The organism is Verrucosispora sp. ts21, from assembly GCF_002879555.1.
Lineage (GTDB): Bacteria > Actinomycetota > Actinomycetes > Mycobacteriales > Micromonosporaceae > Micromonospora > Micromonospora gifhornensis.
On the sequence record NZ_PNOZ01000010.1, the window covers coordinates 1 to 115343 of the forward strand.

The 115343-nt window shown below is 70.4% G+C and carries 95 protein-coding genes, 2 tRNA genes and 3 pseudogenes (1 of these 100 running past the window's edge); 56 read left to right on the plus strand and 44 right to left on the minus strand.

Annotated features, from left to right (window positions below; genetic code table 11):
* The first annotated feature begins 17 nt into the window (after nt 1-17).
* From C1A38_RS06215 to C1A38_RS30700, 4 genes are all read left to right on the plus strand, one after another.
* Nucleotides 18-93, plus strand: a tRNA-Lys gene (locus C1A38_RS06215).
* Between the two features lie 123 nt (nt 94-216).
* Nucleotides 217-1191 (plus strand): NADPH:quinone reductase, encoded by a 975-nt coding sequence (locus tag C1A38_RS06220; RefSeq protein ID WP_102656870.1) that lies wholly within the window; start codon nt 217-219, stop codon nt 1189-1191.
* A gap of 76 nt (nt 1192-1267) precedes the next feature.
* Nucleotides 1268-1343, plus strand: a tRNA-Lys gene (locus C1A38_RS06225).
* Between the two features lie 444 nt (nt 1344-1787).
* Nucleotides 1788-2609: a helix-turn-helix domain-containing protein gene (locus C1A38_RS30700; protein WP_233196666.1), complete on the plus strand. Its 822-nt coding sequence runs from the start codon at nt 1788-1790 to the stop codon at nt 2607-2609.
* Between the two features lie 184 nt (nt 2610-2793).
* Here the strand turns inward: C1A38_RS30700 and C1A38_RS06240 are convergent.
* Nucleotides 2794-3995 (minus strand): IS3 family transposase gene (locus C1A38_RS06240; protein ID WP_502696921.1). Its coding sequence is split into 2 segments (ribosomal slippage): nt 2794-3708 and nt 3711-3995, totalling 1200 coding nucleotides; the frame shifts between segments, so codons are not numbered across the junction.
* 499 nt (nt 3996-4494) lie between these two features.
* Here C1A38_RS06240 and C1A38_RS30705 point away from each other — a divergent pair.
* Nucleotides 4495-5205 carry a hypothetical protein gene (locus C1A38_RS30705; protein ID WP_146017459.1) on the plus strand — a complete coding sequence of 237 codons (711 nt, stop codon included), beginning with the start codon at nt 4495-4497 and terminating at the stop codon, nt 5203-5205.
* 354 nt (nt 5206-5559) lie between these two features.
* Complete coding sequence (locus C1A38_RS06250) at nt 5560-6234, plus strand: YdcF family protein (RefSeq protein WP_102656873.1); 675 nt, start codon at nt 5560-5562, stop codon at nt 6232-6234.
* 6 nt (nt 6235-6240) lie between these two features.
* Here C1A38_RS06250 and C1A38_RS06255 read toward each other — a convergent pair whose 3' ends face one another.
* Entirely contained in the window at nt 6241-7467 is a 1227-nt protein-coding gene (locus C1A38_RS06255) for a helix-turn-helix domain-containing protein (RefSeq protein WP_199180098.1), read from the minus strand.
* A gap of 370 nt (nt 7468-7837) precedes the next feature.
* On the opposite strand from C1A38_RS06255, the gene amcA (C1A38_RS31305) reads away from it, so the two are divergent.
* The 6 genes and pseudogenes from amcA (C1A38_RS31305) to C1A38_RS06280 all read left to right on the plus strand — a co-directional run bounded on the left by amcA (C1A38_RS31305) (nt 7838) and on the right by C1A38_RS06280 (nt 10951).
* Complete coding sequence (gene amcA / locus C1A38_RS31305; RefSeq protein ID WP_199180099.1) at nt 7838-8002, plus strand: multiple cyclophane-containing RiPP AmcA; 165 nt, start codon at nt 7838-7840, stop codon at nt 8000-8002.
* A complete protein-coding gene (locus tag C1A38_RS06260; RefSeq protein WP_102656874.1) occupies nt 7999-8346 on the plus strand; it encodes a hypothetical protein in 348 nt (115 codons plus the stop codon). Before amcA (C1A38_RS31305) ends, C1A38_RS06260 begins: the two co-directional genes overlap by 4 nt.
* Complete coding sequence (gene amcB, locus C1A38_RS06265) at nt 8343-9479, plus strand: cyclophane-forming radical SAM peptide maturase AmcB (protein WP_102656875.1); 1137 nt, start codon at nt 8343-8345, stop codon at nt 9477-9479. The genes C1A38_RS06260 and amcB overlap by 4 nt, the downstream gene beginning before the upstream one ends.
* Nucleotides 9476-9658: a multiple cyclophane-containing RiPP AmcA gene (gene amcA, locus C1A38_RS06270; protein WP_102656876.1), complete on the plus strand. Its 183-nt coding sequence runs from the start codon at nt 9476-9478 to the stop codon at nt 9656-9658. The genes amcB and amcA (C1A38_RS06270) overlap by 4 nt, the downstream gene beginning before the upstream one ends.
* Before the next feature lie 61 nt (nt 9659-9719).
* A complete protein-coding gene (locus tag C1A38_RS06275) occupies nt 9720-10382 on the plus strand; it encodes a pentapeptide repeat-containing protein (RefSeq protein WP_102656877.1) in 663 nt (220 codons plus the stop codon).
* A 15-nt stretch (nt 10383-10397) separates the two neighbouring features.
* A pseudogene (locus tag C1A38_RS06280) lies at nt 10398-10951 on the plus strand (kinase).
* Nucleotides 10952-11054: 103 nt separating this feature from the next.
* Here C1A38_RS06280 and C1A38_RS06285 read toward each other — a convergent pair.
* Nucleotides 11055-11543 carry an HAD domain-containing protein gene (locus C1A38_RS06285; protein ID WP_102656878.1) on the minus strand — a complete coding sequence of 163 codons (489 nt, stop codon included), beginning with the start codon at nt 11541-11543 and terminating at the stop codon, nt 11055-11057.
* A gap of 514 nt (nt 11544-12057) precedes the next feature.
* Between C1A38_RS06285 and C1A38_RS06290 the strand changes: the two are divergent.
* From C1A38_RS06290 to C1A38_RS06310, 4 genes and pseudogenes are all read left to right on the plus strand, one after another.
* Nucleotides 12058-12946: pseudogene (locus C1A38_RS06290) on the plus strand (replication-relaxation family protein).
* A gap of 381 nt (nt 12947-13327) precedes the next feature.
* The gene (locus C1A38_RS06300; RefSeq protein WP_102656880.1) at nt 13328-14245 is read left to right on the plus strand and encodes a DUF2637 domain-containing protein; all 918 of its coding nucleotides are present in this window, start codon (nt 13328-13330) and stop codon (nt 14243-14245) included.
* On the plus strand, nt 14220-14627 hold the full coding sequence (locus C1A38_RS06305; RefSeq protein WP_102656881.1) for a helix-turn-helix transcriptional regulator: 408 nt from the start codon (nt 14220-14222) through the stop codon (nt 14625-14627). Before C1A38_RS06300 ends, C1A38_RS06305 begins: the two co-directional genes overlap by 26 nt.
* A complete protein-coding gene (locus C1A38_RS06310) occupies nt 14624-16099 on the plus strand; it encodes a tyrosine-type recombinase/integrase (RefSeq protein ID WP_102656882.1) in 1476 nt (491 codons plus the stop codon). Before C1A38_RS06305 ends, C1A38_RS06310 begins: the two co-directional genes overlap by 4 nt.
* A 66-nt stretch (nt 16100-16165) precedes the next feature.
* Here the strand turns inward: C1A38_RS06310 and C1A38_RS06315 are convergent, their stop codons facing one another.
* The 3 genes from C1A38_RS06315 to C1A38_RS06325 are packed head-to-tail and all read right to left on the minus strand — an operon-like array spanning nt 16166 to nt 23199.
* Entirely contained in the window at nt 16166-18745 is a 2580-nt protein-coding gene (locus C1A38_RS06315) for a pPIWI_RE module domain-containing protein (protein WP_102656883.1), read from the minus strand.
* Nucleotides 18746-22090, minus strand: coding sequence for a pPIWI_RE_Z domain-containing protein (locus C1A38_RS06320; RefSeq protein WP_102656884.1), 3345 nt, complete (start codon nt 22088-22090; stop codon nt 18746-18748).
* Complete coding sequence (locus C1A38_RS06325; protein WP_102656885.1) at nt 22087-23199, minus strand: pPIWI_RE_Y domain-containing protein; 1113 nt, start codon at nt 23197-23199, stop codon at nt 22087-22089. The genes C1A38_RS06320 and C1A38_RS06325 overlap by 4 nt, the downstream gene beginning before the upstream one ends.
* A gap of 1175 nt (nt 23200-24374) precedes the next feature.
* Between C1A38_RS06325 and C1A38_RS06330 the strand changes: the two genes are divergently transcribed.
* The 3 genes from C1A38_RS06330 to C1A38_RS06340 all read left to right on the plus strand — a co-directional run bounded on the left by C1A38_RS06330 (nt 24375) and on the right by C1A38_RS06340 (nt 38977).
* A complete protein-coding gene (locus C1A38_RS06330) occupies nt 24375-30299 on the plus strand; it encodes a DEAD/DEAH box helicase (protein WP_286046654.1) in 5925 nt (1974 codons plus the stop codon).
* Nucleotides 30296-32695 (plus strand): hypothetical protein, encoded by a 2400-nt coding sequence (locus C1A38_RS06335; RefSeq protein WP_102656887.1) that lies wholly within the window; start codon nt 30296-30298, stop codon nt 32693-32695. The genes C1A38_RS06330 and C1A38_RS06335 overlap by 4 nt, the downstream gene beginning before the upstream one ends.
* A gap of 156 nt (nt 32696-32851) precedes the next feature.
* On the plus strand, nt 32852-38977 hold the full coding sequence (locus C1A38_RS06340; protein WP_102656888.1) for a hypothetical protein: 6126 nt from the start codon (nt 32852-32854) through the stop codon (nt 38975-38977).
* A gap of 344 nt (nt 38978-39321) precedes the next feature.
* Here C1A38_RS06340 and coaD read toward each other — a convergent pair whose 3' ends face one another.
* From coaD to C1A38_RS06355, 3 genes are all read right to left on the minus strand, one after another.
* Nucleotides 39322-39849, minus strand: coding sequence for a pantetheine-phosphate adenylyltransferase (gene coaD / locus C1A38_RS06345; protein ID WP_233196667.1), 528 nt, complete (start codon nt 39847-39849; stop codon nt 39322-39324).
* Between the two features lie 106 nt (nt 39850-39955).
* The gene (locus C1A38_RS06350) at nt 39956-40525 is read right to left on the minus strand and encodes a flavoprotein (protein ID WP_102656890.1); all 570 of its coding nucleotides are present in this window, start codon (nt 40523-40525) and stop codon (nt 39956-39958) included.
* Nucleotides 40522-41859 carry a helix-turn-helix domain-containing protein gene (locus C1A38_RS06355; protein WP_102656891.1) on the minus strand — a complete coding sequence of 446 codons (1338 nt, stop codon included), beginning with the start codon at nt 41857-41859 and terminating at the stop codon, nt 40522-40524. The genes C1A38_RS06350 and C1A38_RS06355 overlap by 4 nt, the downstream gene beginning before the upstream one ends.
* Before the next feature lie 425 nt (nt 41860-42284).
* On the opposite strand from C1A38_RS06355, the gene amcA (C1A38_RS31310) reads away from it, so the two are divergent.
* Both amcA (C1A38_RS31310) and C1A38_RS06360 read left to right on the plus strand, forming a co-directional pair.
* On the plus strand, nt 42285-42455 hold the full coding sequence (gene amcA, locus C1A38_RS31310) for a multiple cyclophane-containing RiPP AmcA (protein ID WP_199180102.1): 171 nt from the start codon (nt 42285-42287) through the stop codon (nt 42453-42455).
* Entirely contained in the window at nt 42445-42798 is a 354-nt protein-coding gene (locus tag C1A38_RS06360) for a hypothetical protein (RefSeq protein ID WP_353505510.1), read from the plus strand. The genes amcA (C1A38_RS31310) and C1A38_RS06360 overlap by 11 nt, the downstream gene beginning before the upstream one ends.
* 110 nt (nt 42799-42908) lie before the next feature.
* Here C1A38_RS06360 and C1A38_RS31105 read toward each other — a convergent pair whose 3' ends face one another.
* Together C1A38_RS31105 and C1A38_RS31110 are read right to left on the minus strand one after the other, a co-directional pair.
* On the minus strand, nt 42909-43220 hold the full coding sequence (locus tag C1A38_RS31105) for a DUF2610 domain-containing protein (RefSeq protein ID WP_158244855.1): 312 nt from the start codon (nt 43218-43220) through the stop codon (nt 42909-42911).
* On the minus strand, nt 43217-43591 hold the full coding sequence (locus C1A38_RS31110; protein WP_158244856.1) for a hypothetical protein: 375 nt from the start codon (nt 43589-43591) through the stop codon (nt 43217-43219). The genes C1A38_RS31105 and C1A38_RS31110 overlap by 4 nt, the downstream gene beginning before the upstream one ends.
* Nucleotides 43592-43726: 135 nt before the next feature.
* Between C1A38_RS31110 and C1A38_RS06370 the strand changes: the two genes are divergently transcribed.
* Complete coding sequence (locus C1A38_RS06370) at nt 43727-50854, plus strand: NACHT domain-containing protein (RefSeq protein WP_146017461.1); 7128 nt, start codon at nt 43727-43729, stop codon at nt 50852-50854.
* Nucleotides 50855-50917: 63 nt separating this feature from the next.
* Here C1A38_RS06370 and C1A38_RS06375 read toward each other — a convergent pair whose 3' ends face one another.
* Entirely contained in the window at nt 50918-51817 is a 900-nt protein-coding gene (locus tag C1A38_RS06375; RefSeq protein ID WP_199180103.1) for an acetoacetate decarboxylase family protein, read from the minus strand.
* Nucleotides 51818-52209: 392 nt separating this feature from the next.
* Between C1A38_RS06375 and C1A38_RS06380 the strand changes: the two genes are divergently transcribed.
* The 3 genes from C1A38_RS06380 to C1A38_RS06390 all read left to right on the plus strand — a co-directional run bounded on the left by C1A38_RS06380 (nt 52210) and on the right by C1A38_RS06390 (nt 57884).
* Entirely contained in the window at nt 52210-53637 is a 1428-nt protein-coding gene (locus C1A38_RS06380; protein WP_102656894.1) for an endo-1,4-beta-xylanase, read from the plus strand.
* 47 nt (nt 53638-53684) lie between these two features.
* Entirely contained in the window at nt 53685-55127 is a 1443-nt protein-coding gene (locus C1A38_RS06385; protein ID WP_102656895.1) for an RICIN domain-containing protein, read from the plus strand.
* Nucleotides 55128-55193: 66 nt separating this feature from the next.
* Nucleotides 55194-57884, plus strand: a complete 2691-nt coding sequence (locus tag C1A38_RS06390) for a ricin-type beta-trefoil lectin domain protein (RefSeq protein WP_199180104.1) — start codon at nt 55194-55196, stop codon at nt 57882-57884.
* 87 nt (nt 57885-57971) lie between these two features.
* Here the strand turns inward: C1A38_RS06390 and C1A38_RS06395 are convergent, their stop codons facing one another.
* The gene (locus C1A38_RS06395; RefSeq protein WP_102656949.1) at nt 57972-58910 is read right to left on the minus strand and encodes an oxidoreductase; all 939 of its coding nucleotides are present in this window, start codon (nt 58908-58910) and stop codon (nt 57972-57974) included.
* Nucleotides 58911-59463: 553 nt separating this feature from the next.
* On the opposite strand from C1A38_RS06395, the gene C1A38_RS06400 reads away from it, so the two are divergent.
* The 5 genes from C1A38_RS06400 (at nt 59464) to C1A38_RS06420 (ending at nt 63890) form a co-directional block, all read left to right on the plus strand.
* The gene (locus tag C1A38_RS06400; protein WP_102656896.1) at nt 59464-60438 is read left to right on the plus strand and encodes an ABC transporter substrate-binding protein; all 975 of its coding nucleotides are present in this window, start codon (nt 59464-59466) and stop codon (nt 60436-60438) included.
* A 72-nt stretch (nt 60439-60510) separates the two neighbouring features.
* A complete protein-coding gene (locus C1A38_RS06405; protein WP_102656897.1) occupies nt 60511-61311 on the plus strand; it encodes an ABC transporter permease in 801 nt (266 codons plus the stop codon).
* Complete coding sequence (locus C1A38_RS06410) at nt 61308-62156, plus strand: ABC transporter permease (RefSeq protein WP_013731947.1); 849 nt, start codon at nt 61308-61310, stop codon at nt 62154-62156. The genes C1A38_RS06405 and C1A38_RS06410 overlap by 4 nt, the downstream gene beginning before the upstream one ends.
* Complete coding sequence (locus tag C1A38_RS06415) at nt 62149-62961, plus strand: ABC transporter ATP-binding protein (protein ID WP_013731948.1); 813 nt, start codon at nt 62149-62151, stop codon at nt 62959-62961. The genes C1A38_RS06410 and C1A38_RS06415 overlap by 8 nt, the downstream gene beginning before the upstream one ends.
* Nucleotides 62962-63002: 41 nt before the next feature.
* Complete coding sequence (locus C1A38_RS06420) at nt 63003-63890, plus strand: PaaX family transcriptional regulator (protein ID WP_013731949.1); 888 nt, start codon at nt 63003-63005, stop codon at nt 63888-63890.
* Here C1A38_RS06420 and C1A38_RS06425 read toward each other — a convergent pair.
* The 4 genes from C1A38_RS06425 to C1A38_RS06440 all read right to left on the minus strand — a co-directional run bounded on the left by C1A38_RS06425 (nt 63814) and on the right by C1A38_RS06440 (nt 67743).
* Entirely contained in the window at nt 63814-65340 is a 1527-nt protein-coding gene (locus C1A38_RS06425; RefSeq protein ID WP_233196669.1) for an acyl-CoA synthetase, read from the minus strand. The genes C1A38_RS06420 and C1A38_RS06425 overlap by 77 nt on opposite strands.
* Nucleotides 65341-65423: 83 nt before the next feature.
* On the minus strand, nt 65424-65876 hold the full coding sequence (locus C1A38_RS06430) for a MaoC family dehydratase (RefSeq protein WP_013731951.1): 453 nt from the start codon (nt 65874-65876) through the stop codon (nt 65424-65426).
* A 17-nt stretch (nt 65877-65893) separates the two neighbouring features.
* Nucleotides 65894-66775 (minus strand): amidohydrolase family protein, encoded by an 882-nt coding sequence (locus C1A38_RS06435; protein WP_102656900.1) that lies wholly within the window; start codon nt 66773-66775, stop codon nt 65894-65896.
* Nucleotides 66776-66813: 38 nt separating this feature from the next.
* Nucleotides 66814-67743, minus strand: coding sequence for an SDR family oxidoreductase (locus tag C1A38_RS06440; RefSeq protein WP_102656901.1), 930 nt, complete (start codon nt 67741-67743; stop codon nt 66814-66816).
* 85 nt (nt 67744-67828) lie between these two features.
* Here C1A38_RS06440 and C1A38_RS06445 point away from each other — a divergent pair, with 85 nt between their 5' ends.
* Nucleotides 67829-68296, plus strand: a complete 468-nt coding sequence (locus tag C1A38_RS06445) for a MarR family winged helix-turn-helix transcriptional regulator (RefSeq protein WP_013731954.1) — start codon at nt 67829-67831, stop codon at nt 68294-68296.
* A gap of 62 nt (nt 68297-68358) precedes the next feature.
* Here the strand turns inward: C1A38_RS06445 and C1A38_RS06450 are convergent, their stop codons facing one another.
* From C1A38_RS06450 to C1A38_RS06475, 6 genes are all read right to left on the minus strand, one after another.
* Entirely contained in the window at nt 68359-70827 is a 2469-nt protein-coding gene (locus C1A38_RS06450; protein WP_146017462.1) for a DUF6351 family protein, read from the minus strand.
* Between the two features lie 106 nt (nt 70828-70933).
* Complete coding sequence (locus C1A38_RS06455) at nt 70934-71836, minus strand: PaaX family transcriptional regulator (RefSeq protein ID WP_102656903.1); 903 nt, start codon at nt 71834-71836, stop codon at nt 70934-70936.
* A gap of 9 nt (nt 71837-71845) precedes the next feature.
* The gene (locus C1A38_RS06460; RefSeq protein ID WP_199180105.1) at nt 71846-72643 is read right to left on the minus strand and encodes an IclR family transcriptional regulator; all 798 of its coding nucleotides are present in this window, start codon (nt 72641-72643) and stop codon (nt 71846-71848) included.
* 30 nt (nt 72644-72673) lie between these two features.
* Entirely contained in the window at nt 72674-73612 is a 939-nt protein-coding gene (locus tag C1A38_RS06465; RefSeq protein WP_102656904.1) for a PDR/VanB family oxidoreductase, read from the minus strand.
* Nucleotides 73609-73827: a hypothetical protein gene (locus C1A38_RS06470; RefSeq protein WP_199180106.1), complete on the minus strand. Its 219-nt coding sequence runs from the start codon at nt 73825-73827 to the stop codon at nt 73609-73611. Before C1A38_RS06470 ends, C1A38_RS06465 begins: the two co-directional genes overlap by 4 nt.
* Nucleotides 73824-74867 carry an aromatic ring-hydroxylating dioxygenase subunit alpha gene (locus C1A38_RS06475; RefSeq protein WP_102656905.1) on the minus strand — a complete coding sequence of 348 codons (1044 nt, stop codon included), beginning with the start codon at nt 74865-74867 and terminating at the stop codon, nt 73824-73826. The genes C1A38_RS06470 and C1A38_RS06475 overlap by 4 nt, the downstream gene beginning before the upstream one ends.
* A 168-nt stretch (nt 74868-75035) precedes the next feature.
* Here C1A38_RS06475 and C1A38_RS32165 point away from each other — a divergent pair, with 168 nt between their 5' ends.
* On the plus strand, nt 75036-76667 hold the full coding sequence (locus C1A38_RS32165; RefSeq protein ID WP_286046685.1) for a sigma-70 family RNA polymerase sigma factor: 1632 nt from the start codon (nt 75036-75038) through the stop codon (nt 76665-76667).
* Nucleotides 76668-76866: 199 nt separating this feature from the next.
* Nucleotides 76867-77109, plus strand: a pseudogene (locus C1A38_RS06485) (hypothetical protein); the annotation flags it as partial.
* A gap of 93 nt (nt 77110-77202) precedes the next feature.
* Here the strand turns inward: C1A38_RS06485 and C1A38_RS06490 are convergent.
* Nucleotides 77203-78030, minus strand: coding sequence for a DUF72 domain-containing protein (locus C1A38_RS06490; protein ID WP_199180110.1), 828 nt, complete (start codon nt 78028-78030; stop codon nt 77203-77205).
* A gap of 40 nt (nt 78031-78070) precedes the next feature.
* On the minus strand, nt 78071-78979 hold the full coding sequence (locus tag C1A38_RS06495) for an alpha/beta fold hydrolase (RefSeq protein ID WP_102656907.1): 909 nt from the start codon (nt 78977-78979) through the stop codon (nt 78071-78073).
* Nucleotides 78980-79051: 72 nt separating this feature from the next.
* Here C1A38_RS06495 and C1A38_RS06500 point away from each other — a divergent pair, with 72 nt between their 5' ends.
* Nucleotides 79052-79708 (plus strand): TetR/AcrR family transcriptional regulator, encoded by a 657-nt coding sequence (locus C1A38_RS06500; RefSeq protein ID WP_102656953.1) that lies wholly within the window; start codon nt 79052-79054, stop codon nt 79706-79708.
* Here the strand turns inward: C1A38_RS06500 and C1A38_RS06505 are convergent.
* Together C1A38_RS06505 and C1A38_RS06510 are read right to left on the minus strand one after the other, a co-directional pair.
* The gene (locus C1A38_RS06505) at nt 79642-80388 is read right to left on the minus strand and encodes a hypothetical protein (protein WP_102656908.1); all 747 of its coding nucleotides are present in this window, start codon (nt 80386-80388) and stop codon (nt 79642-79644) included. The genes C1A38_RS06500 and C1A38_RS06505 overlap by 67 nt on opposite strands.
* 119 nt (nt 80389-80507) lie before the next feature.
* A complete protein-coding gene (locus tag C1A38_RS06510) occupies nt 80508-81755 on the minus strand; it encodes a glycoside hydrolase family 16 protein (RefSeq protein WP_102656909.1) in 1248 nt (415 codons plus the stop codon).
* A 187-nt stretch (nt 81756-81942) separates the two neighbouring features.
* Between C1A38_RS06510 and C1A38_RS06515 the strand changes: the two genes are divergently transcribed.
* Nucleotides 81943-82656, plus strand: coding sequence for a Clp protease N-terminal domain-containing protein (locus C1A38_RS06515; RefSeq protein WP_102656910.1), 714 nt, complete (start codon nt 81943-81945; stop codon nt 82654-82656).
* Nucleotides 82657-82660: 4 nt separating this feature from the next.
* Here the strand turns inward: C1A38_RS06515 and C1A38_RS06520 are convergent, their stop codons facing one another.
* Together C1A38_RS06520 and C1A38_RS06525 are read right to left on the minus strand one after the other, a co-directional pair.
* On the minus strand, nt 82661-83179 hold the full coding sequence (locus tag C1A38_RS06520; RefSeq protein ID WP_102656911.1) for a hypothetical protein: 519 nt from the start codon (nt 83177-83179) through the stop codon (nt 82661-82663).
* 142 nt (nt 83180-83321) lie between these two features.
* On the minus strand, nt 83322-83534 hold the full coding sequence (locus C1A38_RS06525; protein ID WP_233196670.1) for a hypothetical protein: 213 nt from the start codon (nt 83532-83534) through the stop codon (nt 83322-83324).
* A 177-nt stretch (nt 83535-83711) separates the two neighbouring features.
* Here C1A38_RS06525 and C1A38_RS06530 point away from each other — a divergent pair, with 177 nt between their 5' ends.
* Nucleotides 83712-84371, plus strand: coding sequence for a GNAT family N-acetyltransferase (locus C1A38_RS06530; protein WP_102656912.1), 660 nt, complete (start codon nt 83712-83714; stop codon nt 84369-84371).
* Between the two features lie 174 nt (nt 84372-84545).
* Here C1A38_RS06530 and C1A38_RS06535 read toward each other — a convergent pair whose 3' ends face one another.
* The 4 genes from C1A38_RS06535 to C1A38_RS06550 all read right to left on the minus strand — a co-directional run bounded on the left by C1A38_RS06535 (nt 84546) and on the right by C1A38_RS06550 (nt 87847).
* On the minus strand, nt 84546-85244 hold the full coding sequence (locus tag C1A38_RS06535) for a TetR/AcrR family transcriptional regulator (protein ID WP_102656955.1): 699 nt from the start codon (nt 85242-85244) through the stop codon (nt 84546-84548).
* Nucleotides 85207-85701 (minus strand): thiol-disulfide oxidoreductase DCC family protein, encoded by a 495-nt coding sequence (locus C1A38_RS06540; protein WP_102656913.1) that lies wholly within the window; start codon nt 85699-85701, stop codon nt 85207-85209. The genes C1A38_RS06535 and C1A38_RS06540 overlap by 38 nt, the downstream gene beginning before the upstream one ends.
* The gene (locus C1A38_RS06545; RefSeq protein WP_233196672.1) at nt 85698-86300 is read right to left on the minus strand and encodes a hypothetical protein; all 603 of its coding nucleotides are present in this window, start codon (nt 86298-86300) and stop codon (nt 85698-85700) included. The genes C1A38_RS06540 and C1A38_RS06545 overlap by 4 nt, the downstream gene beginning before the upstream one ends.
* 71 nt (nt 86301-86371) lie before the next feature.
* Nucleotides 86372-87847 (minus strand): glycoside hydrolase family 3 N-terminal domain-containing protein, encoded by a 1476-nt coding sequence (locus tag C1A38_RS06550; RefSeq protein ID WP_102656915.1) that lies wholly within the window; start codon nt 87845-87847, stop codon nt 86372-86374.
* A gap of 141 nt (nt 87848-87988) precedes the next feature.
* On the opposite strand from C1A38_RS06550, the gene C1A38_RS06555 reads away from it, so the two are divergent.
* The gene (locus tag C1A38_RS06555) at nt 87989-89164 is read left to right on the plus strand and encodes an ROK family transcriptional regulator (RefSeq protein ID WP_013731976.1); all 1176 of its coding nucleotides are present in this window, start codon (nt 87989-87991) and stop codon (nt 89162-89164) included.
* A 15-nt stretch (nt 89165-89179) separates the two neighbouring features.
* On the opposite strand, the gene C1A38_RS06560 is transcribed toward C1A38_RS06555, so the two are convergent.
* Nucleotides 89180-90193: an ABC transporter permease subunit gene (locus C1A38_RS06560; RefSeq protein WP_102656916.1), complete on the minus strand. Its 1014-nt coding sequence runs from the start codon at nt 90191-90193 to the stop codon at nt 89180-89182.
* Nucleotides 90190-91200: an ABC transporter ATP-binding protein gene (locus C1A38_RS06565; protein WP_102656917.1), complete on the minus strand. Its 1011-nt coding sequence runs from the start codon at nt 91198-91200 to the stop codon at nt 90190-90192. The genes C1A38_RS06560 and C1A38_RS06565 overlap by 4 nt, the downstream gene beginning before the upstream one ends.
* 130 nt (nt 91201-91330) lie before the next feature.
* Here C1A38_RS06565 and C1A38_RS06570 point away from each other — a divergent pair, with 130 nt between their 5' ends.
* Nucleotides 91331-92173 (plus strand): ABC transporter ATP-binding protein, encoded by an 843-nt coding sequence (locus C1A38_RS06570; RefSeq protein WP_102656956.1) that lies wholly within the window; start codon nt 91331-91333, stop codon nt 92171-92173.
* 78 nt (nt 92174-92251) lie between these two features.
* Nucleotides 92252-93151: a ribokinase gene (locus C1A38_RS06575; RefSeq protein ID WP_102656918.1), complete on the plus strand. Its 900-nt coding sequence runs from the start codon at nt 92252-92254 to the stop codon at nt 93149-93151.
* Between the two features lie 8 nt (nt 93152-93159).
* On the opposite strand, the gene ftrA is transcribed toward C1A38_RS06575, so the two are convergent.
* Nucleotides 93160-94152 (minus strand): transcriptional regulator FtrA, encoded by a 993-nt coding sequence (ftrA, locus tag C1A38_RS06580; protein WP_102656919.1) that lies wholly within the window; start codon nt 94150-94152, stop codon nt 93160-93162.
* Nucleotides 94153-94224: 72 nt separating this feature from the next.
* Here ftrA and C1A38_RS06585 point away from each other — a divergent pair, with 72 nt between their 5' ends.
* Entirely contained in the window at nt 94225-94683 is a 459-nt protein-coding gene (locus C1A38_RS06585) for a rhodanese-like domain-containing protein (protein WP_199180107.1), read from the plus strand.
* Between the two features lie 19 nt (nt 94684-94702).
* On the opposite strand, the gene C1A38_RS06590 is transcribed toward C1A38_RS06585, so the two are convergent.
* Together C1A38_RS06590 and C1A38_RS06595 are read right to left on the minus strand one after the other, a co-directional pair.
* Nucleotides 94703-95374: a hypothetical protein gene (locus tag C1A38_RS06590; protein ID WP_102656920.1), complete on the minus strand. Its 672-nt coding sequence runs from the start codon at nt 95372-95374 to the stop codon at nt 94703-94705.
* 34 nt (nt 95375-95408) lie between these two features.
* On the minus strand, nt 95409-95888 hold the full coding sequence (locus tag C1A38_RS06595; protein WP_102656921.1) for a DUF6232 family protein: 480 nt from the start codon (nt 95886-95888) through the stop codon (nt 95409-95411).
* A 194-nt stretch (nt 95889-96082) separates the two neighbouring features.
* Here C1A38_RS06595 and C1A38_RS06600 point away from each other — a divergent pair, with 194 nt between their 5' ends.
* Nucleotides 96083-96796, plus strand: coding sequence for a hypothetical protein (locus C1A38_RS06600; protein WP_102656922.1), 714 nt, complete (start codon nt 96083-96085; stop codon nt 96794-96796).
* 24 nt (nt 96797-96820) lie between these two features.
* Here the strand turns inward: C1A38_RS06600 and C1A38_RS06605 are convergent, their stop codons facing one another.
* A complete protein-coding gene (locus C1A38_RS06605; protein ID WP_102656923.1) occupies nt 96821-97294 on the minus strand; it encodes a DUF6232 family protein in 474 nt (157 codons plus the stop codon).
* 97 nt (nt 97295-97391) lie between these two features.
* Here C1A38_RS06605 and C1A38_RS06610 point away from each other — a divergent pair, with 97 nt between their 5' ends.
* Nucleotides 97392-98165, plus strand: a complete 774-nt coding sequence (locus C1A38_RS06610; protein WP_102656924.1) for an enoyl-CoA hydratase-related protein — start codon at nt 97392-97394, stop codon at nt 98163-98165.
* Between the two features lie 68 nt (nt 98166-98233).
* The gene (locus C1A38_RS06615; protein ID WP_102656925.1) at nt 98234-99856 is read left to right on the plus strand and encodes an acetolactate synthase; all 1623 of its coding nucleotides are present in this window, start codon (nt 98234-98236) and stop codon (nt 99854-99856) included.
* A 25-nt stretch (nt 99857-99881) separates the two neighbouring features.
* Here the strand turns inward: C1A38_RS06615 and C1A38_RS06620 are convergent, their stop codons facing one another.
* Genes C1A38_RS06620 through C1A38_RS06630 form a run of 3 tightly spaced genes read right to left on the minus strand, consistent with a single transcriptional unit; the run spans nt 99882 to nt 101018 of the window.
* Nucleotides 99882-100298 carry a PLD nuclease N-terminal domain-containing protein gene (locus C1A38_RS06620; protein ID WP_102656926.1) on the minus strand — a complete coding sequence of 139 codons (417 nt, stop codon included), beginning with the start codon at nt 100296-100298 and terminating at the stop codon, nt 99882-99884.
* A gap of 31 nt (nt 100299-100329) precedes the next feature.
* On the minus strand, nt 100330-100632 hold the full coding sequence (locus C1A38_RS06625; RefSeq protein ID WP_102656927.1) for a DUF202 domain-containing protein: 303 nt from the start codon (nt 100630-100632) through the stop codon (nt 100330-100332).
* Nucleotides 100629-101018, minus strand: a complete 390-nt coding sequence (locus tag C1A38_RS06630; RefSeq protein WP_102656958.1) for a YidH family protein — start codon at nt 101016-101018, stop codon at nt 100629-100631. Before C1A38_RS06630 ends, C1A38_RS06625 begins: the two co-directional genes overlap by 4 nt.
* A gap of 41 nt (nt 101019-101059) precedes the next feature.
* Between C1A38_RS06630 and C1A38_RS06635 the strand changes: the two genes are divergently transcribed.
* The 4 genes from C1A38_RS06635 to C1A38_RS06650 all read left to right on the plus strand — a co-directional run bounded on the left by C1A38_RS06635 (nt 101060) and on the right by C1A38_RS06650 (nt 104277).
* Complete coding sequence (locus tag C1A38_RS06635; RefSeq protein ID WP_102656928.1) at nt 101060-101866, plus strand: GNAT family N-acetyltransferase; 807 nt, start codon at nt 101060-101062, stop codon at nt 101864-101866.
* Nucleotides 101863-102279 carry a hypothetical protein gene (locus C1A38_RS06640; RefSeq protein ID WP_102656929.1) on the plus strand — a complete coding sequence of 139 codons (417 nt, stop codon included), beginning with the start codon at nt 101863-101865 and terminating at the stop codon, nt 102277-102279. Before C1A38_RS06635 ends, C1A38_RS06640 begins: the two co-directional genes overlap by 4 nt.
* 246 nt (nt 102280-102525) lie before the next feature.
* On the plus strand, nt 102526-103305 hold the full coding sequence (locus tag C1A38_RS06645; RefSeq protein ID WP_102656930.1) for an electron transfer flavoprotein subunit beta/FixA family protein: 780 nt from the start codon (nt 102526-102528) through the stop codon (nt 103303-103305).
* 12 nt (nt 103306-103317) lie between these two features.
* The gene (locus C1A38_RS06650) at nt 103318-104277 is read left to right on the plus strand and encodes an electron transfer flavoprotein subunit alpha/FixB family protein (RefSeq protein ID WP_102656959.1); all 960 of its coding nucleotides are present in this window, start codon (nt 103318-103320) and stop codon (nt 104275-104277) included.
* A 102-nt stretch (nt 104278-104379) separates the two neighbouring features.
* Here C1A38_RS06650 and C1A38_RS06655 read toward each other — a convergent pair whose 3' ends face one another.
* Both C1A38_RS06655 and C1A38_RS06660 read right to left on the minus strand, forming a co-directional pair.
* Nucleotides 104380-105114, minus strand: a complete 735-nt coding sequence (locus C1A38_RS06655; RefSeq protein ID WP_102656931.1) for an anti-sigma factor — start codon at nt 105112-105114, stop codon at nt 104380-104382.
* Complete coding sequence (locus tag C1A38_RS06660) at nt 105068-105670, minus strand: RNA polymerase sigma factor (RefSeq protein WP_102656932.1); 603 nt, start codon at nt 105668-105670, stop codon at nt 105068-105070. The genes C1A38_RS06655 and C1A38_RS06660 overlap by 47 nt, the downstream gene beginning before the upstream one ends.
* Before the next feature lie 259 nt (nt 105671-105929).
* On the opposite strand from C1A38_RS06660, the gene C1A38_RS06665 reads away from it, so the two are divergent.
* The 9 genes from C1A38_RS06665 to C1A38_RS06705 form a co-directional block, all read left to right on the plus strand.
* The gene (locus C1A38_RS06665) at nt 105930-106760 is read left to right on the plus strand and encodes a DUF4397 domain-containing protein (protein WP_102656933.1); all 831 of its coding nucleotides are present in this window, start codon (nt 105930-105932) and stop codon (nt 106758-106760) included.
* Nucleotides 106757-107437, plus strand: a complete 681-nt coding sequence (locus C1A38_RS06670; RefSeq protein ID WP_102656934.1) for a class F sortase — start codon at nt 106757-106759, stop codon at nt 107435-107437. Before C1A38_RS06665 ends, C1A38_RS06670 begins: the two co-directional genes overlap by 4 nt.
* A 61-nt stretch (nt 107438-107498) precedes the next feature.
* On the plus strand, nt 107499-108671 hold the full coding sequence (locus tag C1A38_RS06675) for a cysteine desulfurase family protein (RefSeq protein ID WP_102656935.1): 1173 nt from the start codon (nt 107499-107501) through the stop codon (nt 108669-108671).
* Nucleotides 108672-108798: 127 nt separating this feature from the next.
* Nucleotides 108799-109872 (plus strand): tRNA 2-thiouridine(34) synthase MnmA, encoded by a 1074-nt coding sequence (gene mnmA / locus C1A38_RS06680; protein WP_102656936.1) that lies wholly within the window; start codon nt 108799-108801, stop codon nt 109870-109872.
* Nucleotides 109873-110002: 130 nt separating this feature from the next.
* Nucleotides 110003-111007 (plus strand): uroporphyrinogen decarboxylase/cobalamine-independent methonine synthase family protein, encoded by a 1005-nt coding sequence (locus C1A38_RS06685; RefSeq protein WP_102656937.1) that lies wholly within the window; start codon nt 110003-110005, stop codon nt 111005-111007.
* Between the two features lie 36 nt (nt 111008-111043).
* Nucleotides 111044-111412: a VOC family protein gene (locus C1A38_RS06690; protein WP_199180108.1), complete on the plus strand. Its 369-nt coding sequence runs from the start codon at nt 111044-111046 to the stop codon at nt 111410-111412.
* A gap of 84 nt (nt 111413-111496) precedes the next feature.
* Nucleotides 111497-112498, plus strand: coding sequence for an ADP-ribosylglycohydrolase family protein (locus tag C1A38_RS06695; RefSeq protein ID WP_502696922.1), 1002 nt, complete (start codon nt 111497-111499; stop codon nt 112496-112498).
* Nucleotides 112499-112614: 116 nt separating this feature from the next.
* Nucleotides 112615-114750: an NAD-dependent DNA ligase LigA gene (gene ligA / locus C1A38_RS06700; protein WP_102656960.1), complete on the plus strand. Its 2136-nt coding sequence runs from the start codon at nt 112615-112617 to the stop codon at nt 114748-114750.
* Between the two features lie 145 nt (nt 114751-114895).
* Nucleotides 114896-115343, plus strand: partial view of a putative bifunctional diguanylate cyclase/phosphodiesterase gene (locus C1A38_RS06705; RefSeq protein WP_102656940.1) — the 5' end (the start) only. Its footprint extends 1934 nt past the window's final position; the window shows 448 of its 2382 coding nt (coding positions 1-448); the start codon lies at nt 114896-114898; its stop codon lies off the right edge, out of view.

Here is a 115343-nt window from a genome sequence, read left to right on the forward strand (position 1 = left end):
CTCCCCGTTGCCAACGAGCGCCGCTAGCTCAACTGGCAGAGCAGCGGACTCTTAATCCGCGGGTTCGGGGTTCGAGTCCCTGGCGGCGCACCAGCAATCACACGACAGGCCCGGTCCGGTGGACCGGGCCTGATTCGTCTCCCCACGACTCGGATCACGACGCCGGGAGATCCGGATCCTGGCGGCGGCCACCCGGCCGGCGGCCAGAATGAGGCGATGCGAGCCGCCTACATCGAGCGCCCGGGGCCGGTCACCGAGATCCGCTACGGCGACCTGCCGGCGCCCCGCCCCGGCCCGACCGACGTCCTCGTCGACCTTGTCGCCACCACTGTCAACCACGTCGACACCTTCGTCCGCTCCGGGGCGTACCCGACGCCGCTGCCGATGCCCTTCGTAGTCGGCCGCGACCTGGTCGGCCGGGTCGTCGAGACCGGTCCCGGCACCGCCGGCTTCCACCCCGGCGACCTGGTCTGGTGCAACAGCCTGGGGTACGACGGCCGGCAGGGCGCCGCCGCCGAGCAGGCAGTGGTACCGGTGGAGCGGCTCTACCGGTTGCCGGAGGGGGTAGCTGCGGCGACTGCCGTCACCGTGGCCCACCCCGGCGCGACCGCGTACCTGGCGCTCTTCGTGCACGGCCGGCTGCGGGTGGGGGAGACCGTGGTGGTGGCCGGTGGCGGCGGCAACGTCGGGGCGGCCCTGGTCGCCTTCGCCGCCGCGGCTGGTGCCCGGGTGGTGGCCACCGCGTCACCACGGGACGCGGAGTTCTGCCGGCGGACCGGAGCCACCGAGGTGCTCGACCACCACGCCCCCGGCCTGGCCGACCGGCTCCGGGCGGCCTGCCCCGACGGCATCGACGTCTACCTCGACACCTCCGGGCACAACGACCTCGAAACGGTGGTGGACCTGCTCGCGCTGCGAGGGCGGATCGTGCTGCTCGCCGGCGCCCGGTCCCGGCCGGTGCTGCCGGTCGGGGCGCTCTACATGAACGACCGCAGCGTGATCGGCTTCGTCATCTCCCACGCCAGCACCGCCGAACTGGCCGAGGCCGCCGCCGCGGTCAACCGGATGCTCGCCGCCGGGCGGCTCGCCCCGCGCGCGGTGGTGCCGCTGCCGCTGTCCCAGGTCGCCGAGGCGCACCACATGATCGAGCAGGGCGAGCTGCGCGGACGGCGCGCCGTGATCACAGCGTGAACGTCCCCGAGCGGATACGCCTCCTGGCGGCGGGCCCGACCAGCGGCCTGCTATCGTTTCTCCCCGTTGCCAACGAGCGCCGCTAGCTCAACTGGCAGAGCAGCGGACTCTTAATCCGCGGGTTCGGGGTTCGAGTCCCTGGCGGCGCACCAACGAGCAAGGCTCCGACCTGGTGGTTCACACTGGGTCGGGGCCTTTGTCGTGTCCGGGCGTGGGTGGTGGTGGCTCGGTGGGTGCTCGGGAGCCGGTGGACCAGGGTGTCGTTGGTGGGACACGGCGGGGTGCTTCGGGACGCGGTCGGTGGCTGCGGCGCGGGATGGTCGGGCGGCCGGGGGTTGCGGCTGTCGGTGGTTCCGGATCGGTTCGGTGGGCGGTTCCCGAATGGGATCGGAGCCGGGGTCCGGCGATCTTGGCGGAACGCGGTATGCCGGTTCTGCGGCTTCCGTCGTCAACTCTTCGGCTGATCCGGTGAACAGTGATTATGGAAAACGTCTCACAAACCCCGTTTTGAGGGTGCGGGAGTCCCCTCGGGGCGTCACCGCGGTGCCGGATCGCCGGGATGGTGGGGCGTCGACGGGGTGGGGGATCATCGATGGGTGGCCGATGATCGTGAGCTGTCGCCTCGGCGGTGGCGGATCCTGTCGTTCCTGGCATTGCACGGCTGGGCCACCACGAGCGACATCGCGGTGGTGGCGGGGGTGCCGCGGTTGACCGCGCACCGGGACCTCACCTGGTTGCACACCATGGGCTTGGTGGGCCGGGAACGGTCGGCGGAGGACCGGGCGCACGCCTGGTGGTACAGGATCACCGGGGAGGGCACCGAGCTGCTGGATCGTGATCTCGTCTTGTCGGGGCGGCCGGTGCCGTTGCGTCTGGGTCAGCGGGACTGGGGTGCGGCACACTACCTGCTGTTCCTGCCGCTGCTCGCGGTGTCACGCCAGGAGCCCGCCCGGTGTGGGCTGTTCCAGTGGTTGACGACTTTGGACACGTCGGTGTGGCTGCGGGAACGGGGCCTGGCGCATCTGCGTGCTGACGGGTACGGCGTGTGGCTGCAGGACGGCCGGTGTCTGCGGTTCCTGGTGCACGTCGATCCCGGCCCGGTTGGTGAGGTGATCGCCGAACGAGAGCGGTCAACTCTCGGACTCGGTGCTGTTCTGGCTGGCTATCGGCGCACTGACCCGGTCTTGCCGGTCGGCGTGGTGCTGGTCATCGCTCGGGACGCGGAACGGGAGGCCAACCTGCTCGCTGATCTGGTGAGCCGGCCATTGCGGGCACCGGTCGCGATCACCACCGTCGACCTGCTGCACCACCACCGACCGCACGAGCAGGTGTGGGGGGTGCCGGTGGAGGGCACCGCACGTCACCGGCTGATCGACCTCCCTCCTCAGCCGGAGCTATCCCGGTTGATTCGAACGTAGTTGGGCCGAAGTAAGTGAATGCGTGGGAGCCGCCATGGATCGGGCACCCTGAGGAGCGCCGGCCGCATGGAGTATCCGCTTCTGCCGAGAAGGAACACTGACAGCCCACTCCTGCGCCAAGCTCCTCGGACTTGCAGAGCTTTCCGACGCCGATTGAGGTTCCCCCCGGGATGTGGACACCGGCTTATGCCGCGATCTGGTGCAGCGTAGTCGGTGTGAGGGTCTGTTCGTAGTCGGCGGGGCTGAGGAAGTCCAGCGCGGAGTGGCGTCGGCGGTGGTTGTAGAAGGCGATCCATCGGAACACGTCGCGGCGGGCGTCGGTCTCGGTGGCCCAGCGACGTCGGTCGACGTCGAGTTCACGTTTGAGAGTGGCGAAGAACGCCTCTGCCAGGGCGTTGTCATACGACGAGCCGGTTCGCCCCATCGAGCGGCGCACGCCGTGCTGTTGGCAGGTATCAGCGAAGGCGCCGCTGCTGTATTGGGCGCCCCTGTCCGCATGGAAGATCACCCCGTCGACCCGGCCGCCACGGGCAGCGACTGCGGCGTCGAGAGCGTCGATGACCAGGCCGGTGCGCATGTGGGTGTTGATCGACCAGCCGATCAGGCGTCGGGTGGCGATGTCGATGACCGTCGCCAGAAACAACCAGCCGGCCCCGACACGCAGGTAGGTGATGTCGCCGCACCACCGCTGGTCCGGTGCGGCGGCGGTGAAGTCTCGGCCGATCAGGTCCGGTGCCGGCGGGGCGCCCGGGTCGGGGATCGTGGTGCGCTTGCGGCGGCGCAGATGCCGGCCCACCACGTCACGCTGCCGCATGATCCGCTCGACCCGCTTGCGGTTGACCCGCACGCCGTGGGCGCGCAGCTCGACGGTCACCCGCGGCGACCCGTAGGTGCCCCCGGAGTCGGTGTGGACCACGGTGATCTGCTCGGCGAGGGCGTCCTCGTCGGCGGCGCGAGCCTGCCGGGCCGGCTCGCTGGCCGTCCAGCGGTAGAACCCGGAGCGGGAGACCGCCAGGATCCGGCACAGCCGCTTGACGCCGTAGGTGACGCGGTGGGTGGAGATGAACCGGAAGCGGCTGGTCACCGATCCATCTCCTTCGCGAAATACGCGGCCGCCTTACGCAGGATCTCCTTCTCCTGCCGCAACTCAGCAACCTCACGCCGCAGCCGGGCGATCTCAGCGTCCTTGTCCCCCACCGATGGCGTGTCCCCACCCGATGCCGGACCCGTGCCGGTCTGCCGCTCCCGCTTACGGACCCAGTTCCGCAGGGTCTCGTGACTCATTCCGAGCTCACGGGCGACCTGGTTGATCGGCCGCCCCGACGAGTGCACCAGGTCAACCGCGTCACGCTGGAACTCTTCCGTGTACTTCGATGGACGCCCCAACAGGGACACCCCTTCCTCTGGACCAACGTCCAGTCTCAGGGTGTCCACATCTCAGGGGGACGCCCAGATAGCCGTAACAAGGCCAGCGGCAAGGACATCACTGTCGATCGGAGCCGGCGACTCCCGTTTATCTGCGTCTCACGAGCACGAAACGAACTCGCCGTAATCCTCTACGCCTTGTCCGACACTGGTCCAGAGCGGCCGGCCACGAGGCACTTGGCACCGTGCCAGTGACGGGCGCCGAGCTCGCATTAGGAGAGGAGGAGGCTTGTTCAGCCAGCCTTCCAGGACAAGGGCCGGAATGCCCAGCGCCGCTACCGCCAGAGCGGCGGGCAGCGATCTGCAGCGCGGCCATCGACCCGTCCGATCCTTCGATCCAGGCAACGGGCTCGATGCCACCAACCGCCACTTGAGATTTTGATTCTGATCATGGCCTTCTCGCTACCCCGACCGTCCGGACGATGGAGTGGAACACAGCCGCTGGCTAAGCTTCACCGCCGTGATCACACTCTCCGCACCATCGTGGACCGACACCGGCGGCTTCTGGATCGCGCTCGCCGCTCTCGTAGCCAGCATCGCAGCGCTCGGTGTCTCTATATGGTCGGCCTACTCGGGCCACCAATCCGCCATAGCAGGTCGCGAATCCGCCATGCACGCCGGCACCTCGGCCAAGGCGGCCGAGGCTGCGGCCGATAGCTCTAACGTTGCCGCTCGCGCGGCGGAGAAGTCGGCTGATGCAGACGGAAAGGTGGCGCGTCTTGAGCTTGACCGGGATCACGAGGCGTATCGGCCCGTTATGCCTGGGCCGGACGGTTTTCAGGTAGTTCGCGAGTCGCTGAATACCGTGCCCGAACTAGAGAAGAATCACCGGCTGGTCTACGAATTTACCCCAGCTCGTACCTACCGCGTTGTTGGCGAGGCCGTCTATCGGTCTGGAAGCCCGAACCCGATGACGCTATCGATGCCGCTTCTCTGCCGCGCTGGGGTGCCGGTGAGGATCGTGTTCGAGGACCTTGTCATGGAAAAGCAGCGTTCGGATTTTTCGATGCTGCGGTTTAAGTTCTGGCCCCCAGCCGAGGTTGACTTGGTCGAGCACTGGACATGCAGGTGCGAACGTCCCCTCGAATCGGATGGCGCACCACATTGGGAGGCGACTATTGCAGTGGGCAGGCCGCAGGGCTGGCCAATTGCGCGCGTCGGAGTGCAATAGTAGCGACTGACTCACCGTCGGAATTGATAAGAGCCGGCATCCGGGCGGCTTAAAGGCTAAAGCTGAGATCGGGCGGTGAGGACTAGAAAAGCTTGATGGGGGCCTGGTGTAGATCATGTTGAAACTCTCGTGGCACTCACATGCCGCAGATCGCGCGGCTCGCTTCGCGCTCGGTGCGGCCATCCTAGATGCCGGCGAGATGGCGTTGTAGGTTCAGATGCGCGAGTTGGCGCCGATGGAGGGCGCGGCTGCCGATGGCGCTGCTGGTGGTCGGCCCTGCCTGCCCTACGCTGACGCAATGAGGGAACGGGGCGTGAATCAAACTCCAGCGCTTGCCCTACCTGGCGGGCGCTGATGGATCGGCAGACCGCGGTGCCGACCCACGTGCTCCCAGACGAGATCCGGGCTGACGTGGAGACGCTGTGGCGATACCACGACATGCGCCACGAGCTCAGCCCGTGCGACGTGGGCATCGGGCTGGGCAGCCATGACCTCGGCGTTGCGGTGGTCGCAACGCGGCTGTTTCAAGCAGGCCTGTTCCCATGGATCGTTTTCACCGGTGCGAACGCCCCGACCACTGCCGAAAGGTTCCCGCGTGGAGAGGCGGTGCACTACCGCGAGTACGCCGTCGAGCAGGGTGTGCCCCCGGAAGCGGTTCTCGTGGAGCCGCGTGCCACGAACACCGCCGAGAACCTCGAGTACTCCCGCGCGCTCCTGGCCGAACGACAAATCGCGGTGCGGTCGGTGCTGATCATGTCGCGGCCCTACCAGCAGCGTCGGGCCTACGCCACCTGCAGGTTGATGTGGCCGGAGGTCGAGGTGGTGTGCGCGTCGAACCCGCTCGATCTGGACGGCTATGTGCGCAGCATTGGTGACCCACGGCGGGTGGTGGACATGCTGGTGGGCGACACGCAGCGGATCGAGGTGTACGCGGATCGCGGGTTCGCGATACCGCAGGAGATGCCGGACGAGGTACGGGCGGCCTTCGAGCGCCTGGTAGCGGCTGGCTACACGAGCCGGCTGATCTGAGCCCAGCTACCAGCGCGGCCTTCCCGACCGGACGCCCATCCGGTCGCTGAGTTCGACGGCCAGTCGAGGTGGCCGGGGGCGGGTGAGGATGTCCCGGATGAGGTCGCGGGAGAGCTGGTGGTAGCGGACCTGGTCGGGGCCGATGACCTCGGCGTCCAGAAGCGCGGCGAGCGCGTCGTCGATGCGGTTCCACCGTGCGAGGGCTCGGGCGGTTTCGATGGCGTGCCGTACCTGCCGCTCGACGGGCACGGTGCTGGTGTCGAGTGGGGCGCCGATGGCGATGGCGCGTTGCACGTCGCCGAGTTCCATCGCCACGGTCGTCTTGTGGATCGACACGTTGGTCGGCCCGAACGCGGTCCACACGTGGTTGCCGTCGGCACCGAGCCGCTGCGCGGCGGCATCGGCCTCGGCGATGTGGGTGTCGGCCGAGGCGCGGTCGTCGTCTCGAGCGGCGGCCAGCGCGCAGACGAGGTGCAGGCTGCCATAGACCGACAGCAGTTGCGGAGTGGGTTTGGCGAGGCGTGGTTCCAGGAACTGTGCTGCCGTGGCGGCGAGGCCGCGGGCTTGGGCGTATTCACCGATGGACGCCAGTGAGTGCGCGGCGGAGCGGCTGAGTGAGCCGATGACGACGTGGTCGTGGCTGGCGTTGGCGGCGGCCAGCCCTCGGCTGGCGGCGGTCCACGCGAGGTCACCTTCGCCGAGCTTGGTGAGGAACAACGCGGCGAGTTGGTGGGCGTAGGCGGTCATCGCATGCGCGCGCTGGCCGTCGTCTCCGTCGTACGCCTCGGTGGCGGTGAGGCAGTCGTGGATGAGGTAGGGCAGCCGGCAGGCGAGGGTGCTGTACCGCGAGTGCTGGTAGGCGGTCCAGATCTCGGCGACATCGTTCTCGATCTCGCGCAAGGCAGGAGCCTCGACGTCCCCCGTGCGGGCCAGCGCTGGCGCGAGGTGACGATAGTCGTGAAGCGCGGCCCGCAAGGCCGGGATGGTCTCGCGCCCTGAGTCGTCCGACCACTCGAACAGGCGCGGTGCACCGATCAGGTCGCCGAGGGACACGTCGAGGGCCTTGGCGATCGCGCGTATGACCGACAGCCGGTCCAGGTCGGCGCGGTTCGTCTCGACCTTGCGTAACCACTCCTGCGTCTTGCCGACCAGACCGGCCAGCACCTCTTGGGAGAGCCCTCGCCGGCGCCGGTAGAAGGCGACGCGCTGGCCGATCGTCATGTCGTCCGTCATCCCTCGCACACCATCACCCTGCCCGCTGAAGGCCGCCGGACCCGGTACGGATTTTCCCGGTCCTCCGGACGGACCGCCCCTACGTTCAGTTCACCCCGGATCACCGGCGTGTGTCGATGCCGGTGTCAGGGATGACTGACAGGGAGCTGCAGATGGAGGGATCGATGAGCGGCGCACCGCACCACGGCTTGGGCCGCTGGCTCGGCCCTTCCGGGAGCGAACTGTCTCGGCGCCTTCCCCGCCTGCGTACCGCCATGAGGGCTGCGCGGGTGGGTGATCGGCGGTCTGCTCCCAGCCGCCGTGATGCGGCGGCGGGCTCGCCATTCCCCCGGCGAGCCCGCCGCTCATCGTCCCTGGTGGGGGTGGCGGCATGACGGTGTACGTCTCGCGTAACGCCATGGTCGGCCAGTCCCGACGCACCGAGCCCAGGGGAACGTCCTCGCAGTGGCAGGTGTGGCCGGCTGATCCGCCGCTGCTCACCTTCGTGTGGCGTCGGCTGTTCGAGCAGCAGGCCCGCGAGGGCGGTCGCCGGTGACCGGCCAGCAGCGTCGTCTTTCGGCGAATCGGCTGGCGCCAGCCGGGGTGGAGCATCTGCCGATGCGCCCGCTGTGGCTGTGCCGCCGGTGCGGGCAGCCGTGGCCCTGCGGCGCGGCGAAGCTCGCGCTCCTGGCCGAGTACCGAGAAGTGCCGGTGAGCCTGTTCCTCTACCTGGCCAGCTGCCTGCACGACGCGATCGATGACCTGCACCGGCTCAACCCGAGCGTCACGGGAAGCGCCGCCGACATGTTCGACCGGTTCCTCGGCTGGCCGGCCCGGCATACCCACACCTACCGCGTCAGTACCCCCACGGTCGCCAGCATTGAGGAGGCCCCCTCGTGAACGGCATCGGCCTCATCAACGCCACCGGCCAACCGGCGGTCGCCGGCAGGTTCCACACTCTGGTCGTGCAGCCGACGAGCTTCTGCAACCTCGACTGCACCTACTGCTACCTGCCCGACCGGAGATCCCGGCGCCTGATGAGCGGCGCGGTCGCGCAGGCCTGCGCCGAGTCGATAGCCCAGCAGAACAGCGGTCATCCGGTGAGCGTCGTGTGGCACGGGGGCGAACCCACCGCCACACCCATCGGGCTGTTCCGGGACCTGTTGGCCCCGTTCGAGGAGCTGCGGCGCGCGGGGATGGTGCGTCACGAGATCCAGACGAACGCGACGCTGATCAACCAACAGTGGTGCGAGCTGTTCACCGCCTACGGGTTCGAGGTCGGGGTCAGCATCGACGGACCGGGCGCGTTGAACCGGAACCGCCTCGACCGGGCCGGCAACCCGACGGACGCCCGAACCCTGCGCGGCATGCAGAGCCTGGCCGACGCAGGGGTGCCGTATTCGGTGATCTGTGTGGTCACCCCGGAAACCATCGACCATGCGGGAGCCCTCGTCGACTTCTTCACCGGTCTGCCCGGCTGTCAGTCGGTGGGCTTCAACATCGAGGAGCAGGAGGGCACCGACCGGGCACCGGTGTCGGAGGATGCGGCGTACCGGTTCTGGCAGCACCTCATCAAACGTCGCGTCGGCGGCAACCCGCTGCGGATCCGCGACGTGGACCGGTTGGCGGACTATCTCGCCGCCACCCGCGCCGGACACATCGACCACGCACCGTACGAGCCGATCCCGACTGTCTCCTGGGACGGGCAAGTGGTCCTGCTGTCACCGGAACTGCTCGGCATCAACGAGCCGCGATACGGCGACTTCATTGCCGGCAATGTCCTCCAGCAACCCATCACCGCCGTGCTCGCCCGCGCCGGCGACCTGGACTACGTCGCCGAGTTCGTCACGGCCCTCAACGACTGCGCCGACCTCTGCGCCTTCTACGACTTCTGCCGCGGCGCCCAGGCCGGCAACCGCTACTTCGAGCACGCGACGTTCACCGCCCGCGAGACCACCTACTGCCGAACCACCCGACAGGCCCTCGTCCGCGCCGCCGCGGATCACCTCACCCCTTACGGAGGAGCACCATGACCAACGCACTCGCGGTCCTCGTTCACGCCGCACCCGAGCAACTCGCCCGCCTCGGCGTTGACCCGCAGCGGTCGGTAGTGTCGATCGACGCGGCGAAGTTCGACAACCGCCCCACCTGGGATAACAAGGGTAAGTTCGACAGTCGACCCGGCTGGGACAACTGGAACAAGAACAAGTAGCCCCCGCCACGGGGCGCGCGGGGTGGCGTGCCCACCCCGCCCCCACACAGGTTGAGGACACATGCGCACCACCACGATCGGCGACGTGAAGGTCCTGCTGCCGGACCTCGAACCGGACGACCTCGACACCACGATGGACCTGGACGGCGGCCTCACCGAGGCCCTCGTCGAGGGCGCCGCGTGGCACGGCTCGCACCTTGAGGACGTCAGCATCCGCAGCAGCCTGATCATCGGCGTGGACCTGAGCGAGAGCACCTGGGAAGCCAGCAGCCTCTACGGCTGCGAGATCACCCGCACCGACTTCTCCGGAGCGACCCTGACCGGCATCACCATCGAACGGTGCGCGATCACCGGCTCCCGGTTCACCGGCACCAGACTCACCGACGTGCGCCTGAAGGATGTCCTGTTCGACGGCTGCCGCTTCGACTACGCCACCCTTCAACGTGTCACCGCCTCCGGCTCGGTCGCGTTCATCGACTGCACTCTTACCAACGGCGCGTGGTCTTCCTGCCGACTGCCGCGCATGGCACTGCGATCATGTGACCTGGGCGGTCTGGAACTTGACTCCTGCCACCTCGACGGGGCCGACCTGCGGGGCAGCCGGCTCCAGGGCGTCAAGACGCCGCTGGACAACCTGCGCGGCGTCACCCTCGGCGAGGACCAACTTCCCGACCTCACCCAGCTGACCGTCGCCGCCCTCGACCTCACCGTTCGCAACGACTGAAGCCGAGGAGGCATCGTGGTCGCTGAACCCGCCGGCAGCCCGGACACGATCCTCGTCTGCATCCGGGGTAACTCCGGCTCGGGTAAGAGCAGCATCGCCCGCGAGCTACGACGCCGGCACGGCCGGGGCTGCGCCCTGATCGAGCAGGACTACCTGCGCCGCATCCTGCTGCGCGAGCGAGACAAGCTCGGCGGTGTCGCACCAGCGTTGATCGCGCAGACGGCTCGGTTCGCCCTCGACCACGGCTACCACGTGGTCTTGGAAGGCATCTTGCACAGCAGCCGCTACCGAAGCATGCTGACCGCCCTGCGGGACGGCCATCGAGGGCGGTCGCTGTTCTGCTACCTCGACGTGTCCCTGGCCGAGACCCTGCGCCGGCACCTCACCCGCCCGCAGGTCAGTGAGTTCACCGCCGAGCACATGAGCGGGTGGTACGCCGCCCATGACGTCCTGGGCTGGCCCGACGAACTCGTCCTACCCGAGACCACCGGGAGGCCATCGCCGCTGCCGCCGGGCTACCCCAGACCGGACGCGACGACGACCTGCTACCGAACTTTCCGTCCCCGTAGAGCAGCCAAGCCGGCTACCGGTGTCGGCACCGTTCGCCAACGCCGGTCCCGAGTGGCCAGACAGCCCGCCAAGCACGGCGACTGCGACGGCACGGAGCTCGCCCTACCGCGCCTGCATGAGCCAACTCTCAATGACTGTGAAGTCGTGCTCGGTCAGTCCGCGGCGTGGGTCGACCCGATGCAGCAGGGCCGGACCGTGGTAGTGAGTCGATACCCACTGCTGATCGGCGTGGGAGATCTCGTCGTCGATCCAGACGAAGGGGCGTCCGTGCGCCAATTCGACCAGCCCACGGGTCTTCCAGTGCAGGACGCCAATCTCGTCGGAGTCGGGCCAGTCCACGACTGGCAGGGCAGGTAGCCCGAGTAGCGGTGCGAGCACGTCGTTCGCGTCGCTCATCCATGTCGTCGCCCACACCAGATCACACGGCAGGGCCTTCAGCCGGCGGCCGTGTTCCGGATTGACCTTGTGCAGCAGGGGATGGGCGTCGGCCGATGGGACCGGTGTCTCGGTGTGGCCGTGCCGCATCCCCTGCTGACCCGCCGTGGGTGTGCCGAGCGGGATGAGGGTGCCGTCCACGTCGAGGAACAGCAAGGGACGCGGCGCAGGGGCGGACATGACCGAGAGGCAAGCCCTCGCCCCGCCAACGGCTACCTCCACGCGCTTGCCCCAAGGCCATTCGTCGCGCCGGCGCTCCCGGCGGTCGGCACTCACGCGCCGCTGACGGCGACCACGGCAGGGCGGCGCCGGGATGCATCTCACCGGGCTCTTTCCGCTCCGGCGGCGCTGTCGTGCCCGGACCGGGCCACCAGGACCACATTCCACATCCTCAACCAAGGAGTTCACGTGTTTTCGTTGACACCTTCAACGATTGCCGTAGGCATTGGCAGTGACGAGTTCCGGCTTGATCCCCGTTCGGGGGTCGGGCTTGGCGTCAGCATTGACGTCAGTCTTCAGCCGGACCCCCGAAGCGACCCCCTGTTTCCTCTCACACAGCAGGTCAGCGCGTCTGTCAGCGCCGTCGGCTTGTCCTGCGACAGACCCTGCCTGGTCTCGGGTCTCTCCCCCTGGGGCTGGCATTCCGTTCCCGGAAAGGAGGTGGTAGCTGGTGGATGATCCGGTCCTTCGGGTCCAGTCCCAGCTGACCGGCCGTGATCGTGTGCTGCTGGGCTGGTTGTACGACCACGGCGTGCTGACATCGTTCCAGCTCGCGAACGCCCTGTTCCCGTCGTTGGACTTCTGTCAGCGGCGGCTGCGGACCCTGTACCGGTTGCGGTTGGTGGCCCGGTTCCGGCCGCAGCGGGCCGACGGCGGCTCGTACCCGTACCACTACGTCATCGACCAACTCGGCGCCGAGGTCGTCGCGGCCAGCCGCGACGAACGCCTGCCGCGGCGGGACCACGCCCGGGTGGAGCGGCGGCGGTGGACCTCGACCCGCAGCCTCGCGCACCGCCTTGGGGTGAACGGCTTCTTCACCGACCTGGCCGGGCATGCCCGTACTCATCCGGGCACCGGGCTGGTGGAGTGGTTGCCGGAGGTGGTGTGCCAGCGCGCCGGGACGTTCACCAGCCGGCTGGATCCGGGGCTGGTGCGGGCGTATCAGCCGCGGGTGCGCCCGGACGGCTACGGCCGGTGGGTCGAGGACGGTGTGGAGGTGCCGTTCTTTGTCGAGTACGACACCGGCGCCGAGCAGTTGTCGATCCTGGCCGGCAAGGTGGACGGCTATCGGGAGCTGTTCGCGACGATCGGGCGGGCGTGGCCGGTGCTGTTCTGGCTGCACTCGGCCGCTCGGGAGCGCAACCTGCGCCGCGTGCTGGCCGACGGGCCGCTGTCGGTGCCGGTTGCCACCGGGGCCCGCGACCACGCCGCGACGGCGGGCCTTGGCCCGGCAGAGGCGGTGTGGGCCGTGGCCGGCGGGGAAGGGCAGCGGCTGCGGCTGGCGGATCTGGCCCGGGTATGCCGTTGACGTCTCCAGCCGGGCGGGTGAGGCCGCGTGATCGGCGACAGCACAACGGCGGAGGACGTTACCTCTGCTGAGGAGCGGACTGCGAGGGCTGGCGTCTGTCACGGATCTGTCGTGAGCGGCTCGGCCGGTGCTGACAGATCCGTGAGAGCCCCGGACGTCCGCTCCCACCGCGATGTGACCGCGTCCCCGTCCGGCGTCCGTGGCAGGCGGTCCGCAGCCGGCGTCTGGGCCGCGTGCCGACAGTTGTCCGACGCCGGGCCGGTCCGCCATCTGGACCGGCCGCCTGCGGCTGGCGGACGGGCCGTCGCCCCGGTCTGGGTCGGGGAGGTGATCGGCCACGACGGCACCGATCCCTGACCCGAACGCCAGTCCTCGCGGCAGTCGCGTCGAGGGAAGCGTCCAGGTCGTCATCATGCTGGCGATCGGCGGCGCAGCGGGGGCGGCCAGCTTCACCCACGTGCACAACGTGGCCGCCGCGCACGGCCAACCCGGCTGGCTGGCCTGGGCCGACGCGATCGTCCTGGAGCTGATGTCCATCGCCTCCGGCCTGGAACTGCGCCGCCGCAAACGCGCCCACACCTCCACCGTATTCCCGGCCACCGTGCTGGCCTGCGCCGTCACCCTGTCCCTGGCAGCGCAGGTCGTCGAGGCCGAACCCTCGGTCATCGGCTGGGTCGCCGCCGCCGTACCCGCGCTCGGATTCCTCGTCATGGTCAAAATCGCCCTCGGCCGGACCAGCACCGCGACACCCGCCACCGCCCGCCCGGCTGTGGACTACCGGCCAGATGAGGCCAGACGGACCGTTCCGGACAGCGGGCCGGACGAGACGGTACGGTCCGCTGTCACGGCGGGGGAGCCATCCAGCACCCGGACCGTCCGCTCACCGGAGGCTCGTCGCCGACATGGCGGACGGGACCGGCAGCGGCGAGCGGACCGGGGACCGTCCGCGCAGCCGTCCGGCGACGTGGCCGAGCTGCTGCTGGCGGCGCGCAAGATTCGGAACCGGCTCGCCGCGTACGGGCAGGCGCTGACCCGGGCGGCGCTCGCCGAAGCCCTCCGCGCAGCCGGTCACACCGTGTCCAACACCCGAGTATCCGAACTGCTCAAGACCCTCAAGGCCGAGTCGTCGGCACCACCCGAGCTGATCGTGGAACCGGTCATGCCGACCAAACCGACGCCATCGCCGCTGTCACCGAACCGGGGCAGAGGTGACCGAGTAGCCACTCCTGCGCCGGTCGACCCCGGCGGGATCACCCCGCTCCTACCGCACAGTCATCCATCTCACGACCAGGAGAACGCTGATCATGAACAGCCCCACGAATCCCGTTGACCAAACCACCCGCACCACGACCGACAGCACCACCGCGCCTGGCGTCGGGGAGGTGTGGACGGTCGAGCGCATCCGTGCCCTCGGCGTGACCACCACCCTCGCCACCACTGCATCGGTGCTCGGGATCAGCCGATCGCAGGCGTACCGGCTCGCCGCCACCGACCGGTTCCCTGTACCGCTGATCCGGGCCGGCAGCCGCATCATCGTCCCCATCGCCGGCCTCCTCCAGCTTCTGCTGGTCGACGACCCTGCTCCGACCGATAACGACCGACGACTTGAAGCCGACGCGAAGGCGAGCGTGGATGCGATGACCCCGCCACCAGCGGATTCCACCCGACACCGCTGGCGGCACCACACGAAGCATCCAGGAGACGATGAGTGAAGGGATCCACCTTCAAACGCTGCGGCTGCCGCGACAGCGTCACAGGCCGGCGACTGGGACGCTCCTGTCCTCAGCTTCGCCGGCCCGGCGGCGGCTGGTCCCGCACCCACGGCCACTGGCACTGGCAGATCGAGATCCCTGCCCGCGCCGACGGCACCCGCCGCCCACTCCGACACGGCCCGTACGCCACCCAGGCCGACGCCGACGCCGTCCTGGACCGCATCCGGGCCGCGCTCGCCGTCCCCGACCCCACCGATCCGCACACCACCGCGAACACCGGTGACCTGATCGAGGCCGCCGTCAAGACCGGTGCGCCCGTTCCCAGCCCGGACCAGGTCCGGCGCGCGCTGCACCTGGACATCACCCCGACTGAGCTGCCCACGATGGAGGCGTACCTGACCGACTGGCTCGCCGGGCGCAAGAACATCAAGACCGGCACCCTGCGCTCCTACGGAGGGCACATCCGGCTGTACCTGATCCCGTACCTCGGCCACCTGCGCATCGACCGGCTCCGCCCCGGCCACATCGACGCGATGTACGACGCCATCGACGAACGCAACACCACCATTACCACCCTGCGCGCCAGCCGCGACCCCGCCAAACGCGACCAAGTCAAAGGCCAGCGCACCGTCGGCCCGGCCAGCCAGCACCGCATCCACGCCACGCTGCGCAAAGCGCTCAACGACGCGATGCGCCGCCACCGGCTCATCGATATCAACCCCGCCCTCATGGTCGAGCTACCCCCAGCCCGGCCGCCCAGGCCGACCGTCTGGACCGACCAACGCGTCAAGGCCTGGCGCGAAACCGGCAAGATCCCCAGCCCCGTCATGATCTGGACACCCGATCAGACCGGGGAGTTTCTCGATCACACCCACGACGCAAATGACCGGCTCTACGCCCTCTACCACCTGATCACCTTCACCGGCCTCCGGCGGGGCGAAGCCTGCGGCCTGCACTGGGAGGACATCGACCTCGACGCCCAGACCCTCGTCGTCCGATGGCAACTTGTTCAACACGGCTGGGCCACTGCCATCGACACCCCGAAAACCAGCGACAGCGAGGCCGCAGTCGCCCTCGACGCCGAAACCGTCAAGATCCTACGCGCCCACCGCACCCGCCAACACCGTGAACGCCTCGCCGCCGGCGCCGCTTGGACCAAGACCGGCCTCGTCTTCACCACCCCCACCGGTGGTCGGCTTCACCCCGCCGACGTCACCGACCACTTCCACCACCTCGTCAGCAAGGCCGGGCTTCCACCTATCCGGCTCCACGACCTCCGCCACGGCGCTGCGACCATGGGCCTGGCTGCTGGCGTCCAGATGAAGGTGATCTCCAGTCGGCTCCGGCACTCCAACCCCCACTTCACCGCCAAGTTCTACGGCGATGTCCTCCCCGAGCTCTCGCACGCCGCTGCCGAGGCAACAGCGGCTGTGGTGCCCCGACGGCGAGGCGGCGGAGCGCAATCGGCATAGGCAGCCGGGAGCGACAGATGCTCGCGGTCGTGGACACCTCCCTCACCCCGGGGAGGTCCACGACCCCTACTCGTCCCTGAGAACCTCTTGCGAACCGAGGTTAGCGATCTTGGTTGGTAGGAGGTATTCCTCGATCTGCTCCGCGAGGTGCAGCGGCCACGGCAGGACGGTGGTGCCCCGTACGTACGGTGCTGCATCTCGCAGCTCGTGCGCCAGCGCGGCCCAGTGCTCGGGCTGGTCGCCGTCCTGGATTCCCGCCACGAGCAGCTCGATGAACTGCGGGTTCCATACCTGGGCCTTCGGCTTTGGGGCAGTGAGCTTGCCGTTGTGCTCGCCGGGGATCAGCTTCGACACGCCCTTCAACGCCCCGGAGTGCGTGCTGGGCTTGCCCGTAGTGCTGCCGTACACCCGAGGCGCCAGGAAGCGCCACAGACCCTTGGGCTGGCCTGTGTCATCGTCGGTTACGCCGTAGCACTCCGGCGTCTCGCCGCCTTCAGCGGTGCGAATGCGTACATGACGCAGGCCGGGCAGCTTGCTGATTGGCTGAGGTCCACCGCCGCCGAAGCCGAGGCTGTCGAGCTGGATGCGGCCGTTGGTGAGGGTGTTCCAGACGCTGCGCAGGTTCTGCGCATGGGTAAGTAGCAGGGTGTCGGCGAAAGCGCTGGTGGCTTCATCGATGACGTCCTTGGCGAACCGGACCACGTCGTCGGGGCCGCACTTGAGGTCCACGTTGACGTACTGCTTACCGACCTCCACGAGCCCGGTGTGCAGAGGCTGCCAGGGCACCTTGGGCGCACGGACTTCCACATGCTGACCGGTGGGGTCGACGAGCACGGCGACCGGGACCTGTCGCGCGAGCCCCCAGACGCGTCCCTTGTTCTGGCGGATCATCCAGATGGCCAGGAGGGCCGGCCGTCGGATGAGGGTGTTTTGCGCCGGCTCAGGCAGCGGTTCGGGGCGTACGCCGAGCTGCCGGAACAGATCATCGACGGCTGCGGCGAACCGCTCTCGGTTCGGGTCAGAGGGCTCCCTGCCCTCACGGGCACGAGGGGGACGCTTCGGCTCGGCCACCGGGGTGACGAACTGGCTGAGCCGGCCCGTCCGCAGCAGGCCGTGCCGGATGGCGAACTTGGGATCGTCGCCGCGTCGCCGGCCCTGATAGGCGTCGGGGTGGGCGATCTCGACCAGGGCGATTGTCGGGTTCGCCGCCTCGCCAAGTGCGTCGGCGATGTGCTCGATGCGAGCCTCCACCGCGGCCTGGGGCCGGCGTCCGACTCGGTCAAGGTCGGCGCGAATCGTCGGTGCCGCCAGCCGGCGAATCCTGATGGTCGCCGCGCCAAGGTCAATGTTGGCCCCAGCCTCGTCCAGCTGCTCGGCACGGGGCATCGGGACACCGAGACGGGTGGCGAGCCGGTCGAGGGCGTATTGCGTGGCGCGGTCGGTGTCGGTGAGCAGTTCGATGTCCAGGCGCGGCCCGACGATCTCACCGAGGTAGTTGGCCGAAACCTGACTCTCGCTGATGCCCCCAAGCCCTTTGTAAACAGTGCACTTTTCGCGGGGGAGCGCCGCGGCCGGACGGATGTGTGGGCTGAGCTCGCTGATGACCCAGTCCATCAGCGGCTGGCGATCGGCGACCGACAGCCCGGCGCTGACCTTCTCAGCCGAGAGCATGCCGGTGCTGTAGACCAACGCAGCTGCGTCGCCGTGGCGCTGGAGGTAGTCCAGTGGCTTGTCGACCAGCTGCTGCGGGTCGGGCAGGCGGTCGAGACAACCGGCTTCCTTCAGTACCCTCGCGAGGGCGTCGTCCCAGCGTGGCCCATAGCTGTTCGAACCATCCCTCTCCGTCGCCCTGACCTGCTTGATCCGCGCCGTGCCGAAATGACGAGAGTTCTCTAGGCCGGCCAGGTACGGCACGGTCGGTGCTATGTACACCGAGTGGCCGTGTTCGAAGGCGAGCTTGCCTCGCATGGGCATCCAGCGCCGCACGCCGTACGACAGATAGACCAGCAGCTCATCACTGATGGGAAGCGTCTGCGCGCTGATTCCGATCTTGACCGAGAACGGGGTCTGGTCCTCGATCCGCTCCGGCGGCCAGGACATGATCTCCGAGCCGTCGGCGCTCGGGCAGCGCAGGAACCGCAACTCGTTGTGCGGGCACGTTGCGTCCGGGCGGGACAATGTCGCCGCGATCTCCATCGGGAGCAGACGCATGGCGCGCTGCCGTTCTTCGGGCGCGGTCAGGTCCAGGTGAACCGGCGACCAGGTGAGGTGGCTGGCGTGCAGCTCGGACAGGGCCAGGGAGATCTGCTCCGGGGTGCCCTTCTGCGCGCGTACCCACGCCGCGACCAGGTTGAAGATGGCTGTCGGGTTTACCGCGCGGTATGCGAGCAGCCATTCCTGGTCGTCGTCGCCGCGTCCAGCGTACGGAAGCGTGACGACGCAGTCGGGGACGAGGGCGGTGATCGCGTCGTTGAGTGAGGAGATTGGGATGCTGGCGACGTCGCCACCGCGCTGCGCCTGGGCGAGCCGGCGCAGCGGTTCCTTCCAGCGGCCAGGGAACCGCATGAGGTAGTAGGTGCGCTCGATCGGGGCTGCAGGATCGAGACGCAGGACGGTGACAGCGAGGTTGTCGTAGCGGGGTGCCATTCAGCGGTCTCCCATGTTGGTGAGGGCGCGGTACAGGGGCTGGTAGAGCGCCTGGACCAGGTGTCGATCGGTGTTGACGCCGTTAGGCTCGAAGTACGGGTTGAGCACTTCACGCATGCCGTGCAGCAGGCTGGTGCTGGCATCGTCGAGGTCGGTGTCGGTGTCGCTCCTGCGTGCAGTGACCGGTGCGAAGGCGGCGTCGCAGAAGTAGATCCTCGCGGCTTGGCCGCCGCGTAGGAGCCGGCCCACGACCTGCCAGATGGTGACAAGTTGGGTCCAGGCCACGCGTTGGCGCTCGTCCGTGCCGAGCTGGCTGTAGGCGACCATGGCGTGCAGCAACCGCCGCCACTGGCGCTGCGCGGCTCGGCGACGCTGGCTGCCGGCACCTACGAGGCGTTCGTGTGCCGGGCAGTCGTCGTCGAGCGGGTGCGGGCGTAGTTGTTCGAGGGCGTATTGGTTGATCCGCTGGGTGACGTAGCTGAGATCCTTCGGCCGCGGGTGAGGACGTACGAGGAAGAACGCGGTGCCGATGGCGGCCACGCCGTCGTTGTTGAGGATGTTGTGCCCGCGCTCGACGGCCAGGATGGGGGCGACCAGCAGCCACGCGTTGTCGGTGCCGAAATCCGCGACGTCGCCGCGGCGCAGCAAGTGGCCGTCGTCCCAGCCGGTTTCCAACTCGTCGTCGCCGATGAGGCAGCGCACTTGCCCCTCCCAGGAGGACTTGCGGCGAAGCAGCTCGTTGGTGACGGTGCGGGCCTCGGCGTAGCTGCCAACCAGCAGCATGACCTTCTGCCGGCCGGGCGGCAGGGCGGCTCGTTCCCGCTCCAGCCGGTTCGGTCGCCCGGGACCCGCGCCCGGCTGGGTCAGGGCCGCGACCATCTGCCGCAGTGCGCTCGCGCGCTCCTCCCCGTAGCGGCCGGACACCCAGATCGGGGTACTGCGTTCGCCTTGGTGCTGGATGTCAAGGGTGAAGGTGGTCTCGGAGATGGCGGCGAGTTTCTGCGGTGAGGGGCGCAGGATCGCCTCGACCGGCACGTCGATGTGGTAGCGAGGTGAAGTGCCGGCCCAGCTGGTCCCGGACAACAGCAGCACGTTCGGGCCCGGCCCATCGGCGGGAAACAGGTCCGGCAGGCCCACCAGCAGGGCCCGCCCTACGCCCGTGTAGCGGAAGAACCTGAACTCGCCCAGCTGGCCATCTCGGCGGTCAGTCTGGTCTTCGACGTACTGAAAGCCGAGCACGTTGCCCATCGGGGATTCGGGCACCGCGACGGCGAGGTCGCTGGGCGGTCGGCGTACCTCTGCCGGAAGCGTGTCGAACATGTCCAGCTCTGCCGCGACTTCCGGCCAGATTGCGAGCATCAGGTTGAGTCGGTGTGCCATTACCGCTACTGCGATCGCCAGCTCCAGCCGCCACACGTTGCGGTCGAGCTCTGCGGGTGCGATCTTCCTACCTTCGACCAACTCCCGGTCGCTCAGCTCGGTCAGCCACTGCCGGACGGTGTCCTCCCGCGTCTCCTCTTCCGTGTCGGACAGTTGCGCCTCGGCCAACGTGGCTAAGCCCTCGGCTACCTCGCCGGATGCTCCAGTCGGCTCGTCGATGAACGCGTTGAACTGCTCGCGCAGGAGCTTGTAGAGCGGATCGTTGTCCCAGCCGGGGTCCGGCCTGTGACCCTTCGTGGCGGTGTAGCCGGCCCAGTCCTTGGCAAGGCTGTTGAACAGGGTCCAGGCCGTGAAGTAGTCGGGGTCGAGCCAGTCCAACACCGGCTTGCCAGCCCGGACTCGGTCTCGCTGCAGCAACTGGTAGATGATGTCTGCTGCGGAACGGGCCTGGTTCAGGGCCGTGGTAAACCGGCGGATCTGCCGGGAACTGACCGGTGCGCGGCCGGTCGCGCGCAGCTTCTCCGCTACCCGCGCCCCGATCTCGTCGATCCACGCTTCCTGGCTGGGGCCAAGCAGTACCTGGGCGCTGGCGAACATCTCATCGAGGTTTGCCTGCACCTGGTCGGCCTCATCGACCAGGAATAGGTCGCTGCGTCGCCACGCCGCCTCCAGGTACCGCATCTGCTCGTGGCTCAGTGGTCCGGGCACAGGGGTGTGCACAAGACTCCATGGAGTCGCGATCCACACGTTCGCCGTGACCAGCCGGCGCGCGGCCTCATGCCGCTGGCATCGATGCCACAGGGGGCAGGTGCGCCGGGTTCCGTCCCGCCAGCCATCCACCGGAGCATCCGGATCGGTCTCTATCAGGTGCTGGCAGGGCGCCTCGCGCACCTCAAGTGGGGTGGCCTTGTCTCGGACCGCATCGAGCGGGCACGCCGTGCTGACCAGTTCGAACCCGTACGGCTCGGAGGGCACAAGCCGGCCAGGTGCCGGCGGCTGGAGTCGATGCAATCGCTCCGCGTGCCGGGTGCGGTTTTGCCCCATGACCGGCGCTGCCACCACGCCGTCGTAGCGGGACAGCTCGTGCGCCATGCGTAGTGCTGCCGAGTTGTCGCCGACCACGATCGTTATCCGCAGGTCATGCTGCGCCGCCCAGGTCGTCAGGATCGTCACGAGGGTGCTCTTGCCGACGCTGACCATGCCGACCATGTGCAGGATCCGATCGATGCAAAGGGTCGTGGCGTCGCCGAAGGTATGGTCGGCCAGCCGGATCTGCAGCGTGACGTCCTGCAGGCGCTCCTCCCATCGTTGAGAGGAACGCCCGGCCTCCAGATCGGCACCGTCCATACCTCGGGCGGTCTCCACCAACTCCTGCCACGTGACCTCGATCGGTGCTCGGGTCCGGGCGGCCAGGTCATGCAGAGCCGGAGCCGGCGCGGGCGGAAGGTTATCCGGTACCGTGACGCCCTGACCACGCGCCGTCGAGCTCATGCGGTATTGCCCAGGCGCGGCGAACCGCACGCCCGTGGCGGCGAAGGGCAGCGGCTCGGTGAGCATCTGCTCGTACCAGGCCCACCGGTTGGTCGCCACGCTGCACTGCCGGCGTACCGGTCGGCCGAGCGGGTCCAGGTGGTAACCCCGTACTGCATCAGGAGCGGACAGGTAAGCCCGCAGCAACTCGTCCCACCCGTAGGGGCGTTGGCTGCGCCACAGCAGGGCTCGCGCGTTGGCGAGTCGGACCGTCGCGTCGGCTGGTGGGCTCGGCACCGCGTCCCACAGCGCCCGGTAGCCGTCGAGTAACGCGGGTACTCCGTGGGCGGTCTGGCCGGCGGCGACTGTTTCCAGCAGATACAGGCACAGCTCGGTGTCCATCAGCCGGGACGGCGAAGGCTGGTCCCCGGTCGGGGTGTAGTGGCCGCGAAGGGCGCGGCTGAAGCGGTTACGGATGGTGTTGGTCTGCCTCATGCCCCGGCCTCCACCCGGCGCTTCACGGCACCGATGAACTCCGCCTCGGAGACCGCCACGATTCGCCGGCCCGGCCGTACCTGGGGGCACGCCTGCCGTAGCCGTGCCACATACCGAGGGTGCGCCTTTACCTGCTCCTGGCCGACGACGACGTAGGCCCTCTCCGCCTCCGGCGGCACGGTGAACAGCCGCTCCCGCAGCCGCCGGGCGAGCCGTACCGGGTTGCGCCAGGCCTTGATGTCGGCGACCCACGGTCGATCGACAAAGATCGAGATATCGCAGGCGTCGAAGTTCGGCCACAGAGCGACCGGTATGCCGAGCTTCCGGATCGCGTCGGCGATGCGCAGCTCCGCACGGCCCGGTGCGGTGATGAAGGTGCACAACTCACGCCGCAACCACCACACGCCTTCGCTGGCCGGGTGGTCCGCCCCGGCTGTTCCGGACGCCGGGCAGGATTGGTCCTCGCACATCCAGGTCCGGTCGTCGTCCAGTGGCAGCCGAAGACCGCCGCATCCGCCACAGGTCCGAATCACTCCGTCCGCCATCGCTTCCGGCGGTGCCTCCACATATGCCTGCCGCACCTCGTTCGCCAGCAGCGCCAGGTCCGGATCCGCCAGCCGCGCATCGAGCTCGATCGCCGCGATCGCGGGCTGCCGAATCAGGAGCTCACGGAACGCGACGTAGGACCGCGGTGCGTTGGCGGCCCGAGCCTTGTCCATCACCGCCCGCAGCAGCGCGTTCTCACGGATCTCGCCTTCGACATCCCCACGGAAGCTACCGAGCTCCTCGCAGGTCGCCGTCGGGCGGCCATAGATCAGCAGCGACTCGTCTGGGTCGACGTCCGCGTCGGTGAGGTCGATCTTCCAGTCGCCGAACGGCTCCTGCGCGAGCTGGAGTAGTTCCACCACGCTGGCCGGGGCGGGCGCGTCCTGATGCCATGCGAGCAGGGTCAGTCGGTCCAGCGCGAGCTGCAAGTTCGCCGGGTACGGCAGCCGGAACGCGTCACCCGATGCGGTCTGCTGGGCGTACTCGAGGATCCCGCTGGCGAGCTGCGCAACAGCAACCTGCGGAGTGGGCAGCCATGACGGGTCTGAAGGTGGTTCGATCATATGTGCACTCCGCGTGAGAGAGACGTAGGCAAGGCGGGGTGGGTTCCATTGGAGCGCATCGGTATGACAACCCCGTAGCCCTACAACATGCGAAGCGCCTTCGTGTTAGGCGCCGCATGTGGCCCCGCGTGCTCGCGCGTGCGATTGGAGTCCTCGTCACATCCGAAAGGTCAACTCCGTCTTGAGCTTGCAACTGGCATTTGTGCTGCCTGCTCAGAGGGACCTTGAACCGCGATTGAAGTACTGACTTCGAGAGGGGCGACTCCGTCTCAAAGCAATGCAAATTGCTGTCGGTAACCAGACCGAAGTCCCCGCTTGGTCATCCGTGGCTGTCGGGATGGCCGATTTGTCGAGCCGGGTTCGTGGTGTCCGGTCGTGAGCCAGGTCCCCCGATGACTGGGCCGGTCGTTCACGTCACGGATCGTCCCCGAAGTGCGTCTGCAGGTAGATGGAAGCCACGAGGCGATCCTTGTAGGACGTCGACGTGTCTCGAGTCGGCCGCCTGCGGATCCTCGGCGGTGCGTACGTCCCGTTCGTCTTCTTCCCGACACAACTTCGGTCCTGCGACCCCTCCCTGCGAGCCCTGCAGTCTCGTTACAGTACGCACTCATCGCGATCGGCGGCACATCAGTCGCTGCGGATGTCAGGGGGTGGTCTATCCGGTTTTCGGTGCAACTACTGGTTTCTGGGTAGTTGTCTGTCCGGTGTGGTCCAGCGGTGGCTGGCGCTGACGCGGTCGATGAGGGTGATGTCGAAGGCGTTGAGTGTGGCCCTCCATCGGTTGGTCCAACAGGCGTGTCGGAGTCCGGTCGGGTCCATACGGCACCGCCATATCTGAAAATATGTCCACAACGCAAAGGCGGTTACACGGCGGCCGCCTCGCGTTAACCCCACCTCACCAGCAACATCTCCAACGGCGGCTGCTCGTACTAAGTGCCCTGCAGGAGTTGATCGGCCACGATGGCGGTCGCATGCAGGGTTGATAAGACGATTCGGAGCGTGCGATAGACGAGCAGGTGTGCGCGCACGCCGGGGCGGTGTGCCGAACGGGCGGAAGGGACGGCACAACGGACGGAGCAGTTAGCCGCGAGCAGCAACTCGCGCGGCTCATCTCGGAAATCGGACCCTGTAACAGTGGCCAGGTACTCGAGGCCGCGCGGCAGCGCTGGCCGGCGATGACGCAGGCGCGACTTCAGAGGATCGCCGCTTCGGCACTGGGCGCGGGGCTCATCCACGACGACAACGGCATCCTCAGGGCAGCCGACGCGCCCGCAACGCTAATCCCTTCCGGGCATCGATCGGCGGTAACTGCGCAGGTTCCCAGGGCTGTCGTCGTCGACGTCGAAGCTGTCGTGCGTCCCACTGCGGATCACCCCGACGGGGACCGGCGCATCTACCAGATCGGTGCGGTGCGGTTGTCGTCGGAACGGCGCTGGGTCGAGGAGGCGCCACGCTTCACCGCCTGGGTGCGGCTGCCGGACGTTGACTGGGAAGAGCAGCTGCGGTCCGCGTCCGTCCGTGACCAGTACGCCGCACACGCGATCCCTGTCGAGCAGGCGCTGCACGATCTGCGGGACTACTTGGCGGACGCGGACGTCCTCGTGGCCTACAACGGCACCGGCGCCGACTTTCCGATGCTCGACGATGCGGCCACCCGCGCCGAGCAGCCACCGTTCGGCGCGCTGCGCCGAGCCGACGCGTTGTACCTCGCCCACGCGGTCTGGCCGACCGCCCGTTCCCATCGCCTGGCGAAGCTCGCCGACGAGGTAGGTGTCGGTCGGTCCGGGCTGAGCTGGCACGACGCCGCAGACGATGCCGACCTGACAGCCCGGCTGCTGCGGCACGCCGCGGACACCGTCTCAGGGTGGGACGGGCCGTTGCGGGATCTGCTGCTCGCCGCCGGTGCCGGGTCACCTGCTTGGGACCTGCTCACGTCGCTGCTATCCGCACCATCTGGTCGGCCGGCCGCGGACGACGGCTCGGTCGCCCAGGTGCTCGCGGACGTGCTCGGCAGCGGCGACCTGCGGGAACCAACCCGGCGTGGCCGAGCCGTCCCGGAGAACCTGACGGTGCCGGAGCGACTGTTCGACCGCATCGGTCACGTGGACCCGCACGCACTCGCCTTGGTGGCCGCGCACGGTTCGGTCGAACGCCGGCCGGCGCAGCAGCATATGGCCGAACTCCTGGCGCGCCAGGTCGACGCTGGCCGGGATGCGCTGTGTGAAGCGCCGACGGGAACCGGTAAGAGCCTCGCGGTTCTCGCCACCGCCCTCGACTGGCTCGCCAGCAACTCCCGCCGACGGGTGGTCCTGGCGACGTTCACCAAACAGCTGCAGACCCAGCTGGCCGCCGACATCACCTGGCTCGCCATGGTCGTGCCCGGCCTCGACGGCGTCGCCGACCTGGTGAAAGGTAAAGGCAACCGGCTGTCACTGCGGGCACTCGTCGCCGCGCTCACCGACGCGGTCGCCGCGGCCGCCGGAGCAAGCCACCGGGATCGCCGGAACCGGTTCGCCGCCCACCCGGGCTACCGGGAGCTGGTGGTGTACCTGGTCCAGCGGCTGGCCACCGCGACATCGGCGCAGCAGGCGTGGGTGGCACGAAGTGTCGACACCGCCGACATTCCGATCTTCCTCGCCGAGTACATCTCGACGACAGCCGGCCCGCTGATGGGGTTGTGGCTGGCCAGCGTGAGCCAGGAGTCTGACGACTACGGGCCCGGCTCCGCGTCGCCGCTTGCTCACATGACCGACACCGTCGGCGAAGCGCTGGCCAACCATCGCCTCGTCGTCGCCAACCATGCGCTGCTGCTGAGCAACCCAGACGCGTTCGCCGACGACACCCTGCTCGTCGTCGACGAGGCGCACTCCCTCGAACACGCCGCGACAGGAGCCGCGAGCGCCGAGGTGGACTATCGGGCGGTGGAGAACCTCGTCGCCGAGCTGCGTCGCTGGTTTGCCAGCCAGCGCGGGGCACCGGCAGCGCTGGGGGAGCAGATCGCCGACCTGGAGGCGATGCTCGACACCGAGGTGATGCCACGGGCCGCGCAGGCGGTGTTCGACGCCACCGGCGGAGAGCCGGGCATCCGCGCGGCGACTTTGGCGAGCCCGTTCGGTGGGCTCGGCGGCAGCGCCTCGGCGCGGCAGCTGCTCGCCCGGGTGGAACGCCTCGCCGTCGTCGCCGGGCTCGTCTACCGGCAACTGTCCGGTCACCTCGGATCGGAGCAGATGCACGCGGCGTCGTGGTGGGAACGGGAACGGGCGGCGTCACTGGCCAGCAGGGTGTGCAGTCTGGCCGAGGCAGCCGACCAGATCACCACCGATGCCCATGCCATCCTCGACCCTCCCCGCCCCGACGCAGGGAACGCTGCCGGGCAGCCGGGCACGCCAGCCGACCAACCTGCCGGCAGCGGTGGGGACGACGCTCCGGGCGTCGACGACGATGAGTCGGGGGAGACCGAAGCGCCGGTGGACCCGCTCGAGGAGCGCCTCGGCGAGGTCGGCGCTGACGACGCTAGGCCGGACCTCATGCCGGACGACTCCGGATCGGCGCCGGTGGTGTCGAACCGGATCGTGTTCGCCACCGAACTGGAGCTGGAAGGCCTGAGTGTCTCCGCCCGCCGGTACGCGTTCACTGTGACGTCCGCGCCGATCGAACTGGCCCACGACCCGCAGTGGAGGCTCGCCCGGTCGAGGTTCGACCGGATCTTCTACGTGTCGGCGACGCTGCAGGTATCCGGCCGATGGGACTACATCCGCAGTCGGCTCGGACTGGGATCCGACGTCGACGCCCACTACCTGCCCGGCCCGTTCGACCTCGCCTCCCAGGCGAGACTGGTGTGTCTGACCGACTTCCCCAGCTGGGCGGAGCAGGCCGACGGTGCGGTCCGCACCGTCGCCCACCACCTCACCGGCTACGCCCGAGAGGTAATCCGCCCGGAAACCGCCGGTGATGACGGCAGCGCGGCCACCGGTGTGTTCACCGGTGGTGCGCTGGTGCTGACCACGTCGACAGGGGCGGCGTCGGCGATCTCCGAACGGCTGCTCGCCGAACTGCCCGCGGTCGCGCCGGACGTCCCGGTTGCGGTCGCCCCGATCCTCGGCAACGCGCGGGCGGCGCGGGCGTTCACCGAAACCGGAGGGTTCTGCGTCGCGACCCGCGGGATGTGGCAGGGGGTCGACTTTCCCGCCGAGCGGCTGTCGCTGGTGTGGATCAACAAGCTGCCATTCGCGCCGTTCGCCGACCCGGTCGTCGCCGCCCGCCGCGCCGCGGTCGCCCGCCGGGCCGCTGACACCGGCCATCCGGATCCGGACCGGGTCGCGACCGAGTCGTACTACCTGCCCTTAGCGGCGATGGATCTGCGGCAGGCCGTCGGCCGGCTGATCCGGTCAGCCCACCACCGCGGTGTCGTGATCATCAGCGACCGCAAACTCGCCGGCCAGACCGCGCTACGGCGAAGCTACCGGCGGGTGTTCCTCGAGTCGCTTGACCCCGGGCTGCTGGTCGCCGATCCCGACACGGGGGAGGCCGCCGGTGGGAACCTGACGACGATGGCTGACGGCTGGGAGCGGATCTGGCGATTCCTCGCCGACTGCGGAAAGATCACTGCCGCGCGGGCCGACGAGCTGTGCACCGCTGACGCGCTCGCTGAACACACCCTGCTGCCGGCCACCCGCAAGATTCTCGCCGCCCGCATCGACGACGACACCGAAACCACTGCCCGTGCCGAAGGTAAACTCGGTGACCTGCTCGTCGAACGCTGCTCCCAGATCGCCGGGTACCTGCGGTTCTCCGACGTCCCACTGCAGCTGCGCGACCAGCAGGAGCAGGTGATCCGCGCGGTCGCCGACAAGGCTGACGTGCTCGCGCTGCTGCCGACCGGTTTCGGCAAGTCCTACACGTTCCAGCTGCCCGCGCTTGCGTTGACCGGCGTCACCGTCGTCGTGTCACCGCTCGTGGCGTTGATGGCCGACCAGGCCCTTGAACTCAACGCCAGCGTGGGCGGCGCCGTCCGTGCCCTCGTCGGGCCGATGGCCGAGTCCAACAGCCGCCGCGGCAAGACCGAGGTCGCTGAACAGCTCACCGGTGTCCACGACCACGGCATCAAGTTGGTCTACATTTCCCCGGAACGACTGGGCAACCGGCGGTTCCAGCAGCTGCTGCGCACCGGGGCGACCAACGGGCAGCTGCGGCGGGTCGCCGTCGACGAGGCTCACACGTTCGTGCAATGGGGCGACGACTTCCGCCCCAGCTTCCGCCGCGCCGCCGGTCTGCTGACTGAGCTGCGCGACCGGCACGGCGTCCGGGTCACCGCGGTCACCGCCACCGCCAACCGTGGGGTGCGCGCCGGGCTGCGCAGCGGCCTGTTCGGTCTGCCCGAGACCCCGTCCGCCGGTGAACCTCTTGTCACCGTCACCGCAGACCCGCTACGGCCGGAACTTGCGATCTACCGGCGGACGTTCCGGGCCGCCGGTCCGAACGTCGTCGCTGGGCTCGCCGAAGCGGTCACCTCCGCCTGCGACGACCATGCGATCTTCTACTGCCTGACCGTCCGGGAGGTCGACACGCTGTACGCGCACCTGCGCGAGTTCGTGGGAGAGGGCGAAACCCGGCGGGTGCGCCGCTTCCACGGCCGGCTGTCGGAGGCGGAGAAAGCGGCGGTCCTCACCGAGTTCCGCGACGCGCCCAAGAACGGGGAGGAGGGGTACGTTCCGCTGCTGATAGTGGCGACCAGCGCATTCGGTCTCGGGGTCAACCGTGGCGACATCCGCTGCGTGTTCGTGGTCTCCCCACCCACCGACCTCGCCGGGCTGTACCAGCAACTCGGCCGCGCCGGCCGTGACCAGGCCGGCTGTGACCCCGCGGAGATCACCGCACCGTCGTACGGGCTCGCCCTAGGCACCGGCCGTGGTTTCCGGACCGTCGCCTGGATGATCTCGCAAGGTCTGGCGAACCCGACCTTGCAGCGCATCGGCAACGCAGTCGTGGCCGCCGCCCGGGGCAGCGGAGTGCTCAACCCCGACCACGTCGCCGACATCGTCATCGGCGAGGAGGTCGACGCCGGGTGGATGTCGCTCGACGACGCCCGCAAACCGGCGACGATGACGATGTACCGCACCGCGGTGATCCGGGCGCTCGCCGCCCTCGACGCGGCCGGAACGGTCGACGACTGCGGCGACTTCCCGGCGACGGTCACGCTGACCCCGCTCGACGATCCGATCCGCTGCGACGACACCCTCGCCGACGCGGCTGCGGTCGTGCAGCAGCTCGCCGCGACCCGGCCGGGACGTCACCAGCTCACCGACGTCCACCAACAGCTCACCGCAACCGTGACCGGCTACGACGGCCTCGCCGACGACGTCGCCGGCACTTGGGCGCTGCTGGCGACCCTGCACGACCTCGGCGTCGTCGACGTCTCCCAGGCCGGCAACACCCAGACCCTGGTCTCGGTGCGGATGCTCGACCGGACCGGCCGGCTGCCCGCTGACTTCGCCACCCGGATGAACGCCCACCGGGCCCGGTTGAACACCGAGCTCACCGCGCTGCGGGGCTGGTACGCCGAGCAGGCCCAGTGCGCCAACGTCGGCTTCGCCGAGTACTTCGGTCAGCCTGGGCAGTCGGTACCCGACGGCACCTGCAGCACCGCCGCGTGCCGCTGCTCCACCTGCTGGTCGTCGAGCGCCGACACCACACCGACACCGGTGCTGCTGAACGCGTTGAACACCCCGCGGCCGCGGCCGGCCGCCGACCGTGACGGCGCGCCATACCAGGCGGCGGTCGACCGTTACCTGCGGGCGCTGCTGTGGGACAACTTCCACGGCCTGACCGCCGGGATGCTGCACCGGGTCCTGCGCGGCGACGAAGCCTACCGCGACAGCCGCTCCGGTCGGCTGCGACCGCTGTGGCCGCAGCTGCTTTACCACCGGCTGCGCGGCGTCGACCCCGGCATGAAGCTCACCCACGTCACCGACGCGCTCGCCCGGCTTGAAGCCGCCGGCGAGGCGGCCCTGACAGACGGCGTCCGGGTCTGGCGGCTTCGCCGGCACGTCGACCGTGACAACGCCCGCGCCGCGGCGCGGCAGGCAGGAGCCGCCCGATGACGATGACCGCGACACCGACATGGCGACCGTTCCACGACGAACCGCTGTTCACCGACGACCTGCTACGCGACGTCGACGACATCCCCGACGCGGTACGCGCGGCCATCATCGCCTACCTCGAGCAGGTCGCCCACGTTCGCCGGGCGCCGCTGCACACCACCACCGCGTTCAACGCGCTTCACTTCGGCTTCGACCTGCAGGCCCGCGGTTACCAGGCCGCCGTCCTCGACCCCGAACTGTTTGTGCGGCTGACCACCGATGCCGCGACGCTGCCGGCGCTGCCCGTCGGCACGTTCGTGCGCATCGAACGGGGTCAGCAGTCGCTGTGGGCAGAGGTCGTCGCCCGCTTCGGCGCCGCCGACGGCGTCCACCCGGATGGGTGGGTCCCTGCACGCCTGTCTGGAGCACCGGCGGTCCTCGACGACACCGGCTGCCGGTCGGAACGCGTGATCGTCGACCCGGAAGCGTTCGGCGCTCCACTCACACCCCGGGAACGCGCCGAACTTCACCGGCTGCGCCAGCGTGGTGTGCTCCTCGACGAGCGTGGACACCTGACAGGACAGGTCTGCTACCCCGGTCCTCGGCTGGCCGGCCTCGACGACATCGCCCTGTACGCCCACCATCTGCTCACCGCCGGCAGACCACTACTGGTAGGTGGACCGCTCGGCGGTCTGCTGATCGACCCGCACGACGACGACACCCTCGCCGTAGCGTTGCAGACGGCGCTGCACACGATCGACAAACTGCTGGACGCCGCACCGCACCTGCGTCGATGGGGCGGCTACGCCGCCCCGGTCGACCGGTACCACCACCGGCGGGAAGACCCCGGCCTGCTGGGCGGGGAAGACCTCGACGACCTAGTCCACACCATCGCACGGTCGGGGACCGGACCACGGTTCACCGGTGTATGGCCGTGGCTGGCTGGCAGAGTCGACGAGGTCTTCGCCACCGACCCGGAAGACGTCGACGTCGACCCCTTCGAGCTCACCGCGGCCGCCGAAGCGGTCGTGCACGCCAACCTCGCCGTCGCCGACCACGCCACGGCAGCCGTCGACGGTTTGCAGCCGAACGGAGTCCACCTGCGCGTCGACGACCTGTGGCAGGTGGGCGGCGTGTGGCTGGCGCAACCGTCCCCGGTCCCAACGGACCTGAGCGACGTCGACCCGCTACGACCCCTCGGGCTCGGCTACCACCAGTCACAGCCGCCGTCCCAGAGCACCGATGACGGTACCGGCGCAACCGATCCGGCCGAAATCCAGCAGCCGACTGACGACACCGAAGGGATCACCGGCACCTGCACGGATCAGCGGGAAACCGGTCCGGACCCCGACATGATCGACCCGGAACCGGACGACACCGAGACAGAAGGACCCGCCGGAGACGAGGTCGTTGTCGAACACCTCGACGACAACATCGCCGTGTACACCGTGGCGCTGCGACCAATCCACCTCGACAACGACACCCTGCCGGTACCTGACCGGATCGCCGCCATGCTCGCCGACGGCGCCCTCGTCATCGAACTGCACCACGACGGCGACGACCTCTCCGACGACGAGAGGATCCATACGGTCGAACACGGCGACGGGGCGCTGACCGGTGTCGCCTGGCCGCTGTCGTTCTACCCGGGGATCAAGGTCATGGTCTCGCTCGCCCGCAGCGCCCGCAGACTGGCCGCTACGACGACGTTGCTCGAACGGCCGCTGCCCTACGGTGACGAGTTCCGCTGGGACGCCGACCATCGACTGCTTGCCACCGCCCTCGGAATCGACCTCGACCCCGACCCGGCACCCGAGGAGACTGACGGCACCAAGCCGGACGCAGACGACGAACCGGCACCGCCGACGGTGCCGGCGAAATACCAGGGGATCGACCCGCTGCGGCGGCTGATCCTCGCCGCGTTTCGCCGTCACGGCACTGAGGGCACGTTCGGCTCCCGCAGGCTGACCGGCAAACAATTGCTCGGCGTCATGTTCGGCGCAGACTTCGACAACCCGCCGCTGATGTGGCAGGTGATCTACACCTGTGAACGTCTTGTGGACGCCGGCAAGCTCACCCGTGAACCGAACCCGGGACGTCCCGGCAAGCCGGGAAGCGGTGGACCGGACACGTTCGTGTGGTGGCCCAGCCAGTCGGCCCGCCAGCACGCCGACTACGCCGCGGCGCAACAGCGGCACGCGGCGCTGCGGGAGCGCACCCGCGAGCATTGGGTGCCGCCCAACTGCCGGGCGCTTCCGAGCGGGTACCGCGCCAGCGACCAGGCGAAGGAGAACTATGCCCGGCACGTCCGGAGAGTATGGGGCCAGCACGCCGACACGAGACTGCCCGACGGGTTCACCTTCGTCAAAGGACACCGCAGGGGAAGTGATCCGGGTCCATTGTGGCTACCGCTGACATGACACCGACGACGTTCCCTCGCCGACGTCGTCGATGTCATGCCGCTTGTTCTACTGACGTCTCGCCCGTCCACCGGCCGCCAGCACACAGCCCTCCGCGGATAGGAGTCACACCCCCAGATGAGTGGTCGCCTGCGTCACCGTCACCGTCACACACCGGTGCTGATCTGCACCTCGGAAGGGTTTGCCGAGCTGGCCGCCGAGGCCACCGACGACGAAGAGCGGCAGGGATACACCGCGAAGGCCGAACTCGCCGCCCAGCTCGAGCTTCTCAACGACGCGCTGGAGGCGGCATTCAAGGTCTTGACCCCGGAGGAGTTCGCCGACCTCGTCTGGCGCATCCCCAACCCGGAGCGCACCGACTTCCTGAGCCACCTGCGTGTGCCATCGGCGAGGAAACCCGTCCCGATCGCGGCCGCCAACGGGTTGGCCAAGCTACGTACCTGGACCACCGCAGACCGCAGACGGGCGGCACGCACCATCACCCGGCCGGTCCTGCGGCGGCTGATGGAACCACTCGACGCGTGGCTGACCGACCGGGATGACGACGCGTTGCGCAAGGCGCTGGTCGACGACGCCAGCCAGGCCAACGCCGTCCGGCTGATGGTTCTCGTGTTCTGGTACGACCTGCCACAGGTCGTCGCCGCACTGCGGCTTGCGCTCACCAGCGGACTGGCCCTGCCGACCTGGCCTGCGGAGGTGGTCAACGACATCGCCGCCGCCTGCGCCCGCCTGGAAGTGCTGGGAGCCGACGCGATCAGCGACCCCGGTTCGGACACAGAAACAGAAGACGGGGCAGACATGCCAGACAGCAGCGAAACCACCGTAGGGTTAGCCGCCAGCCAACACGGTCCCACTGAAACCGGCGCTCACCGGCCAGACGTCACCACCGCGGTGACGGACGCCGACGTCGAAGGGAGCCCGGCGGCAGACACGACCGTCGCGGAACTCGCCGTCCGGTTGCGTACTACCGTCGACACCGCCCACGATGCCACCCAGCAGATGTTCGACGCTCTCGCCGCGTCAAAGCTACCCGATCAGCACCTGCTCGATCGGGTAGCCGAGCTGGGCACGGTCGTCACGCATGCCCGGGCCGTCCTCGCCGGCCTCGGCGTGGACCCCGACTTCGGTGACGACTGCGCCGAACTCGCCGCCGCGCTCGACCGTGCCTCAGCCGTACAGGACAAAGACCGCACAGCACGCGAACAGTTGACCCGGCTGACGCACCTGTCCGGACCCGACACGAGCGCCGACATGCTGGCCGGCGCCCGACAGCTCGCCCAGCAACTCCTCGACACCGACTGCTGGGATGACGACCAGCGCAACCACGTCACCGCGCTCATCACCCTGCTGCAGATCATCGACGCCGCCGAAGCCGACGACATCGCGCAGGCGACACACCTGTACTCCACCGCGCAGCAGCACCTGCCCACGGAGCTCGGCCCGGTGCTGGTCGTCGCACTCATGGGAAAGCTGACCGCCAGGACCGACGACACCACCGGCGCACACAACGCCGCCGCCCACCAAGACGATCCCGCCGAGAGCGTGGACGCGCCGGCGTCAGAGGCCCGGACTACCTTCGCCGTAGCGGTAGCGACCGCCCCGCCGAACGGTGCGCCCGCCGTCTCCGACGGCGTCGCTGTCAACGAATCGCCGGCCGCCCCGGACGGCACCGCCGGCAGCGTCGCGCCGGTCACGGCCAACGGCTGCGGTCATGACGACCCCGTGAGCACACGAGACAACGGCACTGGTGCGGCCACAAGGGCGGAGGCGATCGAGCCCCGCGCCGCCGCCGACGCGGCGGCGCAGGACGGGCCCGGTGACCAGCCCAGCGACGGAGCCGACCTGATCAGTCTGCAGCCAAAGGCGCCGTCTGAGCAGCATCGGCCAGCTGGCGCACCGCGGAAACCCGACGACGCCGCGGACGACAGCCTCATGGCGTCGCTGCTACGCAGACGGCGCTACTGTCTGGCGTTCCACGCCGCGACCGCCCGGGGGAACGTCACCCGCGCCCAGGCGCTGCGCATGCTCACGCTGTCCGAAGCGGTCCGCAGCGAAAGCGGCGCCACTTCGGCCATGCTGCGCGCCGACCTCGACACGCTCCACGTACACCACTTCGACGGCGACCGCGCCTCCCAGCTGGCGCTGCTCGCCGCCGCCGTCCGCGGGGCGCTGGTGACCGCCGACCCGAACGCCGGCACGATCCTGGAGGGCCTGGTCGGCTCTCTGCACGAACTGCCACACCTGGCCCGGGTCGCCGGCGCGATCGGCACCGCCTCCGCCCGCGGCCTGCTGTCCAGCAGCGCGATCCTCGCCGCGCTCGCTCCGATCGCAGGAGCCGACCAGAGCATCGCCACCGCCGTCGAGGCCGCCGCACAGGCACGCGACCGGCTGCGGACCGTGCGGTTCGCCCGCGCGCAGCAGATCGCCGACCGCTGGTGGTCTGCCGACGGGCTCATCGGCCAGGTGCTCGACATCGCCGCCCACGACCGTCGCGTCGACATCGACGTCGCCGTCGAACGGCTGCGCAAGTTCGCCCGCCGGGAGGCAATCGTCGAGGAACTGATGCGTGAAGACGCCCAGATCCGGGCAAAGAACTCCCGGCCGCTGGAAGGTGCGGCCCGTCGGCGCCTCACCGACCACGCGCGTGAATGCCTCGACGCCGTCGGCGCCTGGGTCGACGCGGTCCGGGCGAACCCGGACGCGGCCCGAGACAGCCTTCAGGTGCCCCCGCAACTGGCGGAGCTGCGCAACGAGGTCCGCGCCGGATGGGTCGACGCCGACATCGAACTGCGCGACACGGCGGGCAGCGACGATGTTCTCCTCGCCGCCGCAGCGGCTGCTTGCCGGGAAAGCGTTGCCCGCAGTGTCGAGCTGCTCGACGGAACCAGTCTCAGCGGGACCGAACCGGACCCGAACATCGTCCTCAACCGGGAGCTGCTGCGCAGCCCGGCCCTGCCGGTCGACGCGAAACTGAACCCCGCCAGGCCGGTGACGATCACCGACATCGAGTCAGCGGTGGCGACGTCGTGGGCGGCCGCGTTCGACGCCCGGCTTGCCATCGAGGACTACGGCGCGGCGCGGATCATCATCGACGCGGTCGCAGACGCAGACCCACTGCGGGTCGAGGAGATGGTGGACCGCCTCGAGGGCAGCATCGCCCGGTCGCAGAACGAGGTGCGGGCGTTGCGGGCGGATGTCGCCACGCAGGTGGAGAAAGCCGCCCGGCTGGGACAGCTCAGCCACGCTGACAACTCCCGGGTCATCGCCGAGCTGGAGGCAGCCAACCCCAAGCGCACCGACCTGGGAGCGGTCCGACGCCAGCTCGAAGACATCGCAGGCCGTCTGCCCGAGTACGCCAGCAAGGCTCAGGAGGCGATGCGAAGCCGTGTCACGATCGAGCTCAATGAGGCCGCCAGCCGGGCGGCCAACAACACCGGTCCGAAGGTCTCCGACAACGCCGCGGAGCTCATCAACGCCCGCATCGACACCGGAGACCTCGCCACCGCCGAGGAGTACCTGCTCAACATCCTCGCTGGAGAGGATCCGCCCAGCACCATCCGCTCGACCGACCTGGAGAAGTTCCTCGCTGTCCTCGGCGCCGCCACCGACGGTGTCCCCCCGGCGCTGATCCGGGCTGCCCGGGACGGGGACACCCACAACGGCCTCGACTTCAGCCGGCTCAACGATTTTGAACGGACCAACGCCGTCGAGGGTCTCGAGCAGTGGCACCGGATGACCACGGAACGGCAGTCGTTGCGCCACCAGCGGACGAAGTCGGTGCTCGGGTATGCGCTTCGGCTGGCTGGTGTCGAGTTCACCAACGAAAGGACCCCATACAAGCTCGGAAACGCCCCGACCCGGAAATGGGTCGAGCTCACCGGCGTCAAGCTGACGGGTGGGGCACGGGTTCCGGCGTTCGGGTCTCGCGCCGGTGACCTGCTGAAGGTGATGCTGTGCTGGGGCGTGCAGGACGCCGCCACGCTGCTGACCTGGGTGGAGCAGGATCAGAGCAGCGACCCGATCCTCGTCTTGCTGTTCGGCAGCATGTCCGCCGACCACCGCAAAGTCCTGGCCAAGGAGTGCGCGGCCCGCGCCGACCGGCCGGTCATGGTCGTCGACGACGCTGCGATCGCGTTCCTCGCCGCCCGCGGAGGCGGGCTGTTCGCCACGACCGAACGGATCCTGCTGCCGTACGCGGCGACCAACCCGTACCACCCGAGCGGACACGACGCGCTGCCCAGGGAGATGTTCTTCGGCCGCGTTGACGAACGCAAGAGCATCCTCGACCCGTACGGCGCGAACCTGCTCTACGGCGGCCGGCAGCTGGGCAAGTCGGCGCTGCTGCAGGCCGCGGCCCGCCAGTTCGAGCTCTACCAGGACCGGGTCGCGGTGTATCTGCCGCTGTCAGGCGGGTTCGGCGCCACGGTCAAGATCGACGACCTGTGGAACATGATCGCCGAACGGCTCGCCCAGCGGGGTATCACCTCGCCGCGCAAACGGGCCCGCGACGCCGCCCAGTACGTCGAGACGACGATTACCGCGTGGCTTGGCAGCAACAACCAGCGCAGGCTGCTGCTGCTTCTCGACGAATGCGACGGGTTCTTCGACGCGGACGCCCGGACAGGGTTCGAGCACACCACCCGCCTGCGTAACCTGATGATGACCACGAACCGCAACTTCAAGCCAGTGTTCGCCGGCCTGCACCAGGTCCAGCGGTTCGCGCACCTACCCAACCAGCCGCTCGCCAGCGCGCACTTCGGCGACCCGATCGCCATCGGCCCGCTGACACCCGCCGCGGCGCACGATCTGATGTTCACCCCGATGGACACCCTCGGGATCTCCTTCGACTCCGACGAGCTCATCCACCGGGTCCTCGCCTACTGCAACTACCAGCCGAAGCTGCTGCAGATGGTCGGCGAGGAGCTCGTGCGGGAAGCGTTGAGCCGACGGGGCCTGGAAGGGCCGCGGTACCGCATCCGCGACGAGGACCTGGAACGCGTGATCGGCTCCAACGCCGTCCGGCAGAAGATCCGTGAGACGGTGCACCTGACTCTCAACCTCGACTCGCGGTACAAGCTGATCGCGCTCGTCGTCGCCCTCTCCGCGCTGGAGAAAGGCGCCGACCACGCCATCCCCACGAACATGCTGCGGGACGAGTGCCTGGCGTGGTGGCCGGAAGGGTTCGCCGACCAGGGAGCCGACGAGTTCCGGTCGCTGCTGTCGGAGATGAGCGGCCTCGGGGTCCTTTCGGAAACTGGCGGCCGGTGGCGGCTGCGGTCCAGCAACGTGCTGCGTCTTCTCGGCACCGCGGAGACCATCGAGGAAGAGCTGTGCGCGCTGGAATGGCGTAACGTTGTCACAATCCTGTCGGCCGAGCAGGCCCGCCGCACGCTGACCGACGGCCGCATCTCGCCGGTGACCGAGAAGCAGCTGGCCACCTTGACCGAACGGAGCAACCACCTGTGGGTGGTCGTCGGCACCCAGGCGACTGGGATCGACCGGGTAGCGGCACGGCTGACCGAGGAAGCGGACATGATCGGGGCGCGATTCACCCTGCATGTGACCAGGGGACCCTCGGGCTACCGGCGGGAACTGCGCGGCGGGGCGCCCGGTGACCGGCACCGGGTCGTGCTCAGCGACCTGTCGACAACCAGGCTCGACAACGCGCTCAACGGGCTGCTCCAGGTCGACACCCTGCTGCCGGCCGCCGGGGTGACCCGCTCCCTGGTCGCGGTCGTCGACGCCAGTGTCAGTGAACTGTTCACCAAGGACGACGCTCCGTCGCTGGGGGAGGTCACCGACCGGGTGATCGTGCTGCGCCGGCTGTCGCCGGGCGGGCTGCGGTCGTGGGTCGTCGACAACGAGATCTCGTGTTTCGGTGACGCGGCCAGCCAGAAGATGCTGCTGGAGGCCACCGGCGGATGGACGGTGCTACTCGACGACGCCGCACGGCTCGCGACCACCGAACGCACCGCCCGACGCGTGTGCGATGCGATCACCGCAGCAAGGCTCAACAGCGCCGAAGTCGCCAGTGTGTTCGTTGACCAGGTCGGGCTGGCGAACAACCCGACGCTGGCGGCCGCCTTCGACTCGCTGCTCGACTACAACGCTCCGATGAGCAGCGAAGACCTGGCCACCTGGCTTGAGGTAACCGAATGTGGCGGCGCCCGGTCGGTGGAGGCGTTGCGGTACTTCGACGTGCTCGTCGAGCGACCCGACGACGGGCTGTGGGAACCGGAGCCGGTGTTCGCGGCGGCGTGGAGGAAAGCGCGACAGCAGTGACAGGCTGGTCCGGCGGCGGGTTCGTGACTGCCGCCGGACCGGCTTGGTGAACCATTGGCCCGAAGCATTGGGTTTCGTCGTGGGGCGGCGGTTCTCGCCAGTCGGCGTAGCGCCGGGCGACGTACATCCGGGTGCTCGGCGGGTGCTCGGTCGCCGTGGACAGGGTCGGTGTCGTATGGACTGTGTGGTACGTGCGTCCGGTGGTATCAGCCGAGACCTGCCGATTCGTGGACTGGTGGGAAGCGTGGGCACGCGGGGCATCGATTGACGCTGACTCTTAATCCGCGGGTTCGGGGTTCGAGTCCCTGGCGGCGCACCAACGATCAAGGCCCTGGCCTGGTGGTTCACACCCGGCCGGGGCCTTCTTCGTGTTTGTGGGTGGCGGGTGGTCGCTCTTCGGCGTTCAGAGAAGGACGGTCCGACTGAGCCGCGCGGTATGCGCGTGCAGCCGTGGACGACGTGGCGGCCAACTCCGGACGGGCCGGCAACCAGACGGTCTGGATGCCGAGTGTCTCGTTCATCGCTGCGAGCTGGTATTCGTGGTGAAAGTCTGCGGCCGTACGCAAGCCGCGGACGATGACCATCGCGCCACGGCGCAGGCAGTAGGCGGTGGTCAGGCCGGTCCAGGTGTCCACCTCGACGTTGCCCCACGCTGACGGCATGGCCTCACGCACCTGTACGGCCCTGGTTGTGGCCTCGGCGGTGGGCTGCTTGTCGGCGTTCACCGCCAGCAGCACGATGATCTGGTCGAACATCACCCGGGCGCGGGCCAGCAGATCGAGGTGCCCCGGGGTGAACGGATCGAACGTGCCGGGATAGACGGCAAGCGAACCGTGTTCCGGAACCACTCCACGATCCGGCGTAGCCGTCACCGTGACTCCAACCGCATGGCCACGATCCTTGCAGCTGTGCATGTGCCGTCCTGCTGCGGGCCTTCGCATCACCGCCGACCACTGCGGACATCCTGATCTATCGCAATCAGCGGGCCGAGGTGTCACGGACCAGTTGACGAAGTTGGGCTGCTGTCTCGAAGGCCGTCGTCCAGGGAAAGGATCTCTGTCGTTCATTGCCGCTGCCGGGTGGGTGTGGTTCCCATTGATGGTCGGGGCCGAGGAGGACACGTACGCCTTCGTCGCGGAGGCTGGCTACGGCGTTCCGGAACGGTGCCCGCGCGGCGAGGGCGGCGTTGACGAACGGGACGATGACAGTTGGCACCTGCCTGCCGATCAGTTCGGCGACCGAGGTCATGGCGTAGTTGTCGGCGAGGCCGAGAGCGATCTTGTTGATCGAGTTGTATGTGGCGGGGGCGATCACCAGGGCACCGGTGGTGGGAAGGGACCGGCGGTCCCTGGGGGATGGCCGATAGCTGGATCTCACCGCAGCACCGGTCAGCTCCTCGATCTCAGGCACGTCGATGAAATCCATGGCGCTCGGTGTGGCGGCGACCGCCGCTGTCCAGGATTGCTGCTGCGCTGCCCTGACGAGGTGGGCCACGTCGGAAGCAGGACCGGCACCGCAGACGACGATCTGGAGGTGGCCGCCGGTCACAGTCGGATCCCAGCGCTCTGGGCGAAAGCGACAGCGGAGATGCGGACCGAGCCGTTGGCACGCATGGCGAGGTCGCTGGCGATGCGCTGGACCGTCGGTCGGCAGCGGATCTCTTCGGGTGCCACCTCGTACGCGGTGCGCAGCGCGTTGAGGCCGTGCTCGTAACGTCCCCACTGGGTGTAGGCGCGTGCCACGTCGACGAACAGGGACGCCTTGCGCTCGGCCAGGGTCACCTTCTCCAACGCCACTGTGCGGGCGATCGCGATGGCTGTCCCGGCGTCGCCGAGGGTCAGGGCGATGTTGACCCGGTGCAGTTGGATGTTGGTGGCACCGAAGCCGGTCCACCGGTCGTTGCCGTCGTAGCCGAGGCGGGATGCCGCGCGGGTTGCCTCATCGAGCATCGTGTGTGCAGTGTCCCGGTCGTCGCGGCGGGCGGCGGCGATGGCTCCGCGCAGGACAAGGGCACCGTAGACGGCCACCGCATCGCTCGACGCTAAACGGGTGTCCCGGTCGAGCGACCGGGCTGCGTTTGCGGCGAGGGTCACCGCTTGGGCGTCGTGGCTGTGGCCCATGAGCGCATGGGTCATGATCCGAGCGCTTGCGGCGATCGCCACCGGGTCCTCGCTCAGAGCAGCGGCCCGAGCACTTCGTTCGGCCGCTATCAGGGCCATCCCGCGATCGCCAACCTTGAGCAGGACACTGCCGGCGACGTGGTACAGGTCGGCAGCCAGAGCCTCGACACGTTGCCGCTGCTCGCCCTCCGTGCCGAACTTGACCGGTTCGAGGCTGGGCAGCAGCGTCACGAGCCGATCGAGCACCCGCTCGTATCGGCATGCCTGGTAGTCGACCTTGGCTGCGGCGACGGCTCGGGTGAAGTGTGGGATAGACAGTGCCGCACTGTCCGAGGTCGTGGGCGTGAACAGCGCGTCGAGTAGCGGCGCGACGTTGGGGGTGGCGGCGATGCCGATCGCCGCTCCGCGTAGGAGATCCCTGCGTCGCACGTCACCATCCGAGCCCGAGTCGCCATCACCGTCAGCGCCAGTATCCGCCTGGATATCAGCAGGCGGCCCGGCTGCATCTGCGGCTGCACCGCTGGCGCCTGTCGCGCGCAGGGCCTCGAAACGTTCCCGGACCTCAGGCGTCGCTCGGGACAGCACGGTGTCCAGCGCGGCCTGCATGTCCGCACGGGGGAGGACCTTGTCACCTCGGCTGCTCCATTTGGCGACGGTCCGCCGCGCCACGCCGAGGTGCTCGGCGAAGGCGGTCACGCTCATCCGCAACGCATTCCGCAGCGCATTCGCGTCCTGGCCGGTCCAGGTCGTCACCGTAGCCATCACACGTCCTTCCGGAACGGACAGTCACCGGTGGAGGTGATGGTAGCCGTACATGGGGTGACGGCTGGTGCACCGTCGGTGCACCGGCGGGACATTCCGTCCTTCCACCGCTCAGGACAACCTGGATGTGCCGACGCGCCGACCCCCAGCGGCGCGTCGGCAGGCCAGCGGCAATGTCACGCCAGGGAGATCGAGATGGACGCGCCTCACGGCGGCAGGTCGGAACGCGACCCGACGCACCGGCAAGTGCTCGCGCCGGGCGGTTCGTCGACCGTACGGGTGATCCCTCGTTCGCGTACCGCCATCGGGGCTGCGGGGGCGGGTGGCCGGCGGTCTGTTCCCTGCTGCTGGCCAGCGGCGGTGGGCTTGTCGGCGTGCCGGCAGGCCCACCGCAGGCCGAAGCCAGCGCGCGCCGGGAGGCGGCCATGACGGTGTATGTATCGCGGTACGCCGCGACCGGCGAGCTGACGTCAGACGCCGAAGATGGACTTTCGGCGTCGACCCGGCCGGACCCGGACGACCCGCCACTGCTGACGCACGTTTGGCGGATCGTGTTCGAGCGGCAGGCGCGGCAGAACCACGCCGATGAGCGGTGACGGCATGCCTGCCGCCGAGGCCGGCCGGCCCGGGCCCGATTCCTTGGGACATCTGCCGTTGCGTCCGCTCTGGCTGTGCCGGACATGTGGTCAACCCTGGCCCTGTGGACGGGCAAAACTCGACCTCCTGGCCAGCTACCGGGACAGCTCGCTCAGTCTGTTCATCTACCTGGCCGGCCTTCTGCACGAGGCAATCGACGACCTGCACCGCCTTGACCCGCGCTCCACCGGCGATGTCAGGGATCTGTTCGACCGGTTCCTCGGTTGGCCGGCCCGGAAGGCCGCCCGTCGCTCGGTCGAGGCCGACGAATCAGCCTCGGAGAAACCTGAGGATTCGCAGTAGCGGAATCATCGTCAATCGCATCGACGCTGTCGGTGTGCAGAGAGCGGGGGTGTCGGGCTCGATCGCGCCGGGATGTTGGTCGATGTTGCTGTGCCCCGATCCCGTTTGGTTTAGGTGTCTGCGGAATCGTTGTCAGTCTCGGTAGGGGCGGCGTCGGTCTCGTCCGTCGTCTCCGAGTTGCTGGTGGCCTGTTCCATCGCGTACGCGCACAGTTCCTCGAAGGAGACGTTGTTCTCCAGGGCGATCGTGAACAGCGTCGCGAACGCGTCCATCACCTCTGTCGGGACCGATCCGCCGCGTACGCGTTGCAACCAGGCGGATTGTTGTTCCATCGGGTGGGTGCCGACTGCCGGCTCGCCGACGTAGAGGGGAAATGACGCGCGTGCCGTCCCGAACTGGCAGTCGATCATGAAGGATCTCACCGGGTTGACCCTCCGTCCGCTCGGACGTCGACCTGGCCGATGGTGCCGGTGTTCGCGATGTTGATGCCACCGGTGTTGTGCTGCTCGACCGTGCCGGTCTGCGGGAGTGGTGCAGGGGACTCGTCGATGCGGGGCGGGTCGTCCTGTTCGGCGGGAGGTGTTGGGTCCGCGTCGGTCGGTGTCTGCTGTCGGGTACGCGTCACAGCGATCGCAGCACTGACCACGGTGATCACGAACGCTCCCAGGCCGGCCCACCAACTCGCGCGTTCGAGCCCCTCGCCGACCAGGAAGATCACGCCGATGGCCAGCAGGATTGCACCCGCCAGCACATAGACCGTGACCCATCCGGCGGCCCGTCGACTACCCCACATGTCTCCATCGTGGCCTCTCACTTCACCAGCTGTGTAAGCCGTTCGGTCAGTAATGGCCGCGCCACGTATGGTTGTGCGGTCGCTGCGAGCCGGGTTTTCTGAAACGGTGACGCCGCCGCAGGATGAGTGCCACCCGTGAGCCAACCCCATCAGCCGACCGGCGACGCTCTCGCCGGAGTGCTTCGCCACCTGTCCGGCGGCACCACGGGCGCCACCGGACAGGCCAACACGGGCGGCACGAACATCGCCAACAGCGGTGTCATCGAACGCCTCACGGTGGCGCTGTCGACAGCACCTCCGCAGCCATCGACCACCGCCTTCGTCAGTTACCCGGAGAGCGACCGGGAATGGGTCGAGCAGTCGCTGCTGGCGGCGCTCGATCCGTTGCCCCTGCAACTCTTCTACTCCGGCGGCCACCTGAGTCAACCCGATGACTGGGAGATGGTGTACGCCGTCATGGACAAGGCGTCGCTGCTCATCGTGGTGGGTCGGGACAGTTCGGTGGTGCGTGACCGTCGGGTGCGCGACCAGGTCGCCTACTGGCTCGACAACCATCCGGATCGCAGCGGGGTGGTGCTGGTCGGCCAGCCGGACAGCCGGCCCGAGGCGATCGACAGTCGGCTCGCCGGCCTGCCGATGGTCGCGATGCCGGTCGGCGAGGTGGCCGCGGCGTCCCGGGCCGCCGCCGACGACCGGCTGGTGCGGGCCATCCGTTTGACGCCGCGTGCCGAGCCGGTCGCCACCCGGGACCGGGTGGCCGACGAGGACGCGCTCGGCCCGGTACGCGACGCGTACCTGCGGTGGGTGTGCCGGACGCACAGCGTCATCGACACGGTCGTCGCCGGGGTGTCGGTGACGATGCCGCTGGCGCAGTGTCCGCCACCGGGTCCGCTGGTGCGTGACGGTTCGTCCGGCCGGACCCGGATCACCGAGCTTGACCATCTGCGAAGCCGGGCCCGGCAGGTGGACGGGGGCGGTGGTACGACGCCGGACAGCGGGGCCGAGTTCTCGGTGCTCGCCGACCGGCCGCTGCCGACGTACCTGTCGCCGACCCGGTCGATCGACCGGCTCGACCTTTCCGGGCTGCCGGAACTGTCCCCGGCCCGACTGGCCGGCACCGTGTGGCGGGCGATCGTGCTCGGCGAGCCCGGCAGCGGCAAGAGCAGCATGGTGCGCCGGCTCGCGTACGACACCGCAGCCCGACAGCTCGCCGACGACGGTGAGCGCGACGAGGTACGGCGGTTGCCGGTGCTCTGCCGGGCCGCCGACCTCGCCGTCGGGCTGGCCGGTGCCGAGGAGTCGGCGGAGGGACTGGCCGCCCTCGCCATCCAGCTCGGCTGGGCCGGTGCGCTCCCGGCCGACCCGGTCAGCGGCGACCCGTTGCCGCCCGACGAACTGGCCAGGCTCGCCCGGGTCGCGTTGCGTAGCCGACGACTGGTGCTGATCGTCGACGGTCTCGACGAAGTGCCCTCGCTGGCCGATCGCCGGTCCGTCGCCGCCGCCCTGGACGTCTTCGCCGCCTCCGGGGGTGTCCGGCTGGACCACCCCGCCCGGGCCCCCGGGAACCAGACGATCATCACCAGCCGGATCGCGGGCTACTACGCCGCCGCGCTCGGCGACCGGTTCGAGCAGTTCCTGATCGGCCCGCTCGACGGCGACGGGGCCGCCGCCGTCGTCGACTACTGGCTCAGCGGTTACTTCGCCCTCGCTCGGGTGCCCGAGCTGACCCAGGCGCAACGCCGGACCGAGATCGATCAACTGATCACCGGCGGGGGTGCCGCCGTGTGGCAGCTCGCCGCCAACCCGTACCTGCTGGTGTCGTTGGTTTCGGTGGTGTTGTCCGGGCTCTCCGGGCGTCCCGGTACGCGCGGCGACCGGTGGTTGCGGGTGGATCTCTACACCGCGATGGTCGAGCATGCGGTGCGACGGGGTGGGCTGCGTTTTCCCGACGTGCCGGTCGACACCCTGATCCGGCTTCAGGCTGCGGTCGCGTACCAGATGCACGACGTGTCGCGAAGTGGGCTCGTCGACCGCGCCACACTCACTCAGCTGTGCCGGCAGGCGCTGGAACTGCTCGGTGAGCCGGCCCCGCCGGTCGCGGCCGAGCAGGTGGATCTGGTGATCGCCGGCATCGACCTGCTCACCGCCCGGGGTCAGGAACTGTACGGGTTTCGACACCTGACCGTGCAGGAGTACTTCGCGGGCCGGTGGCTGATCGATGCCGGGACGGTGGATGCGATCGTCACCGCCATCGGCGAGCGCCTCGGCGATCCGCGTTGGCTGGAAGCGGTCCGGCTCGCCCTCGGTCAGCTCAGCCGCGCCTCCGAGACCGTCTTCGCGGCGGTGGTCGACAAGCTGCTCGCCGGACCCGGCAGGCGACTGGCCGCCGAGATGCTCAGCCACAGCCTGGCCGACATCGCCGGGCTGCGCCGGCAACACCTGCGGGCCCTGGTCCAGGTGGCGGTGCAGACCGAGGCCGAGCTGACCGGCACCGTTGGCACGCTGCACCCGGACGGTGCGCGGATGCTGGAGCCGCTGCTGCGCTGGACGGTAAGCGTGCAGGGCGACACCGCATCTCGGCTGCTCTGCGAAGCCCTCTGCGAGCATCTGCTCGACCCGGCCCCGGCGATGGCGGCTGCCGCCGCCCGGCTGGTCGACGCGTTACGCCTCGACGACCGCTCGGTGGTGCAGACGCTGCTGGAGGCGCAGCACCGCGACAGCGCGGACCACGGCTGGCAGGTGACCCGGGCACTGCTCACCGTGCTGCATCGGCGGATGACCGCGATCGGTGGCGGTGACCCTGAGGCGGTCCGGGTCGGGCTGGATGCGGACCAACAGGCCCTGGTCGACACGATGGTCAGAGCCGCGCCGCCGACGACCGCCGCGGGCAGCGGCCGACGCCGGGCCGGCATCCGTGCCGCCACCACGCTCGGTGTACGCAACCAGATGCGGACGGCCCTGACGACCGAAGCGGTGTTGCGCGAGCGGGTCGGCAGTGACCTCGGTTGGCTGCGGGTGCTGCTCTGCCTCTACGGCGGCATCCCCTTCCTCGACATGATCCACTGGCTGCGTCGCCAGGACGAGGCGGTGTCGGTGTTCGCCGCGCCCACCAGCGAACCGGCGGAACGCTACCGGGCGGCGGTCCTGCTCGACACCCTCATCCGACCGGCGATCGCCGCCCGTGGCCCGCGTCCGGTGGCGTTCCGCCCGGAACAGATCGCGATCGACAGCGCGCTGACGGACCACCTGCTGACCTGGTTGCGGGCGGCCGTGCCCGGTCACGACCTGCCGGACCTGCTCGCCGGCATCCTCACCGATCGGCGAGCAGATCCGCAGGTACGCGGGGACGCGCTGGCCGCCTGGCTGGTGCTGGACACCGGTGAGGCTCAGGCCGGTGCCACGCCGTTCGTCGAGGAAGACATCGCCACCACGGAGGCGATCCGGCGGCGGGCGCGGTGGCGGCTGGGGCGTACGGACATGCTGCTCAGCGACGCGCTCGCCGGTCTGAACCCGCTGGCGGCCGGTGCCAGGCTCACCCGTGACGACCCCGGCGACCTGTCCCGGGACGCCTTCACCGACGTGGTGCGTGCACTGTGGATCGTGGGTACTCCGCGGCCCGACGGCGACTCGACGAGCCGGCCTCTGGCCGAGGAGTTGGCGCTGGCGGTCTGCGGGGCGAACGACGACAAGGAGTACGCCGTCGCCGTCACCCTCGACGTCAAGGGCCGGGACATGGTCAACGTCGCGGGCGGGCTGGCCTCGGCGCTGGCCGACGTGGCGCGGACCGCGTCCGTCGCCGCTGCCGGCACCGACGACTGGCGGCTCGACCCGCTCTCGCCTCCCGCAGGTGACCTTGCGGAGGCGCTGACGGTGCTCGCGGGTCTGCATCCCCGCTGGGGGTTCCTGCGGTGCTGGTGCCTGGATCGGCTCGCCGAGCAGATCATCGCGGAAGGATTCCGCACCGAGGCGGCCTGCCTGGCCCTGGAGGTGCTGGTCACCGACCCGACAAGCGCCAGGCGCACCCTCGAACGCCTCGGTCCGGCGGCCGGCGCTCCGAGCGGCGGGGCCGCGACAGAGCACAGCGATCAGCACGAGGAGACCGGCGACGGCGAACCGCAGGTGGGCGACGCACCGTTCGCCGGCGGCGGGCTACCGGGTGACCCGGTGGCGCTGTCCCGCCTCGACCAGTCGAGCGGACGGTCGCGGTCCGCGTACGCCGAGCTTCGCGGCCGGATCCGGCTCGCGGCGCTGCTCGGCGACCGGTGGACCGTGCGTGTCCTCGACGAGGTGCTCGGCGGCCTGACCGACGCGCATCAGCGGCTGCGGGCCATCGAACTCGCGGTGGGCGAGCGGCTGGTCGCACCGGGCCCCGAGCTTCTGGAGCGGGCGGTGGCCGCGGCCCGGCAGGTCGACGGCCCTGCCGCACGCGCCAGTGCCCTGGCCCGGACCGCCCGGTGGACCGACCTGGACACCGAAGAGGGACTGTTGCGCGAGGCGCTCGTCGCGCTGCGGGATGCGCCGCCGGACGAGGTTGCCCGCGTGCTGTCGGTCCTGCCGCCGCCGACGAGCGACGAGACACGGGCCCTGCGCCGACGGTGCGAGACGGTGTTGACTTCCCGTCGCCAACGCAGCATCGCCCGGGGCGACGCGGCGGGGGCGCTGCTCAGCCACGACCGGCTCGACCGGGACGCGGACACGGTGCAGGCCTGGGCCGCGCTCACCACGGCGATGCTGTGCCGACGCGGCCTGGACCTGCTCCGAGACACCGCGGGCCGGTTCACCTCGGAGCGCGCCGCCTGGTCCGCCCTGTCCGACCCCGAGCGACGACCCGCCGCGCTCGCCGCCCTCCGTGCGCGGGCAGCAGCCGGTGTGACAGCCCTTCGGCTGGAGAAGGAGGCGGTGGCCGGCATCGACGCGTTGCTTGCCGCGCAGCAGGTCGACGACGTCGTGGAGTTGCTGGCCGCCAGCCGCGCCACCACTGCGGTGTCGCGCGTGCGTCGGTGGCGCGAGCATCCCCGGGCGGATCTGGCAGGTGTGGCGACGCTGCTGGCGATCGAGTCCGGCGAACTGGATCCACCAGCCGTGACCCGCCTGGCGGACCTGCTTCGCAGCGGGGACGACCGGATCCGGCTGCGCACCCGAACCGCCATCGCCTCGGTGTCCCGAGGCGGGCAGGGGCCACCGAGGCTGCGGGCCAGCGCGCTCGGTGCGGAGTCGATAGTCGAACTCGTACGGCTGGTCTGCGCTGCGCGCGATCGTCATCCGCACCTGCACGGCGACCTGTCGTGGGCGCTTGCCGACATCGTGCACGACGCACCCGGCGTCCTGCGGTCGGCGCTGGACCTGCTCGCCGGGGAACCGGCTGCCCGGCGGCGGCTCCTCGTCGCGCTCCATCACCTTCGCCTGCCGGTCCTGGACATGCTGCTCGCCGAGTTGCCGCGGCTGTCCGACGAGGAGCAGATGGCGGTCCTGTGGGCGTTGCAGACCGTGGCCTGGACGCCGAGCCGCTTCGGGATGGAGGCCACCCGGCTGCGTCGGGCGGCCGACGCAGCCCGACGGTGCGTCAACGAAAGCGGCGACGGGCCGGCGGCACAGGCGTTGCGCCTGCTCGGGCTGATCCTGCCGGTGACCGGCCTCTCCGTCGACGCACTGCTCGGCGAGGCGCTCTCCGGTGACGGGCTGGCCGAGGCCGCCTGCGACGGCCTCGGGTTCCTGTTGCGTCGGGCCCGGTGGGAGGCGCCGGAGTTGGATGCCTCGGAGGCGGTCACGGAGCTGTGGCTGCTGGCCCGCGACCCGCACGAGCCGATCGCGGTCGCCGCGTTGACCGCGTTGGCCCGCGCCGGGGTGACAATCGAGGACGACGTCTCCATCGCGCCCGACCTCGTACTGCGCGGCCTTGTCGGGGCGGTGGACCCGTTCCTGGTGGGCGACCAGTGGCTGGCCGACCTGCGGCGGGCCGCACGTTTCGTGCTGCACGGTGTCCCGATGGGGGAGGGCACCGACCCGGACCCGTTGCTCGCGCTGCTGCTGGACCAGGTCGTCGCGCAGCTCATCAACGAGGTCGAGGCACCCGACAGGCCATCATGGGATGCCGGTGCCGACTACCTGTCCGTGCTGTACGCCGTGGCCGTGCACCAACCGGCAGCACTGCGGGAAGCGGTCGCCGGTGAACCCCGGGACCTGCCCGCCCTGCTGCTGACGTTGCTCGGGCACGAGCCCGGGTGGGTGACCCGTAGTGTCGCCGGTGCGTTGCTGGCCATCCTCGGCGACGGTGACGCGCCGTCGCTGCGGACGCTGCTGGACATGGCCTGGGACACCGACGCGGTCGGGGAGCGGGTGCTCGGGTCCTTCCGGTGGCTGGACCGGGTCACCGACCAGGGCCTGGCGGAACTCGTCCGGGCCACCGCCGACCCGTTCGTCGCCCGGGCCTACTTCGCCGTGCAGATGCTCGCCGCGCTCGCGAAGCAGGGCGTGTTCGGGCCGGACGAGCAGCGAACCGCGTTGGCCGCGGTGGCCGGCGCGATCCGTCGTCCGGACGCCACCCGGCACGTCCTGCTCGAACGCGACGGCCGGATCAGCAGCTTGGGCACCCTGGCGGATGCCTGCCGGCAGGCCGTCGGCTGGATCGAGTCGGACCGACGGTTGCGTGAGTCGGAGGCGGTCCACGCCGGTGTGGTGCTTCCTGCTGAGGGCGTCAACGGGGAGCCCGTCACGCTGCGACTCACCGGCGACGTGCCGATCGACGAGCCGGTCCGCTACCAGATCGACTATCTCCAGCAGACCGAGAACATCGAGCTACCGGCCGCGCTGACCCAGCGACTCGGCGCGGTGACCGCTGCCGCCGCCGGTGCCAAGGTACCGCTGGTCGCCCTGGTGCCGTCGGCTAGCGATCGGTCGGGTCGCGGATCCGGGTCGCCGCGGGCGACCGGGGAGCAGGGCCGTGGACGCCTGGCGGAAGCCGCGGTCGAGGGCAGCGGAACGGCCAAGGCGGCGCTGCTGCTGATCTTGGGCCGGAACATGGTCGGTGAGGAGACATACAGCTATCTGCGGGTGTCGGAGCAGCAGCTCGAGGATGTCCGGGCGGCGCTCGACTCCGGTCGGCCGTTCACGCCGGGGGACTTCGGGACCGTGATCATCAGCGGCCGGGACAAGCCCAGCGCCGACGTGATCGAACTCGTCGGCGTACCCGACTTCCTGATCCAGTTCAACGAGCCCACAGCGGCGGCGTCGACAGCCGCAGACCCTCCGGCCGAGACCGGGTAGTACCGGGAAGCACCGCGAGGCCGGACGCCGGCCGGAGCCCCGTGACCCCGGCCGGCGTGCGGGTCAGAGGATCCGCAGGTCCTTGACGGTGTACGAGAGCGAACCGCGGAAGCCGACACCCACCCGCAGCGGCGCCAGGTCGGCGAGTTCCTCGCGCGGTGCAGGCAGGAACCGCAGGTCGCCGGTGCCGACCCAGGTGTTCGCCATCCGCAGGCTGTCGAGCACCGACATGGTCAGCTCGTGGACCGGCGGCCGGTGGTGCTGCCCGGCCGCGAGCTGCGGGAAGTGCCGCAGGTTGACGATCGGCCGGGTCAGGGCCGGCAGCCGCTCGGCGGTCCGGTCCAGGGTGACTGTGGTTTCCGCCAGCCGGTGGCCGCCCGCGGAGAGCACGGCGGCGAAGCGGCCACCCTTGCCGACGACCGGACCGGCCAGGCTCTCGACCGCGAACGCACGGGTCTGCTTGATCGCCCCGAGCTTCTTCGGGAAGCCCTGGACCCAGCCGCGGGCCAGCGACGAGTCGTTGTCCACCCAGATGAACGGGCACCAGGCCACCGGGGTGCCCCGCCAGTGCGCGTCGAGCAGCACCAGGAACTCGGAGTACTGGCTGTAGGGCGGGTCCAGGTAGTCGTCGGTGCCCCCGTTGAACTGCCAGTCGATGAACACGCCGTACCCGTGGCCGGGGTTGACGGGGTCGGGATCGAGGCCGGTGGGCAGCGACGCGGCGGCCGCCTCCGGGCTGGTCCAGAACTCCGCGCCGACGGCGTCCCCGACGTAGTGCCACGGCGGTTTGCCGGCCAGGTTGGCCACTCCGCGTGCGCTGAGGGGCAGGGTGTAGCCCTTGAGTCGTTCCGGGTCGGTGACGGCCGCGGCGGCCGGCGATGCCGTCGCGGCGGTGCCGGCGAGGCCGACGGTCCCGCCCGCCAACGCGGCGAGCACGGTACGCCGCTGAAGGTTGTTCTCCACGCTTTCCTCCTGGAGATCGTCGTTCCACCCTGGACGACGACCGGTCCGGTCGGAATCTCATCGGCCGGCGGGGAAGTGTTGTAGATCATGCGCAGCGTTCCTGGTCGAGGCGTTGATCGGGATCGTTGCGTTATCGCTCACTCCAGCCGGCGCGACCGTGCTCGTGAGGTGCCGAGAGGGCTGTGCAACATTCAGCAGATGTCGATGATCATGATTAAGTTGAGTCGAGTATGCAGGACTTCTTGAGTGCGCCGAAACTTTGTGGCAATCTCAGCTTCATCGACGCTTAGCGTTCTCTCGTCTCCTGTGTCGCCCCGGTGGACGGTCTGAACCGGCTGGTGATGTTAGCGCTAACCCGTCGGAACTAGTCGACTCCGAGAGGGTGCTGGCACATGAATCTGGTACATCCGAGTGGTTCTCCACGACGCAGGCGGCTCATCACCGCGACGCTCCGCACGCTGGCTGCCGCCGCACTGGCGGCCGGCATGGTCCTGGCGCCTGTCACGGCCGCCAGCGCGGCCTCCACACTTGGCGCCTCGGCGGCGGAGAAGGGCCGCTACTTCGGCGCGGCGGTCGGGACCTACAAGTTCAACGACAACACGTACATGACGGTGCTGAACCGCGAGTTCAACAGCCTGGTCGCCGAGAACGAGATGAAGTGGGACGCGACCGAGCCGCAGCGCGGCGTGTTCAACTACAGCGCCGGTGACCGCATCGTCAGCCACGCACGGTCGCGGGGCATGAAGGTGCGCGGGCACACCCTGTTGTGGCACGCCCAGCAGCCCGGCTGGGCTCAGGGCCTGTCCGGCGGCGACCTGCGCAACGCCGCCATCAACCACGTCACCCAGGTGGCCAGCCACTTCCGGGGGCAGATCTACTCCTGGGACGTGGTGAACGAGGCGTTCGCCGACGGTGGCAGCGGCGCCCGACGTGACTCGAACCTGCAGCGCACCGGCAACGACTGGATCGAGGCGGCGTTCCGTGCCGCCCGGGCCGCCGACCCGAACGCCAAGCTCTGCTACAACGACTACAACACCGACGGGATCAACGCGAAGTCGACTGGCATCTACAACATGGTGCGCGACTTCAAGTCCCGCGGCGTGCCGATCGACTGCGTGGGCTTCCAGTCCCACCTGGGCACCACGCTTCCCGGTGACTACCAGGCCAACCTTCAGCGCTTCGCCGATCTGGGCGTGGACGTGGAGATCACCGAACTGGACATCACCCAGGGCGGAAACCAGGCCAACATGTACGGCGCCGTCACCCGCGCCTGCCTGGCGATCTCGCGTTGCACCGGCATCACCGTCTGGGGCGTACGGGACTGCGACTCCTGGCGTGGCGGCGACAACGCCCTGCTCTTCGACTGCGCGGGCAACAAGAAGGCCGCGTACAACGCCGTCCTCGACGCCCTCAACAGCGGCTCGAACCCGAACCCGAACCCGACCGGCAACCGGCTGCGCAACGAGGCTTCCGGTCGATGCCTGGACGTCAACGGGGCAAGCTCGGCCAACGGATCACAAATGATCATCTGGGATTGCCACAGCAACGCCAATCAGCAGTTCACCCAGAACGGGCGGGCGTTGCAGGTGATGGGCAAGTGCCTGGACGTGCCGAGCAACGCCGGCACCGGAACCCGGGTGCAGATCTGGGACTGCAGCGGCGCGGTGAACCAGCAGTGGGTCTTCAACAGCAACGGCACGATCAGCAGCGCGCAGACCGGGCTGTGCCTGGACGTCAACGGCGCCGCCACCGCCAACGGCAGCGCGGTGATCGTGTGGAGCTGCCACGGCGGTGGCAACCAACGCTGGTCGAGGGCCTGATCTGACAAGTGGGCACGACGGTCGGCACCATGAAGAGGGGAACGACAATGGTCAGATCCCGTTCGAGTCGCTACCTGACCCGGTTACTCGCCTGCGCCATGGTCGCGCTCGGCGCGGTGCCGACCGCCGTGCTCGCCGGAGCCTCGCCTGCCGCCGCGGACACCACTGCGTTCCGCGGCGTCAACTGGGCCCGGCTGGGAGACAACTTCCACGGCGGACCGCTGGTCCTGCACGGGTTGAGCAGCTCCGACAGCTACGCCACGGTCCAGGCCAAGGCCAACGCCATCTACACCGGATTCCAGAACAACCTGGGCGCCAACACGGTCCGGCTGCCGATCAACACCTACACCGTCGGTACGAGCTGGTGGAACTCGTACACCGGCGCGATCGACGCCGCGACGGCGAAGGGTTTCAAGGTCGTCCTCTCCTACTGGGACGACGGGGTCGCTGCCAGCGGCGGCCGGATCGTCAACACGAGCGCCTTCAACACCATGTGGAACACCGTGGTCGCCCGGTACGGCGGCAACGACCTGGTCTACTTCGAGCCGATGAACGAGCCGGGCGGGCATTCCGCCGCCGACTGGGCCAACGTGGTCGTCAACTGGCTCGACGCCCGCCCGTCGATTCCCCGTGACCGCGTCTTCGTCAGCGGCGCCGGCCTGAACACCGACATCAAGTCGATGTGTGCCGACCGCCGGCTCGACGGGACGCTCGTATCGCTGCACCACTACACCTTCTTCAGCGGTGCGAAGAACTACGACCAGTGGGTGGCGTTTCTGCGGGACGCGATCGGTCCCTGCGCCGGGCGTACCGTCATGGACGAGTTCGGCGCGCCCATGGACACCGGGCTCAACTACCACGACGCCGCCAGCAGCGACAACTTCGTGCGCTACTTCCGCGCCACCACCGACGTGCTGCGGGAGTTGCGGATCGGCTCGATCTACTGGCCGGGCCTGGGCGGCAAGGTGACCGCAGGCCAGGGTGACGACTGGTACGCCATGCAGAAGCTGCACGGCACCGGAACCAACCTCACCCTGAGCACCCCCAACGCCAGCGGCCTCGATCGCCTCCGGTACGCCTGGGGCCTGACCGGCGGCGGCGTCCCGGACCGGGTAAGCCGGCTCCGCAACGTCGGCACCGGGCAGTGCCTGGACATCCCCGGCGGCACCACCGCCAACATCCAGGTCCAGGTGTACGCCTGCAACACCAGCACAGCCCAACGTTGGACCGCGACGGCCGGTGGACAACTCACGGCGCTCGGCGGCCAGCGCTGCCTCGACGCGTACAACCGGGGGACGACAAACGGCACCGTCGTCGGCACGTACGTGTGCAACGGCGGCGACAACCAACGGTGGACGATCGGCGGCGACGGCTCGATCCGCAGCGCACTGTCCGGCCTCTGCCTGGACGTGAACACCTCCACCCTGAAGGTCCAGCTCTGGGCCTGTTGGGGCGGCGACAACCAGAAGTGGCAGACAGAAAACATCTGACCAACACCCCCGGTTCGCGTGGATGGCTCAGGCGACGGCCGGTCGACGAAGGTGGGAAGGGCAGCAATGGGATCATTCGTTCGGGCCGGAAGAGGTTTGGTGCTGGCGGTGGGAGTGCTCGTCTCCGCTGTACTGCCTGCCGTGGTCGCCGACCAGGCGCCGGCTTCGGCGGCGACCCAGGCGACGTACTACGTCGCTCCGGGCGGCAACGACAGCAACGCGGGCACCCTCGCCGCACCATTTCGCACCGTGCAGCGCGCCCGGGACGCCGTTCGCGCGATAAATGCGAACATGACCGGCGACATCCAGGTCTACCTGCGGGGCGGAACGTATCCGGTCAGCAGCACGATCGAGTTCGGGGCGAGCGACTCCGGCACCAACGGGTACCGGGTCAGCTATGCCGCCTACCCGGGCGAGACGCCGGTGCTTCAGGGCGGTGTGCAGGTCGCCGGCTGGACCCAGCACAGCGGCAACATCTGGAAGGCTCCGCTGGACCGGGCCAACAAGCTGCGGTCGCTCTACGTCAACGGCAAACGGGCCTTCATGGCGGCCAAGACCATCAACTCGGCGGGCTGCCATGGGTCGTACGCCATCACCGCGGGACAGGCCGACTGGGCCTGGGAATCCGGCTCGCAGTGCGCGGGCGCGCGATACAGCCAGGCCGATTTCCCGGCCGTGGCCGCGAACCAGGAGGACATCGAGATCGAGACGGCGACCACCTGGACCACCGCCATCGTGGGGGTCCGGCAGGTGATCACCGACGGGTCCAACCGGGTGGCCCTGTTCCAGCAGCCCGGTGCCGCCATCGCCCAGGGAGCCTTCAACGGCAACGCCCAGATCAACGGCAGCCACAAGGTCATGAACGCGTACGAGTTCCTGGACGCGCCGGGCGAGTTCTACTTCGACAAGTCCAGCCGGACGGTCTACTACTACAAGGCCAGCAGCGAGAACATGGCGACCGCCTCGGTCTTCGCGCCGAACAACGTGGCCACCGTGCTGCGGATCGCCGGCACGTCGACAAGCAACCGGGCGCGGAACATCACGTTCTCCGGGCTCACCGTGGAGCACTCCGACTGGAACCTGGTGAACGTCGCCGGTTCGGTGTTCAAGCAGGCACAGCAGGGCAACCTGAGCGCCTTCGCGTACGCCCGGGGCAACTTCCACGTCTACCACTACCGCAACGTCGACCTGACTCCCGGCATCGTCCACCTGCAGAACGCCGACGGGATCCTGTTGGAGCGCAACCGCGTCCAGCACACCGGTGCCGACGGGATCAACATGGTCAACGACGTGATCAACACCCGGCTGATCGGGAACTACACCAACGACGTCGCGGGGACCGCGGTCAGCGTGGGTCATCCGCAGCACGTCTACATCGGTGACCACACGTCGAGCAACCGGGAGAAGTATTCGCCCCAGGTCGAGGGAGCGCCGCGGAACATCGAGATCAAGAACAACTACATCCATGACAGCGCGGTGTTGTTCAACGGACACGGCGCGGTCGCGGCCTACTTCGTCGATGCCCTCACCGTGCAGCACAACCGCATCGAGAAGGCCCCCTGGGCCGGCATCACCATGGGCTGGGGGTGGTGGAACTTCGACGGCTCATCGGGATCGATCGTGCCGAACCGGCCCACCACGACGGCGAAGAACAACACCATCAGCCACAACCACATCATCGACACCGTGCAGCGGCTCAGCGACACGGCGCCCATCTACACGTTGGGCAGCCAGCCGGGCACCGTCGTCAGCAACAACTACCTCCAGGGCGTTCCCGCCGGCCACAAGTACGGGCTCCACCCGGACGAGGGCTCGGCGTACATGACCTTCCGGGACAACGTCCTGAGCGTCGACAAGAACATCACCTGGATGATCAACTCGGACAACTTCGGGCGCAAGCACGACCTGACCATCACCCGGACGTACGGCCCGATCAACAAGGTCTCCGAGAAGAACCTGCCCAACAGCACAATCGACGACATCATCGTCTCCTCCGACTACGTGTGGCCGGCGGCGGCGTACCAGATCGCGGTGAACTCCGGGCCGGAGGAGTCGTTCCGCGACGTCGTCCAGGCCCGTGGGGTGCCGATGCAGGACCACGTCCTGCCGGCCAGCACGACCGCCGCCAGCGGCGTGACCTCGATTCCGATCCGCAGTACCGGGGACGCGGCCAGGAGCCTCTGGCTGGCCCCCTCCGGCACCACCAGCTTCACCGCCGGCCCGACGATGACCAGGGCGGACGGCAACGCCACAAGCATCGCGGTGCCCACGACCTCGGGCGACTACCGGCTCTACGTCGTCGACGCCCAGGGCAACCGGTCGGCGGAATCCGCGTCGATCGTGCGGCGGCAGGGCACCAGCAGCGGGCAGAACGTCCAGCTCGTGGGCGGCCAGTCGGGCCGTTGCATCGAGGTGCCCGGCGCGGCCACCGCCAACGGCACCCAGGTGCAACTCTGGGACTGCGGCGCCGGCACCCACCAGCGGTGGACCTACACCGCGGGCAAGCAGTTGACCGTGTACGGCAACAAGTGCCTGGACGCCTTCGGCAACGGCACGACGAACGGCACGGCAGTCATCATCTGGGACTGTCACGGCGGGCTCAACCAGCAGTGGAACGTCAACGCCGACGGCACCATCACCAGCGTCCAGTCCGGACTCTGTGTCGATGCCAACGGTGCCGCCACCGCCAACGGCACGAAGATCATTCTTTGGTCGTGCAACGGCGGCACGAACCAGCAGTGGAGTCGACGTAGCTGAGAACCGACCCGGGGGCCAGGCATCCTGCCTGGCCCCCGGGCCTCTGCTGGTCGACCGGTCCGGTGCGCCGCACCGGACCGGATCGGGTCACTCCGACTTGCCGAAGGCGTCGACGCCGGTCAACTCGGCCGAGAGCGCCCAGAGCCGCTCGGCCGCCTCGCGGTCCTCGGGGCCGTCGAAGGTCTTGGCGACCTTGCACGCCTGGAGGTAGGCGCCGCCGTCACCCGCCAGAGCCGGTGACGTCGCGGCCCAGACCTGGGTCGCGGCACCCTGCTCGGGGGCCCGGAACTCGGGCAGCAGCGCGGTGCCCTCCTCGTCGATCCAGCCGGCACCGACCATCTCCTCCTTGGAGAGGTGGCGCTGCAACGGCGTGAGGATGTAGCCGGGGTTCACCGAGAACGCCTGCACCCCGGCCGCCCGACCCAGCCGGTCCAGCTCGGCGGCGAAGAGAATGTTTGCCGACTTCGACTGGCTGTACGCCGCCCACTTGTCGTAGCCGTCGGTGAAGTGCACGTCGTCCCAGTTGATGCGGGGGGTCTCCCCGGCGCCGGAGGACAGCACGACGACGCGCGCGCCGCCGTCGGCGGTCAGGGCCGGCCAGAGCCGGTTGACCAGGGCGTAGTGCCCCAGGTGGTTGGTGGCGAACTGGGCCTCCCAGCCCGGACCGACCCGGGTCAGCGGGGTGGCCATGACCCCCGCGTTGTTGATCAGGATGTCGATGCTGCGGCCCGAGGCGAGGAACCGCTCGGCGAACGCCCGCACGCTGTCCAGATCTGCCAGGTCGAGCTCGTCGACCTCGACCCCGTCGATCCCCGCGACCGCCTCCCGCGCGACGTCCGTACGCCGGGCCGGGACGATGACCCGGGCGCCGGCGGCGGCGAGCGCACGGGTGGTTGCCAGACCCAGGCCCGAGTAGCCGCCGGTGACGATGGCGACCTTGCCGGAAAGGTCGATGCCGGCGAGCACCTCTGTCGCGGTGCTGTCGATGCCGAAGCTCAGGTCGTCATGCTTGTCAGAAACAGTCATCTTCCACTTCCGGTCGGGCACCACTGCTGCTGGCGCGGAGGGGTCAGGCAGGCGTCTCGACGCGGTGGAGCCGCTGGGTCAGGCTCGGATACAGCAGGCCCTGCAGGATGCCGATGCTGGCTGCCGGCGTCGACGTGAGCGTCACCAAGAGATGGAGCACCGTGAACTGTAGTCCAAAGGTGACTCCGTGGTGGGGTAGGCGTACGCGCAGGTGCGCTTGTCCTCGTCCAGGAACCGCTGACCCAGGGCGCGGCGTCCGCCAGGGGGTACGGCCGAAGTCCGTACAACTTCGTGGAAAGTGCTGCCTCGTCAGCCAGCGAGACAGCACTTTCCCCGAAACTGCCGCCAGGGCCGGGTGGGCGGGGCCTGGGGGGCGTCGTTGTTCAACTTATTCATGACGGGCGTCAGAATTTCTTGACTTCCGGTGCCGGGTGACTGACCATGGCCAACACAGCGACGTGACCTCTCACACAGTGGTAGGTCACCTGCAGATCCGTGGCATCCGCCGATTTCTGACGCACCCCACCACCCCCGCCCAGGAAGGGCCTCGTCAATGAAGAAGGTCATCGCACTCGGGCTGATCGCCGCCACCGCGATCGCCCTCACCGCATGTACTGATTCCGATGCGTCCTCCCCGTCCGACTCCGCCGACGGCGATCTGCGCCAGGTCCGGGTCGCGGCGCTGCCCATCACCGAGACCGCCGCACTCTGGGGCGGCATCAAGGCGGGCATCTTCGCCAAGCGCGGCCTCAGCGTGGAGGTGCTGCCCGCCCAGGGTGGCGCGCAGGCTATTCCGGCACTGCTCAACGGCGACATCGACTTCGCGATCGGCCAGCCCTTCGGCCCGTTCCGGGCCGACCTCCAGGACCTCGGCGTGGTCATGATCGGCAACTACGCCTCCTCGTACGCCGAGGGTGACGACATCAACGCCGTGGTGGCTTCGGCGAAGTCCGGCATCACCCGGCCGGCCGAGCTGGCGGGTCGCCGGGTCGCGGTGAACAGCCTGGGCGCGGCGGGCGACGTGACGATCATGGCGGCGGTCGAGAAGGACGGCGGGGACCCGTCCACCATCAAGTTCGTCGAGGTCGCCTTCCCGGACGCCCCGGCGCAGTTGGAGGCCGGCAACATCGACGCGGCCTGGGTGCCGGAGCCGTTCGTCACGCAGCTGCGCAGCCGTGGCGACACCTTCATCGTGGCGCCGTACCAGGCGGTCGTGCCGGGTCTGACCACGCTGACCACGATCACCACCAAGGAGCGCACGGAGAAGGACGCCAAACTCGTCGACGACTTCGCGGCGGCGATGAAGGAGACGCTCCAGTGGGCCCAGGACTCCGCCAACGAGACGGCGGTCCGGCAGGCCATCAAGGACAACCTGCAACTGCCGGAGCCGGTGGCGGATTCGGTGAAGCTGCCCGAGTTCGGCTGGGATCTCGACCGGACGAGCCTGCAGACGCTCGCGGAACTCGCCCAGAAGTACCGCGTGCTCGACAAGCAGCCGAACCTCGACCGGCTCATCCAGCAGAAGTAGCCGGCGACCGCACGCCCTCCCCGGTCCCCGAGACCGGGGAGGGCGTCGCCGCCGCTCGTTCACGGGAGTGACATGGCTGTCCCATCCACCCGACGCCTGCGTGGCTTGCGCAAGGCACTGCTGGGCCTCACCGGCCTGGCCGGATTCCTCGTCGTCTGGCAGCTGATCCCGACGCTGGGCCTGATCAACTCGCAGTACCTGCCGTACGTGACGGACGTGTTCGCGCGGCTGGCCGAGGAATCCGTCGACCTCGCGTTCTGGCGGCGGCTGGGGTCCACCATGAAGTCGTGGGCGATCGGACTGACGGTGGCCACGCTCGCCGCCGTGGTCCTCGGCACGGTCGTCGGTCTGGTGCCGTTCCTCCGGCGCGCCACGCACACGATGATCGAGTTCCTGCGGCCGATCCCGTCGGTGGCGTTGATCCCGTTGGCCGTGCTGATGTTCGGCATCCAGATGCAGGCCGCCCTCGTCATCATCATCTACGCGTCGTTCTGGCAGGTGTTCGTGCAGGTGATCTACGGGGTGGCCGACGTCGACGCGGTCGCCCGGGACACCGCCCGCAGCTTCGGTCTGACCCGTCGCGAACAGTTGACCCACCTGGTGCTGCCGACGGCCCTGCCGTACCTGATGACCGGGGTGCGGCTCGCCGCGGCGGTCGCGCTCATCCTGGCCATCACCGCGGAGATGGTGATCGGCAACCCCGGCCTCGGGCGGATGATCGAACTGTCCCGCTCCGCCGGGGACTCCGTCGGCCTGTACGCCTTCGTGGTGGTCACCGGCCTGCTCGGGCTCGCTGTCAACCTGGTCTTCCGGTTCGTCGAGCGGCGCACGTTGTCCTGGCACGAGTCGATCCGAGGGGAGCAGGCCCTGTGACCAAGCACCCTGACCGGATCGCCGTCGCCGAGCGCACGGCCGGGCCCGACGTCGCGCGTCGACCCGGGGTCGGCTCCCGGATCGCGGCGAGTCTCGGCTATTCGCTCGGGCTGCCCATGCTGCTGCTGGTGGTCTGGGGGCTGCTCGCGACGAGGTCGACGAACCGGTTCTTCCCCGACCCGCTGACGATCTTCGAAGCCTTCGTGGACACCTGGGTCGGGCCCGCGTTCGTCGAGGACGTACTGCCCAGCCTGTACCGCCTCGGCCTCGGCATCACCGCCTCGATCGTGGTCGGCATCGCCGCCGGCACCATCATCGGCCTGATGCAGTGGCTGCGCGAACTGCTCGAACCGCTGCTGGAGTTCTTCCGGGCCATCCCACCGCCGGTGCTGATCCCGGTGGCGATGCTGCTGCTCGGCATCACCGACACCATGAAGGTCGTGGTCATCGTCTCCGGCGCGGTCTGGCCGATCCTGCTGAACACCATCGAGGGCGTACGGGCCACCGACAGCGTGATGACCGAGACCGCCGACTCGTTCCAGGTCACCTGGTGGGAGCGGCTCTGGTTCCTGGTGCTGCCGGCGGCCAGCCCGCGCATCATGGCCGGGGTCCGGCAGGGCCTGTCGGTCGCGCTCATCCTGATGGTGATCTCGGAGATGTTCGCCTCGTCCGCCGGGCTCGGCTACCGCATCGCCTACTTCCAGCGCAACTACCTCATCGCCGAGATGTGGAGCGGAATCCTCCTGCTCGGTCTCGTCGGCGTCTTCCTCGCCGTCGTCTTCGGAATCGTCGAGCGGCGCGTGCTGCGCTGGTACCACGGACTCAGGGAGGTCAACCGTGCCTGACCGGAGCACCCTGCTGCGGGTGGAGCATCTGCGCAAGGTCTACGAATCGGCCACCGGCAACGTCGAGGCGATCGGGGACATCAGCTTCACGATGAACGCCGGTGAACTGGTCTGCATCGTCGGGCCGTCCGGTTGTGGCAAGACCACGCTGCTGAAGTGCCTGGCCGGTCTGCTGCGCCCGACCAGCGGCGTGGTCGAGATGGACGGTGCGCCGGTGACCGGGCCGAGCCCGGCCATGGCTGTGGTGTTCCAGGAGTACGGCCGCAGTCTCTACCCGTGGCTGACCGTACGCGGCAACGTCGAGCTGCCGCTGCGGCACAAGAAGCTCAGCCGCGCCCAGCGGGAGAAGTTGGTGACCGACGCGCTCGTCGCGGTGGGGCTGGACCATGCCGCCCGCAGCCATCCGTGGCAGCTCTCCGGGGGCATGCAGCAACGGGTGGCGATCGCGCGGGCCATCGCGTACCAGCCCGAAGTCATGATCATGGATGAGCCGTTCGCGGCGGTCGACGCGCAGACCCGGGCGGACCTGGAGGACCTCGTCCGCGAGCTGCACACCAGCCGTAACATGTCGATCCTCTTCGTCACCCACGACATCGACGAGTCGGTTTACCTGGGAGAACGGGTTCTAGTATTGTCCAAGTCGCCGACCTGGGTTCAAGAGGACCTCGCGATCGATCTGCCGCCTACGCGTGATCAGATCACCACCCGCGCCCTGCCCCGGTTCACCGAGCTGCGGACCCACGTCTACGACCAGATCCAGCGGGCCAAGCGTGGCAAGACTGTCGACGCGCAACCGGCGCGGTGACCGCTGCGGCCGCCACGACGGATTCGCCGAAAGGGAGGGCTGTGCGTAGCCGTCAGCCGAAGCAACTGCTGCTCGCCTTCTTCGGTGAGCATGTGGTCGACGCCGCAACCGGGCCGATCCGGGCCAGTGCCCTGATCAGCGTGCTGGAACCGGCCGGCGTCGCCGCGCCGGCCACCCGCGCGACCCTCGACCGCCTGGTCGGCAGCGGCATCCTCGCCCGCACCAGGAACGGTCGGGAGACGCTGTTCTCGCTGACCGAGCACGGTGCGGCAGTGCTGCGCGAGGCAACGGACCGGGTCCGTGGCCCTCGGCCGTTCGACCCGCAGGGCAACGGGTGGACCCTTGTCACCTTCTCCATCCCCGAGGGCCAGCGGATGCTGCGGCACCGGCTGCGCTCGACCCTTACCTGGGAGGGGTTCGCGCCGATCCGGGACGGCCTGTGGCTCGCGCCCGGCGAGGTCGACCTCGCCGGCTCGTTGGAGCCGTTACGGCAGGACCTGCCACCGCACACCGTCATGGCGTTCCACGCCCGGGAGCTGGACGGCTTCCCGATCGGGGAAAGCGTGCGCGCCGCCTGGGACATCGAGGCGATCCGGCGCGAACACCTCGCCTTCATCGAGGTGTGGGACGACCCCGCCGCCGTGGCGCTGGCACCGAGCGCGCTGACCGTACGCACGATGCTGGTGGCGGACTGGCTGGCGTTGCTGCGCGCCGATCCCCGGCTGCCGGCCGAGTTCATGGACGAGCAGTGGCCGGCCACCCGGTCGGCGGAGACCTACCGCCGGATGCACGAGAAGCTGGCCGAGGCGTCCGCCGCGGAGTTCGCCGAACTCGTCGCCGCCCGCACCTCGGTCAGACGCCGAAACGGGCGCGCAGGTCCGCCTTCCGCACCTTCCCCGACGCCGTCCGCGGCAACTCGTCCACGATGATGACGTTCTTCGGCAGCTTGTAGCGCGCGAGCCGGCCGTCGAGGTACGCCCGTACGGCCTCGACGTCCACCGCCGCGCCGTCGCGTACCGTCACGATCGCCCACGGCACCTCGCCCCACCGTTCGTCGGGCACGCCGATGACCGCCGCCGCGGTCACCCCCTCCAACTCGCCGAGCAGTTGCTCGATCTCGGCGGGGTAGATGTTCTCCCCACCGGAGATGATCATGTCTTTCAGGCGGCCGGAGATGTGCAGGTAGCCGTCGGAGTCCAGGTAGCCGAGGTCACCCGAACGGAACCACCCGTCCGGGGTGAACGCGTCGGCGGTCGCCTCGGGCAGCCCGTGGTAGCCGGGGAAGACGTTCGGCCCGGCGATCTCGATCTCGCCGACGCTGCCGGTGGGCGCCGGCTCCCCGCTCACGTCGGTGATCCGTACCTCGGTGAAGAAGTGCGGCAGCCCGACGCTGCCCTGCTTGGCGCGGGTCATGTGCGGCGGCAGCGAGGTGGCGCCCGGTGACGCCTCGGTCATCCCGTAACCCTGGGAGAACGACAACCCCCGTGCCTCGTACGCGTTGAGGATGCGCGGCGGCACCGCCGAACCCCCGCAGGTCAGCTTCGCCAGCGTGGACAGGTCGGTCGAGGCCCAGTTCGGATGGTCGGCCATCAGCTGATACGTGGTGGGGACCCCGCTGAGCATGGTGACACCGTGCCGTTCGATCTGGGCCAGCGCGCGCCCCGGCTCGAAGCCCTTCTCCAGCACCATCGTGGCGCCCTTGAGGATGACCGGCAGGGCGCCCATGCCCAGCGAGGCGACGTGGAACAGCGGCGAGATCATCAGTGCCACGTCGGTCGAGACAACGTCGTAGTCGACCACGCAGTTGATGGCGACCCAGGTCAGGTTGCCGTGGGTCAGCACCGCGCCCTTGGCACGACCGGTGGTGCCGGAGGTGTAGACGATCGCCGCCGGGTCCCCGTGATCGGTGGCGACGGGACCTGCGGCATCGGTGGCTGCGGTGCGGGCCAGTCGCGCCAGCCCCGGTCGGTCCGCGTCGCCGTCGCCGGTGACCACCACGTGCGGCGTTCGCGCGGCCGGCACGGCTGCGGCCACCCGGGGCGCGAACTCGGGGTCGTGGATGAGCACCCGGGCACCGGAGTCGTCCAGGACGTGGGCGATCTCCGGTGCCGCGAGCCGGGTGTTCACCGGGACGAAGACGGCCCCCAGCTGCGCCGCGCCGAACATCACCTGGAGGAACTCGGGGCTGTTCTCACCCAGGTACGCGACCGCGTCGCCCTTGCCGACGCCCCGGTCGCGCAGCACGGCGGCGACCCGGTCGGTGGCGTCGGCAAGCTGGGCGTACGTCAACGTCGAGCCCTCGCCGTGGACGAGGGCGACCTTGTCGGGGGACTTGAGTCGACGCTTGGCCATCCAGACGCCGATTCCGTGCTGGTGCATCATCAGTCTCCTGGTGGTGGAGGTGGTGTGCTCACCCGGCCCGGCTGACCCCCCGCTCGGGCGTGCCGCGTGTCAGCGGTGGCTCAGGCGTAGAAGCGGTACAGCCCGCGGGCGACGACCGCCGGCTTGGTGCCGCCTTCGATCTCGATGGTCTGGTCGACGGCGATCTGGTAGCCACCCCGGACCTCGGTGACCTCGGCGATGGTGGCCCGCATGCGCACCCGGGAACCGACAGTGACCGGCGCCGGGAAGCGCACCTTGTCCAGGCCGTAGTTCACCTTCGTGGTCACTCCCTTGACCTCCAGCAGCTCGGTCCAGAAGGGAACGGCCAACGAGAGGGTGAGGAAACCGTGCGCGATCGGTGCGCCGAACGGACCCGTCTTCGCCCGCTCCGGGTCGACGTGGATCCACTGGTGGTCGTCGGTGGCGTCGGCGAAGAGGTTCACCTGGTCCTGGGTGACCGTCCGGTACTCGGTGTAACCGAGGTCGGTGCCGGCGAGGTCGGCGAGCTGGTCGTAGGCGATGGTGGTCGTCATGGCGGTTCCTCTCGTCGTCACCGGGCAAGGCGCAGCAGGCGGGCCGCGTTGTCCTTGAGGATGCCCGGAAGCACGTCGGGCTTGAGGTCGGTGGCCGCCACATCGCGCAGCCAGCGGTCGGGGGTGATCAGTGGAAAGTCGGTGCCGAAGAGCACCCGGTGCTTGAGCATCGAGTTGGCGTAGCGCACCAACTCGGCCGGGAAGTACTTCGGGCTCCAACCGGACAGGTCGATCCAGGTGTTGTGCTTGTGGGTGGCCACCGACAGCGCTTCGTCCTGCCACGGCACCGACGGGTGGGCCATGATGATCTGCAGGTCCGGGAAGTCGGCGGCGATCGGGTCGAGCAGCATCGGGTTGGACAGCCCCAGCCGCAGACCGTAGCCGCCCGGGGTGCCCGCGCCGATGCCGGTCTGTCCGGTGTGGAAGATGGCGGGCAGGCCCGCGCGTTCGATCAGCGCCCACAGTGGTGCGTACTTCTCGTGGCTCGGGTCGAAACCCTGCACGGTGGGGTGGAACTTGAATCCGCGTACGCCCTCGTCATCGATCAGCCGGGCGGCGAGTTCGAGGGCCGCTTCGCCGGTGCGCGGGTCGACCGAGCCGAAGGGAATCAGCACGTCGGCGTGCTCGGCCGCGGCGCGGGCGATGTCGGCGCTGGACAACGGCGGATGCTTGAGCTGCGTACGGGCGTCGACGGTGAAGACGACGGCGGCCATGCTGCGCTCGCGGTAGTACTGCGCCACCGCGTCGACGGCGGGGCGCGGCCCGTCGGTGCGGAAGTACTTCGACACCGCCGCCACGAGTGGCTCGGGCAGCGAGGCGTGACCGTGGTCGTCGACCTCGATGTGGACGTGCATGTCGATCGCCGTGACGGCGTCGAGGTCGATCGCGGGCTGGTACATGAGGGGCACCTTCGTCGAGCGGGGTGGCGTCGGGCGGATCAGGAGGCCGCGGGCTTGAACTCCTCGGGCAGCTCGGGGAAGCGTTCGCCGACACTCTGCAGGGCGGTGGCGAACTCGGTCGGCCAGGCCTGCACCAACGCCTCGTAGCTCCAGCCGCCCTCGTGGTAGGCGGTCAGCGCCGCCTCCGGGTGGGTCCAGATCTGCAGGCGGTCGCCGCCGACGCCGATCACCTGGCCGGTCACCCCGGCCGCCGCGTCGGAGCCGAGGAAGGCGATCAGCCCGGCCACGTCGTCGGAGGTGCCGAAGCCGAGGTCGTGGCGGAAGAACGCGGGCATCGGCTCGCCGTTCGCCTCGGCCTGCACGGCGGCGGCGAAGTAGGGCACGGTCGCGGTCATCGCGGTCGCCGCCACCGGTACGACGGTGTTTGCGGTGATGCCGGCCCGCTTGAGCTCCAGCGCCCAGGTGCGGACCATGCCCACGATGCCCGCCTTGGCGGCCGCGTAGTTGGTCTGGCCGAAGGTGCCCCGCTGCCCGGTGGGCGAGCCGATGCAGATGATCCGGCCACCCTCGCCGGCCTGCCGCATGTGCAGCACCGCCTCGCGCACGGTGGTGAAGGTGCCGCGCAGGTGCACGTTGATCACCGTGTCGAAGTCGTCGTCGCTCATCTTCCACAGCACCGTGTCGCGCAGCACGCCCGCGTTGGTGACCAGGATGTCGAGTCGCCCGAACTCCTCGACCGCGGCGGTGACCAGTTGCTTCGCCGTCTCGGTGGGGCCGACCGGTGCGGTCACCGCGACGGCCCGCCCACCGGAGGCCTGGATCGCCGCGACCGCGTCGGCCGTGACGTCGGCGTCGACGTCGTTGACCACGACGGACGCCCCCCGGCGGGCCAGCTCCTTGGCGTAGGCGAGGCCGAGACCCCGACCGGATCCGGTGACGATCGCGACTTTGCCGTCAAGTGGTGACATAGAGGTGCTCCTTTGCGTCCACGCCGATCTGAGCACGAATCGTTGAGAAAGTCAATTATTTGTGAAGCTTGCTACCATCGTCGTCATGTCCCCTATCGGAAAGACCCGGCCGACCGGACGCGACCGGCTGCGGGACAGCGTGCTCGCCGGGGACCTGAGCTTTCTGCTGGCCCGCGCCAACGCCCTCACCCTCGCCGCGGCCAACGCGGCGTTGGCCGAACACGGGCTCAAAGCCCGCTCCTACTCGGTGCTCGCGCTCGCCGCCGACGACGTCCGTCCCACCCAGCGGGAACTCGCCGAGTTCCTGCGGCTGGATCCGAGTCAGGTCGTGGCGCTTGTCGACGGGCTGGAGAAACGCCAGCTCGTTGAGCGGCAGACCGACCCCGCCGACCGCCGCGCCAACGTCCTCGTCGCCACCGACGCCGGTCGGGCCCTGTTCGCCCAGGCCCAGGAGTCCGCGCGGGCCGTGGAACTGGGTCTGCTGGCCGCCGTCACGCCGCAGGACCATGAGCGGCTGGCCCAACTGCTGCGGCTGCTGGCCTTCCCCGACTGACACCGTGACCGGGCGGCACCTGCGATGGCACCGCCCGGTCCCGGTCTGCAACCGTGCGACCGCTACGCGGCGCAGTCGACGGCCGCGTGTCCGCGGATCACCGCGGTCGTCACCGCCTCGCCGTCGAGCGACCCGGTGACACGTACCGTCGCCGTGCCGGTCGGCAGGGCCGCCACCCGCGTGGCGAACTGCTGGAAGGCGTTGCCGCCCGGTGCCACGTCTGCGAACGACCGCTCGCCGTGCGCGGTCTCCAGCGCGACGTCCACCGGAGCGTCGTGGTCGTTGCGCGCCTGCACCGCCACGTACGCCCGGCCGGCGATGCACCGCGCCTGCACGGTCACCGTCACCGGCAGCACCGGTCGCACCTGGGGCTCGGGTGACCAGCGGATCCAGGTGTCGGCAAGCGGCACCTGACCGACGCCGGGCTTCGACCAGTCACAGACACCGCCGGGGAAGACCGTCTGCAGGCGCTGCCACTGCTCGTCGGTGAAGCTCACCCCGTACGACTCCCGGCTCAGGGGCGTGAGCTGGCACTTGAGCACGGCGGAGGTGGTCGGCCCACCGGCGACCACACGCGGGTTGCGGTGGAACGGGAACAGCTGGTTGCACTGGGCCGCCGGGTCCAGGGTCAACGCTTCGGTGATCCGGTCACCGTTGGCCGCGATGCAGCCGTCGGCCAGGCCCTCGGGCCGGGACAACCGGGTCAGCGTCACGTCGTCCAGCTCCGGTTGTGCCGCCGCCAGCGTCGTCCGGGCGGTCAGCCAGGTCTCCATGCCCTCCAGCGCGAGGGTAGAGGCGGTGTCGGCGGCAGCGCCCGGTGCGGCGGTGATGCTGATGTGGTTGTCGGCGTTGCCGTTGGCCGCGACGATCCGCTCCCGCATCGTCCAGGACCGGAACCGGTCGTGGAAGTCGCCGGACGGGTCGGTGTAGCCCCGGGTCTCGATGATCGGCGTCCAGCGCAGGCCGCCGTCGAACTGGTTGATCCGGCCCGTCTCGTACGCCACCTTGAGCGCGTCGACGTCCGCCGAGGTGCGCTGCGGGGTGCGGTTGCCCTGCACGTCGAGGCCGCCGATGCCCTCGTTGAGCCGGACGAACTGCTCCGGGGTGATCGTGCCCGCCTGGAGGGTCTCCAGGCCGTACTGCACGCCGACGGTGTCCGGGATGATCGGGCGACCGAAGCCGGTGGCCGGGTCGACGCCGTACACGTTGGAGATGAAGTCGGCCATCGCGCACCGCAGGCCGGTCGGGTTGGTGACCGGGTGGTACCGCTGCGCCGCCGGGACGTGGCTCGGGCAGTTGGCCGGCCAGTCGACACCGTCGAAGAACTGGTAGCCGAAGCAGGTGTTCGGGCTGGCGAAGCCGGTCACCGCGGTGTGCTGCGCGGTGGACAGGCCGGCGGCGGAGGCGGCCTGGCTGATGAAGCGGCACTCGTGACCGCTGACGGTCGTGGAGCGCTCGTCCGGGTAGCCGATCTGGCCGATCACGCCGTCGATGATGCCGGGGTACGCGTTGGAGATCAGCAGCTGCTGCATGGTGCCGGCCGAGCCGCCCCAGCCCATGGTGAAGGCGGGCACCCCGTACGTCTCGACGAAGTGCTCCTTGACCATCATCGCGGTCTCGGCGGAGGTCACGTCGTTGCAGTTGTTGGCGAACACGTTGAACGTGGAACTGGCCACCGCGTAGCCCCGGCTGAGCAGGCCGTGGTCCAGGACTCCGCCGGTGCTGGTGGCCTGGGTGTAGCCGATGCCGCAGGCGCCGCCGAAGGTGTAGACCAGCCGTTCGTTCCAGCCGTCGGTGGCCGTCCACGGGTCGGGCAGGGCGGTGCCCGGCTGGTGCAGCAGCGCGATCTCGTAGACCGCCCGGTTGATGGTGCCCCGCTCGATGCGCACGACGTACGGCACGGTGCGGCCGTCGATGGTGGTGGTCGTGGCCACGTTGCCGGGCAGCGGACCGTCGGGCAGGGCGGTGAAGCTGCCGGCGGTGGTGCGGTACTGGTACGTCACGCGTGGTGCCGCCACGTGGCAGTTCTCGTCGACCGGCCCGAGGTTCCAGGGGCTGCCGGAGGCGGTGCAGAACAGCGGGATGTGCGGGCCGGAGAAGACCGGGCCCTGCGCGGGGTGGTTGACGAGCGTCACGTCGGCCGTCGGGCGGCCCTGCCCGTTGCCGTTGGACCGGATCTGCAGGGTGTTGTCGCCGAGCGCCAGGTCGTCGACGAGGCCGAGCAGCGTACGGCCGTCGCCGATCGGGCGGAACTGGCTGGTCAGGTTGCGGCCGTCGAGGTGAACCCTGACCTGGTGCGGTGGAACGTTGCGGGGCACGTCGATGCGGACCAGGGCGTCCCCGCCGCTGACCAGGTCGGCGCGGGTGGAGACGACCTCCACGTCGAAGGTGCGGTCGACGCCCGCCTGGGGCGGCGGTGCGGCGAGGGCGGGCACCGCTGGGCCGCCGACGAGTGTGCTGGCGACGATCGCGGTCAGGGCGAGTTTCCAGGGTCGTTGCGGAGATTTCTCCCGGGATCGACGTGCGTGCATAGCAGGGCCCCTTTCAGCCGGGAACGGGCGGCTGGACCTCCTGGTCACATGTGCACGGGGAACCTAATGCGAATTCTGATCGCGCGTCAACGAATCTGCAATGTATCTACTTCAGACGCGACTTCGCGCCGTCCGCCGCGTGGTCGGGAGTCTGGACGAGTTCCTCGAAACGCTGCTGCGCCGGCCGGGCCAACGCCGCGGAGGTCTCCAGGAACATCGCCCGAGCCTGGGCGCGGGGGAAGGAGGCGGGCAGGAACATCTCCGGCAGGTCCGGGTCCTCACCCACCAGCGCCCGCCAGTCGTTGACCATCTCGGTACGCCGCACGAGCGCCTGCGCGGGTGACACCTCGCCCGCGGCGGCCGGCCGGACCAGATCCCGGTAACGCTCCAGGAAGGACTGGTAACCGGCAGCCAACTCGTCGATCCGCCACGCCGCCTCGAGCCGGGCCCGGCCACCGGGCAGCAGATCCAGGTCGGTGGCGCGCAACACCACCGCATCACTGACGCCGAGTTCGCTCAACTGCTCGCGTACCTCGTCGAAGCGGTCGTGCGGGGTGACCCAGGTGCCGTCGTACAACGGTGAGAAGGTCAACCAGCGCAGCCGGGCCCGCAGCAGCCGACGCTGGTTCGCGTCGTCAAGCGGCAGGGTGAACGCGATAAGGGTCCACCTGCCGTCCCAGCTGCTCTCGTCGGTGCTGGCGAAGATGCGCCGGCCCCCGCGCTGGAGGATCTGCGCCGCAGACTCGGTCAACCGGTAGCTGGTCCGGCGGCCCTCCTTGGTCCGCTCCAGCACCCCGCGCTGGGTCAGCCGGCTGAGCGTCGCGCGGGCGTTGGCCGGCGCGATGTCGAATTCGGTAAGCACCGCGACCAGACCGCCGGAGGGCAGTGGCGCGTGCCCGGCGCGCCAGTAGTCCCCGAGCAACGTCACAAGCAGCCGTTGCGCCCGCGCCCGCCCGACCGCCGCCGCGCCGTCCGTGGGCGGCTCCAGCGCGTGATGGAGGTCGGACATCCGGATAAATTACTGCGTCTCAGAACGCGTCGGCGACGGCACCCGACCGGCTGACCGACGGTACGAGGTGCCCAGCGCCCGGGACAGCACCCGGCCTGCCGCCTGCACCAGCGGCGCCAGCGCCAACGGGTCCGCGCGGTCGTGGGCCACCACGAGCGAGATGGCAGCCACCACACCGTCGGATCCCCGGATGGGCGCGGCGACCGAGAGCGCGTCCATGGTGACCTGGCGGTCGCTGACCGCGTACCCGACCCGACGCACCTCGGCCAGACACCGGCGCAACCGTCTCGGGTCGGTGATGGTCAGCTCGGTGTACCGCTCCAGCGGTGCGGCCAGCACCTGCTCCTGGACCTCGGCCGGCGCGTAGGCGAGCAGGACCAGCCCGACCCCGGTGGCGTGCAGCGCGAACCGCCCCCCGACCCGGGTGAGCACCGGCACCGCGTGCCGACCGGCGATCCGCTCGATGAAGACGAGTTCCAGGCCCTGCCGGACGGCGAGCTGGACGTTCTCGTGGGTCACCTCATAGAGGTCTTCCATGATCGGCAGCGCCAGCTCGCGCAGCCCCAGACCCCGGGGTGCCAGGGAACCGACCTCCCACAGCCGCAGGCCGATGCGGTACCGCCCGTCGTCGCCACGCTCCAGCGCACCCCAGGCGACCAGTTCCGCCGCGCGGCGGTGGGCGGTGGGCAGCGGCAGCCCGGCGCGGCGGGCCAGCTCGGTCAGGGTCAACGCCGGGGTGGCGGGGGTGAACGCGTCCAGCAGCGCCAGCACCTTGCTGGTGACCGACCGGCCGGGCTGCGCGTCCACCCCGCCATCATCCCGCCTGCGCCGGGCGCGTCACAGCTCCAGCACGAGCCGGGGCGTACGGGCCCGGGACACGCAGATCATCATGGTGTCCCCGGCGGCCCGTTCGTCCTCGGTGAGCAGACTGTCCCGATGGTCCGGCACCCCGGCCAGCACGGTGGTCTCGCAGGTGCCGCAGGTGCCCTCCCGGCAGGAGGAGAGGACCTGCACACCGGCCTCCTCGACCGCCTGGAGGATCGGCGTGCCGGGCGGCACCGTCAGCGTCCGGCCGGAGATGGAGAGTTCCACCTCCACCGCCGTGTCGACACCGTCGACGCCGGATGCCGGGGTGAACCGCTCGACGTGCAGGCAGCCGGGCGGCCAGCCGAGACAGTGCTGCTCCACCGCCGCGATCAGCGCCTCCGGACCACAGCAGTAGACCAGCCCGGCGTCGGGACGGCCGAGCAGCCCCGGCAGGTCGAGCAGACCGGTCTCGTCCTGCGGGCACAGGGTCACCCGGTCGCCGTACTTCTCCCGCAGCGCGTCGGCGAAGGCCATGGTGGCGCGGCTGCGTCCGCCGTACACCAGTCGCCAGTCGGCACCGGCGGCGTCGGCGGCGGCGACCATCGGGCTGATCGGGGTGATGCCGATGCCCCCGGCGACGAAGAGGTACCGCGCCGCCGCGACCAGCGCGAAGTTGTTCCGGGGACCGCGCACCGTGACGGTGGCGCCGGGCGTCAGCCGGTCGTGCACCTGCCGCGAGCCGCCGCGCCCGTCCGGCTCGCGCTGCACCGCGATCCGCAGCCCGGACCGGTCCGCCGGGTCGCCGCAGAGCGAGTACTGGCGAACCAGGTCCGGGCCGAGCAGCAGATCGAGGTGTGCACCAGGAGTCCACTGCGGAACGTCACGGCCGTCGGGGCGGCCCAGGGTGAGCGCGACGACGTCGCGGGCGACCTGCTCCCGGGCGGTCACCACCAGGTCCCACTCGGTCACGCCGGCACCGCCGTCCGGGTCGGCACCTCGGGCGCGGGCGGGACGGGGGAGTGGTGGCCCTGCGGGTGGGCGAGCAGCCACTCCCACAGTTCCACCGGTTCCTCGGCGACCCGTTCGGCCCCGCAGTGGCAGACTCCGCGCAGGATGTCGGTGCCCGGCATCCAGTGGATCCGGTAGACCCGGTCACCGGTGAGCATGCGGGCCGGCCCGCTCACCGGGTCGCCTCCACCCTCCCCGCGTCGACCATGCGGGCCAGCAGCCGCCGGGCGGCCAGGCCGCCGGTGTCGATGTTGATGCTCAGCTCCTGGTACTTCTCCGGCTCGGCGGCGATCACCTGCTCCAGGATGTTGAGCGCGGTCACGTCCTGCATGACCACCGTGTGGTTGCTCTGGTGCAGGTACTCACTCACCGACTCGTCGTCGATGGCGAAGTCCCGGGCCACCGCCCAGAAGTCGTACGTGGTGTTCTCCGTCGACGGGGTGATGGCGTACACGATCTCGGCGTGGAACGCCTCGGTGTCCTCGCCCTGGGCCGGCGGGTAGACGCCCTGCGGGGCGATCCGGCTGTGCAGCAGGTACAGGCACGGCGGGTGGTACTCGATGTCCTGCCAGCGGGTGATCCGGCCCTGGATGCCTGTGGAACGCGCGTAGAAGGGCGGGCACTCGGCGTCGTCCATGTGTCGGCTGACGTAGACGATGCCGCGCTCGTCGTCCACCTCCGTGGTGATCGGGGTGTTCGCCACCTCGGGCGTGCCGATGTAGCCGCCGTGCAGGTAGGTCTCGTGGGACAGGTCCATCAGGTTGTCCACGAGCAGGCCGTACCGGGCGTTCAGCGGCGCCATCCCGCGGACCACCGCGTAGCGCGGGTCGGTCAGCCAGGGTGCGCGGGGGATGGTGGTCGGATCGGCCCGGTCCCGGTCACCGATGAACACCCAGACGAACGAGTCCTGCTCCACCACGGGGTACGCCGCCACCCGGGCGGTACGCGGAATGCGCTGCTGACCCGGGACGAAGACACAGGAGCCGGTCTGGTCGTAGGTGAAGCCGTGGTAGCCGCAGACGATGGTGTCGCCGTCGAGCCGGCTCTCCGACAACGGGTAGCGCCGGTGCACACACCGGTCGGCCAGCGCCACCGCCTCCCCGGCGCCCGTGCGGTACAGCACCAACGGCTCACCCAGCACCGTACGGGCCAGCAACTCCCGCCCGACCTCGCTGCCGTAGGCCGCCACGTACCACTGGTTTCGTGCGAACGCCATGGGACCCTCCTCCTGAGACGAACCAGCCGGATCATCCCGTGACCCACAGGTGATCGGGACCACAGCTTTCACTGAATGAAAGCCGAGGATGACTCGATCATCGGGGCGGTTCTGGTTAGGGTGTGACGTCGTGCTCGGCGGAAGACTCCACATTGGGGCGGGTGCTGGATGACGATCACTGCGATCGACGTGGAACTCGTCACCGCGGCGCGGTCGGGCGACAGGTCGGCGCGTGAGCAGCTGATCGCCGCGCATCTGCCGCTGCTCTACAACATCGTCGGTCGGGCCCTGCACGGTCACGCCGACATCGACGACGTGGTGCAGGAGATCCTGGTCCGGGTGATCCGTGACCTGCCCGCGTTGCGCGCCCCGGAGAGCTTCCGGTCCTGGCTGGTCGCAATCGCGGTACGGCAGATCGCCAGTCACCGCCAGCGGATCCGCACCGCCACACACCGGGCCAGCGCCGTCGACCCGGCCGACCTGCTGGCAGCCGGTGGCGACGTCGCGGACGAGGCGATTCTGCGGCTGCACCTGACCGACCAGCGCCGTCAGGTCGTCGAGGCGAGCCGCTGGCTCGATCCCGCGCACCGCCCGATGCTGGCCCTGTGGTGGCAGGAGTGCGCCGGCCAGTTGACCCGCCAGGAGGTGGCCGCTGCCTGTGACACCCGGGTCGCGCACGTCGGCGTACGCCTGCAACGGATGCGCGAACAACTCGAACTGAGCCGGGGCATCGTGGCGGCACTGGCCGCGCAGCCGCGCTGTGCCGGGCTGACCAGCGCCGTCGACGGCTGGGACGGCGCGCCCACGCCCGTGTGGCGCAAGCGGATCGCCCGGCACACCCGCGCCTGCCCGACCTGCTCGACGTGCACCGAGGACCAGGTGCCGACCGAGCGGTTGCTGCTGGGCATCGTGCCGCTCGCGGTGCCCGCCGGGCTCGTCGCCGCGCTCGCCGCCAAGGGCCTGCTGACCACGACCACCGTGGCCACGCCGACGCTCGTGGCGGCCTCCACTCCGGCGAGCACCACCGGTGGTACGCCCGGTCTGCTGTTCGGCAAGATCACCCAGGTGGTCGGTGCCCACCCGATGGCCGGCCTGGCCGCCGGTGCGGTCCTGCTCGCCGGTGCGGTGGCGGTGGTGGTGCAGTCCGGGGCGACGCCGACTCCACCGGCCATCGCGGCACCCACCTCGGTGGCGTCGGCAGCGGTGAGCATCGCGCCGTCGCCCACCACCTCCCCGGCCCAGCCATCCCTGGCCCGACGGTCCCCGATCCCGTCGCCGCCGGTCGCACCACCACCAGCCCCACCCGCGCCACCGCCCTCGCCGGCCGCGCCGCCGTCGAGCCGGCCGGCCATCGCACCGGGCACCATCGGTGTGGGCGTCTGGTCACTGGAGTCGGCCAGGAAGGCCGGCCGATACCTCAGCCACGACGGCAAGTACGCCACGCTCGGCGCGGTCGACGGGTCCAGCCCGAAATCGGCCCGGCAGCGAGCCACCTTCGCCGTGCAACGCGGACTGGCCGACCCGAACTGCGTCACCCTGCTCGCCGCCGACGGACGCTACCTGCGGCACTGGGGAATGCAGGTGCAGCTCAGCCCCCAGGAGAACTCGACGATCTTCCGGGAGGACGCGACCTTCTGCCCGCGCCCGGGAGCAACAAGCGCATCGGTGACCCTGCGGTCGTACAACTACCCGTCGCACGTGGTGCACCACCGCGACGGAGGGTTCTGGTTGGACGTTGCCGACGACAGCGCGGCCTTCGCGGCCGACAGTTCGTTCGTCGTACGGGATCCCTGGGCCTGACCCGATTTCCGTTATCCACGGGTCGGTCGCGCAGTCTCCCACTGTGTGAGGTGCCGTCGGTCACGCGTGGGCGTCCCGGAGTGGACGTGTCAGTTCCGTCCCCCGGGGAACGAACTCCGGGGGTGGGGCGGTCGTGGCTGAGCACGTCGAGCAGCCGCCCCCGCCGCTGCCGGCCACCGAACCCGCGGAACATCCACCGATGCGCCCGCTGTGGTTGTGTCGCCGGTGCGGTCAACCATGGCCGTGCACGCAGGCCAAGCTCGCCCTGCTCGCCGGCTACGCCAGCAACCCGGTCGGCCTGCGCCTCTACCTGGCCGGCTGCCTGTGCGACGCCATCGACGATCTGCACCGGCTCAGCCCCAGCGTCACCGGCAGCGCCGTCGACATGTTCGATCGCTTCCTGGGCTGGCCGGGCCAGCTCGCCCGCGCCTACCGGGTGACCCGCCGCTCCGGTGGCGGTCCGGGGCGGCTCTCCGGCGACGGTTCGCCGGGTGCCCGGTCGCTGCCGGTACCGCCACCGGCGGTCAGGGAACGTTCAGAAGAGGGTTGTGGGCTCGACCGGGATCGGCCTCGGTAGGGGCGCCAGTTCGGGCAGGCGGGCGCGTACCTCGTCGTGGAAGCGGCGGGCGAGCGTCGGTGCCTGCGCGTTGTCCGGGGTGTGGATGAAGACGGTAGGTGAACGTCCCTCGCGCAGCCAGTCGACGGTGATGTCGACCCAGCGCTGCCATCCGTCGACCGTGCGGTCCGGGTCGTCACGGCCGAGGTAGCGGACGATCGGCTGGTCGGTCAGCGCCTCGGTACGCAGTGGGGTGCGGGGCTTCTTCACCCAGGCGTCCCGCTCGGCGTCGCTGGTCGGCGGGCTGGCGAAGAACGTGGTGGTGTCGAACGGCACCCACTCGGCACCGGCCTGCGCGAGGGCTTCCGCCAGCCCGAGCGCCGCACGGGCGTCGGTGAAGAACTCGGGATGGCGCACCTCGACGGCACACCGGTGGTTGCTCGGCATCCGGCGCAGGAAGCGGGCCAGGGTGGGTACGTCCGTCGGCGCGAAGGACTGGGGGAGTTGCACCCAGAGCGCGTGGGCGCGGGGGCCCAGCGGCTCGATCGCGTCCAGGAAGGCCCGCATCGGGTCGGTGACGTCGGTGAGCCGACGTTCGTGCGTCACCACCTTCGGCAGCTTCGGCACGATTCGAAAGCTCTCGTCGGTCTGTCGTGCCCAGGAGGCCACCGTGTCCCGTGTCGGAGTCGCGTAGAAGGTGGTGTTGCCCTCGACGGCGTCGCACCAGCCGGCATAGTGCCGCAGGCGTTCCTCGGCCGGCAGCGGATGCGCCAGCAGCCGGCCCTGCCACGCCTTGTGTGTCCACATGGCACAGCCGACGTGCAGCCGCATCTCCGGCGACCTCCCCTCACTCGCCGGCGAGCCTACCCACCGAGGCGACGAAGTCGAGGATGCGCTGGTTGACCAGCTCGGGACGTTCCAGTGGCAGACCGTGGCCGGCACCGGGCACGATCTCGGCGCACACCGACGGTATCAACGCCTCCGCCCGGGCCACCGCCTGCCGGGGATGCAGCAGCGAGCTACGTCCGGCCACCACCAACTGCACAGGTACGCCGATGGAGCGCAGCTCGTCGTCGGTGAACGGCCGGGCGGCAGCGGCCCGACCGGAGCGCCAGTACCGGGCGGCGATCATGACGGGAGCCAGTTGATCGGCGGGCTCCACCAGCGCGGCGTTGGCCAGCCGCTCGGCGAACCAGGCCCGGGTGTTGCGGGGCGCCAGCGTCGCCAGGGCGCCCGCGATCACGTTGGCGTAGAACTTGACCGGCACCTTCTGCAGCCCGCCGGGGTCGAGCAGGGTGACCGACGCCAGCCGGGCGGGCTGGTGCACCGCGTGCGCCAGGGCCAGGTAGCCGCCGTAGGACATGCCGACCAGGTGTACGCCGTCGAGTCCGAGGCCGGCGAGGGTCTCCTCGATCCAGGCGGCGTCGTCGGCGCTGTCCTGCACCGGTGCGGATTGCACGCTGCGGCCCGGGTCGTCGACGGAGTCCAGCGCGTAGACGGGGTGGTGCTCGCCGAGCGTGGCGACGTGCCGGTACCAGTTGGCGGAGTTGCCCTGTGCCCCGTGCAGCAGCACGAGGGGTTGGCCCTGACCAGCGCCGTGGCGGTAGGCGCGGACGGTGCCGAAGCGGGTCTGCACGTCGAACTCCTGCCGGGGCTGCGGCCAGGCCTGCATCGCCACGTCGTACGCCTGCAGGAAGCGTTCCCGCGTCGCGTCGCTGGTGAATCGACCGATCTTCGACTGCCTGGTCTTCGCCATCTGAGCCTCCCCGTCTTTGGTGGTACGACCGTACTATACACTCGTACTACCAACCGACCAGAGAGGGTGACGGTGCCGAAGCTGTCCGACCATGACGAGCGTCGAGGGCAGATCCTCGCCGCGCTCCTGCGCATCGCGGCCAGTCGCGGGCTGCACGCCGCGAGCATGCGGACGGTGGCCGCCGAGGCGGGCGTCTCGGTCAGCACCGTGCAGTACTACTTCCACAGCAAGGAGCAACTGCTCTTCGCCGGCCTGCGACACCAGGCCGAGATGGTCGGCCGGCGGGCAGCCGGCAGTGTGCCGACCGGTGCCGGTCGGGACGGCGTACGCGCCTGGTTGGTCCAGATCATCCCCGTCGACGCCGAGCAGCGCGCCGCGTACACCGTCTTCGCCGCCTACCACGCGCTCGCACTGACCGACCCGGCGCTGGCCGAGCTCTCCTACAGCCGGTACTCCCGCGATCTGGAGGCGTTGCTCGGCGACCTGCTCCGCGCGGCGCAACGAGCCGGCGAGGTCTCCGACGAGTGCGACGTCGAGGCGGAGGCGGTCAACCTGCTGGCCCTGGCGACCGGCCTGGCCGACGGGGTGATGGCGGCGATGCGGACGCCCGAGGCGGCCCTCGCCCTGCTGGACTACCAGCTCGACCGACTCTTCGCCGGTGCTCAGCGACCGGCGTCGGCGCGTTCGACGGAGAGGTGCGATACCCCGGAGGTCGCGTCGATGTCGTAGCGGTCGGTCGCCGCCTCCCACTGCGGGGCGGTGAACGTGCTGCCGCCGGCCACCCCGGAGTGGGTGGTGCCGTCGATGGTGACCGAGCCGGCGCCACCGCCCGCGCGCACCTGTACCGGCGCATCGGCGCCGAGGCGTACGACGACCTGGCTGGCGCCGCCGCCGAGCACGACGCGTTGGGTGCCGGTGGGCGCGGGCAGCGTCAGCTCGATCCGGTTCGCGCCCGCGGTGAATTCGACCCCGTCGACCTGGCCGTTGCTCAGGTCCAGGTGCTGCTCCTTGGCTCCGCCGTCGAGCCGGATGTGCCAGCGTACCGACTCGCGCAGCACCACCTCGACGATCGCCGGACCGTCCTTACCGGTGCCGCGCAGGCTGGTCATCAGGGTCTCGTCGGTGCGCGAGACGGTCGGCCGGACGCTGGCGTCGCGCGGGGTGGACACCCGGTAGGCGTCCTCGCCCAGGTCGGCGGTGCGCACCCGGATCACGTCCGCGCCGTCGAGCAGGACGAAGGTGGCCTCCTGCAGATCGTCGGCGGCGCCGGTGACGACGTGTCCGGCTCGCCCGTCTCCGCGTACCGTCACCCAGGTCCAACTGGCGACCAGCACCACCACCACGAGCACCAGCACACCGCCGAGCCACCACCAGAGCTGTCGCCCGCCGCTCGTCCGCGCGTCGTCCATCTCGCCTCCCGCACCTCGGTGACTGTTGCCGGCTACTACCCACCGCGCCCGTCACCGACGCTTACGTACCGGGGCGCACCATCGTTCGACGACGATGCGCCCCGGCGAGGGGTGCCTGCTCAGGCCCGTGACCACTTCTGGTTGGCGGTGCCGCCGCAGTCCCACAGTTGCAGTCGGCCGCCGTTTGCGGGGTTGTTGTCGCGGACGTCGACGCAGCGGTTCGCGTTGAGGTTGACCAGGTCCCCGGCGGCGTTGAGGGTGAAGCGTTGGGCCGGGTTGCCGTTGCAGGTGACCAGGTTGACCTCGGTGCCGTTGGCGGTGCCGGCCCAGGCCGGGTCCATGCACTTGCCCATCGCGCGGATCGTGCCGTCGGCGGCGAAGGTCCACGCCTGTGCGGCGGTGGTGTTGCAGTCCCAGATCTGCAGCGGCGCGCCGTCGTACGGGTTGGCGCTGGGGATGTCGATGCAGCGACCGCTCTGCTGGCCGCGGATCCGGGTGGTCCCGGTGTTGCCGTCCGGGACGTACCCGTGGACGCGGACGTAGTCGACGAGCATCTGCTGCGGAAACTGGGTGCTGCCGTCCGGGTAGCCGGGCCAGTTACCGCCCACCGCCACGTTCAGGATCATGAAGAAGGGGTGGTCGTAGACCCAGCGGTTGCCGCCGAGGCGGCTCGGGTCGACCCGGAAGAACTCCTGGCCGTCGAGGTACCAGCGGATGACGTTCGGTTCCCAGTCCACCCGGTAGGTGTGGAAGGCGTCGGCCAGCGGCTGCCCGATGGTGCGGCTGCCGGTGATCCCGCCGCCGCCGGAGTAGCCCGGTCCGTGGATGGTGCCGTGCACGGTGTTGGGCTCCCGGCCGACGTTCTCCATGATGTCGATCTCGCCCGAGGCCGGCCAGCCGACGTTGCCGAAGTCGTTGCCGAGCATCCAGAACGCCGGCCAGATGCCCTGCCCCCGGGGGATCTTGATGCGCGCCTCGAATCGGCCGTACGCCTGGTTGAAGGTGGCCGCGGTCAGCAGCCGGGCCGAGGTGTACTCGCACCGGCCGTAGTGGCACTGGTAGTTGGCCGGGTTCTCCCGGCGGGCGGTGATCACCAGGTTGCCCTGGCCGTCGTGCACGGCGTTGCTGGTGCTGTTCGTGTAGTACTGCCGTTCGTTGTTGCCCCAGCCGTGGCCGCCGATGTCGAAGCGCCACTTGGACTGGTCGACCGGGGTGCCGGCCGGGGCGTTGAACTCGTCCTGCCAGGTGAGCCCGCCGATGGCGGCGGCGGCCGGGGTGGCGCTCACGGGTACGACGAGGGTGCTGGCGACGAGGGCCGCGACCAGGACGGCGGCCGGTCGTCGGAGCCTGCGGGAGATGACGGACATGATTGATCTCCTTGAGGTGGACGGACGAAGCGGGCGCCCCGGCGAGGAGGGGAGAGCGCTCTCCATATCGCAGTCTGTCGATGTGAACGGAATCAGTCAAGGTTGTTAACAGCGATCTTCTTTGAAGTCTGCCCGAGATCGTCAACCTGGGGTTGACGGGGGGAGTGCGTCAACCTACGGTTGACGCATGACGAATCCTGTCCAGATGACCAGTACGGTCCGGCTCGACGACCTGATCCAGACCATCAAGCAGACCCACACCGACGCCCTCGACCAGCTCGCCGGGGCGGTCCTGGTCGCCGACCACATCGGCGACGTGGCCGACCATCTCATCGGCCACTTCGTCGACCAGGCCCGCCGCTCCGGCGCGTCGTGGACCGAGATCGGCCGCAGCATGGGGGTGAGCAAGCAGGCCGCGCAGAAGCGCTTCGTCGCCGGGACGATGGACCCCCAGGAGGGCTTCCAGCGGTTCACCCCACGCGCCCGCAACGTGGTGGCCGCCGCGCACAACGAGGCGAAGGCCGCCGGCAGCGCCCACACCACCCCGGCGCACCTGGTGCTCGGGCTGCTCGCCGAGCCGGAGGCCCTGGCCGCGAGGGCGCTGGCCGCTGCCGGTGTGTCGACCGAGGCGGTACGGGAGGCCGCCACCGCCGCGCTGCCACCGGCGGCCGACGAGGCGCCCGACCTGATCCCGTACGACGCTGCGGGCAAGAAGGCGCTGGAGTTGACCTTCCGGGAGGCGCTGCGGCTCGGGCACAACTACATCGGCACCGAGCACATCCTGCTGGCGCTGCTGGAGCAGGAGGACGGCGACGGAGTGCTGACCGGACTCGGGGTGACCAAGGCCGCCACGGAGGCGAACATCGTGGCGACCCTGGACAAGCTCCGGGTGTTCGAATAGGCGGTCAGCCGGCGGTGGGGAAGCCGTACCGGGCGGCGTGCTCCGGGTCGGCCGGGTCGATCTGGCGCAGGCCGGTGTCGGCGAGGCGCTTGTTCACCTCGTCGAGGTGCTCGCGCACCAGTCGGGCCTCCTCCTCGGTGACCCGCCCCCGGTGCGGCTTGCCCGCGTGCTCGATGGTGCCGTAGTCGATCTTCTCGGTGGCCCGCCGCGCCTTGGGCGGGCGTACCCGCTCGGCGGTCTTGAGCAACTGGGCCATCGGCATGTCGGTGGCCATCGCGTCGAACTCGCTCGCGGTCAGCACCACCCGGCGCGGCTCGCCGTGGCCGTGCCGGTCATGAATCTCGATCACCGCCACGTCCAGCGCGGCGTCGTCGAGGCTCTCCACCTCCACCGGGGTCGCGTCCAACTGCACGGGCCCGGCCACCAGGTCAGGGTGCTCGAGGACGACGACGCGGACCGCCTCGTCGTCGGGGCCCAGCACCGTGCCGCTGAAGTCGGAGACGCGGATCGTCTTCTTGCCCATGGGTGCGCTAGCTCCTGTCGTAACCGGTCGGAGGACCAGCAGACGTTACCCGACAGGTGTGCGAACGGCGGTGCTGGCTCGCCGTCGGAGTCGGCGCGGCCACTCGGGCTGCGGCGGGGAGAAAACGGCGGTCGCCGCCGGGTCAGTGCGTGTTGAGATGGCGGGCCGAACTGCCCACCGGAAGTCGGTTCAGCGCCTCCCAGGACAGCGGGCCGGTACGGCGGCTGCGGTGTGGCGGTTGGTCGGGGAATCGTCGCGCGGCGCGGCCGTCCGGCCAGATCCGGGTGAGGTCCTGCTGGTGACGGTCGTGCGGTTGCATCGGCATGAGCCCACCGTTCCAGAGAAAGTTGTACATGTATGGAATTAGGTATGACGGTAGACCGCTGACCGGGGTTCCGGTGCCCAGCGAAGATCACGCCGAGGTCACTCGTGCCGAGGTCTTGCGCCGACGCGTTCCGGCCGGACGGTCGGCGTCGCAGCCCCGATCCGTCGTACGGTGGGCGGGCGGCAGCGACGGCGCAGGAGGTGGACGGTGCGTGACCGGCGGCTCCAGTTGCACCTGGCCACCTGGCTGGGGCGGTGGCCGGCACCCGCAGGGCTGCACGTGGTCGGTTCCTGGCGACGCAGTCAGCCGGCCTGGGACGGCCGACTGCGACCGGCGATCGCGGTCACCGCCGGCACCAGCACCGTGCTGTCCGTACCGACCGACCGGGTCGCCGCGGTACGCGACCTGGCCCGCCGGCCCGACACGCTGCTGCCCACCCTGCCGGCGGCGGTCGGCGAGCCGGGCTGGGCGGTGCACGACGACGTGTTCCGCTGGACCATGGCACCCGCGCCACTGCCCGAGGTCGGCGAGTGGGTCGCCCCCACCATCCTCGGCCTGCCGTCCTGGCTGCGGCTGTTCGACCGGCCCGTGCTGGTGGTCCGCGACGATCAGGGCCGCTACCTGGCCGGTGTCGGGATCAAGCGGCACGACCAGTTCGGGCACGAGCTGGCGGTGGGCACGGTGCCCTCGGCCCGCGGGCGCGGACTGGCGCGGCGGCTGGTCGCCCAGGCGGCCCGGCGGGTGCTCGACGAGGGTGCCGTGCCGACCTATCTGCACGACCGGGCCAACGCTGCCTCGGCAAGGGTCGCCGAGGCGGCCGGCTTCCCGGACCGGGGCTGGCGATCGTACGGGGTCTACCCCAGCTGACCTGCGACGGCAGGGCGCGGACCGTGGATCCCGGGCCGGATCCACGGTCCGCAGCCTCCCCCCAGGTCCGCGTGCGGCTCGATGCCGATCACGCTACGTATCCGGTTGCTCGCACGGCAAGCATTCAACGTCGATCACTGCTGTCCAATAGTGGACTTGACCAGCGGAAACGGGTCACTGGCGCAGCATGCGAAGCAGCTCGACGACCTGCCGGGTGACCGGCCGGAGCACCCGCAGCCGGGAGAGCGAGACCAGCCGGTCGATCAACGGCACCGCGCCGTCGATAAGCGTCCGGGTGCGGGTCTGCCCCGGCGAGCGGTCGTAGACCCAGTAGAGCACCGTCCCCATGTACGCCAGCCAGAGCAACTCCGGCAGGTGGGGACGCAGTTCCGGATCGACCTTGCTGGTGGAGCCCGCCAGCACCTCGGTGAACAGTTCGATGGACGCCTGACGCGGCCCGGCCGTCTCGGACGAGAACGGGCTCAGCGGCGAGCTGGGCTCGGCGGCGACCTTGAAGAAGCTGGCCGCGAACTCGTGCGACGGGGTCAACACGTCGATGGCCGCGTGCAGCACCCCGGCCAGTCGGGCGGCGAACTCGCTCTCCCGCTCCAGCACCGGCCGCGCCGCAGCCCGGTGTTCGTCCTGGGTCCGGCTGTAGAACTCCTGGATCAGGCGTTCCTTGGAGCCGAAGTAGTAGTAGGCGTTGCCGACCGCCACCCCGGCCTCTTCCGCGATGGCGCGCATGGTGGTGCGGGCGTAGCCGCGCTCGCGGAACAGCCGAATCGCGGTTTCCAGGATCAACTGCCGGGTCTGCTCGCCCCGGGCGGTCGGCGCTTCACCCGCAGCGGTCGTCGGCACAGGCTGGTCGGTCATCCGGGCCACCGTATCCCGCCGGCCCGTCGAGCGACGGAGGCCCCGGTTCGCGGACATGTTCGCGGATCGCCGAGGCGGCGGCCACCATCCGTCGAGCCAGTGGCAGCAGATGCGGGCTCGACAGGCGTTCGGCCGTCGCCCGGTACTCGGCCAGCGCCCACAGGCAGGCGAACCAGGCGCCGTCGCCGACGTAGACCGCCCCGGTGTCGGCCACCACAGTGATGTCGCGCAGGGTCGCGGCGTGGTCCAGGCCGGGGAAGCGCTGCCGGGCTTCGGCCGAGCCGGCCGGCACGAACTCCAGGGGTACGAGCTGCGCCCGCGACGCCAGCCAGCCGCGGGCCGCCCGGCACATCGGGCAGTGTGCGTCGTAGAGGACGGTGAAGTACCGGATGCCACCACCCCCGTGCGTGGTGGCATCCGGCGTCCCACCAGCCCGATCCGGGCCGTGGGTGCTCATCGGGGCGGCTCCGGCGGGTTCGCGGCCGGGTTCACCGGCGGAGGTGCGGCCGGGTCCACCTGCGAAGGTGCGGCCGGGTGTGCCTGCGAAGGTGCGGCCGGGTGTGCCGGGCGTTGGCCGGGCGCGGCGGCCGGGTGGGGTTGCTGCATCGGCCGGAAGCCGGCCGGGTGGGGCTGCTGCATCGGCAGGAAGCCGGCCGGGGGCAGCGGCGGCGCGGTGGCCAGTTGACGTAGCCGGCTCTTCCGGTAGCGGTTGAGGGTGAAGACGTTGAAGAAGTGCAGAGCGCCGAGCACCAGCAGCACCAGGCCGATCTTCCAGGAGAGTTCCTCCATGGCCTCGCTCGTCGACCCGATCGGGTCGGAGTGGCGCATCGCCACCGTCACGTAGCCGAGGTTGAGCAGGTAGAAACCGACCACCAGGAGGTTGTTCACGGCGCGGGCGAGCCGCTCGTCGGAGAACACCTCCTCCAGGAAGACCAGTCCGTTGCGGGCCAGCGTCCGGGCCACCCAGACGGTCAGACCGATGCTGACCGCCAGGTAGACCAGGTACATCCAGACTTTGATGTCCATGCCACCGCGCTCCAATTTGAACGTGTTCAAGTATCGACACGAGCCAGCGTAGGGCGAAACTTGAACACGTTCAAGAGCGGCGGTCCAGAGTGGCGTACGCCTCAGCCGGCCAGACCCAGCACCTCGGCGGCGGCTCGGCCGTTGGCGTGGCTGGCGCCGTAGGTGATGACGAAGGCCCGCGTGCCGGCCGGCCGCCACCTGGCCGGCCATCCCATCTCGACCACCGCCACCGGATGCGTGCCGGCCAGCGCGGCGACCAGTTCCGGCCCGCCGGGCAACTGGTGCAGCCGCCGGCCGACAAGCACGATCGGCCGGTTGCCGGCCCGCCGCCGAAGGGCCTCCGGGTCGGCCTCGGTGGCCACCACCTCGATCAGCTCCGTGCCGTGCAGATGCGGGCCGAGACCCCACGGCACCCGGCCCTGCACGACTGTCGACCGCGCGTGCACCTGCACCACAAGCGGATGGTCCAACCCGGCCAGCGAGCCCTCCACCCGGACGGCACGACGGGCCGCCGCGTACCCCAGGTCGGCGGAGGAGACGGCGGCCGGGCCGGCGGCGGCGGTGTTCGGGGTCGACGGCACCTGGGTCCAGTCGGCAAGCTCCGCCGCGCGTCCGGCGGCCTGCTCGACCCGCTCCCGCGCCAGCCGGCCGTCGCCCAATGCCGTGACGATCTCGGTGGCCACCTGTTCGACCAGGTCGGCGTCCACCTTGGCGCCGATGCAGAGCAGATCCGCGCCCGCGGCCAGGGCGCGTACCGCGCCGGGGGCGATCCCGCCGGCCGCGAGCGCGGCGCCCTTCATCTCCAACGCATCGGTGATCACCGCACCGGTGAAGCCGTACTCGTGGCGCAGCAGGTCGACCAGGACGGCCTGGCTGAACGTGGCCGGCCCCGCGCCGGTCAGGGCCGGTACCCGGATGTGAGCGGTCATCACCGCCCTGGCTCCGGCCGCGATCACCGCGGCGAACGGCGGCAGGTCCCTGCGGCGCAGCACCTCCGGCGGCACGTCCACGGTGGGTAGTTCGTAATGCGAGTCGGTCACCGTCGCGCCGTGCCCGGGGAAGTGCTTGGCGCAGGCGGCCACCCCGCCGGCCTGCAGGCCGGCGACCGCGGCGGCGGAGTGTGCGGCGACCCGCGCCGGATCGGCGCCGAACGACCGGGTGCCGATCACCGGGTTGTCGTCGGTGCTGTTGACGTCGACGGTGGGCGCCAGGTTCACGGTGACGCCGAGCGCCGCCAACTCCGCGCCGATGGCCTGGTGGATGTCCCGGGTCAACGCCTCGTCGTCGATCGCGCCGAGCGCCGCGTTGCCCGGGTACGGGCTGCCGGTGGCGTGCGCCAACCGGGTGACGTCGCCGCCCTCCTCGTCGATGGCCACGAGGACGTCGGCCCGCGCGGTGCGCAACGCGGCCGTACTCGCCGCCACCTGTGCCGGTTCGTCGATGTTGCGGCCGAACAGGGTGTGCCCGGCCAGTCCGTCGGCGACCAACTCGACGGCCCAGTCGGGTGGGGTCGGTCCCGGGTACGCGGCCAGCAGGGTGCCCAGGGCGAGCCGGCGAAGTCCCGGATCCAGCCGCACGGTTTCTCCTTCCGGTGCCGGCGGCGCTGATCGTGGTGCCGGATCGGCTGAACGATCCGTTTCCACCCTGCCGATACGCTACGGCTACCCGTTCGTAGCAAAGTTATAGTTTGCAAAGCTCACTAAATTCGAGGACATGGCATGAGTGCGACCCGGCTCCCCGGCACCCCACGGCTGTTGCGGGCTCTCAACGACCGTGCGGCGCTGGAACTGCTGCTGGAGCAGGGGCCACTGACCCGGGCCCGGATCGGTGAGCTGACCGGCCTGTCCAAGGTCACCGCGTCCCAACTGGTGGAACGGTTGGAGGAACGCGGTCTGGTCACCCGGGTCGGTGAACAGGCCGGCGGGCGCGGGCCGAACGCCCAGCTCTACGCCGTGCGACCGGGCAGCGCGTACGTGGTCGGGGTGGACGTCGGTCCGGAGCGGGTGGTCGCCGCCTGCGCCGACATCACCGGCACGGTCGCCGGCCGGGTGGAACAGTCCACGAAGGACACCGACGATCCGGTGGGCGTGGTGCACAACGCCGTGGTCCAGGCGGCCAGCAGCGCCGGCGCCCAACTGTCGAGCGTACGGCGGATCGTGCTCGGCACCCCCGGCCTGGTCGATCCGGGCACCGGCGACATCACCTTCGCGTTCAACCTGCCCCGCTGGCACCGCGGCCTGCTCGCCGCGCTCCGCGACGACCTGGACACCCCGGTCGTCTTCGAGAACGACGTCAACCTCGCCGCGGTGGCCGAGGCGCAGTCCGGCGCGGCCCAGGGCATGTCCGACTTCGTGCTGGTCTGGATCGGTGCCGGCGTCGGTCTGGCGATCATGCTGGGCGGGCGGCTGCACCACGGCAGCAGCGGCGCGGCCGGCGAGATCGGCTACCTGCCGGTGCCCGGCGCACCGATCCCACGCGACGTGTCCCGCCGCGCCAAGCCGGCCTTCCAGCAGGTCGCCGGGGCGGACGCGATCCTTGCCCTGGCGCGCGAACACGGCTACCCCGACGGTGGCGCCGCCGAGGCGGTGAAGGCCGCCATCGCCGCCGGTACGGCCGGCGGACCGATGCTCGACGAGGTGGCCCGCCGACTCGCCCTCGGTGTGGCGAGCACCTGCGTGGTGCTGGACCCGCCGCTGGTCGTGCTCGCCGGGGAGGTCGGCCAGGCCGGCGGGGCCGCGCTGGCCGAGCGGGTGCAGCACGAGGTCGCCGCCATCACGCTGGTCCGCCCCCGGGTGGTGCCCACCGGCCTGCCCGAGGAGCCGATCCTGCGCGGCGCACTGCGCACCGCCCTCGACGCCGTCCGCGACGAGGTCTTCGGCTCCACGGTCGGCTGAGCGCCGACGCAGGCGTCAGATCAGGTCGCGGCGGCGGAACACGGCGAACGCGGTGGTGGTGAGCCCGGCGGTGCACAGCAGCAGGACCACGAGCGCCAGTTGCCAGGTCAGCGGGTACGTGCCATTGCAGTACCCGGTGAAGGCGTCGGCGCAGGGCGTGGCGTCCCAGAACCGCAGCTCGCCGGCCAGCCACGCGCCCACGTAGTTGCTGAGCAGCAGCTGGTCCGGCCGGGAGACGTCCAGGATCTGCATCATGATCCGCCCGCCCATCTCCCACACCACCAGGTAGGCAAGCACCGCGCCGACCGCCGCCGCGGTGTGCCGACCCATGGTGGCGAGGGCGAAGCCGATCGCCGTGGCGAACACCACCAACCCGACGCCCCGGCCCCACCGGGCGGCCAGGTCGGCCCAGAAGGTCGCATCGGTCGGCCCCGGATAGCCGGCGACCTGGGCGATGACCCAGAAGGTGACCAGGTACGCCACCGAGGCGAGCACCGACAACACCAGGACCGCGCCGAGCAGGGTGCCCAGTTTGGTGCCGAGCACGGTCAGCCGCTGGGGTCGCCACAGCAGCAGGTTGACCACCCCGCCGGAGTTCAGGTCGGCGCCGATGTAGGAGGCACCGACCAGGAAGCCGAACAGCACCAGGAAGGCCACCAGGAAGTACAGCAGCGCCTCGGCCTGCTGGGTGAAGGTGAACACGTCGGTGAGGTAGTTGGCAGCCGTCGGCGACCAACCCTGCACCACCGGATCGATCTCGCGGCAATCGGCGGGCAGGTAGTGGTTGCCGTCGTGGGCCCAGCCCTCACCGCGGTCCCGGGCCAGGCAGCGGGCGTGCTCCCGCTCCATCACGCTGCGCTCGGCGGCGGCCTGCTGCTCGGCCGCGGCCACTTCGGCGCTTGTGGGTGTGTGTGAGCTGGCCAGGGTGGTCCCCGCCGTCACCACGAACGCCAACATCAGCAGGAGCACCATCAGCTGCACGAATCGGCGGGCGGCCAGCCGCTCCGCCTCGGCGCGGATCAGGTTCACGCCTGCACCCCCCGGAACTCGTCGAGGTCGATCGACGGTGCGCCGGACAGGCCGGGTGCGGACCCACCGTCGGTCTGCCGAGGGAGCGTCGGCTGCTGCCCGGCACCGGTCAACTCCAGGAAGACGCTCTCCAGATCCGGCCGTACCGGGGTCAGCTCGCGTACCCAGACATCCTGCTCGCCCAGCGTCCGGCTGATCAGCGTCGGGTCCGGTACCCCACCGACCACCAGGTGGTCGGCGTGGGCGGTGACGGTCAGCCCGGCGGCCTGCAGCAGTTGCTCGGCCCGGATCAGGTCGTCGGCGCGGACCAGACACTCGTTGCGGTCGAATCCGGCCAGCACCTCGGTCACCGGGCCGGCCGTCACCCGCCGCCCCCGCGAAATGATCGTGACGTGGTCGCAGATCAGTTGGATCTCGGCCAGGATGTGGCTGGAGACCAGCACGGTCACCCCATTGCCGGCCAGCGTGCGCATCAGGTCCCGCATCTCCCGGATGCCCGCCGGATCCAGCCCGTTGGCCGGTTCGTCGAGAATCAGCAGTTCAGGCCCTTTGAGCAGGGCCGAGGCCACGGCCAGTCGCTGCTTCATGCCCAGCGAGTAACCCTTTACCCGATCGTGGCCACGATCGCGCAGGCCGACCTGCTCCAGCACCTCGTCGACCCGGCTGACCGGTACGCCACCAGCCAGGGCGAGCAGCCGCAGGGTGCGGTGGCCGGTGAAGTTGCCGAAGAACTGCGGGCTCTCCACGATCGCGCCGACCCGGTGGGCCACCTGGGGCAGCGACTCCGGTGCGTCGGCGCCGAACACCCGCATCTGTCCCGCATCGGCGCGGACCAGCCCGAGCAACGCCCGCAGGGTGGTCGTCTTGCCCGACCCGTTGGGGCCCAGGAAGCCGTGCACCTGACCGGCCTCGACCAGCAGGTCGAAGCCGGCGACGGCGACCCGGTGGCCCTTACGTACGCTGCGGAAAGTCTTCCGCAGACCCTCGATTTCGATGACCCCGCTCACGCGGAGGGGCCCCGACGACGACTGGGCATGAACGGCCCCTCCGGATCAGGTGAGCAACGACACGGCGCTCACCCTACGGTGGCAGCGCCCGCCCGTGGGGGCGGCACGCGATGCGTGGTTGGATGGGCGGGTGACTGGTGACCTGATCGCTGGCGCCGGTGGCGCCACACCCGCCCCTGCATCCATGGACGCGGATCTGGTGGTCAGCCTCGACGGCGTCGGCGTACGCCGGTCCGGCACCGCCCTGCTGCACGATGTCGAATGGCGGGTGGAGGCGGACGAACGCTGGGTGGTGCTGGGCCCCAACGGCGCCGGCAAGACCACCCTGCTCAACCTCGCCGCCGGCCGGCTGCACCCGACCACCGGCGTCGCACACGTGCTGGGCGAGCGGATCGGCCGTACCGACCTCAACGAGCTGCGTACCCGCATCGGGTTGACCACGGCGGCGCTGGCCGAGCGGCTGCCCGCCGACGAGAAGGTCCGCGACGTGGTGATGACCGCCGCCTGGTCGGTGGTCGGCCGTTGGCGGGAGGAGTACGACCCGGCCGACGAGGCCCGCGCCCTGGCCCTGCTCGACCAACTCGGCGCCGGCACGCTTGCCGACCGCGACTACGGCACCCTGTCCGACGGGGAGCGCAAGCGGGTGCAGATCGCCCGGGCCCTGATGACCGACCCGGAGCTGCTGCTGCTCGACGAACCGGCGGCCGGGCTCGACCTGGGCGGCCGGGAGGACCTGGTGGCCCGCCTGGCCACGCTGGCGCAGGATCCGGACGCCCCCGCGCTGGTGCTTGTCACCCACCACGTGGAGGAGATCCCGCCCGGCTTCACCCACGCGATGCTGCTGCGCGACGGCGCGGTGATGGCGCAGGGCCCGCTGGACGCGACTCTCACCGCCGACAACCTCACCAAGACCTTCGGCCTGCCGCTGCTCGTCGACCGCACCGGCGACCGCTTCACCGCCCGCGCCGCCTGACGCGGTGCAAGGAAGGGCACCTGCTTAACGTCTCCGGTAGAGCAGGGGCCCCCTGTTAACAAAACGCAGGAGGCTCCGGTGCCACAGACCCGAGTCGTCGTGGTGGGCAGCGCGAACATGGACCTGGTCGCCACCGCGCCGACCCTGCCCCGCCCGGGGGAGACCACCCTCGGCACCGACTTCGTCACCGTGCCCGGCGGCAAGGGCGCCAACCAGGCCATCGCCGCCGCCCGCGCCGGTGCCGCCTGCACCTTCCTCGGTGCGATCGGCTCCGACTCGTTCGGGGTGACCCTGCGGGCCCGGATCACCGCCGCCGGGGTGGACACCAGCCAGCTGCGCACCACCTACGGCGCCTCCGGGGTGGCCCTGGTGATGGTCAACGCCGAGGGTGAGAACGCCATCCTGGTCACGCCGGGGGCCAACGACTCGCTGACCGCGCTCACCGAGAGCGAGCTCGCCGCCGTACGCGATGCCGACGTGCTTGTCGCGCAGCTGGAGATTCCGGTCGAGACGGTGACCGAGGCGGCGGTCGCCGCCCGAGCCGCCGGGACCCGGGTGGTGCTCAACGCCGCACCGGCGCTACCGCTGCCGCCCGAGCTGCTGGCCGCGGTGGACCTGCTGGTGGTCAACGAGAACGAGGCGCAGGCGTACACCGGTCGGGGTCGGGAGGAGCCGCAGGCCCTGCTCGACCTGGTGCCCCGGGCGGTGCTGACCCTCGGCGCGGAGGGTGCCTGGTACGGCGATCGGGACGGCACCGCCGTGCACGTGCCCGCGACCAGAGTGGACACCGTCGACTCGACCGCCGCCGGGGACGCGTTCACCGGCGCGCTCGCGGTGGCCTGGGGTGAGGGCCGCGACCTGGTCGACGCGGTCCGCTGGGCGGCGGCGGCCGGCGCGGCCTGCGTACGCCGACTCGGCGCGAGCGTGTCGCTGCCGCACCGCGTCGAGATCGACCAGCTCTACCTCCCCGCGACCTGACCCGAGGTTCACCGGTCGACGGAGGCCGTCGCTGCCCCGTCGTGGGCGCGGAAGGCCCGTCGGTACGCCGAGGGCGACGTCCGCATCGCCCGGGTGAAGTGGTGGCGGTACGTCACCGCGGTCTCGAACCCGACCGTCGTGGCTATCTGCGCGACCGGCGCATCAGTCGTCTCCAGCAGCGCCAGGCTGGCCCGGATCCGCTGATCGACAAGCCAGCGGATCGGGCTGGTGCCGGTGGCCCGGGCGAAGTGCCGCAGGTACGTACGCGGTGACATGTGGGCCTGCCGGGCCAGCCGGGCCACAGTCACCGGCTCGGCGAGGTGCGCGAGTGCCCAGGCGATGCTGCCGGCCACCCGGTCGTCGTCCGCCCTCGCCGGCACCGGCGTCTCGATGAACTGTGCCTGCCCGCCGTCGCGGTGCGGTGCGGTCACCAACCGGCGGGCCACCGCGTTGGCCACGGCCGCGCCATGGTCACGCCGCACCACGTGCACGCACAGGTCCAGACCGGCCGCGCTGCCGGCGCTCGTCAGCACGTCACCGTCGTCCACGTAGAGCACATCGGGATCCACAGTCACCGCCGGATAGCGGCGGGCCAGCAGGTCGGCGTACCGCCAGTGGGTGGTGGCCCGGCGACCGTCGAGCAGACCGGCGGCGGCCAGCGCGAACGCGCCCGAGCAGATGGACATGAGTCGGGCACCGGCCCGGTGTGCGTGACGCAGCGCCGCCACCAGGTGCGCAGAGGGTGTCGCGTGCACGTCGCCGACGCCGGGCACGATCACCGTTGCGGCCTCGGCCAGCACGTCCAGGCCGTACGGGCTGTGCAGGGTGGCGCCACCGATCACCGGCACCGGGCCGGGGCGCTCGGCGCACAGCCGCAGGTCGTACCAGGGCACGCCGAGTTCGGGTCGGGGGAGTCCGAAGACCTCGGTGACGATGCCGGTCTCGAAGACCGACATTCCCGGGTACGCCAGCACGGCGACGGTACGGGCGACCGGAGCCATGGCGGGATGTTAGCGCAGTACGTCGTCACCGCCACTCCTCCGGACGCGTCCGCAGCGGTCAGGATCGGTGCCATGACCCGCGCTTTCGCCGTACCGGCCGCCGATCCCGCCACCGCCATCGGCCTCTTCCTGGCCGAGTTGAGCGTCACCACCGACGTCGCCGACGTGCACGCCGACCTCACCGCCGGGGTGCCCGACCTGGTCGTGGTGGATTCCCGGGGCGAGGCCGCCTGGGCCCAGGGCCACCTGCCCGACGCGGTGCACCTGCCCACCGCCCGAATTGCCGAGCAGGCCGCACGGGTGGTCCCGGCCGGCACCCGAGTGGTCACCTACTGCTGGGGTCCCGGCTGCGACGGCGCCACCCGGGCCGCGTTGGCCTTCGCCCGGCTCGGCTACCCGGTCAAGCAGATGCGCGGCGGCTACGAGTACTGGGTTCGCGAGGGCCTGCCGGTGGTCACCGCGACCGGGTCGACCCGTCGGCCGGTGGACGACCTGACCGCGCCCCGCCCGGCCGTCGGCTGCGACTGCTGACCAACGGCTCTGCCTGCCGTCAGCTCCCGTCGTCGTTGAGCTTCTCGCCGCGTCGACGCAGCATCGCCAGGCCGGGAATGCCCGCCACGGCGAGTTTGAGGTCCCGGGTGACGTCGAGCAGGTCGTGCAGGTCGGGACCGACCCGGTCCAGGGTGGCCAGGATCGGCATCACGTCGGCGGTGAGGTGTTGGCGCAGCTTCGGCAACTCGTCGACCAGCCGTACCGCCGCGGCCACCTCCTCGTGGCTGAGCTGCTCGACGAAGTGGGTGGCCATCGGTGCGGCCCGGCGCAACGCCGGCTCGTACGCGGTCAGCAGTTCGGCGGCGGTGGCCGTCGCCTCGGCTGCCGCGCCGACCGTCTCGGCGGCCTGGCCGGACACCTTCTCCGCCCGCGCCACCACGTCGGCTGCGGCGGCGGCGACCGTGCCGGCGTTGTCGACGGCGACGGTCGCGGCGGCGCTGATCACCGCGACCTCCCGGACGGCGACCTCGGCGTCGGCGAGCACCTGGTCGGTCCGGTCGAGGGTCTGCTCGATCCGGTCCACCACCCCGTTGATCCGCGTCAGCAACGCCTCCACCCCGTCGAGCACCGCGAAGGCGCGGGCCGGGATCGCGGCGAAGGACGCGGCCGAGTCGAGGGCGGAACGGGTGAGGCCGACGACCGCGGTCGGCCGGGGAAGGGGGATCACCATGGGCTCCAGTGTTCCTTGGGCGGGCGAGGGCCGCTCACCAGTGGTCGCCCTGCTGCTCCACGGCCCGCTGCACCGCCCGGTAGATCTGCCCGAAGCGCAGCGCGTCCGGGGTGCGCAGCACCATGACCTCCTGCCCGCGGTACTGCACCCACAACTCCTGGACCCGGTTGCCGCGTTCGTACGAGCGGTCCAGCCAGCCGAGCGGGATCTCCAGGAACGGCACCAGCGCCACCGCGATGACCAGGCAGGCCACCAGCACCACGAGCGCCGGCACCCAACCCCGGTCCGGTGCCGACCAGACCAGCGACAGTACGCAGACCAGCCCGACCAGCGGGGGCAGGGACAGCAGCAGCACCAGTACGCCCCGGCCGAGCACCCGCCCGCGCACCGCGAGGGTGGTGCGCCCCTTCTGATGCCAGACGTAGGTGACCTCGGATATCGGGATGACGTGTCTTCCGGCCCGCAGCGACTCCGAGGAAACCTGCACCGCGTCGTCCCGGTAATAGAGCGCCATCACTAAGCCTAACCATCTTGCGGCAACCCTTGGCGATGGTGTCGTCACCCTGTGGCGATCAGCTGTCCCCGGTGCGACCGACAGTGGCGGTCAATTTCGCGCCGGACGCTCGGTGTGGGCCCGGACGATGCTCGCCGGTTCGGGCGGCACGCTAACATCGCCGCGTCTTGAGGTGACTGCGGAGACGAGGCTCTATGGGGTGGCTCCAGCGTGTGCTGGGTGGGCGGCAGGTCGAGCACGATCCCGGCCGGCAGGAGGCGCTGTTACAGCAGGTCCGGCACGGGTTCGGCATCCGCAGCCAGGTCCGCGTCCGCGATCAGATCGAGGAGATCACGCGGCTGCTGGACGATGAGGACGGTCTGGTCGTGGCGACCCGGATCGTGCGCGAGGTCGCCGACGCGGCCCACACGGATCTGCTGGCGCAAGCCGCGGACCTGCACCGGCGTACCGGTTACCGGCTCGTGGTCGATCGTCGCAACTATCGGGTCCTGTGGCGGGAGGCCGGGGCGGCGCTGCGGTGGCCGCTGTTCGATCCGCCGGGCGGCCTGCATCCGTACGTGCAGGTGGCCGCGGCGGCCACGGTGCTCGGCGACCGTGCGTCGCGGGTCGTGAAGGCCACCGACCCCGCCCCGGTGCTGTCCGCGGTCTTCGAGCTGTTCGACCTCACCACCACCGGTTGGGAGTACGGCCGGGTGCGGCCGGACACCGGCGGCGCCGAGTTGGTCCTCCGGTTGATCTCGGCGGCTCGGCAGATCAACGCCGCGTTGTCGGATCCGCCGCCGCTGCCGCAGCCGGTGCGGGAACTGATGCGCCGCAACAACACCACGAACGTGTACGACCCGGCCGGGCACGGGGTGGTCGGCGCGATCAATCTCGGTGCGGAGTTGAGGCCGGCCCTGCTGTCCTGAGCGTCCCCCGCCCGACCCGGCCGGTCAGCGGGCGGCCCGGCCCTGCACCTGGGCTTCCATGGCGCGTTGCACGGCCCGGTAGATCTGCCCGAAGCGCAGCGCGTCCGGGGTGCACAGCAGGCGTACCGGGTGGCCCCGCCAGCGGATCCAGACCTCGCGGGGGCGGCTGCCCCGGGCGTACGACCTGTCGAAGTACTCGAAGAGCTGGTCGGCGATCGGCCCGGCGGCCAGTCCGATCAGGATGGAGACGCCGACGATGGCGACCGTGACGGTGGCCGAACCGTCGAGCCAGACGGCGAGCGCGATGCCGAGGACGGCGGCCACCAGCGGGCCGATCATCGCCGCGCCGAGCGCACCCCGGCCGATCAGCACCCGCCACGACCGGCCGCCCCGGTGGTGCCAGACCTCGGTGATCTCGGCCAGCGGGTAGGCGTCGCCGTTGACCGTGACGGCGGTGGAGGTGACCTGGACGGACTTGTCGTCGTAGTACGTGACCATGGGAACTCCGGGGCGCGGGACTGGCAGCCAGACTACGTGCCGACGGCGGCTGGTCGTAAGGTTGGCAGGCGACTTCGACGAGGAAGTGAGGCTCAGCGTGGGCGAGTTCGTGCGGCTGGAGACCGGGGACGGCATCGGCACCATTCGGCTGGAGCGGCCACCGATGAACGCGCTCAACACCCAGGTCCAGGAGGAGTTGCGCGCCGCTGCGGCGGCGGCCACCGCCGACCCGCAGGTCCGCGCGGTCATCGTGTACGGCGGCGAGAAGGTCTTCGCGGCCGGGGCGGACATCAAGGAGATGGCCGACATGTCCTACGTGGACATGGCGGACCGGGCCGCCGACCTGTCCAGCGCGCTCGGCGCGATCGCCCGGATCCCCAAGCCGGTGGTCGCCGCGATCACCGGGTACGCCCTCGGTGGCGGCTGCGAGCTGGCGCTGGCCTGTGACTGGCGGGTGGTGGCCGAGGACGCCAAGCTCGGCCAGCCCGAGATCAAGCTCGGCATCATCCCCGGTGCCGGCGGCACCCAGCGGCTGGCCCGGCTGGTCGGCCCGGCCCGCGCCAAGGATCTGATCATGTCGGGTCGGATGGTGGACGCCCAGGAGGCGCTGCGCATCGGCCTGGCCGACCGGGTTGTCCCGGCCGCCGAGGTCTACGACGCGGCGGTGGCGCTGGTGAAGCCGTACCTCAACGGGCCGGTGCAGGCGCTGCGCGCGGCGAAGCTCGCGGTCGACGGCGGCCTGGACATGGACCTGAACTCGGGTCTGGCCTGGGAGAGCCAGCTCTTCGCGGCGCTGTTCGCCACCGAGGACCGGCGCGAGGGGATGGTCGCCTTCGTGGAGAAGCGCAAACCGGACTTCACCGGTCGATGAGAATGGTTCACATTCCTCCTACCGGCCAGTAGCGTGTGACTCCGGTCAGGCGACGAGAGGGAGCGGCGATGACGGAGCGGATCGAAGGCCACGGCGGAGAACTCGCCCTCGCGGCGCTGCGCGCGTACGGGGTGCGGGAGATGTTCACCCTCTCCGGCGGGCACGTGTTTCCGCTCTACGACGCCGCGCACAAGACCGGCTTCCCGCTGTACGACGTGCGGCACGAGCAGTCCGCCGTCTTCGCCGCCGAGGCGGTGGCGAAGTTGCAGCGCCGCCCCGGCCTGGCCGTGCTCACCGCCGGCCCCGGCGTCACCAACGGCATCTCCGGCCTGACCAGCGCCTACTTCAACGCCTCGCCGGTGCTGGTGATGGGCGGGCGGGCACCGCAGTTCCGGTGGGGTTCCGGCAGCCTCCAGGAGATGGACCACCTGCCGCTTGTCGCCCCGGTAACCAAGCACGCCGAGACGGTGTTCAGCGCCGACGACATCCCCCGGGCCGTCGCCGCGGCGCTGACCACCGCGCTCACCCCGCACCGGGGTCCGGTCTTCCTCGACTTCCCCCTCGAAGCGATCTTCTCCACCGGTGACGCCGACCTGCCCGCCGGGCCGGCCATCGCCCCGATCGAGGCCGACCCCGACGAGGTGGCGAAGGCCGCCGGTCTGATCGCCGGGGCGCAGCGGCCGGTCGTCATCGCCGGCTCCGACGTCTACACCGGTGACGCCGTGGCGGCCCTGCGCGCCGCCGCCGAGGCCCTCGACGTGCCGGTCTTCACCAACGGGATGGGTCGCGGCGCCCTGCCGCCGGAGCACCCGCTGGCCTTCGCCAAGGCCCGGCGGGTGGCGCTGAAGAACGCCGACGTCATCGTGGTGGTGGGCACCCCGCTGGATTTCCGGCTCTCCTTCGGCGACTTCGGCGACGCCACCGTCGTGCACATCGTCGACGCGCCCAGCCAGCGGGCCACCCACGTGCAGCCGGCCGTCGCGCCCGCCGGCGACCTGCGCGGCATCCTGTCCGCCCTGGCCGGCTACACCGGCGACCGGGTCGACCACACCGACTGGGTGGTGCAGCTGCGTACCGCCGAGGACGCCGCGAAGGCCCGCGACGCCGAGGAGATGGCCGCCGAGACGGATCCGATCCGCCCGGCGCGCGTCTACGGCGAGCTGCGCAAGGTCCTCGCCCGCGATGCGATCACCATCGGCGACGGCGGGGACTTCGTCTCGTACGCCGGCCGCTACCTGGAGCCGGCCCAGCCGGGCACCTGGCTCGACCCGGGCCCGTACGGCTGCCTCGGCACCGGCATGGGCTACGCGATGGGTGCTCGGGTCACCCACCCGGACCGGCAGATCTGTGTGCTGATGGGCGACGGCGCGGCCGGTTTCTCGCTGATGGACGTGGAGTCCCTGGTCCGGCAGAAGCTGCCGGTGGTCATGGTGGTCGGCAACAACGGCATCTGGGGTCTGGAGAAGCACCCGATGCGGGCCATGTACGGCTACGACGTCGCCGCCGACCTGCAGCCCGAACTGCGTTACGACCAGGTGGTCACCGCCCTCGGTGGGGCGGGGGAGACGGTCGCCAAGGCCGCCGACCTGGGCCCGGCCCTGCACCGGGCCTTCGACGCACGCGTGCCCTACCTGGTGAACGTCATCACCGACCCGGCGGACGCGTACCCCCGCTCGTCAAACCTGGCCTGACGCGGGCGACCTTGCCCCGGGGTGGTCACACCTCGGGGCGGGGCTCCTCGCGGGGCGGGTCGCCCTCGCGGCGGCGCAGGTCGTCCTCGCGCTTGCGCAGGTCCTCCTCCCAGCGGCGGAAGAGTTCCTGGTCCTCCTGGCGCGAGCGCTCCTCGATCGAGCGCAGGAACTCGGGGTCGTCGTCCGGCGCGAGCGGCCGGGCCGGCCGGCGTACGACGGGCTGGGCTCCGCCGGAGAACACCCCACCACCGGCGGGGTTGCGCTTGCGGCCGGCGAGGAACCAGGCGATCGAGCCGATCACCGGGAAGAACAGGATCATCAGCACCCAGGCGATCCGGGGCAGGTGACGAACGTCGTCCTCCTCGGCCGACAGGCAACTGATCAGAGCGCAGACGGCGAGGACTACCTGCACCAGGAAAAAGAGGATGTAGAGCCGGGCCATGTACCCATCATGTCCTACTCCCCGTCGATGCTCACACCCCGCACACGACCAGCACCACGCCGATCAGGGCGAGACCGGCGATGCAGAGGCCCACGGCGGAGAGCGTACGGACGCTGGGGTCGGGTACGCCGGTGCCGACCGCCCGTGGCCAGCAGAGGGTGATCGTGGCACCCCAGCCGAGGATGGCGAGCGCGGTCAGCAGTGCTCCGACCCGGCCGCCGGTGAGCCCGAGCCGGACGGCGAGGATCGTCACCACGGTCACCGCCAGCATGGTGCGACGCCAGGCCAGCCGGGTCCGTTCGGGCTGGAGACCGGGGTCGCGTACGGCGGTCATCCGCCCAGCGCCCCGGCCAGAACCGCCACCACCAGCAGCAGCGCGCCGAGCCCCACCACCACGGCGAGTACGGCCGGGAAGCGGGACGCGGGCAGTTCCCTGTCGAGCCGGATGGCCCGATCGACGCGCGCCCAGTGGTCGATGGCGCGGATCGCGACCGCGCCGCCGAGCAGCAGCAACGCGATGGAGATCGCCTCGCGCAGGTGCCGCAGCGGCAGGGCCGGGAGGAACTGTGCGGCCGCGAGTCCACCACCCACCAGCGCCAGCCCGGTCCGCAGCCAGGCCAGGAAGGTCCGCTCGTTGGCCAGCGAGAAGCGGTAGTCGGGGGTGGTGCCCACCGACCGGAGCTCGTCAGGGTCGAACCAATTCCTGATCCTTTGCCACACGGTGGTGATTATCCGGTGCGAACTGGGCATAGCCTGGAAACATGACGGATCTTGATGTGACCACTTTGCGTGCGGCGTACGACGCCCAGCTTCGGCCGGGCCTGCCTGACCCGGCACCGCAGGGCGCGAGGGTGGAGCAGGACGGACCGTTGTTCCGGGTGTTCGGCCTCGATGACGTCGGCCTGGTGACCTACCGGGACCTCGGCGGGATGGCCGACGCCGAACTCGACGCGTTGATCGCCCGCCAGGTGGCGGTGGCCCGGGAGCGGGGCGAGCCGGTGGAGTGGAAGCTGCACGGCCATGACGAGCCGGCGGACCTGCCGCAGCGGCTGCGCGCGGCCGGCTTCGTGCCGCAGTCCCAGGAGACCGTCATGGTCGGCCCGGTCGCGCCGCTGGCGTCCGCGCTGCCGGTGGTGCCCGAGGGCGTACGCCTGCGGGAGGTCACCACCCGCGCGGACCTGGACCGGATCGCGGCGCTGGAGACCGAGCTGTGGGGCCGCGATCTGACCGGCCTCGCCGACGGGCTGGAACGGGAGATCGCCGCCGATCCGCAGGCGATCACGGTCGTGGTGGCCGAGGCCGGTGAGGCCGGTGAGACGGTCGTCAGCGCGGGCTGGGTCCGCTATCCACCGGACACCACCTTCGCCACCCTCTGGGGCGGGTCGACGCATCCGCAGTGGCGTCGGCAGGGTGTCTACCGGGCGCTCGTCACCTACCGGGCGCGGCTCGCCGGCCAACGCGACCGGACCCTGTTGCAGGTCGACGCCGCCGACGAGAGTCGTCCACTGCTGGGGCGGCTCGGTCTCGTCCCGGTCACCAGCACCACGCCCTACGTCTACACTCCGTGATCATGGCGCAGTCGCTGACGGACGAGGAGATGCTGATCCTCAAGACGGGGGCTTTCGGCGCCGTGTTCCTGGTGTCGAACGCCGACCCGGGCGTGCTCGCCATGTTCCGGGAGAGCTTCGCCGCCTCCGGCGCGATCGCCGACGCCAGTGGTCTGGTCAAGGCGGCGCTGAGCAGTGGTCCGCTGCCGAGGCTGCCGCGGGATTCGCAGTCGCAGGTCGAGTCGGTGGTGCTGCCCGCGCTCCGCCAGGCGATCACGATCCTGACCGAGAAGGCCCCGGAGGATGTCGCGATCTACCGCTCGGTGGTGCTGGCCGCCGCCGATCGTACGGCGCGGGCCCACAACGGGATCAGTACGGCAGAGGCGCAGGTCATCGAGCGGATCGCGGCGGCGCTGGGCGATCCGGCGGCCTGAGGAGCGGGCCGGCCCGAAGGCGGCCGGCGCGTGCCGGTTCGGCGACGGTGCCCGGGGGCGGCAGAATGGCGGTGAGCTGAGTCACTCGGGGTGTATCCGGGAGGCAAAGCTACTGACAGGTAACATTGCGCCGTGGGCAACCGCACAGCGGCTTCAGGTTGACCTAACGGTCACTAAGGAGCGAGGCTGCGCCCGATACCCGGGCAAGTGATCACACCACCACAGCAGGAGGGTCGTCGAAGCGCGATGAACATCGTCGTACTCGTCAAGCAGGTGCCCGACTCGGGCGCGGACCGCAACCTGCGCAGTGACGACAACACAGTCGACCGCGGTTCGGCGAACAACGTCATCAACGAGATGGACGAATACGCCATCGAAGAGGCGTTGAAGATCAAGGAAGCGCACGGCGGCGAGGTGACCATCCTGACCATGGGTCCGGACCGGGCGACCGAGTCGATCCGCAAGGCGCTGTCGATGGGCCCGGACAAGGCGGTGCACGTGGTGGACGACGCCCTGCACGGGTCGTGCGCCGTGGCCACCTCCAAGGTGCTCGCCGCCGCCCTCGGTCAGCTCAACGCCGACCTGGTGCTCTGCGGGTCGGAGTCGACCGACGGCCGGGTGCAGGTGATGCCGCACATGCTCGCCGAGCGGCTCGGTGTCGCGGCGCTGACCGGTGCCCGCAAGCTCACCGTCGACGGCGGCACGTTGACTGTGGAGCGGCAGACCGAGGAGGGCTACGAGGTGGTCACCGCCACCACGCCGGCCATCGTCTCGGTGTGGGACACCATCAACGAGCCCCGGTACCCGTCCTTCAAGGGCATCATGGCCGCCAAGAAGAAGCCCGTGCAGACGCTGTCCCTGGCCGACCTGGGGGTCGCCGCGGACGAGGTCGGCCTCGCCGGGGCGACGAGCGTGGTCGTGGAGCACAGCAAGCGTCCGCCGCGCTCCGGTGGCGCGAAGGTCACCGACGAGGGCTCCGGCGGCGTGCAGCTTGTCGAGTTCCTCGCCACCGAGAAGTTCGTGTGAGGGGTGTGGGACATGTCTGAGGTTCTCGTCGTCGTCGAGGCAACTCGCGAGTTCGGCGTCAAGAAGGTCACGTGCGAGATGCTCACCCTGGCCCGTGAGCTGGGCACCCCGTCGGCCGTGGTGCTCGGTGGGGCCGGTGCCGCCGACGCGTTGTCGGCCAAACTGGGTGAGTACGGCGCGGAGAAGATCTACGCCGCCGAGGGTGAGCAGATCGACGGTTACCTGGTCGCGCCGAAGGCCACCGTGGTCGCCGACCTGGTCAAGCGGGTACAGCCGGCCGCCGTCCTGCTCGCCTCCTCGCAGGAGGGCAAGGAGATCGCCGCCCGACTGGCGGTCAAGCTGGACAACGGCATCCTGACCGACGTGGTCGCCCTGGCCGCCGACGGCACCGCCACCCAGGTGGCCTTCGCCGGCTCGACGATCGTCAAGTCCAAGGTGACCCGGGGCCTGCCGCTGGTCACCGTCCGGCCCAACTCGGTCACCCCGGCCCCGGCCGCCGCCACCCCGGCGGTCGAGCAGCTCACCGTGACCGTCAGCGACACCGACAAGCTGGCCAAGGTGGTCGACCGGGTGGCCGAGCAGAAGGGCTCCCGCCCCGAGCTCACCGAGGCCGGCGTGGTCGTCGCCGGCGGCCGCGGGGTCGGCAACGCGGACAACTTCAAGCTGGTCGAGGAGCTGGCCGACCTGCTCGGCGGCGCCGTCGGCGCGTCCCGCGCGGCGGTGGACTCCGGCTTCTACCCGCACCAGTTCCAGGTCGGGCAGACCGGTAAGACCGTCTCCCCGCAGCTGTACGTCGCGCTCGGCATCTCCGGCGCGATCCAGCACCGGGCCGGCATGCAGACCTCGAAGACCATCGTCGCGGTCAACAAGGACGGCGAGGCGCCGATCTTCGAGCTGGCCGACTTCGGCGTGGTCGGTGACCTGTTCAAGGTGGTCCCGCAGGCCGCCGAGGAGATCCGCAAGCGCAAGTAGGGCCTACCCACGACAGCCGCTGCCCGGTATCGGGCGGCGGCTGTCGGCTGTGGTGGGAAAGGGAGCTGATCGGCGGGCCGGGGAGCTGAACCGGCCCGCCGATCAGCCCGTCAGAGAGCCCCTCAACAGGCTGTCGCCGGAGTGGGCGGTGTTGTTGTCGAACTGCTCGGCGGAGACGTCGACCACAGAATATTGCCCGAGGTCCACGTTCGGCGGCAGCGGTAAGAGTACGTCAGAGCCGCCACCGAGAACCCCGATCGAGAACATCTCCATGTTCTGCGGGTTGATCAGCCACACCTCGTAATACCCCGACACGGGCGGGAGATTCGCCACGTGCAGGTGCAGTTCTCCGGTGCCGAGCACACGGGCGTCACCCCGGGCCTGTGGCGGGGTCGAGCCGTACGCGGCCAGTTGGGCGCTGGCCGTCACCGGCGGTGGCGGTGAGGTGCCCTCGCGCAGCACCGCGGCGGTGCCGGCGATGCCGACCGCGGCGGCGGCGACCGCGGTGACCGCGTACCGGACCCAGCGCCGAGGTCGGCGCGACCGTGGCGTCACCGGGTCGTCCCGCTGATCGGCCGACTGCGGTCCAGCGGTGGTCAGCGTGGGTAGTTGTTCGGCGGCCCTGATCTCGGCGGTGATGCCCTGCCAGAGGTGCTCCGGCGGGTCGGGCAGGTCACCCAGGGACTGGGTGGACCGACCAAGACCGGCTACCTCACGCAGACCCGTCAACTCGGCGCGGCAGTGCGGGCAGGCGTCGAGATGGGTGCGGTCGGCGTCGTCCGCCTCACTCTCACCGAGCGCCAGAAATATCAGCCGGTCGTGCTCCAGATGCTGCACCGTCCACCTCCCATCTGCGCTTCAGGCTCGCCATGCCCCGCCGGATGTGACTCTTCACCGTGCCCAGCGGCACCCCGGTGACCGCCGCGATCTGCTGGTGGGTCAGATCGTCGAAGAACGCCAATTCCAACATGCGTCGCTGCTCGTCCGGCAGCCGCGCCAACTCGTCGGCCACCACCAACCGGTCGACCACGGTGTCCGGGTCGCTGCCGGGAGACACCGGCTCGGGCAGTTGGCGTACGGTCTCGACCACCCGGTTCTCCCGCGCGGAGGAGCGCAGCCGGTCGATGACCTTGCGCCGGCCGATCCCGAGCAGCCAGCCGACAAGCGAGCCCTTCGTCGGATCGAAGGTGTCCCGGCCGAGCCAGGCGGCGACGAAGGTGGCCTGGGTCGCGTCCTCCGCGTCGCTGCGGTTGACAAGTGTGCTGGTGGCCAGGTGCAGGACGGCCCGCCCGTAGCGCTCGTACGCCTCGCGCAGCGCCCGTTCGTCACCGGCGCGGAAGCGTCGGGCCAACTCGTCCTCGGGAGTGTCCGGCTGCTGCCGGATCTCCGTCACGAGACGGCTCGCCTGGTTGGAGGCATGCCCGACTGTAGCTCGCACCAGTGCCGTCCCCTCTGTCGCCCGGCGTGGCTCCGCGACCCGTCCGTCAGCCCGATGGCTCCTCCACTGCTTTTCGTCCGCCGGGTACCCGTTGGATGCGCTCTCGGGCGAAAAAGAAAAGTCGCCTCCAGCCGCATCCGGGCGGCGACGTGCCGGCGTAACTCGTGGTGCACAGCAAGCCTGACGAACCAGCACGAAACAGCAGGAGGCAGACATGCAGTTCGCGTACCTTCGCCGGGTCGCCGCGGGTGGCGCGGTCGCCGCGCTGACCTTCGTCGGCACCGGCATCGCGACGGCCACCCCGGCGTACGCCGCCACCTCGAAGGTCTCCGTCGTCCACGGCATTCCGGACACCCCGGTCGACGTCTACGTCAACGGGGAGAAGACCCTGGAGAACTTCAAGCCCGGCGACGTGGCCGGTCCGCTGGACCTGCCGGAGGGGTCGTACGACATCGCCCTGACCAAGCCCGGTGAGCCCATCGGACAGGCGATCCTGACCGCGGACGACGCCGAGGTGCCGGGCGGGGCGAACATCAGCATCGCCGCCCACCTCGACGCCGAGGGCGAGCCCACGATCACCCCGTTCGTCAACGACACCGCCAAGGTCGACGCCGGCAAGGCCCGGCTGATCGTCCGGCACACCGCCGCCGCGCCGGCGGTGGACGTACGGGCCGGCGGCAGCCCGGTCTTCGAGGGCTTGACCAACCCGAACGAGGCAAAGGCCGACGTGGACGCGGGCAGCGTCTCGGCGGACGTGGTGCTCGCGGGCACCGACACGGTGGTGATCGGGCCGGCCGACCTGAACCTGCGCGAGGGCACGGCCACGATCGTCTACGCCACCGGTTCCGCCGAGGCGGAGAACCTGACCGTGGTGGCGCAGACCATCGACGGCCTGCACTCGGCGCCCTCCGGCGTGCCGAGCGGCACCGGTGGTCAGGCCGACACCGGCCTGGGTCTCTGGTGGTACGCGCTGGCGGGCACCGGGGTTCTGCTGCTGGTCGCCGGTGGGGCGCGGGCGGTCGTCGTCCGGTCGGGCCGCCGGTGAGCATGGTCAACCGTGGGGCGCTGGCGGCGGTCGCCGCCGGCGCCACCGCGCTCGCCGTGGCGGCCGTGCTGGCCTTGGTGTCCCGACCGGACGGGAGCGTCGGTGGCGACCAGGCCGCCGCGCTCGCCGAACCGAGCCCGTCGGCCGGTGCGTCGTCGCTCGGTGCGTCGTCGACGGGTGTGCCCCCGGTGCCGGTCGCCCCGGGGGCGCTGCCCGACGACGCCGCAGCGGTGCCGCCGGTCCGGCTCCGGATCCCCGCGATCGACGTCACCGCCCGGGTCGACCCCGTCGGCGTGGACAGGCGCACCGGCGAGTTCGACGTGCCGCCCAGCGTCGACCAGGTCGGCTGGTACCGCTACGGCCCCGGCCTCGCCGCCGAGACCGGTTCGGTGGTGATCGCCGGCCACGTCGACAGCGCCGAGCAGGGGCGGGGCGCCTTCTACCGGCTGCGGGACCTCGCACCGGGCGACACGCTGACGGCCACCGGCGACGACGGGGTCGAGCGGACCTACCGGGTGGTGGCGCGCGAGGAGTACGACAAGACGAAGATCCCGTTGGCGCGTTATTTCGCCCGTGACGGTCGGCCGCGACTCACCCTGATCACCTGCGGCGGACCCTTCGACGCCGAGGCCCGCCGGTACCGCGACAACATCGTGGTGACCGCGGTGCCGCTCTGATGTCGACGTCGGGTTATCCAGCCTGCGGTCGGGACGCCAGCGGTCGTTAGGCTGAGTCGTGATGGCTTACCTGGATCATGCTGCGACGACCCCGGTGCTCGACGAGGCACTCGAGGCGTACGTCGCGGCCGCCCGCGAGGTCGGCAACGCGTCCTCCCTGCACGCGTCCGGCCGGTGTGCCCGTCGGCGGGTGGAGGAGTCGCGGGAGCGGGTGGCCGCCGCACTAGGTGCCCGGCCCTCCGAAGTGATCTTCACGGGTGGCGGTACGGAGAGCGACAACCTCGCGGTCAAGGGCATCTTCTGGGCCCGTCGGGACGCCGATCCTCGACGCCGCCGGGTGGTCTCCAGCGCCATCGAGCACCACGCCGTACTCGACGCGGTGGACTGGTTGGAGCGGCACGAGGACGCCGAGGTGGGCTGGCTGCCGGTCGACGAGGTCGGCCGGCTGCACCCCGACGCGCTCCGCGCCGAACTCGCCGAGCACGGCGATCAGGTGGCGTTGATCACCGCGATGTGGGCGAACAACGAGGTCGGCACCGTGCAGCGGATCGCCGACCTGGCCGCCGTCGCGGTGGAGTACGGCGTGCCGTTCCACACCGACGCCATCCAGGCGGTCGGCCAGGTACCCGTCGACTTCGCCGCCAGCGGCGTTTCCGCCCTCACCGTGACCGGGCACAAGCTCGGTGGGCCGGTCGGGGTGGGTGCGCTGGTGCTGGCCCGGGACGTGGCCGCCGTCCCACTGCTGCACGGCGGCGGGCAGGAACGCGACGTGCGTTCCGGCACCCTGGACGCCGCCGGCATCGTCGCCTTCGCCGTCGCCGTCGAGACCGCCGTGAAGGGCCAGCAGGAGTACGCGGCCCGGGTGGCGGCGCTCCGCGACGACCTCGTCCAGCGGGTACGGCAGGCGGTGCCCGAGGTCGTCTACAACGGCGACCCCGACGACCGGCTGCCCGGTAACGCCCACTTCTCCTTCCCCGGCTGCGAGGGTGACGCCCTGCTGCTCCTGCTGGACGCCCAGGGCATCTACTGCTCGACCGGTTCGGCCTGCTCGGCGGGGGTGGCGCAGCCTTCGCACGTGCTGCTCGCGATGGGCGCCGACGACGACCGGGCCCGCTCGTCGCTGCGGTTCTCCCTCGGTCACAACAGCACCTCCGCCGACGTCGACGCCCTGATCGCGGCCCTCCCGGGGGCCGTCGAACGAGCCCGTCGCGCCGCCCAACGCACCCCCCGCTGACGGTGAAGGAAGGGCCCCTTGTTAACGCCTCCGGTAGAGCAGGGGCCCCCTGTTAACACCGGCCGTACCGAACGCCGACGGGTGCCGGCGCGGGGGATAGGCTCGACGGGAAGGGAGTGTGGTCCGGGTGAGGGTGTTGGCGGCGATGTCCGGCGGCGTGGATTCCGCCGTGGCGGCGGCGCGGGCGGTGCAGGCCGGTCACGACGTCACAGGCGTACACCTGGCTCTGGCGCGCAATCCGCAGACCTATCGCACCGGCGCGCGGGGCTGCTGCACGCTTGAGGACTCCCGCGACGCGCGACGCGCGGCCGACGTGCTCGGCATCCCCTTCTACGTCTGGGACATGGCCGACCGGTTCCACGCCGACGTGGTCGACGACTTCGTCGCCGAGTACGCGGCCGGGCGTACCCCCAACCCGTGCCTGCGCTGCAACGAGAAGATCAAGTTCGCTGCGGTGCTGGACCGGGCGGTGGCCCTCGGGTTCGACGCGGTGGTCACCGGCCACCACGCCCGGCTGGGCCCGGACGGCCTGCTGCGCCGCAGTGTCGACGAGGCCAAGGACCAGTCGTACGTGCTGGCCGTGCTCACCCGCGAGCAGCTGGACCGGTCGATGTTCCCGCTCGGCGACTCGACAAAGGCCCAGGTGCGGCAGGAGGCCGCCGAGCGTGGCCTGGCCGTGGCCGACAAGCCGGACTCGCACGACATCTGCTTCATCGCCGACGGTGACACCCGAGGTTTCCTCGCCCAGCGGCTCGGCGAGTCGCCCGGCGACGTGGTCGACGCGACCACCGGCGCCGTGGTCGGCCAGCACGCCGGGGCGTACGCGTACACCATCGGGCAGCGACGTGGCCTGCACCTGGACCGGCCCGCCGCGGACGGCCGACCCCGGTACGTGCTGTCCATCACGCCCAAGACCAACACGGTGACCGTCGGGCCGGCCGAGGCGCTGGAGGTGTCCACCGTCTCCGCCAACCGTCCGGTCTGGACCGGCGGCCCGCGCCCCGAACAGCCGATCGAGTGCGAGGTGCAGTTGCGGGCGCACGGTGTCGTCGTGCCCGCCGTCGTCACCGTCGACGGCGACCGGCTGCACGCCGACCTGCGTCGCCCGGTTCGCGGGGTGGCGGCTGGCCAGGCGATCGTGGCCTACCGCCCCGACCCGGCCGGCGACATCGTCCTCGGCTCCGCCACCATCACCGACTGACCGCCCCGCCTCTTCCTACCGGGCTGGCGGCGGTGCTGGTGGTGCCGGTCGTGCTCGCGGTGCCGGATCAGTTGGCCGGGTCGGCCGGTGGTGGCGGCAGGGTGGGTCACGACGGCGGTAGGGTGCTGCCGTGAGTGATCGGGATTGGCCTTGGCCGGTGGGCGCGGCGACCGGGATCGGGTCGCTGCCCGGCACCGACATCGCCGAGGCGCAGCGGATCGTGCTCGGCGAACTTGCCGCCCTGCCACACCTGCCCGAATTGCCGGCCCGTGGGCCGGGCGCGGACCTGATCGGGCGCACCGCCGGCCTGCTCGTCGAGTTGCCGGTGGAGTTGTACGCCGCGCGTTGGCGGGTCGCGCCGCGACCCGGCAAGGACCTGCGTCGAGTACGTGACCTGATGGAACGCGACCTCGACCAGCTCGCCGAGCAGGCCGAGGAGTACGCCGGCACCATCAAGATCCAGGCGGGTGGCCCGCTCACCCTGGCCGCCTCGCTGGAGTTGCCGATCGGTGGCCGGATGCTTCGCGATCCCGGTGCCGTCCGCGACCTGGCCGGCTCGCTCGCCGAAGGGCTGCGCGGCCACGTCGAGGCGGTGACCCGCCGGCTGCCCCGGGCCAGTGTGCTGCTGCAGCTGGACGAGCCCTCGCTGCCGACGGTGCTGGCCGGTCGGGTGCCGACCGAGAGTGGCCTCGGCACGTACCGGGCTGTGGAATCGGAGACGGCCCGTGCGCTGCTGCACGGGGTGATCGAGGCGGCGGGCGTACCGACCGTGGTGCACTGCTGCGCCTCGGACGTGCCGCTGGAGCTGATCCGGTCGGCCGGTGCGGTGGGGGTGGCGCTCGACCTGAGCCGGGTGACCGAGCTGGATCCGTTGGGTGAGGCACTGGACGCCGGCCTGGGCCTGCTGGCCGGCGCCGTACCGACGTCACCGCCGCCGGCCCCTGGCGCGCCGACGTCGGCGCAGGTCGCCGATCGGGTAGGCGGGCTCTGGGACCGGCTGGGCTTCCCCCGCGCCCAACTCGCCGAGCAGGTGGTGGTCACTCCCGCCTGCGGGCTGGCCGGGGCAACTCCGGCGTACGCCCGGGCCGTCCTGGCCGCCTGCCGGGACGCGGGTCGTCGGCTCGCCGAGGTGTGAGGTTTTCCGTCGTACCCGGTGGGCAGGATGACGGACATGATTGGACGACTCCGTTCCACTGTCATCGACTGCCCTGACCCGCGGGCCCTGGCGGGCTTCTACGCCGAGCTGCTCGGCCTGCCGCTGGTGGAGGAGGGCTCGGAGGGCAACGAATGGGTGGTGCTCGGGGGCCCACCCGGCCATCAGCCCCGGCTGGCCTTCCAGCGGGCCCCGGACCTGCGCCCGCCGGACTGGCCCGATCCGGAACGGCCCCAACAGTTGCACCTCGACGTGACGGTCGACGACATCGAGGCGGCGGAGCGGGCGGTGCTGGCGTTGGGCGCGCGGCGACTGCCCGGAGAGGGCGAGGGCTTCCGGGTCTACGCCGACCCGGTGGGTCACCCGTTCTGCCTCTGCTGGGACTGACGCACCCGGCGACCCGCGGCCGGCAAGCCCGGGCGGTCTGGGGGTGGTGACCCGGGCTTGCCGGCGAACGGCATGATCGCCTCCATGACCACTCCTGCGCCGGGTCGAGTCGCCGGTTCGATCTTCGGGCTCGCCTTCGGTGACGCCCTCGGCAAGCCCACCGAGTTCCTCAGCGTCGCCGAAATCGACGAGCGGTACGGGCCGGCCGGCCCTCGGGACCTGGTCGGCGACCCGGTGCTGGTCACCGACGACACCCAGATGGCGCTGGCGGTGGCCTGGGCACTGCACGACGCCCCGCAACTCACCCCCGGGGCGGTGGAACCACTGCTGAGGCAACGCTTCCTGGCCTGGGCAGCCAGCCCGGACAACAACCGGGCACCGGGGATGACCTGTCTACGGGCCTGCGCCGAGTTGTCCCGGGGCCTGCCGTGGCAGCAGGCCACGGTGATCGACTCGAAGGGCTGCGGGGCCAACATGCGGGTCACCCCGGTCGGGCTGCTCGACGTCGACCCGGACACCCTCGCCGGGCTGGCCCAACTTCAGGCCGGCCTGACCCACGGTCACCCGACAGGTCTGGCCGCCAGCGAGCTGACCGCGTACGCCGTCTGGTTGCTGCGGGCCGGCGTCGGCCTGGCCGAGCTGCCCGGCCTGCTCGGCGAACGGGTGGCCGCGCAACGGACCGTCTACCGGGCCGACTGGCTCGGCGACCTGTGGCGGCGCGCGAACGCCGCCACGCCCGAGGCGTTCATCGCCGCCGGTTGGGACGAGTGCGCTGCGGCGCTGCGTCGGCTCGACGCGGCGCTGTCCGCACCGGACGACGGCGGCGACCCGTGCCGGCTCACCGGCGAGAGCTGGATCGCCGAGGAGGCCCTGGCCACCGCCCTCTACTGCGCCGTGCGACACGCCGACGACCCGGTCGGCGCCCTCGCCCGGGGTGCTCGCACGTCCGGTGACTCCGACTCCATCGCCGCGCTCGCCGGCGCGTTCGTGGGTGCGGCCCAGGGCATGGCCGCCTGGCCGGCCGGCTGGGCCGAGCGGATCGAGTACGCCGACCAACTCACCGCCCTGTCGGCAGGCCGCGACTGACCCGGCACACCCCCGGCAACGCTCGTTGCTGCCCTGGTCGGCCCGGTTGTCCCACCCGGGCGCTACCGTGCGGGGGTAGCACGATCACGGGAGGTCCGGTGGCCGGAGGCGGCAGCGTGTCCGAAGAGGCGAGCGGTCAGCCGCTCAGCGCGGCGCAGGAGGCGGCGGCGGGAGCCGAGCCGACTCCGCAGGCGCGGGAGCGCCACGCCACCCTCAGTCAGGAGCTGACCGAGCATCAGTACCGCTACTACGTGCTCGATGCGCCGACCGTCTCCGACGCCGAGTTCGACAGGCAGCTGCGTGAGCTGACCGCGTTGGAGGAGGAGTTCCCGGCCCTGCGGACGCCGGACTCACCGACCCAACGCGTCGGCGGCACCTTCTCCACCGACTTCACCCCGGTCGCGCACGCCGAACGGATGATGTCGCTGGACAATGCCTTCGCCGACGAGGAGTTGGCGGCCTGGGCGGAACGGGTCGAGCGGGACGCCGGTGGGCCGGTGCCGTACCTGTGCGAGCTGAAGGTCGACGGGCTGGCGATCAACCTGACCTACCAGGGCGGGCGGCTGATCCGGGCGGCGACCCGCGGTGACGGACGCACCGGCGAGGACGTCACGGCCAACGTGCGCAGCATCCGGGACGTGCCCAGCCGGCTGACCGACTCGGCCGAGTACGGCCCGGTCCCCGAGTTCATCGAGGTGCGCGGCGAGATCTACTTCCCGGTCGAGGCGTTCGCCGACCTCAACGCCGGTCTGGTCGAGCAGGGCAAGGCACCGTTCGCGAATCCGCGTAACGCGGCCGCGGGCAGCCTGCGGCAGAAGGATCCCCGGATCACCGCGTCCCGACCGCTGCGCCTGGTGGTGCACGGCATCGGTGCCCGGCGCGGCTTCCAGCCGAGCACCCAGTCCGAGTCGTACTCGGCGCTGAAGGCGTGGGGGCTGCCGACAAGTGACCGCTGGCGGGTGCTGCCGGATCTGACCGGCGTTCGTGACTACATCGCCCACTACGCCGCGCACCGGCACGACGTCGAGCACGAGATCGACGGTGTGGTCGTCAAGGTCGACCCGGTGCCGATCCAGGGACGACTCGGCTCGACCAGCCGGGCACCCCGTTGGGCGATCGCCTTCAAGTACCCCCCGGAAGAGGTCAACACCAAGCTCCTCGACATCGAGGTCGAGGTCGGCCGCACCGGTCGGGTCACCCCCCGCGCCCTGCTCGAGCCGGTGAAGGTGGCCGGCTCCACGGTGGCGTACGCGACCCTGCACAACGCCCGCGAGGTGGAGCGCAAGGGGGTGCTGATCGGCGACACGGTGGTGATCCGCAAGGCCGGCGACGTCATTCCCGAGGTGCTCGGCCCGGTTGTCGATCTGCGCCCGCCGGACGCCCGGCCGTTCGTCATGCCCACCACCTGCCCGGCCTGCGGCACCCCGCTCGCCCCGGCCAAGGAGGGCGACGTCGACATCCGCTGCCCGAATTCGCGCAGCTGCCCCGCACAGTTGCGCGAGCGGGTGTTCCACCTGGCCGGGCGCGGTGCGTTCGACATCGAGGCGCTCGGCTACAAGAGCGGTGCCGCCCTGCTCGACGCGCAGATCATCACCGACGAGGGCGACCTGTTCTCGCTCGACGCCGAGCAGTTGGCCCGGTCGCCGTTCTTCGTCAACAAGGACGGCAGCCTCGGCAGCAACGCGACAAAGCTGCTCGACAACCTCGCCGTGGCCAGGGAACGTGACCTGTGGCGGGTGCTGGTGGCGCTCTCCATCCGGCACGTCGGGCCGACCGCTGCGCAGGCCCTGGCCCGGCACTTCCGCTCGATCGAGGCGATCGACAACGCCTCCGAGGAGGAGCTGTCCTCCGTCGACGGGGTCGGCCCGACCATCGCCGCCAGCATCCGGGAGTGGTTCGCCGTCGACTGGCACCGCGAGGTGGTCCGCAAGTGGGCCGAGGCGGGCGTACGGATGGCCGAGGAGGCGGTGGCCGAGGGCCCGCGCCCGCTGGAGGGCCTCACCGTCGTGGTCACCGGCACCCTCAGTGGATACTCCCGCGACCAGGCCGCCGAGGCGATCCAGTCGCGTGGCGGCAAGGTCTCCGGCTCGGTGTCGAAGAAGACCGGCTTCGTGGTGGTCGGTGACAACCCGGGGTCCAAGGCGGACAAGGCCGCCACCCTGAAGGTGCCCATCCTCGACGAGGAGGGTTTCCAGGTGTTGCTCGACGCGGGGGTCGAGGCGGCCCGCGAGGTGGCCCGCGTCGACGAGTAAGCCCTCCGGGCACCCGCGGCGCATACCAACTTAGTTACGACTACGACCGATTCGTGACTGTCGCCGAGGGAAAACCCCTGCCAGGGGCGTTTCATTGGGTCACGGCACGTGAGAGCACGTGCCGAGTCCCGTACCGGGAGGTGTGATGGAGCCGCCCGACCCGCGCAACCTGGTCCCGCCCGAACGGGCGGCGCAGTTCACCGCCTTCGTGGCCGGTGTGCTCGCGGTGGCCGTGCTGGTCTCGGCCGGCGCGCTGGCGTCCCTGGCCACGACGCTGGACGCGCTGCCGGTGGCGTTCTGGACGATGGCGGTGCTCGCGGTGGCCTGCGACGCACGCCCGTTCGTGGCACCCGGCCAGCGACAGACCTCGGCGGTCTACCCGTCGAGCTGCTTCACCTTCGCGATCCTGCTCGGTTGGGGGCTCGGCCCCGCCGTCGCCGTGCAGGCGGTGGCCGTGCTGGTGTCCGGGGTCCGGATGGGCCACGCGCCGTGGCGTACCGCCTTCAACGCGGCCCAGTACGCCTGTTCCCTGGGTGCCGCGTACGCGGTCAGTCGGCTCGGGCCCGATGCCGCGTTCGACGGCGGGCCACTGA

Excerpts from the sequence above, each read along its gene's own strand:
- C1A38_RS06475 (WP_102656905.1), bottom strand. The coding sequence starts at position 74,867 with ATGGCGTTCGCACGAAACCAGTGGTACGTGGCGGCCTACGGCAGCGAG.
- C1A38_RS06645 (WP_102656930.1), top strand. The coding sequence starts at position 102,526 with ATGAACATCGTCGTACTCGTCAAGCAGGTGCCCGACTCGGGCGCGGAC.
- C1A38_RS06335 (WP_102656887.1), top strand. The coding sequence starts at position 30,296 with ATGACGATGACCGCGACACCGACATGGCGACCGTTCCACGACGAACCG.
- C1A38_RS06600 (WP_102656922.1), top strand. The coding sequence starts at position 96,083 with ATGGGGTGGCTCCAGCGTGTGCTGGGTGGGCGGCAGGTCGAGCACGAT.
- amcA (WP_199180099.1), top strand. The coding sequence starts at position 7,838 with ATGACGGTGTACGTCTCGCGTAACGCCATGGTCGGCCAGTCCCGACGC.
- C1A38_RS06525 (WP_233196670.1), bottom strand. The coding sequence starts at position 83,534 with ATGTACAACTTTCTCTGGAACGGTGGGCTCATGCCGATGCAACCGCAC.
- C1A38_RS06635 (WP_102656928.1), top strand. The coding sequence starts at position 101,060 with ATGACGGATCTTGATGTGACCACTTTGCGTGCGGCGTACGACGCCCAG.
- C1A38_RS06620 (WP_102656926.1), bottom strand. The coding sequence starts at position 100,298 with ATGGCCCGGCTCTACATCCTCTTTTTCCTGGTGCAGGTAGTCCTCGCC.
- C1A38_RS06450 (WP_146017462.1), bottom strand. The coding sequence starts at position 70,827 with ATGCACGCACGTCGATCCCGGGAGAAATCTCCGCAACGACCCTGGAAA.
- C1A38_RS06555 (WP_013731976.1), top strand. The coding sequence starts at position 87,989 with ATGAGTGCGACCCGGCTCCCCGGCACCCCACGGCTGTTGCGGGCTCTC.
- C1A38_RS06690 (WP_199180108.1), top strand. The coding sequence starts at position 111,044 with ATGATTGGACGACTCCGTTCCACTGTCATCGACTGCCCTGACCCGCGG.
- C1A38_RS06665 (WP_102656933.1), top strand. The coding sequence starts at position 105,930 with ATGCAGTTCGCGTACCTTCGCCGGGTCGCCGCGGGTGGCGCGGTCGCC.
- C1A38_RS06430 (WP_013731951.1), bottom strand. The coding sequence starts at position 65,876 with ATGACGACCACCATCGCCTACGACCAGCTCGCCGACCTCGCCGGCACC.
- C1A38_RS06510 (WP_102656909.1), bottom strand. The coding sequence starts at position 81,755 with ATGTCCGTCATCTCCCGCAGGCTCCGACGACCGGCCGCCGTCCTGGTC.
- C1A38_RS06330 (WP_286046654.1), top strand. The coding sequence starts at position 24,375 with ATGACGCAGGCGCGACTTCAGAGGATCGCCGCTTCGGCACTGGGCGCG.
- C1A38_RS06490 (WP_199180110.1), bottom strand. The coding sequence starts at position 78,030 with ATGTGGACACACAAGGCGTGGCAGGGCCGGCTGCTGGCGCATCCGCTG.
- C1A38_RS06315 (WP_102656883.1), bottom strand. The coding sequence starts at position 18,745 with ATGGCACCCCGCTACGACAACCTCGCTGTCACCGTCCTGCGTCTCGAT.
- C1A38_RS06445 (WP_013731954.1), top strand. The coding sequence starts at position 67,829 with ATGTCCCCTATCGGAAAGACCCGGCCGACCGGACGCGACCGGCTGCGG.
- C1A38_RS06385 (WP_102656895.1), top strand. The coding sequence starts at position 53,685 with ATGGTCAGATCCCGTTCGAGTCGCTACCTGACCCGGTTACTCGCCTGC.
- C1A38_RS06615 (WP_102656925.1), top strand. The coding sequence starts at position 98,234 with ATGACGGAGCGGATCGAAGGCCACGGCGGAGAACTCGCCCTCGCGGCG.
- C1A38_RS32165 (WP_286046685.1), top strand. The coding sequence starts at position 75,036 with ATGACGATCACTGCGATCGACGTGGAACTCGTCACCGCGGCGCGGTCG.
- C1A38_RS06605 (WP_102656923.1), bottom strand. The coding sequence starts at position 97,294 with ATGGTCACGTACTACGACGACAAGTCCGTCCAGGTCACCTCCACCGCC.
- ftrA (WP_102656919.1), bottom strand. The coding sequence starts at position 94,152 with ATGGCTCCGGTCGCCCGTACCGTCGCCGTGCTGGCGTACCCGGGAATG.
- C1A38_RS06435 (WP_102656900.1), bottom strand. The coding sequence starts at position 66,775 with ATGTACCAGCCCGCGATCGACCTCGACGCCGTCACGGCGATCGACATG.
- C1A38_RS06300 (WP_102656880.1), top strand. The coding sequence starts at position 13,328 with ATGCTGGCGATCGGCGGCGCAGCGGGGGCGGCCAGCTTCACCCACGTG.
- C1A38_RS06695 (WP_502696922.1), top strand. The coding sequence starts at position 111,497 with ATGACCACTCCTGCGCCGGGTCGAGTCGCCGGTTCGATCTTCGGGCTC.
- C1A38_RS06505 (WP_102656908.1), bottom strand. The coding sequence starts at position 80,388 with ATGGACGACGCGCGGACGAGCGGCGGGCGACAGCTCTGGTGGTGGCTC.
- C1A38_RS06535 (WP_102656955.1), bottom strand. The coding sequence starts at position 85,244 with ATGACCGACCAGCCTGTGCCGACGACCGCTGCGGGTGAAGCGCCGACC.
- C1A38_RS06250 (WP_102656873.1), top strand. The coding sequence starts at position 5,560 with ATGGATCGGCAGACCGCGGTGCCGACCCACGTGCTCCCAGACGAGATC.
- C1A38_RS06455 (WP_102656903.1), bottom strand. The coding sequence starts at position 71,836 with ATGTCCGACCTCCATCACGCGCTGGAGCCGCCCACGGACGGCGCGGCG.
- C1A38_RS06595 (WP_102656921.1), bottom strand. The coding sequence starts at position 95,888 with ATGGCGCTCTATTACCGGGACGACGCGGTGCAGGTTTCCTCGGAGTCG.
- C1A38_RS06275 (WP_102656877.1), top strand. The coding sequence starts at position 9,720 with ATGCGCACCACCACGATCGGCGACGTGAAGGTCCTGCTGCCGGACCTC.
- amcA (WP_199180102.1), top strand. The coding sequence starts at position 42,285 with ATGACGGTGTATGTATCGCGGTACGCCGCGACCGGCGAGCTGACGTCA.
- C1A38_RS06380 (WP_102656894.1), top strand. The coding sequence starts at position 52,210 with ATGAATCTGGTACATCCGAGTGGTTCTCCACGACGCAGGCGGCTCATC.
- C1A38_RS06220 (WP_102656870.1), top strand. The coding sequence starts at position 217 with ATGCGAGCCGCCTACATCGAGCGCCCGGGGCCGGTCACCGAGATCCGC.
- C1A38_RS06405 (WP_102656897.1), top strand. The coding sequence starts at position 60,511 with ATGGCTGTCCCATCCACCCGACGCCTGCGTGGCTTGCGCAAGGCACTG.
- C1A38_RS06540 (WP_102656913.1), bottom strand. The coding sequence starts at position 85,701 with ATGAGCACCCACGGCCCGGATCGGGCTGGTGGGACGCCGGATGCCACC.
- C1A38_RS06585 (WP_199180107.1), top strand. The coding sequence starts at position 94,225 with ATGACCCGCGCTTTCGCCGTACCGGCCGCCGATCCCGCCACCGCCATC.
- amcA (WP_102656876.1), top strand. The coding sequence starts at position 9,476 with ATGACCAACGCACTCGCGGTCCTCGTTCACGCCGCACCCGAGCAACTC.
- C1A38_RS06520 (WP_102656911.1), bottom strand. The coding sequence starts at position 83,179 with ATGGGCAAGAAGACGATCCGCGTCTCCGACTTCAGCGGCACGGTGCTG.
- C1A38_RS06440 (WP_102656901.1), bottom strand. The coding sequence starts at position 67,743 with ATGTCACCACTTGACGGCAAAGTCGCGATCGTCACCGGATCCGGTCGG.
- C1A38_RS06255 (WP_199180098.1), bottom strand. The coding sequence starts at position 7,467 with ATGACGGACGACATGACGATCGGCCAGCGCGTCGCCTTCTACCGGCGC.
- C1A38_RS06590 (WP_102656920.1), bottom strand. The coding sequence starts at position 95,374 with ATGGTGATCCCCCTTCCCCGGCCGACCGCGGTCGTCGGCCTCACCCGT.
- C1A38_RS31110 (WP_158244856.1), bottom strand. The coding sequence starts at position 43,591 with ATGTGGGGTAGTCGACGGGCCGCCGGATGGGTCACGGTCTATGTGCTG.
- C1A38_RS06515 (WP_102656910.1), top strand. The coding sequence starts at position 81,943 with ATGACGAATCCTGTCCAGATGACCAGTACGGTCCGGCTCGACGACCTG.
- C1A38_RS06320 (WP_102656884.1), bottom strand. The coding sequence starts at position 22,090 with ATGAGGCAGACCAACACCATCCGTAACCGCTTCAGCCGCGCCCTTCGC.
- C1A38_RS06360 (WP_353505510.1), top strand. The coding sequence starts at position 42,445 with ATGAGCGGTGACGGCATGCCTGCCGCCGAGGCCGGCCGGCCCGGGCCC.
- C1A38_RS06355 (WP_102656891.1), bottom strand. The coding sequence starts at position 41,859 with ATGGCTACGGTGACGACCTGGACCGGCCAGGACGCGAATGCGCTGCGG.
- C1A38_RS06395 (WP_102656949.1), bottom strand. The coding sequence starts at position 58,910 with ATGACTGTTTCTGACAAGCATGACGACCTGAGCTTCGGCATCGACAGC.
- C1A38_RS06305 (WP_102656881.1), top strand. The coding sequence starts at position 14,220 with ATGAACAGCCCCACGAATCCCGTTGACCAAACCACCCGCACCACGACC.
- C1A38_RS06650 (WP_102656959.1), top strand. The coding sequence starts at position 103,318 with ATGTCTGAGGTTCTCGTCGTCGTCGAGGCAACTCGCGAGTTCGGCGTC.
- C1A38_RS06325 (WP_102656885.1), bottom strand. The coding sequence starts at position 23,199 with ATGATCGAACCACCTTCAGACCCGTCATGGCTGCCCACTCCGCAGGTT.
- C1A38_RS06400 (WP_102656896.1), top strand. The coding sequence starts at position 59,464 with ATGAAGAAGGTCATCGCACTCGGGCTGATCGCCGCCACCGCGATCGCC.
- C1A38_RS06495 (WP_102656907.1), bottom strand. The coding sequence starts at position 78,979 with ATGGCGAAGACCAGGCAGTCGAAGATCGGTCGATTCACCAGCGACGCG.
- C1A38_RS06625 (WP_102656927.1), bottom strand. The coding sequence starts at position 100,632 with ATGACCGCCGTACGCGACCCCGGTCTCCAGCCCGAACGGACCCGGCTG.
- C1A38_RS06425 (WP_233196669.1), bottom strand. The coding sequence starts at position 65,340 with ATGCACCAGCACGGAATCGGCGTCTGGATGGCCAAGCGTCGACTCAAG.
- C1A38_RS06390 (WP_199180104.1), top strand. The coding sequence starts at position 55,194 with ATGGGATCATTCGTTCGGGCCGGAAGAGGTTTGGTGCTGGCGGTGGGA.
- C1A38_RS06675 (WP_102656935.1), top strand. The coding sequence starts at position 107,499 with ATGGCTTACCTGGATCATGCTGCGACGACCCCGGTGCTCGACGAGGCA.